The organism is Actinomyces sp. AC-20-1, assembly GCF_023369555.1.
Classification (GTDB): Bacteria; Actinomycetota; Actinomycetes; order Actinomycetales; family Actinomycetaceae; genus Actinomyces.
In genome coordinates, this window is the sequence record NZ_JACJVC010000003.1 from 111,928 (window position 1) to 212,786 (window position 100,859).

General features: G+C 70.0%; 80 protein-coding genes and 3 pseudogenes (1 of these 83 running past the window's edge). 35 read left to right on the forward strand and 48 right to left on the reverse strand.

Annotation, left to right across the window (positions count from 1 at the left end):
• The 6 genes from H6X67_RS03065 to arfA all read right to left on the reverse strand — a co-directional run.
• Positions 1 to 16: the start of a LacI family DNA-binding transcriptional regulator gene (locus tag H6X67_RS03065; protein WP_249367439.1), read on the reverse strand. The gene continues 1,010 nt to the left of window position 1, outside the view; 16 of the gene's 1,026 nt are visible here — the first part of the coding sequence; it begins with the start codon at positions 14 to 16; its stop codon lies beyond the left edge, outside the window.
• A gap of 30 nt (positions 17 to 46) precedes the next feature.
• On the reverse strand, positions 47 to 1,000 hold the full coding sequence (locus H6X67_RS03070; protein ID WP_249367440.1) for an aldose epimerase family protein: 954 nt from the start codon (positions 998 to 1,000) through the stop codon (positions 47 to 49).
• A gap of 112 nt (positions 1,001 to 1,112) precedes the next feature.
• A complete protein-coding gene (locus H6X67_RS03075; RefSeq protein WP_249367441.1) occupies positions 1,113 to 2,042 on the reverse strand; it encodes a carbohydrate ABC transporter permease in 930 nt (309 codons plus the stop codon).
• On the reverse strand, positions 2,032 to 2,976 hold the full coding sequence (locus H6X67_RS03080; RefSeq protein WP_249367442.1) for a carbohydrate ABC transporter permease: 945 nt from the start codon (positions 2,974 to 2,976) through the stop codon (positions 2,032 to 2,034). Before H6X67_RS03080 ends, H6X67_RS03075 begins: the two co-directional genes overlap by 11 nt.
• A 31-nt stretch (positions 2,977 to 3,007) precedes the next feature.
• Positions 3,008 to 4,345 (reverse strand): extracellular solute-binding protein, encoded by a 1,338-nt coding sequence (locus tag H6X67_RS03085; RefSeq protein WP_249375252.1) that lies wholly within the window; start codon positions 4,343 to 4,345, stop codon positions 3,008 to 3,010.
• A 159-nt stretch (positions 4,346 to 4,504) separates the two neighbouring features.
• Entirely contained in the window at positions 4,505 to 6,013 is a 1,509-nt protein-coding gene (arfA, locus tag H6X67_RS03090) for an arabinosylfuranosidase ArfA (RefSeq protein WP_249367444.1), read from the reverse strand.
• Positions 6,014 to 6,216: 203 nt separating this feature from the next.
• On the opposite strand from arfA, the gene H6X67_RS03095 reads away from it, so the two are divergent.
• On the forward strand, positions 6,217 to 7,242 hold the full coding sequence (locus H6X67_RS03095) for a LacI family DNA-binding transcriptional regulator (protein WP_249367445.1): 1,026 nt from the start codon (positions 6,217 to 6,219) through the stop codon (positions 7,240 to 7,242).
• Complete coding sequence (locus H6X67_RS03100) at positions 7,227 to 8,273, forward strand: LacI family DNA-binding transcriptional regulator (RefSeq protein WP_249367446.1); 1,047 nt, start codon at positions 7,227 to 7,229, stop codon at positions 8,271 to 8,273. The genes H6X67_RS03095 and H6X67_RS03100 overlap by 16 nt, the downstream gene beginning before the upstream one ends.
• 122 nt (positions 8,274 to 8,395) lie before the next feature.
• On the opposite strand, the gene araA is transcribed toward H6X67_RS03100, so the two are convergent.
• The 8 genes from araA to H6X67_RS03140 form a co-directional block, all read right to left on the reverse strand.
• Positions 8,396 to 9,916 (reverse strand): L-arabinose isomerase, encoded by a 1,521-nt coding sequence (gene araA / locus H6X67_RS03105; RefSeq protein WP_249367447.1) that lies wholly within the window; start codon positions 9,914 to 9,916, stop codon positions 8,396 to 8,398.
• 114 nt (positions 9,917 to 10,030) lie between these two features.
• Positions 10,031 to 10,753: a YesL family protein gene (locus tag H6X67_RS03110; RefSeq protein WP_249367448.1), complete on the reverse strand. Its 723-nt coding sequence runs from the start codon at positions 10,751 to 10,753 to the stop codon at positions 10,031 to 10,033.
• Between the two features lie 5 nt (positions 10,754 to 10,758).
• Entirely contained in the window at positions 10,759 to 11,718 is a 960-nt protein-coding gene (locus H6X67_RS03115) for a carbohydrate ABC transporter permease (RefSeq protein WP_249367449.1), read from the reverse strand.
• 13 nt (positions 11,719 to 11,731) lie between these two features.
• Positions 11,732 to 12,691 carry an ABC transporter permease gene (locus H6X67_RS03120; protein WP_249367450.1) on the reverse strand — a complete coding sequence of 320 codons (960 nt, stop codon included), beginning with the start codon at positions 12,689 to 12,691 and terminating at the stop codon, positions 11,732 to 11,734.
• A complete protein-coding gene (locus tag H6X67_RS03125; RefSeq protein WP_249367451.1) occupies positions 12,691 to 14,310 on the reverse strand; it encodes an extracellular solute-binding protein in 1,620 nt (539 codons plus the stop codon). The genes H6X67_RS03120 and H6X67_RS03125 overlap by 1 nt, the downstream gene beginning before the upstream one ends.
• Positions 14,311 to 14,357: 47 nt before the next feature.
• A complete protein-coding gene (locus H6X67_RS03130) occupies positions 14,358 to 16,304 on the reverse strand; it encodes a glycoside hydrolase family 127 protein (RefSeq protein ID WP_249367452.1) in 1,947 nt (648 codons plus the stop codon).
• Positions 16,305 to 16,482: 178 nt separating this feature from the next.
• Positions 16,483 to 17,490 (reverse strand): LacI family DNA-binding transcriptional regulator, encoded by a 1,008-nt coding sequence (locus tag H6X67_RS03135; protein ID WP_249367453.1) that lies wholly within the window; start codon positions 17,488 to 17,490, stop codon positions 16,483 to 16,485.
• Entirely contained in the window at positions 17,487 to 18,512 is a 1,026-nt protein-coding gene (locus H6X67_RS03140; protein ID WP_249367454.1) for a LacI family DNA-binding transcriptional regulator, read from the reverse strand. The genes H6X67_RS03135 and H6X67_RS03140 overlap by 4 nt, the downstream gene beginning before the upstream one ends.
• Positions 18,513 to 18,695: 183 nt before the next feature.
• Here H6X67_RS03140 and H6X67_RS03145 point away from each other — a divergent pair, with 183 nt between their 5' ends.
• Positions 18,696 to 19,991: a glycoside hydrolase family 27 protein gene (locus H6X67_RS03145; RefSeq protein ID WP_249367455.1), complete on the forward strand. Its 1,296-nt coding sequence runs from the start codon at positions 18,696 to 18,698 to the stop codon at positions 19,989 to 19,991.
• 24 nt (positions 19,992 to 20,015) lie between these two features.
• A complete protein-coding gene (locus H6X67_RS03150) occupies positions 20,016 to 22,055 on the forward strand; it encodes a glycoside hydrolase family 31 protein (protein ID WP_249367456.1) in 2,040 nt (679 codons plus the stop codon).
• 14 nt (positions 22,056 to 22,069) lie between these two features.
• Here H6X67_RS03150 and H6X67_RS03155 read toward each other — a convergent pair whose 3' ends face one another.
• From H6X67_RS03155 to H6X67_RS12040, 8 genes and pseudogenes are all read right to left on the reverse strand, one after another.
• Positions 22,070 to 23,140: an ABC transporter permease subunit gene (locus H6X67_RS03155; protein ID WP_249367457.1), complete on the reverse strand. Its 1,071-nt coding sequence runs from the start codon at positions 23,138 to 23,140 to the stop codon at positions 22,070 to 22,072.
• Positions 23,137 to 24,261 (reverse strand): ABC transporter permease, encoded by a 1,125-nt coding sequence (locus H6X67_RS03160; RefSeq protein WP_249367458.1) that lies wholly within the window; start codon positions 24,259 to 24,261, stop codon positions 23,137 to 23,139. The genes H6X67_RS03155 and H6X67_RS03160 overlap by 4 nt, the downstream gene beginning before the upstream one ends.
• On the reverse strand, positions 24,254 to 25,804 hold the full coding sequence (locus H6X67_RS03165) for a sugar ABC transporter ATP-binding protein (RefSeq protein WP_249367459.1): 1,551 nt from the start codon (positions 25,802 to 25,804) through the stop codon (positions 24,254 to 24,256). The genes H6X67_RS03160 and H6X67_RS03165 overlap by 8 nt, the downstream gene beginning before the upstream one ends.
• Before the next feature lie 122 nt (positions 25,805 to 25,926).
• Positions 25,927 to 26,892, reverse strand: a complete 966-nt coding sequence (locus H6X67_RS03170) for an ABC transporter substrate-binding protein (RefSeq protein ID WP_249367460.1) — start codon at positions 26,890 to 26,892, stop codon at positions 25,927 to 25,929.
• A 332-nt stretch (positions 26,893 to 27,224) separates the two neighbouring features.
• Positions 27,225 to 27,959, reverse strand: coding sequence for a carbohydrate ABC transporter permease (locus H6X67_RS03175; RefSeq protein ID WP_249367461.1), 735 nt, complete (start codon positions 27,957 to 27,959; stop codon positions 27,225 to 27,227).
• Positions 27,956 to 28,180 (reverse strand): hypothetical protein, encoded by a 225-nt coding sequence (locus tag H6X67_RS03180; protein ID WP_249367462.1) that lies wholly within the window; start codon positions 28,178 to 28,180, stop codon positions 27,956 to 27,958. Before H6X67_RS03180 ends, H6X67_RS03175 begins: the two co-directional genes overlap by 4 nt.
• Before the next feature lie 85 nt (positions 28,181 to 28,265).
• Entirely contained in the window at positions 28,266 to 28,955 is a 690-nt protein-coding gene (locus H6X67_RS11770) for an extracellular solute-binding protein (protein WP_250707888.1), read from the reverse strand.
• A 20-nt stretch (positions 28,956 to 28,975) separates the two neighbouring features.
• A pseudogene (locus H6X67_RS12040) lies at positions 28,976 to 29,530 on the reverse strand (ABC transporter substrate-binding protein); the annotation flags it as partial.
• Positions 29,531 to 29,667: 137 nt separating this feature from the next.
• Here H6X67_RS12040 and H6X67_RS03190 point away from each other — a divergent pair.
• The 7 genes and pseudogenes from H6X67_RS03190 (at position 29,668) to H6X67_RS03220 (ending at position 40,600) form a co-directional block, all read left to right on the forward strand.
• Positions 29,668 to 30,675 (forward strand): LacI family DNA-binding transcriptional regulator, encoded by a 1,008-nt coding sequence (locus H6X67_RS03190; protein WP_249367463.1) that lies wholly within the window; start codon positions 29,668 to 29,670, stop codon positions 30,673 to 30,675.
• 128 nt (positions 30,676 to 30,803) lie between these two features.
• On the forward strand, positions 30,804 to 32,348 hold the full coding sequence (locus tag H6X67_RS03195) for an alpha-N-arabinofuranosidase (RefSeq protein WP_249367464.1): 1,545 nt from the start codon (positions 30,804 to 30,806) through the stop codon (positions 32,346 to 32,348).
• A 66-nt stretch (positions 32,349 to 32,414) separates the two neighbouring features.
• Positions 32,415 to 33,362, forward strand: a pseudogene (locus H6X67_RS03200) (glycoside hydrolase family 43 protein); the annotation flags it as partial.
• A gap of 165 nt (positions 33,363 to 33,527) precedes the next feature.
• On the forward strand, positions 33,528 to 34,961 hold the full coding sequence (locus H6X67_RS03205; RefSeq protein ID WP_249367466.1) for an MFS transporter: 1,434 nt from the start codon (positions 33,528 to 33,530) through the stop codon (positions 34,959 to 34,961).
• Between the two features lie 154 nt (positions 34,962 to 35,115).
• Positions 35,116 to 36,126, forward strand: coding sequence for a nucleoside hydrolase (locus H6X67_RS03210; protein ID WP_249375685.1), 1,011 nt, complete (start codon positions 35,116 to 35,118; stop codon positions 36,124 to 36,126).
• A 3-nt stretch (positions 36,127 to 36,129) separates the two neighbouring features.
• Complete coding sequence (locus H6X67_RS03215; RefSeq protein WP_249376543.1) at positions 36,130 to 37,725, forward strand: carboxylesterase/lipase family protein; 1,596 nt, start codon at positions 36,130 to 36,132, stop codon at positions 37,723 to 37,725.
• Positions 37,726 to 37,798: 73 nt separating this feature from the next.
• Positions 37,799 to 40,600 carry an alpha-L-rhamnosidase gene (locus H6X67_RS03220; RefSeq protein ID WP_249377034.1) on the forward strand — a complete coding sequence of 934 codons (2,802 nt, stop codon included), beginning with the start codon at positions 37,799 to 37,801 and terminating at the stop codon, positions 40,598 to 40,600.
• A gap of 133 nt (positions 40,601 to 40,733) precedes the next feature.
• Here the strand turns inward: H6X67_RS03220 and H6X67_RS03225 are convergent, their stop codons facing one another.
• From H6X67_RS03225 to H6X67_RS03240, 4 genes are all read right to left on the reverse strand, one after another.
• Positions 40,734 to 43,115, reverse strand: a complete 2,382-nt coding sequence (locus H6X67_RS03225; RefSeq protein ID WP_249377035.1) for a beta-glucosidase — start codon at positions 43,113 to 43,115, stop codon at positions 40,734 to 40,736.
• 55 nt (positions 43,116 to 43,170) lie between these two features.
• Complete coding sequence (locus H6X67_RS03230; RefSeq protein WP_249369968.1) at positions 43,171 to 44,049, reverse strand: carbohydrate ABC transporter permease; 879 nt, start codon at positions 44,047 to 44,049, stop codon at positions 43,171 to 43,173.
• A complete protein-coding gene (locus tag H6X67_RS11775; protein WP_249369966.1) occupies positions 44,046 to 45,020 on the reverse strand; it encodes a carbohydrate ABC transporter permease in 975 nt (324 codons plus the stop codon). The genes H6X67_RS03230 and H6X67_RS11775 overlap by 4 nt, the downstream gene beginning before the upstream one ends.
• 211 nt (positions 45,021 to 45,231) lie before the next feature.
• Entirely contained in the window at positions 45,232 to 46,521 is a 1,290-nt protein-coding gene (locus H6X67_RS03240) for an ABC transporter substrate-binding protein (protein ID WP_249367511.1), read from the reverse strand.
• A 335-nt stretch (positions 46,522 to 46,856) separates the two neighbouring features.
• Between H6X67_RS03240 and H6X67_RS03245 the strand changes: the two genes are divergently transcribed.
• The 3 genes and pseudogenes from H6X67_RS03245 (at position 46,857) to H6X67_RS03255 (ending at position 49,015) form a co-directional block, all read left to right on the forward strand.
• Complete coding sequence (locus H6X67_RS03245; protein WP_249367510.1) at positions 46,857 to 47,879, forward strand: LacI family DNA-binding transcriptional regulator; 1,023 nt, start codon at positions 46,857 to 46,859, stop codon at positions 47,877 to 47,879.
• Between the two features lie 81 nt (positions 47,880 to 47,960).
• Positions 47,961 to 48,113 (forward strand): annotated as a pseudogene (locus tag H6X67_RS11780) (LacI family DNA-binding transcriptional regulator); the annotation flags it as partial.
• Positions 48,114 to 48,160: 47 nt separating this feature from the next.
• The gene (locus tag H6X67_RS03255; RefSeq protein WP_311765826.1) at positions 48,161 to 49,015 is read left to right on the forward strand and encodes a substrate-binding domain-containing protein; all 855 of its coding nucleotides are present in this window, start codon (positions 48,161 to 48,163) and stop codon (positions 49,013 to 49,015) included.
• Between the two features lie 68 nt (positions 49,016 to 49,083).
• Here H6X67_RS03255 and H6X67_RS03260 read toward each other — a convergent pair whose 3' ends face one another.
• Genes H6X67_RS03260 through H6X67_RS03270 form a run of 3 tightly spaced genes read right to left on the reverse strand, consistent with a single transcriptional unit; the run spans position 49,084 to position 52,147 of the window.
• Positions 49,084 to 49,917 carry a carbohydrate ABC transporter permease gene (locus tag H6X67_RS03260; RefSeq protein ID WP_249367508.1) on the reverse strand — a complete coding sequence of 278 codons (834 nt, stop codon included), beginning with the start codon at positions 49,915 to 49,917 and terminating at the stop codon, positions 49,084 to 49,086.
• Positions 49,917 to 50,825: a carbohydrate ABC transporter permease gene (locus H6X67_RS03265; protein WP_249367507.1), complete on the reverse strand. Its 909-nt coding sequence runs from the start codon at positions 50,823 to 50,825 to the stop codon at positions 49,917 to 49,919. The genes H6X67_RS03260 and H6X67_RS03265 overlap by 1 nt, the downstream gene beginning before the upstream one ends.
• Complete coding sequence (locus H6X67_RS03270; RefSeq protein ID WP_249367506.1) at positions 50,822 to 52,147, reverse strand: extracellular solute-binding protein; 1,326 nt, start codon at positions 52,145 to 52,147, stop codon at positions 50,822 to 50,824. The genes H6X67_RS03265 and H6X67_RS03270 overlap by 4 nt, the downstream gene beginning before the upstream one ends.
• Before the next feature lie 218 nt (positions 52,148 to 52,365).
• Between H6X67_RS03270 and H6X67_RS03275 the strand changes: the two genes are divergently transcribed.
• Positions 52,366 to 53,370: an acetylxylan esterase gene (locus tag H6X67_RS03275; protein WP_249367505.1), complete on the forward strand. Its 1,005-nt coding sequence runs from the start codon at positions 52,366 to 52,368 to the stop codon at positions 53,368 to 53,370.
• 67 nt (positions 53,371 to 53,437) lie between these two features.
• Here H6X67_RS03275 and H6X67_RS03280 read toward each other — a convergent pair whose 3' ends face one another.
• The 8 genes from H6X67_RS03280 to H6X67_RS03315 all read right to left on the reverse strand — a co-directional run bounded on the left by H6X67_RS03280 (position 53,438) and on the right by H6X67_RS03315 (position 64,489).
• A complete protein-coding gene (locus tag H6X67_RS03280; RefSeq protein WP_249367504.1) occupies positions 53,438 to 55,498 on the reverse strand; it encodes a hypothetical protein in 2,061 nt (686 codons plus the stop codon).
• 35 nt (positions 55,499 to 55,533) lie between these two features.
• Positions 55,534 to 57,528: a beta-galactosidase gene (locus tag H6X67_RS03285; protein WP_249367503.1), complete on the reverse strand. Its 1,995-nt coding sequence runs from the start codon at positions 57,526 to 57,528 to the stop codon at positions 55,534 to 55,536.
• Between the two features lie 61 nt (positions 57,529 to 57,589).
• Positions 57,590 to 58,411: a hypothetical protein gene (locus tag H6X67_RS03290; RefSeq protein WP_249367502.1), complete on the reverse strand. Its 822-nt coding sequence runs from the start codon at positions 58,409 to 58,411 to the stop codon at positions 57,590 to 57,592.
• 164 nt (positions 58,412 to 58,575) lie between these two features.
• Positions 58,576 to 60,228: an ABC transporter substrate-binding protein gene (locus tag H6X67_RS03295; protein ID WP_249367501.1), complete on the reverse strand. Its 1,653-nt coding sequence runs from the start codon at positions 60,226 to 60,228 to the stop codon at positions 58,576 to 58,578.
• Positions 60,229 to 60,354: 126 nt separating this feature from the next.
• Complete coding sequence (locus H6X67_RS03300) at positions 60,355 to 61,245, reverse strand: carbohydrate ABC transporter permease (protein ID WP_249375258.1); 891 nt, start codon at positions 61,243 to 61,245, stop codon at positions 60,355 to 60,357.
• A gap of 6 nt (positions 61,246 to 61,251) precedes the next feature.
• Positions 61,252 to 62,250: an ABC transporter permease gene (locus H6X67_RS11980; protein WP_249367499.1), complete on the reverse strand. Its 999-nt coding sequence runs from the start codon at positions 62,248 to 62,250 to the stop codon at positions 61,252 to 61,254.
• Positions 62,251 to 62,462: 212 nt separating this feature from the next.
• On the reverse strand, positions 62,463 to 63,434 hold the full coding sequence (locus tag H6X67_RS03310; RefSeq protein WP_249367498.1) for an acetylxylan esterase: 972 nt from the start codon (positions 63,432 to 63,434) through the stop codon (positions 62,463 to 62,465).
• A gap of 20 nt (positions 63,435 to 63,454) precedes the next feature.
• Entirely contained in the window at positions 63,455 to 64,489 is a 1,035-nt protein-coding gene (locus tag H6X67_RS03315) for an NAD(P)-dependent alcohol dehydrogenase (protein ID WP_249367497.1), read from the reverse strand.
• A 295-nt stretch (positions 64,490 to 64,784) separates the two neighbouring features.
• On the opposite strand from H6X67_RS03315, the gene H6X67_RS03320 reads away from it, so the two are divergent.
• A complete protein-coding gene (locus tag H6X67_RS03320) occupies positions 64,785 to 65,810 on the forward strand; it encodes a LacI family DNA-binding transcriptional regulator (protein WP_249367496.1) in 1,026 nt (341 codons plus the stop codon).
• Positions 65,811 to 65,840: 30 nt separating this feature from the next.
• Here the strand turns inward: H6X67_RS03320 and mmsB are convergent, their stop codons facing one another.
• The 5 genes from mmsB to xylA all read right to left on the reverse strand — a co-directional run bounded on the left by mmsB (position 65,841) and on the right by xylA (position 72,767).
• Positions 65,841 to 67,007, reverse strand: coding sequence for a multiple monosaccharide ABC transporter permease (mmsB, locus tag H6X67_RS03325; RefSeq protein ID WP_249367495.1), 1,167 nt, complete (start codon positions 67,005 to 67,007; stop codon positions 65,841 to 65,843).
• The gene (mmsA, locus tag H6X67_RS03330; RefSeq protein ID WP_249367494.1) at positions 67,004 to 68,572 is read right to left on the reverse strand and encodes a multiple monosaccharide ABC transporter ATP-binding protein; all 1,569 of its coding nucleotides are present in this window, start codon (positions 68,570 to 68,572) and stop codon (positions 67,004 to 67,006) included. The genes mmsB and mmsA overlap by 4 nt, the downstream gene beginning before the upstream one ends.
• The gene (chvE, locus tag H6X67_RS03335; RefSeq protein WP_249367493.1) at positions 68,569 to 69,690 is read right to left on the reverse strand and encodes a multiple monosaccharide ABC transporter substrate-binding protein; all 1,122 of its coding nucleotides are present in this window, start codon (positions 69,688 to 69,690) and stop codon (positions 68,569 to 68,571) included. Before chvE ends, mmsA begins: the two co-directional genes overlap by 4 nt.
• A gap of 250 nt (positions 69,691 to 69,940) precedes the next feature.
• On the reverse strand, positions 69,941 to 71,401 hold the full coding sequence (locus H6X67_RS03340) for a xylulokinase (protein WP_249367492.1): 1,461 nt from the start codon (positions 71,399 to 71,401) through the stop codon (positions 69,941 to 69,943).
• A 139-nt stretch (positions 71,402 to 71,540) separates the two neighbouring features.
• Entirely contained in the window at positions 71,541 to 72,767 is a 1,227-nt protein-coding gene (gene xylA / locus H6X67_RS03345; RefSeq protein ID WP_250649005.1) for a xylose isomerase, read from the reverse strand.
• A gap of 48 nt (positions 72,768 to 72,815) precedes the next feature.
• Between xylA and H6X67_RS03350 the strand changes: the two genes are divergently transcribed.
• Together H6X67_RS03350 and H6X67_RS12045 are read left to right on the forward strand one after the other, a co-directional pair.
• The gene (locus H6X67_RS03350; RefSeq protein ID WP_249367490.1) at positions 72,816 to 74,069 is read left to right on the forward strand and encodes an ROK family protein; all 1,254 of its coding nucleotides are present in this window, start codon (positions 72,816 to 72,818) and stop codon (positions 74,067 to 74,069) included.
• Between the two features lie 123 nt (positions 74,070 to 74,192).
• The gene (locus tag H6X67_RS12045; RefSeq protein WP_350337757.1) at positions 74,193 to 74,585 is read left to right on the forward strand and encodes an ImmA/IrrE family metallo-endopeptidase; all 393 of its coding nucleotides are present in this window, start codon (positions 74,193 to 74,195) and stop codon (positions 74,583 to 74,585) included.
• Here the strand turns inward: H6X67_RS12045 and H6X67_RS03355 are convergent.
• The 4 genes from H6X67_RS03355 to H6X67_RS03370 are packed head-to-tail and all read right to left on the reverse strand — an operon-like array spanning position 74,509 to position 78,701.
• Complete coding sequence (locus H6X67_RS03355; RefSeq protein ID WP_249367489.1) at positions 74,509 to 75,576, reverse strand: LacI family DNA-binding transcriptional regulator; 1,068 nt, start codon at positions 75,574 to 75,576, stop codon at positions 74,509 to 74,511. The two genes, H6X67_RS12045 and H6X67_RS03355, sit on opposite strands and share 77 nt — an antisense overlap.
• 36 nt (positions 75,577 to 75,612) lie before the next feature.
• A complete protein-coding gene (locus tag H6X67_RS03360; RefSeq protein ID WP_249367488.1) occupies positions 75,613 to 76,398 on the reverse strand; it encodes a carbohydrate ABC transporter permease in 786 nt (261 codons plus the stop codon).
• A 55-nt stretch (positions 76,399 to 76,453) separates the two neighbouring features.
• On the reverse strand, positions 76,454 to 77,380 hold the full coding sequence (locus tag H6X67_RS03365) for a carbohydrate ABC transporter permease (RefSeq protein ID WP_249367487.1): 927 nt from the start codon (positions 77,378 to 77,380) through the stop codon (positions 76,454 to 76,456).
• Positions 77,381 to 77,420: 40 nt separating this feature from the next.
• Positions 77,421 to 78,701, reverse strand: a complete 1,281-nt coding sequence (locus tag H6X67_RS03370; protein ID WP_249367486.1) for an ABC transporter substrate-binding protein — start codon at positions 78,699 to 78,701, stop codon at positions 77,421 to 77,423.
• Positions 78,702 to 79,130: 429 nt separating this feature from the next.
• Here H6X67_RS03370 and H6X67_RS03375 point away from each other — a divergent pair, with 429 nt between their 5' ends.
• The 12 genes from H6X67_RS03375 (at position 79,131) to H6X67_RS03430 (ending at position 92,594) form a co-directional block, all read left to right on the forward strand.
• Positions 79,131 to 81,110, forward strand: a complete 1,980-nt coding sequence (locus H6X67_RS03375; protein ID WP_249367485.1) for a glycoside hydrolase family 36 protein — start codon at positions 79,131 to 79,133, stop codon at positions 81,108 to 81,110.
• A 331-nt stretch (positions 81,111 to 81,441) separates the two neighbouring features.
• Positions 81,442 to 83,529 carry a transketolase gene (gene tkt / locus H6X67_RS03380; RefSeq protein ID WP_249367484.1) on the forward strand — a complete coding sequence of 696 codons (2,088 nt, stop codon included), beginning with the start codon at positions 81,442 to 81,444 and terminating at the stop codon, positions 83,527 to 83,529.
• A 207-nt stretch (positions 83,530 to 83,736) separates the two neighbouring features.
• The gene (locus tag H6X67_RS03385) at positions 83,737 to 84,771 is read left to right on the forward strand and encodes a siderophore ABC transporter substrate-binding protein (protein WP_249367483.1); all 1,035 of its coding nucleotides are present in this window, start codon (positions 83,737 to 83,739) and stop codon (positions 84,769 to 84,771) included.
• Positions 84,772 to 84,794: 23 nt separating this feature from the next.
• Entirely contained in the window at positions 84,795 to 85,814 is a 1,020-nt protein-coding gene (locus tag H6X67_RS03390) for an ABC transporter permease (RefSeq protein ID WP_249367482.1), read from the forward strand.
• Positions 85,811 to 86,878 (forward strand): iron chelate uptake ABC transporter family permease subunit, encoded by a 1,068-nt coding sequence (locus tag H6X67_RS03395; RefSeq protein ID WP_249367481.1) that lies wholly within the window; start codon positions 85,811 to 85,813, stop codon positions 86,876 to 86,878. The genes H6X67_RS03390 and H6X67_RS03395 overlap by 4 nt, the downstream gene beginning before the upstream one ends.
• Entirely contained in the window at positions 86,875 to 87,639 is a 765-nt protein-coding gene (locus H6X67_RS03400) for an iron ABC transporter ATP-binding protein (RefSeq protein WP_249367480.1), read from the forward strand. Before H6X67_RS03395 ends, H6X67_RS03400 begins: the two co-directional genes overlap by 4 nt.
• Positions 87,640 to 87,919: 280 nt before the next feature.
• Positions 87,920 to 88,390, forward strand: coding sequence for a PTS sugar transporter subunit IIA (locus H6X67_RS03405; protein WP_249367479.1), 471 nt, complete (start codon positions 87,920 to 87,922; stop codon positions 88,388 to 88,390).
• Positions 88,391 to 88,446: 56 nt separating this feature from the next.
• The gene (locus H6X67_RS03410) at positions 88,447 to 88,740 is read left to right on the forward strand and encodes a PTS sugar transporter subunit IIB (RefSeq protein WP_249367478.1); all 294 of its coding nucleotides are present in this window, start codon (positions 88,447 to 88,449) and stop codon (positions 88,738 to 88,740) included.
• 31 nt (positions 88,741 to 88,771) lie between these two features.
• A complete protein-coding gene (locus H6X67_RS03415; protein ID WP_249367477.1) occupies positions 88,772 to 90,166 on the forward strand; it encodes a PTS galactitol transporter subunit IIC in 1,395 nt (464 codons plus the stop codon).
• Positions 90,167 to 90,215: 49 nt separating this feature from the next.
• On the forward strand, positions 90,216 to 90,887 hold the full coding sequence (locus tag H6X67_RS03420; RefSeq protein WP_249367476.1) for a class II aldolase/adducin family protein: 672 nt from the start codon (positions 90,216 to 90,218) through the stop codon (positions 90,885 to 90,887).
• A gap of 46 nt (positions 90,888 to 90,933) precedes the next feature.
• Complete coding sequence (locus tag H6X67_RS03425) at positions 90,934 to 91,941, forward strand: dihydroxyacetone kinase subunit DhaK (RefSeq protein WP_249367475.1); 1,008 nt, start codon at positions 90,934 to 90,936, stop codon at positions 91,939 to 91,941.
• 8 nt (positions 91,942 to 91,949) lie between these two features.
• Positions 91,950 to 92,594: a dihydroxyacetone kinase subunit L gene (locus H6X67_RS03430; RefSeq protein WP_249367474.1), complete on the forward strand. Its 645-nt coding sequence runs from the start codon at positions 91,950 to 91,952 to the stop codon at positions 92,592 to 92,594.
• Between the two features lie 27 nt (positions 92,595 to 92,621).
• On the opposite strand, the gene H6X67_RS03435 is transcribed toward H6X67_RS03430, so the two are convergent.
• A complete protein-coding gene (locus H6X67_RS03435) occupies positions 92,622 to 93,581 on the reverse strand; it encodes a sugar-binding transcriptional regulator (RefSeq protein WP_249367473.1) in 960 nt (319 codons plus the stop codon).
• 136 nt (positions 93,582 to 93,717) lie between these two features.
• Between H6X67_RS03435 and H6X67_RS03440 the strand changes: the two genes are divergently transcribed.
• From H6X67_RS03440 to disA, 4 genes are all read left to right on the forward strand, one after another.
• Positions 93,718 to 94,440: an L-ribulose-5-phosphate 4-epimerase gene (locus H6X67_RS03440; protein WP_249367472.1), complete on the forward strand. Its 723-nt coding sequence runs from the start codon at positions 93,718 to 93,720 to the stop codon at positions 94,438 to 94,440.
• Between the two features lie 178 nt (positions 94,441 to 94,618).
• Positions 94,619 to 95,209, forward strand: coding sequence for a hypothetical protein (locus H6X67_RS03445; RefSeq protein ID WP_249367471.1), 591 nt, complete (start codon positions 94,619 to 94,621; stop codon positions 95,207 to 95,209).
• Positions 95,210 to 95,297: 88 nt separating this feature from the next.
• A complete protein-coding gene (radA, locus tag H6X67_RS03450) occupies positions 95,298 to 96,737 on the forward strand; it encodes a DNA repair protein RadA (protein ID WP_249367470.1) in 1,440 nt (479 codons plus the stop codon).
• Positions 96,738 to 96,967: 230 nt separating this feature from the next.
• Positions 96,968 to 98,038, forward strand: coding sequence for a DNA integrity scanning diadenylate cyclase DisA (gene disA / locus H6X67_RS03455; RefSeq protein ID WP_249367469.1), 1,071 nt, complete (start codon positions 96,968 to 96,970; stop codon positions 98,036 to 98,038).
• Positions 98,039 to 98,136: 98 nt separating this feature from the next.
• On the opposite strand, the gene H6X67_RS03460 is transcribed toward disA, so the two are convergent.
• Positions 98,137 to 99,078 carry a hypothetical protein gene (locus H6X67_RS03460; RefSeq protein ID WP_249367468.1) on the reverse strand — a complete coding sequence of 314 codons (942 nt, stop codon included), beginning with the start codon at positions 99,076 to 99,078 and terminating at the stop codon, positions 98,137 to 98,139.
• A 692-nt stretch (positions 99,079 to 99,770) separates the two neighbouring features.
• Between H6X67_RS03460 and H6X67_RS03465 the strand changes: the two genes are divergently transcribed.
• A complete protein-coding gene (locus tag H6X67_RS03465) occupies positions 99,771 to 100,553 on the forward strand; it encodes a DUF6318 family protein (protein ID WP_249375697.1) in 783 nt (260 codons plus the stop codon).
• Positions 100,554 to 100,859 lie beyond the last annotated feature (306 nt).

The window sequence follows — 100,859 nt, forward strand, 5'->3', positions numbered from 1 at the left end:
CCCTGTCCTCACTCATCGCGGCCGACCTCCCGGCGCCCGGCAGGCGTCAGGCCTCCTCGGACAGGCGGTAGACGAACTCGTGGGACTCGCCGACGGCGAGGGTGAGCAGGTCCTCGCCCGTGTTGAAGGCGTTGGGCGGGCAGGTCATGGGCTCGACGGCGACGCCCGTGCGTCCCAGCTTGTCGGCGGAGTAGAGCTGGCACCACGGCACGTCGGAGGTGATGACGGCGCTGCGTCCGGCCTCGCCGCCGGTCAGGCGCACCGACCACTGTCCCTCGGGCAGGCCGGTGTAGGCGTTGTCGGTCTGCGTCGCGCCCACGAGGCGGCCGTCGCGCCAGTCCCAGTCCGTGCCCGCGACCTCACGGGTGCCGGCGGGTGCCATCGTGTCCGGATCGACGTCGAGCACGAGGGCGGCGGGCACCTCGAGCACGCACTCGTCCAGGGGGACGGAGCGGGTGAGGTAGGGGTGGCAGGACACGCCGTAAGGGGCCGGGGCACTGACGCCGTCGAGCACCGGCGCGCCGGTGGTGGCGCGGGTGGAGACGGCGGCGCCCACGTTGGTCGTCGTCGTCGTCACCGTCAGGCCGCTGGCGGCGTCGAGGTGGAAGCGCACCGAGACCTCCAGGGCCCACGGGTAGGCGTAGGAGGCGGGCAGGGCCAGCTCGAGCACCACCTCGCTGAGATCCCCCTCCTCCGGGGTGTCGGAGGCGACGGCGAAGTCCGACCAGCCGACCAGGCCGTGCAGGGCGGAGCCGGTCTCCGGCTCGTTGCAGGGCACCGGGTAGGCCTGGCCGCAGTAGGTGTAGACGGAGCCCTTGATGCGGTTGGGCCAGGGCACGAGGGTGCGTCCCTGCCAGCCCTCTGGCATGGCGGAGGCGGCGTCGAAGGGGACGACGACGTCGCGCCCCTCGTGGCGCAGGTGGACGAGGGTGGCGCCCTGGGTGGCGACCCGGGCCTCGTAGGCTCCGGCTCGCAGGTCGACGAGCTCTCCGTTGATCATGATCGGCCTCTCGGACGTGTGGGGCGGGGTGTGTGGCACAAGGTACACGCGCTGTGCCGGGGCGGCCGCCCGGGAAGGCTCCCACCCCGGCACGAGGCGTGTCAGCGGCAGCTCACTGGCCGCCCAGACCCGTGGTGGCCACGGCCTTGACGATCTGCCGCTGGAAGAGCATGAACAGGATCGTCAGGGGCAGGGCCGCGATCATGGCGGAGGCCATGGTCTGGGCGTAGATGATGCCGTAGGCGTTCTTCACGGTGGACAGCCCAACCGGCAGGGTCATGAGGTCGGGGTTGTTCGTCACGATGAAAGGCCACATGAAGTTGTTCCAGGCACTGATGAACACGAAGATCGCGACGGCGGTGACGATGGGCCTGGACACCGGCAGGACGACGTTCCAGAACAGGCGCCAGTTGCCGGCGCCGTCGACGCGGGCGGCGTCCTCGATCTCCTGGGGGACCTGGTCGAAGTACTGCTTGAAGATGTACACCATCATCGGTGCGATCGTCTGCGGCAGAATGACGCCCCAGAACGTGTCGATGAGGTTGAGGGCGTCCATCTCCTTGAACAGGGGGACGATGAGGATCTGGCCCGGCACCATGATGAGGGCGATGGTCAGGGTGAACAGCGCCCGGCGACCCCGGAAGACAGTGCGCGAGAAGGCGTAACCGGCCAGGGCGCAGATGATCACGGTCAGGACGGTGACGGCCGTGGCGACGAGCAGGGTGTTCCACATCCAGGTGAAGACCTCGCCGCGTTCGAAGACCGTGCGGTAGTTCTCCAGGGTGAAGCCGCCCTCGGGGAACCAGCGCAGCGGCAGCGACTGGGCCTGGGTCTCCGTCTTGAGGGAGGTGTCCACGGCCCAGGCCAGGGGTAGGAGCCAGCCCAGGGCGACGAGGGCGAGAATGAGGAAGGCGACGACGCGGCCGACCTTGGACCGGCCCATGAGCAGGCCCCGTGTGCTCCTGACCTCCGCACGGCGCTCGGCGCGTGCCCGCGAGCGCGCCTGGAGGAATGCGGGCTGGTTGAGGACCTCAGCGCTCATTGTTCTTGTCCTTCCGGGGGCGGGTGAGGAGCTGGAAGGCGACCGTGATGACGATGATGACCGCGAAGAAGATGTAGGACATGGCTGAGGCGTAGCCCATGCGGTAGTTCGTGAAGCCGGTGTCGTAGATGTACTGGAGGATCGGTCGCGTTGAGCCCTCCGGCCCGGAGCCTCCGTTGAAGGCGATGAACATCTGGTCGAAGATCTTGAGCGAGGCGATGACCTGGAGCGTGGCGACGAGGACGGTCGTTCCGCGCAGCTGCGGGAGGGTGACGGACCAGATCTTGCGCCAGAAGCCAGCGCCATCCACCTCGGCGGCCTCGTAGAGCAGGTCTGGGATGGCCTGGAGGCTGGACAGGTACAGCAGGAAGTTGAAGCCGACCGTCCACCAGACGGTGAGGATGACCATGGACCACATGGCGACGTCGACGTCCGTGAGCCAGCCGACCTTGTCCAGGCCGATCTGCTGGATCCAGTAGTTGATGAAGCCGACATCGGAGTTGAACAGCCAGGTCCACACCTGCACGACAACGGCCACGGGCAGCAGGTAGGGGGCGAAGAAGGCCAGGCGCCACAGCCACTGCCCCGGGATGCCGATGTAGACGAGCAGGGCCATGACCAGCGCGATGAGCACGAGCGGGATGGTGCTCATGACCGTGAACATGATGGTGTGACCGAGCGTGCTCCACATGGTGGGGTCGCCGAAGGCCTCCACGTAGTTGCCGAGCCCGACGAACCCGCCGTTGCCCATGAGGGACTGCTCGGTGAAGGACAGCCAGAAGCCGTACAGCACTGGGATGACGAGGAACAGGACGGCAACGACGATGAAGGGGATGAGGAAGGGCAGCCCGGAGCCGAGCCGCTTGACGCTCTGTCCGGTGGCAGCGTCGCGTGCGGTGGCGCCCCGGCGCTGAGCAGCCGCGTGGGAGGACATGATGTGGGTGTTCCTTTCTGCTCAGGCCGGCTCAGGCGGGCGGGTTCTGGGCCAGCATCGTGTTGAGGCGCTCGATGAGGCCGTCGACGGCCCCCTCGGCGTCCACGGACCGCGACAGCCAGCAGGACTGCATGACCTCGGCGACGCGCGCCTGGAAGTCGGAGCCGGAGCCGGTGAACCAGCTCGAGGGCTCGAAGACCGCCTCGTCCATGGCGTTGGCGTAGTGGGCCTGGGGGACGAGCTCGGCGTAGGCGGGGGACTCGGTGACCTCGAGGTTGGCGGGTGTGTGGCCGCCGGCCGCCCAGTCCAGGGAGCTCCTCAGCATCCCGGCGACGACCTCGTAGGCGGCGTCGCGCTTGGTCTCGTCGACGTGGTCCTGGTGCGGCAGGACGAAGACGTGGCAGTCACCGAAGGTCGCGGGCGTGCCGAAGATGGTGGGCATCGTCATGGCGTCGAAGCTGATGTCGGCGTTGAGGAAGGACGGCAGCTCCCAGTTGCCCATGAAGGTGATACCGGTGCGCGCGGTGGAGAAGGAGGCGATGGCGCCGCCGTAGTCCATGTCCGGGTCCGCCACCTGTCCGTCGAGCATGTCGGCGACGAACTGGGTGACCTGGACGGCCTTGTCACGGTCGATGACGGCCTGCCGTCCGGGCACGAGCTCGGCGGTGGCACCGGTCTGGTAGTACAGGCCCCACCACATGCGGCACACCTGGGCACCGTCGCCCGTGTAACCGTAGGAGATGCCCTTGTCCCCGGTGACCGCGGCGAGGGCACGGCCCGCGTCGAGGAGGGCCTCGGGCGAGTCGAGCCCGCTGAGGCGGCCCTCGGAGTCGAGCAGGCCGGCCTCGCCGCACAGGTCCGTGTTGTAGAACATGAGGAAGGCGTGGAAGTCGAGCGGCACGGCGAAGTGCTGGCCGTTGACGAAGCACTTGTCCCACAGGGCGTCGGGGAACATGTCCCGGGTGACGCCGTGCTCGGCCAGACGGTCCATGTCCCAGGTGTCGAGCAGACCTCCGGGGGCGTATCCGACCACGCGCGTGGCGTGCATGACGGCGAGGTCGGGAGAGCGCCCGCCCACTGAGGACATGGCGAGCTTTGTGTAGTAGGGGCCTCCCCACGTCAGGACGACGGGGTTGATCTCGAGGCCGGGGTTCTGTCTGTCGACGGCGTCCATCATGGCCTGGAAGACGCCGCCGTCGCCGCCGGTGAACAGGTGCCACAGCTGGACGGGCGTGGGGTCAGACGTCGACGCCCGTGAGCAGCCGCCAAGCAGGCTCGCTCCGGCGAGCGAGGCTCCTGAGAGCATCGCGGCGGACAGGAAGCTGCGTCGGCTGGGCACGCCCCGTCCGGGGACCCAAAGCTGACTCATCATTGACCTCCTTGTCAATGAGGAACGGATTCAGATAGTGAGCCGCGTACTCGCGGCTGACGCCGACCGGGAACGGGCCAAGGTGCCCGCCTGGCCGGATCGTCCGACGACGGCCCTGTGCCTGCGCACCGCCTCGTGCAGCGCGCAGGCACAGGCCCGTCAGCCGAGCTCGACGGCCAGCCAGGAGGCGGGCGGCAGGGTGGTGGTGAGCACGCCGTCGCTGAGGGTGACCTCGTGCGCCACGGGGGCGACGGCGTCGGGCTCGTCGGCGGTGTTGACGGCGTCGAGGTCCTCGGGGGCGAGGATCTGCGCCTCGACGACCCTGCTCACGCCCAGCGAGGCGAGGGCGGCGCTCAGGTCCGCGCTCTCGGTGAGGGAGCGGTTGAGGGCCAGGAGCGAGCCCTTGCCGGTCTCCTCGTCCCAGGTGACGACGGCGTCGACCTGGTCGACGTCACCGTAGCGCTCGGTGGCGGTGGAGGCGGTCTCGACGACGGCGTCGTAGGCGGTGCCGCGGGCGATGCGCGAGCCGATGGCGAAGGGGTGGAAGGTGGCCTGGCGCCAGGCGCGGCCGCCCTTCTCGGTCATGATCGGGGCGATGACGTTGACGAGCTGGGCGATGCAGGCGGTCTTGACGCGGTCGGCGTGGCGCAGCAGGGAGATGAGCATGCCGCCCAGGGCGAGGGCGTCGGCGGCGGTGTAGACGTCCTCGATGCGCTTGGGGGCGACGGGCCAGTCGGCGGGGTCGAAGCCGTGCTCGATGGAGTTCCACTCGGACAGGCGCCACACGTTCCACTCGTCGACGCTGATCTGGATCTTCTTCGTCGAGCGCTTCTTGGCGCCGACGGCGTCGGCGGTGGCGATGACGCCGTCGATGAAGCGGTCCATGTCGTAGCCGGCGGCGAGGAAGCTGGCGCGGTCCTGGACGTCGGGGTCGACGTAGCGGTGCATGGAGATGAAGTCGACCTCGTCGTAGTTGAGCTCGAGGATGGTGCGCTCCCAGTCGCCGAAGGTGGGCATCTCCCAGGCGGCGGAGCCGCAGGCGACGAGCTCGAGGTCCTGGTCGACCATCTTCATGGCGCGGGCGGTGGAGCCGGCGAGGTAGGCGTAGTCCTCGGCGTTCTTGTGGCCGACCTGCCAGGGGCCGTCCATCTCGTTGCCCAGGCACCACATGCGCACGTTGTAGGCGTCCTCGTGGCCGTTGGCGCGGCGCTTGTCCGCGTACTCGGTGGCGCAGACGCCGTTGGTGTAGTCGAGGATGTTGATGGCGTCCTCCTCACCGCGGGTGCCGAGGTTGATGGCCATCATGGGCTCGACACCGGCCTTGGAGCACCAGGCCATGAACTCGTCGAGGCCGAAGGCATTGGTCTCGGTGGAGTGCCAGGCGAGCTCGAGGCGGCTGGGGCGCTCGGCGACGGGGCCGATGCCGTCCTCCCAGCGGTAGTTGGAGACGAAGTTGCCCCCGGGGTAGCGGGCGATGGTGACCCCGAGCTCCTTGACGAGGTCCATGACGTCCTGGCGGAAGCCGTCGGCGTCGGCGGTGGGGTGGTCGGGCTCGAAGATGCCGGTGTAGACGCAGCGGCCGAGGTGCTCGACGAGCACACCGTACATGCGCCGGTCGATGCTGCCGATGGGCCGGTCGGCATCGACGCTGATGCGTGCGTGGGACATGGGTGACGCTCCTTGGGGTCTCCACGAGTGCGGGCGACTCATCCTCGCCCTAGTAGTTCATCGTTGTCAACCCTGTTGGCGCCACAAGAATGACGAAAGTCCTTATTTCGCCGCTATATCAGTCGAAATTCACCAGCACCAACATATGTCTTCGTTGAACATGTCGGGAGACACATGAGCGGCCTTGCGCCTAGACTGCCGCCATGCCCGCCACGATCATCGACGTCGCCACGCTCGCAGGAGTGTCGACGAAGACTGTCTCCCGGGTGGTCAACGATGAATCTGGGGTCTCCCCCGCCACGCGCGAGCGCGTCCTCGCGGCGGTCCGTGCGACCGGCTACGCCCCCGACCCCGCCGCCCGCTCCCTGCGCACCGGCCGCTCGCACTCCATCGGCCTGGCCGTCCCCGAGCTCGGCCAGCCCTTCTTCGCCGAGATCGCGGACCGCATCGCCCAGGCCGCCCGCAGCCGCGGCCTCGGCCTCGTGCTCGGCGTCACCGGCGAGCAGGGCGAGGGCGAGGCCGCCTTCCTCGAGCGCAACCCCGGCCTCGACGGCACCATCCTGTACTGGCAGGGGCTCAGCGCCGCACGCCTGAGCGCCGAGGCCGCCCGCCGTCCCCTCGTCGTCATCGGCGAGTACGACCACCACGCCGTCGACCGGGTGACGATGGACAACGCGCGCGGCATCACCCTCGCCCTGGAGCACCTGCTCGCCCTGGGCCGCGAGCGCCTGGCCGTCATCGGCCCGCCGGAGCCCGGCGTGCGCGCCCACGCCGCCGCCCGACGGCGCACGGCCGCGCTGCGCGACGCGCTCGCCGCCCACGGCCTCACCCTCGACGAGCGCCTGCTCGTGCCCTCCGCCGAGTGGCGCCGCCCCGACGGCGCCCGCTGCGCGCGGCGCCTGCTGGACCAGGAGGTGCCCTTCGACGCGGTCCTCGCCTTCAACGACGGTCTCGCGCTGGGCGCGCTCGCCGAGCTGCGCGCCGCCGGGGTGCGGGTGCCCGACGACGTCGCCGTCACTGGCTTCGACAACCTTGACGCCTCGCGCTACTCCTTCCCCTCCCTCACCACGGTCTCACCCCGGCTGGCCTCCTACGCCGTCCACGCGGTGGACCTGCTCGTCGCCCGCATCGAGGACCCCTCCCGCGCCCCGCGCACCGAGGTCGCCGGGGTCACCCTCATGCCGCGCGACTCGACCATCGGAGGTGGCGCCCTGTGGCTCAGCAGGTGACCATGCAGGACGTCGCCGAGATCGCCGGCGTGTCCGCCAAGACCGTCTCCAACGTGCTGCGCGGCACCGGGGGCGCCTCCCAGACCACGCGCGAGAAGGTCCTGGCCGCGGTGCGCGCCAGCGGGTACCGGCTCAACGCCGGGGCCGCCGCCCTGCGCTCGGGGCGCCACGGCGCCATCGCGCTGGCGGTGCCGACCCTCCAGCAGCCCATCCACGCGCACCTCGCCGAGGCCCTCATGCGCGCCGCGGGGGACGTCCAGGTGGTCCTGGAGCTCACCCGGGGCGAGGCCGAGGCAGAGCGCGCCCTGCTGGCCGGCTCGTGGCGCAGCCGGTGCGACGCCCTCGTGCTGGCCCCGCGCGGCATCGACCCCGCCTCCGAGACCGGTGCGCGCCCGCCGGCCGGCGCCGACGACGGCGGCCGCGCCCCCGCCGTCGTGCTGCTCAGTGACGCCGGCCCCGCCGACGTGCCCCGCGTCGTGTGCTCGCCCACGGCCCAGTGCCTGCTCGTGGCCGCGCACCTGCGCGAGACCGGCAGGCGCCGCGTCGCCGTCGTCGGGGCGCAGGACCGGGCCGACCGCTGGACCGGTGCCTGCGTGCAGGCCCTGCGCCAGGCCGGGCTCGAGGTACCCGAGGAGGCCCTGGTGCGCGTGGGCGACGTCGACGGGCTGCGCGGCGGGGTGGAGGCGGTCAGCCGTCTGCTCTACCGGGGTGCCCGGGTGGACGCCGTCGTCTGCCACAACGACGCGCTGGCCTCCGGCGCGGCCGCGACCCTGCTGCGCCGGGGGGCGCGCGTGCCCCAGGACGTGGCCGTCATCGGCCGCGGCGACACCGAGGCGGCCCGCTACGCCTCGCCGGCCCTCACCAGTGTGTCCGTGGCGGCGGAGGCGACGGCGGCGGCCGTCATGGACCTGCTGGCGCCCGTGCTGGACCCGGCGGCGCGGTCCGGCGCCCCGGAGGAGGAGGCCGCCCCGCTGGTCGAGGTCTCCCCCGTCCTGACCGTCCGCGCCTCCTCCGGGCCGGTCACGTCCTGAGCCCCCGCGGCGACGGCGCCCGGGCGCCAGCCCCTCGGGCACGGCCCCACACCGCAGGGCCCCGGTCGTGTCAGCCTCGACCGGGGCCCCGCGGCGGCTTCTCAGCGCGTCCGCGCTGGGTCTCAGGCGCCCTGCGCGAGGCGGTAGCACGCCTGGTTCAGGCGCCGCTCCTGGGCGAACCCGCGCGTCGTCGTGCCCTCGTCGATGACGGCGAGCTCCATCTGGGCCATCTCGGCCAGGTCCTGCCAGGTCTCCAGCGTCGTCGCCGTCGACATCACCGTGTGGTGGGCGGCGCCCGAGAGCATCCAGCACTCGGTGGAGGTGTGGAAGTCGGGGGCGGGCTCCCACACGGCGCGGGCCACGGGCAGGGCGGGCAGCGGCGCGTCGGGACCGACGACCTCGACGACGTTGGCGGTCAGGCGGAAGCGCTCGCGCATGTCGGACATGGCGACGACGATGCCGGGCCCCTTGTCGGCGTCGAAGACAAGACGGACCGGGTCCTCGCGGTCGCCGATGCCCAGCGGGTGGATCTCCAGGCGCGCCCTGTCCTCGGTGAGGGAGGGGCAGACCTCGAGCATGTGGGCGCCGAGGATCTTCTCCTTGCCCTCGGTCATCTCGTAGCAGTAGTCCTCCATGAGCGAGGCGCCGCCGGGCAGGCCGTGGCCCATGACCTTGGCGGCGCGCACGAGGATGGCGGTCTTCCAGTCGCCCTCGGCGCCGAAGCCGTAGCCGGCGGCCATGAGGCGCTGGACGGCGAGGCCGGGCAGCTGGCGCAGCCCGCCGAGGTCCTCGAAGTTGGTGGTGAAGGCGGTGGCGTCGTGCTCCTCGAGGAAGCGGCGCATGCCGGCCTCGAGACGGGCTCCGTAGCGCAGGGAGCCGTGGCGCTCACCGCCGGGCCTCAGCTCGGGCACGACGTCGTAGAGGTCGAGGTACTCCTCGATGAGGGCGTCGACCTCCTCCTCGCCGACGGCGTCGACGACGGCGACGAGGTCGTTGACGCCCCAGGTGTTGACCGAGACGCCGAGCCTGAGCTCGGCCTCGGTCTTGTCGCCCTCGGTGACGGCGACGTTGCGCATGTTGTCGCCGAAGCGGACCAGGCGCGTGTGGTGCAGGGCGTCCCAGCCCGCGGCGGCGCGGGCCCAGGTGGCGACCTTGGCCTGGGTGGCGGCCTGCGTGGCGTGCCCGACGACGATCTTGCGGGGCTGGCCCAGGCGGCTGAGGATGTAGCCGAACTCGCGGTCGCCGTGGGCCGCCTGGTTGAGGTTCATGTAGTCCATGTCGAGCGTGGCCCAGGGCAGCTCGGCGGAGAACTGGGTGTGCAGCTGGAGCAGGGGCTTGCGCAGCGCGTCGATGCCCAGGATCCACATCTTCGCCGGGGAGAAGGTGTGCATCCAGGCGATGACGCCGATGCAGGAGGGGTCGGCGTTGGCCTCGAGCATGGCGGCGCGGATGGAGTCGCGCTCCTTGAGCACGGGCTTCCACACGATCCTCACGGGGACGGACGCAGCCTCGTCCAGCCAGGAGGCGACCTGCTGGGACTGCTCGGCGACCTGGGCGAGGGTCTCCTCGCCGTAGAGGTCCTGGGACCCGGTGAGGAACCAGATCTCCTTGCCGTCGAAGGGGTTGGGCAGAGCAGTGGTCATGACAGGGTCACTCCTTGGTCGTGGGTGAGGGCCGGGGCGGTGCGGGGACCGTGGGCGTCGGGGCGGCGGGTCCGGGAGCACTCCAGTGTGTCCGTGCACACCAATAGTGAACGTTCACATGACGGGAGTCAAGCCGCCTGCGCCCACCGGCCACGGGCCCCGGTCCTCCTCGTAGGGCACGGCCTCCTCCGGCAGGGGGAGCACGCCGGAGCGCCAGTAGATCCAGGACACGCACCTGGCGGGCAGCGCGAGACCGAAGACGGGGACGAGCCCCGGGTAGGCGGTCCACAGCCACAGCCAGGCGGCCGCCACGAGCAGCGCCCCGCCGGAGCTCACCGGGCGCGACAGCCCCAGGACGACGACGAGCCGGGCCACACGTCTGAGGGACTCGTCGAAGTGCGCAGCCACCACCCAGACGACGAGGCTCGCCGCCGCCCACAGGACGCTGAGCACCACGACGAGGCCGGACAGCCAGGGCGTGGCGGAGCCCACGCCCGCCATCAGCAGAGCCCGGTCCACCCCCAGCAGGACCCAGCCCGCGCCGACCGCGAGCGCGATGGCCTGGGCGTGCCAGAACTCGCGGCGCAACACCGTCCAGAACTCCTTCCAGAGCCCGGGCCGCTGGACCGCCCTCAGCCCGCGCTCCTCCAGCAGGTCGTTCATGAGCCCGCGCCGGATGACGGCACTCATCGCGAGCGTCGCCGGCCCGGCCCCGAGCACCACCGCCCCGGCGAGCACACCGAGGACCCAGACGAGGTGGAGGACGAAGAGCCTGCCCGCGAGCTCTCCCAGGCGCACGTGCCATCCGACCACGGCCGGCAGGATCCGGCTGGGCACGCCGCTCACCCCTTGACCGCGCCGATGAGGACGCCCTTCTCGAAGTACTTCTGCAGGAAGGGGTAGACGATGATGACGGGCAGGGTGGACACGACGATGACGCCGTACTTGATCTGGTCGGCATAGCGCTGGGCGTAGGCGCCCCCGGAGCCCCCGCCGCCCCCGGCTCCGCCGGAGAAGGCTTGGTTGGACAGCAGGATGTCGCGCAGGACGATCTGCAGCGGCTGCTTGTCGTAGTCGCGCACGAAGATCAGGCCCGTGAAGAAGTCGTTCCAGTGCTGGACGAGGTAGTACAGGCCGATGACGGAGATGATCGCCTTCGACAGCGGCAGCGCCACCTGCAGGAAGTAGCGCAGCTCGTCGGCGCCGTCGAGCACCGCGGCCTCGTGCAGGTCCTCCGGAAGGGTGTTCTCGAAGAAGGACCTCGCGATGATGAGGTTGTAGACGTTGACCGCCGACGGCAGGACGAAGACGAGCCAGTTGTCCAGGAGGTTGAGGTCCTTGTACAGCAGGTAGGTCGGGATGAGCCCGCCGTTGAAGAACATCGTGAAGGTGAGGAAGAGCATGAGCACGCGCCGGGGGCGGAACTCCTTGCGCGAGAGCGCGTATGCGGCGGGCAGGGTCACGACGAGGTTGAGGGCGGTGCCCACCACGGTGTAGACGATCGTGTTCCTGTAGCCGGTCCAGATCCGGCTGTCGCCCAGGATCTGCTCGTATCCGAACAGGCTCAGGCCCCGTGGCCAGAGCACCACCTGGCCGTTGGCCACCGCGGTCGTGTCCGAGACCGAGGCGATGAGGACGAAGTAGATCGGGTAGAGGGTCACGAACACCACGAGGGCGCACATGAGCACGACGGCGAGGTTGAAGGCCCGGTCGCCCAGGCCCAGGTGCCGGAGCCGGTGTGTGGGACGGCCGACGGGCGCGCTCGTGCGGGCGCGGCCCGAGGTGCTGGTCGCTGCGGTCAAGGGTCCGCTCCTCTCAGAACAGGCTCGTGTCGGTGACCTTCTTCGCGATGCGGTTGGCGACCACGAGGAAGGTGAAGTTGATGACCGTGTTGAACAGGCCGATGGCGGTGGAGTAGCTGAACTGGCTCGAGAGGATGCCGATCTTGTACGTGTAGGTCGAGATGACCTCCGAGACCGGCAGGTTGAGGGTGTTCTGCATGAGGAACACCTTCTCGAAGCCCGTGTTGAGCACGTTTCCCATGTTGAGGATGAGCAGGATGATCATCGTCGGCACGAGGGCGGGGATGTCGACGTGCCTGATGAGCTGCCAGCGGTTGGCGCCGTCGATGCGGGCCGCCTCATAGAGCTGGGTGTTGACCCCCGCCAGGGCGGCGAGGTAGATGATCGAGTTCCACCCGACGTGCTGCCACACGTCGGACAGGACGTAGACGGGGACGAAGGCCCTGGTGTCGCCGAGGAAGTTGACGCCCGTGACGCCCAGGGCGGCCAGGAGCCGCGTGAGCAGCCCGTCCGACGGGGACAGGAACACCTGCAGCATGCCGACGATGACGACCACCGAGATGAAGTGGGGCAAGTAGGTGATCGTCTGGATCCACCGCTTGACGCTGGAGCGCATCACCTGGTTGATGAGCAGGGCGAGCAGGATCGGGGCGATGAAACCGAGCACGAGCGTCGACACGGCGATGAGGACCGTGTTGCGCATGAGGGTGGTGAACATCGGCGAGTCGAAGAACTGCCGGAAGTACCTCAGCCCGACGAAGTCGCCGCCTGTGAGCCCCGCCTGGAAGTCGAGCTCCTTGAAGGCGAGCTGGATGCCGTACATGGGCACGTAGGAGAAGACGGCGACGAAGACGAGCGCCGGCATCACCATGAGCCACAGCTGCCAGTAGCGCTTGACGTGGTCCGCCAGCCCCCGCCGCCTGCGCGGGGCGGCGGGAGGCCGGGTGCGCGTCACCTCTGTCGACAGGGGCATCACTTCGAGGCCATGTAGTCGTCGTAGTACTTCTGCATGCGCGCGATGTTGTCCTCGACGCCCGAGGCCAGGACCGCGGCGGTGTAGTCCTCCCACTGCTCCTCGACGCCGCCGTGGACGAGCCACTCGGCGAACTGGGTCTGCGTGGTGTTGAGCATCGTCGTGCTCACCAGCGTCATCGCGTTGTTGTCCTCGGCGGTCATCTTGATGAACTGCGTCGGGTAGACGTCCTTGTCCAGGTCCATGGAGTCGATGGCCTCCTGCAGGGGCACGGCCTCGTCGATGGCCTCCTGCAGGTCCGTGGGCAGCTCGACGTCGAGCTCGTCGCGGATGTACATGGGGCCGTTGTCGGCCAGGGTCGAGGTCCACTTCCACGTCGACGGGTCCGTGCCGTCCTCAGCGGGCAGGACCCTGTAGGTGGAGTCGTCCACCTTCTCGATGTTGGGGCCGATGTCGCCGAAGAGGACCTCGAGGCTCATCTCCTGGTCGTAGAACTGGTTGACGACCCTCAGGGCCGCCTCCTTGTTGCTGGCCGTGGCGGACACGAGGACCTGGTTGGCCGGGAAGTTCTCGCCGAAGCCGTCGTAGGACCAGGTGACGCGGTTGGTCTGGCCGGCCTTCTGCTTGAGCACGGGCATGGCCTCGTACTGCTCGTAGATCTCGGGCCCGAACCGGTCGGAGCGGGTCCACCCCCAGGTGAAGCCGACCGTGGCGGTGCCGTCGCCGGGCCCGCGGGCCACGGACTGGTAGGCGGAGTAGTCCTGCGTGAGGACCTCCTCGCTGACCAGGCCGGCGGCGTAGCACCTGGACAGGAAGACCATGAGGTCGCGGTAGCGCTCGTCGATGAGGAAGTTGGAGACCTTGCCGTTCTCCAGGAAGTACCCCTGACCACCGCCCGAGGCGAGCGGCAGCCCGGTGGAGCCCAGCAGGAGGATGCACTGGAAGTAGCCGAACCCTCCGGTGCCGACCGGGCTCCAGTCCATCGGGATGACCTTCTGCCCGGCCCCGGTGGGGTCCCCCTCCTTGAAGGCGACGAGCACGTCGTAGAGCTCGTCCCAGGTGGTCGGCATCTCCAGGCCGAGGGCGTCGAGCCAGACCCTGTTGATGTACTGGTGCTGGACGGTGGGCGGCCAGAACCGCTTGTATCCGGGGACGGCGTAGATGGCGCCGTTGGACTGGGTGGCGAGCGCGGTGAGCTCGGGCTTGGCCTCGAGCATCTGCTTGACGTTGGGGATGGCGTCAAGGTCGTCGGACAGGTCCTCGAAGAGGCTTCCGTAGGTGGCCAGGTCGGTGTCGACGATGGAGTTGGTGCCGACGATGAGGTCCGGGACGTCGCCGGCGGCGAGCATCGTGGACTTCTTCTGGTCCCAGTCGGCCGAGACCTCCTCCCACTCGATGGTGACCCCGGCGACCTCCTCGAGCTTCTTGGTCCAGGCCATCTCCGCCATGGGCTTGGTCAGCGGGTGCTTGAGGGCGAGGACCCGCAGGACGTTGGGGTCCGAGGAGCCGGAGCCCGAGCCGCAGGCGGCCAGGGACCCTCCGGCCGCGGCGGCGGCAGCTGCTGCCGCGACGCCGCGCAGCACGGTGCGGCGGCTGAGCATGAGGGGGCTGGTGGACATCGTTCTCTCCTTTGAGTGACGCGTGTGTGGGGACGGTGGTAGGAGGGTCAGGTGGTCGGGATCCACACGCGCATGGCGCCGGTCCCCCGGTTTCCCCAGGTGGAGAAGGGCACGAGCTCGATGTCGACGCGGCGGGTGGTGGTGCCCGTCCGGTCCCAGGAGGCGGGCGGGTAGAGCCGGGTCTCAGGGGCGCGGACGTGGGCGGCGGCGCGCAGGCGCGGGGCGGGGGCGCCGTCCTCGAGCGGCAGGGTGGCGACCTCGGGCCGCTCGGGCAGGAGGACGTCGTCGACTCCGACGCCGTCGGGCAGGTCGGCCTGCTCGAGGCAGTAGACGACCGGGCCGCGCTCGAGCGCGACGCAGCCGCGCACCGCGTCGACGCGGGAGTTCGCCCGCGTCCAGCGGGGCTCGAGGGGCAGGCTCAGCACGGCGCCGTCGACCTCCTCGGCTCTCAGCAGGACGCGCCCGTCGCGGTGCTCCTGCTCCGAGACCGGCCGCCGGGAGCCTCCGGCGGCCACCGTCGCCCCCTCGGCCCAGGCCGGGACGCGCACGCTCACGCCGGTTCCGGTGGGCAGGGGCGTGCCGTGCACCGCCAGGCGGACCTCGCCGTCGGCCGGGTAGCCGGTGGTGACCTCGAGGACGCCCCCGCCCAGGGCACCGGGCAGGTCGATCTCGCAGGCGACGAGCTGGTGCAGCTCGAGGAGGCTCCCGTCGAGGACGCTGGCCACGTAGGCGCCCACCTGGGCGAGGGTGCGGGCGATGTTGGGCGGGCAGCAGGCGCAGGAGTACCACGGCTGGCGCTGGGCCGGTGCGTTCTCCTCGCTGAAGCGGTCGGGCCGGCGCTGCATGGGGTTGGAGTAGAAGAACCGGGTGCCGGTCCCGTCGAGTGAGGCGGCCAGGGCGTTGTAGAGCTCGCGCTCGATGACGTCGTCGTAACGGCGGTCGCTGCCGGCGAGCTGCATGCGCCAGGTCCAGTGCAGGTCGGCGACCGTCGCGCAGGTCTCGGCGTAGGCGCGGTCCGCGGGCAGCTCGTAGTCGTTGCCGAAGGACTCGTCGCGGTGGCGCGAGCCGAAGGCGCCGGAGAGGTACATCTTGCGCTCGTGGGCGCGGTCCCACTGCTCGAGCATGACCTCGTGGAGGAGCTCCTCGCCCGTCTCGAGGTAGAGGTCGGTGACTCCGGCGTTGAGGTAGAGCTGGCGCACCGCGTGCCCGGTGGGGTCGGTGCCCTCGCGCACGCCCGTGTGGTCCTGGTAGTAGCGGTGACCGAAGCCCTTGTCTGGCAGGATGTCGCGTCCGCGCTGGTTGACCAGGTGCTCGGCCAGGCGCAGCCAGCGCTCCTGGCCCGTGTGGCGGAAGAGCTCGACGAGAGCGGTCTCGATCTCCGGGTGCCCGGGAACCCCGTCCTCGCGGCCGGGGCCGAAGCGGCGCTCGACGAGGGCCGCGAAGGCGGTGGCGACCCGGAGGAGGTCCTTGCGCCCGGTGGCCCGGTCGAGGGCGACGGCGGCCTGGATCATGTGCCCCAGGACGTACATCTCGTGGGTCCAGTCGAGCTCGGCGAAACGCTTGTCCGGGTGGACGCCCTGGATCCAGGAGTGGCAGTAGCCGGAGTCCTCCTGGACCCGCTGGACCAGGCCGATGACCCCGTCCAGCCAGTCGTCGAAGGCGTGGGTGCCCGAGCGGGCGGTCTCCCAGGCAACAGCCTCGATGACCTTGTAGAGGTCCGAGTCCGCGAAGACCCAGCCGGAGTAGTCGGCACCGGACTCGCCGACGACGCGGCGCAGGTTGTTGAGCACGCCGGAGGCCTCGAGGTTGACGATGCAGTGCGGGATGGTGGCGGTGGCGTTGCGGGTCTGCCAGCGCCCGAGCAGGCTGTCGGGGGCGATGCGCACGGCACGGACCGGGAGCGGGGCGCGTCGGGCGCGCTGTGAGGACTGCGCTGGTGCGGCGGGGGCCGCGAGAGGGGCGGCGCCGGCCCGCCCGTCGGTGAGCGACGTCATCGTCATCTCCTCCATCGTTGTGACGGCGACATCATGGAATCGATGATGAAACGTTGTCAACCACATTCGGAGAAGTCCGACGTCCGTCGTCATCCAGCTGAGCCCGGCCCGTCGACCGCACCACGCCCTCCGGGGCGCGCACCGCCGCCCCCGCATCGGGGCAGAGCCCCGGCCGCGGTCAGAGGCTCGAGTCCCGCACGACCAGGCGTGTGGGCGCGGGCCCCACAGGCCCCGGGTCGCGCCCCTCGAGGCGCGCGACGAGGACATCGACGGCCGCTGAGGCCATCGCCACCGTGCCCGGGTCCACCGTGGTGAGCGCCGGCCAGGCGAACTCGCCCTCGGTCGTGTTGTCGAAGCCCGTCACGGCGACGTCCTCGGGCACGCGCCGCCCCACCGACAGCAGCGCCCTGAGCACCCCCAGCGCGACGGCGTCGTTGATGCACATGAGGGCGTCGAAAGGCACCCCTGAGCGCAGCAGCCCGATCGTCGACTCGAGCCCGGTGTCACAGCGGTCCCAGTCCTCGCCATTGACGACGAGGGCCGGGTCGACCTCGAGCCCGGCCTCCTCGTGGGCCCGGACGTAGGCGGCGTACCGCGGGCCCCCGTCGTCCCAGGTGCGCGCCATGAAGCCGATCCTCCTGCGCCCGGAGGCCAGGAGGTGGCGGGCGGCCGCGAGGCAGCCGTTGAACTCGTCCATGGGCACGTGGTCCAGGCCGCGGGTCGGGTAGGAGCCCATCTGGACCACGGGCAGCGGGGGCGTGCGCCCAGCCATCAGCTCGTCGCCCAGGAAGTGGGGGCACAGCAGCACGCCGTCGGCGTCGTTCGTCGTCACCCCCATGACGGCGTCGAGCTCGGCCGCGGCGTCGTCGTCCGTCACCCGGACCGTCGAGCGCAGCCCGCGGGCCCCCAGCTGCTCGATGAGCGCCTCCGCGCACCGGCTGAAGTAGGGCTGGCGCAGGTTGGGCACGACGACGGCGATGCGCCCGGGAGCACCGGTCACCAGGGCCCGGGCGGCCTCCGAGGGCACGTAGCCGAGCGCCTCGGCCGCCTCGCGCACCCGCCTGCGCGTGTCCTGCGACAGGCGGGTCGTGCCCGTCCTGCCGGTGCGCGACAGCGCCGTCGAGGCCGTGGAGACGGAGACGCCCGCAGCCTCGGCCACGTCGCGCAGGCGGACCCTCCCGCTCATGACGCACCCGCCGTGCCGCCGGCCACCGGACCGGCGCCGAGCGTGGACTCGCGCCGCACGAGCGAGGGGGCCAGGACGCAGACCTCCCCGGCCCCGTCGGCACCGGCCCCGCCGCCCATCCTGCGCTCGAGGCTGGACAGGGCCGCGCGGGCGATCTCATCGACAGGGAAGACGAGGGAGGTGAGCGACGGCGAGGAGAAGCGGCCGTCCTCGAGCCCGCCGCAGCCGCACACGGCCAGGCTCCCGGGCACACTCACCCCGGCACGGCGCAGCCCTGCGGCCAGGCCGAGCGCGAGGTCGTCGTCGGCGCAGACCACGACGTCGGGTACGGGGGCCATGCCCGCCACGACGGGAGCCAGGGCATGGCCCTCGGCGCGCGTGGCGCGGGGACCGGTCTCCAGCAGGCCCGACCCCGGCATCCGGGCCAGCAGCTCCGCGACGTAGGAGCCCTCGCGGCCCGCCCCGGGCCCGAGGACCAGCGGCCGCTCCAGCCTCAGGGCCCGCAGGTGGCGCGACATGATGTCGGCGCCGTGGGCGAGGTCGAGCCTCACGCCGCCGTCGTGGCGGGTGCGACCGTCCTCCCGCCACCAGCCGGCCCGGCACACCGGGACCGACGAGAGGCTCCCGACCTCCGTGAGGTCGTCGTGCACGTCACCGAGGACCAGGGCGCCGTCGAAGGAGGTCGCCTGCTCGGTGAGGACCTGGGCGACGCGCTCCGGCTCATGACCGCAGGGCTCGATGGCGACCCTCAGCCCGCGGCGGTCGGCCTCCAGGACCACGGCCTGGACGAGCCCCGTGACCCAGCCCGCACGCATGTCGGGCACGAGCACAGCCACGGTCGAGGTGCGCCCCGTGCGCAGGGAGCGCGCCAGGGCGTTGGGCCGCCACCCGAGCTCCTCGACCGCCGCCGTCACACGGCTGCGCAGCCGGGGGGAGACGTTCGGCTCACCGTTGACGACGCGGGAGACGGACTTGAGCGACACGCCCGCACGGTCGGCGACCTGCCGCATCGTGACCGTCACCAGAGTCCCGCCTTCCTGCACGGCGCCACCGCCTGCGTGGGCCACGCTAGCGACTCCGCCCGCACCGCGCTCCCGGTCCCGGGCCCGGGACCGCATGGGGACGGCCTCAGCGCCCACCAGATGATTGACAACGTTTCATTCTCCGTTGAGGATAAGGGTCCCACAACGACGTGAGGAGCACCCATGACGACGCCGTCCCCCCGCCCCGCCACCTTCCCGCCCCGCGGCTGGAACTCCTGGGACTGCTTCGGCGGGTCCGTCACCGAGGCCGAGGTCCTCGACAACGCCCGCTTCATGAGGGACCACCTGCTCACGCACGGCTGGGACACCGTTGTCGTCGACATCCAGTGGTACGAGCCGGACCCCGGGCACGGCGGTTACAACGATGTGTCCCGGGCCGTCATCGACGCCTACGGCCGTCCCCTGCCCGCGCCCGGGCGGTTCCCGTCCGCCGCGTCAGGACGCGGCTTCGAGCCGCTGGCCGACGCCGTGCACGCCATGGGGCTGCGCTTCGGGGTGCACCTCATGCGCGGCGTGCCCCAGGCAGCCGTCGCCGCCGCGACCCCCGTGCTCGGCACCGGGCTCACCGCGCGCGACATCGCGGCCCCGCCCTCGCAGCGCTGCCCCTGGAACCCGGACAACGAGGGGGTCCTGCCCGACCACCCCGGCTCACAGGCCTGGTACGACTCCGTCTTCGCGCTCCTGGCGGCCTGGGGCGTGGACCTGGTCAAGGTCGACGACGTCCTCTACCCGCCGATCCGGCGCGCCGACATCGCCATGATCCGCACCGCCATCGAGCGCTGCGGCCGCCCCATGGTCCTCAGCCTGTCCCCCGGCAAGGCCCTGTCCCTCGAGCAGGACGAGTTCCTCCACGCCCACGCCCAGGCGTGGCGAGTCTCCGACGACCTGTGGGACCGCTGGCCGAGCGTCGTCGAGCAGTTCCAGCGGGCGGCGCGCTGGGCGCGCTCCCAGTCCGACACCGGCGTCGGCGACCTCGACATGCTCCCCCTGGGCCGCATCGGCGTGCGCGCGCACGTCGGCGAGCCGCGCCACTCGCGCCTGACCCATGACGAGCAGCGCACGATGCTCACCCTGTGGTCCATCGCCCGCTCCCCCCTCATGATGGGTGGGCACCTGCCCGCCTCCCCGCCCGAGACCATCGCCCTGCTCCAGGCGGACGCCGTCCTCGCCGTCGACGAGCGCGGCAGCGGCTGTCGCGAGATCATCCGGGACCAGGGCCTCGTCGTCTGGCGCTCCACTGTGCGCCCGGCGGTCCCCGGCGCCGCGTCCCAGGAGGTCCGCGCCGTCTTCAACCTCGACGACGGCCGCGTGACGCACCGGCTGCACGTCGACGACCTCGGCCTGCCCGGGCGCACGAGCCTGCTCACCGACCTGTGGACCGGGGAGCGGGTCCCCGTCACCGACGGCTGGTGGCGCACGAGCCTGCCCGCCCACGGCTGCGCCATGGTCGCCACCTGAGCCCTAACACGAGCGAGGACCCTCATGAACCTGGACGCTCCCCCCCCCGCCTTCGAGACCACCGGCTCCTCCCTCACCTGGCGGGGCTCCGGCCAGACCCTGCGCGTCGAGTCCTGGGGGCCGAGCGCCGTCCGGGTGCGCTGCGTGCCCACCGGAGAGCCCATCGACACCGACTGGGCGCTCCAGGAGCCCGCGAGCGCGCCCACGACGGTGAGCGTCAACGGCGACGAGGCGAGGCTCGTCAACGGCGCCCTCACCGCCGTCGTGCGGGCCGGCGGATCCTACGACGCGCAGGCCGGATACCCGGTGTACCGGGCCTCGGTGGAGATCCTCGACGGTGAGGGCCGCACCGTTCTGCGCAAGATCGGCGACGGCGGGGCCCTCAAGCTCGTCGCCCGGGACTTCACCGCCCTGCCCGGCGGCTCGTACCACCTCACCGCCTCCTTCGAGCCGCCCGGCAACGAGCACCTGTACGGGATGGGCCTGTACCAGCAGGAGGTCCTCGACCTCAAGGGCTCGACCTTTGAGCTGGCGCACCGCAGCTCCCAGGCCAGCGTCCCCTTCGTCATGTCCAGTGCCGGGTACGGATTCCTCTGGCACAACCCCGCCATCGGCCGTGCGACCTTCGGGCGCAACCGGACCGAGTGGGTGGCGCAGGCCACGCACCAGCTCGACTACTGGGTCACCGTCGCCGACACCCCGGCCGCCATCGCCCGCTCCTACACCGACGCCACCGGCCACGCGCCGCCCATGCCCGAGCACGGGCTCGGCTACTGGCAGTGCAAGCTGCGCTACTGGAACCAGGACCAGCTCCTCGAGGTGGCCCGCGAGCACCGGCGCCGCGGGCTGCCGCTGGACGTCATCGTGGCGGACTTCTTCCACTGGCCGGAGCTGGGCGACTACCGCTTCGAGGAGGAGCTGTGGCCCGATGCGCGGGCGATGGTCGACGAGCTGCGGGAGCTCGGCGTCGAGCTCATGGTCTCCGTCTGGCCCCAGGTGTCGCCGCGCAGCGAGACCTTCCCGCTGCTGGCCCGGGGCAACATGCTCGTTCAGTCCGACCGCGGGCTGCAGCCCCAGATGAGCTTCGGCGGGCCCTCCCTCTTCCTGGACCCCACCAACCCCCGCACCCGCGAGACCGTGTGGGAGATCTGCAGACGCAACTACCACGACCTGGGCGTGAGGATGTTCTGGCTCGATGAGGTCGAGCCCGAGTACGGCGCCTACGACTTCGACAACTACCGCTACCACGCCGGTCCCGTCGCCGAGGTCGGCAACCTCTACCCGCAGGCCTTCTCCCGCCTGTTCCACGAGGGGCAGGTCGCGGCCGGGCAGGAGGAGGTCGTCAACCTCGTCAGGTGCGCGTGGGCCGGCTCCCAGCGCTACGGCGCCCTCGTGTGGTCGGGGGACACCCGCTCGGACTGGGCCAGCCTGCGCCGCCAGGTCGTCGCCGGCATCCACATGGGCGTCGCCGGCATCCCCTGGTTCACCACCGACATCGGCGGCTTCCACGGCGGCCACGTCGACGACCCCGCCTTCCGGGAGCTGCTCGTGCGCTGGTTCCAGTTCGCCGCCTTCTGCCCCGTCATGCGCATGCACGGCGACCGTCAGCCCTTCGAGGAGGTCACCCGCTGCGACGGCACGCCGCTGGAGCACTCCGGCGCACCGAACGAGGTCTGGAGCTTCGGCGGTGAGGTCGAGAAGGTCCTCAGCCACTACGTGCGCCTGCGCGAGAGGATGCGACCGTACACGCGCTCAGTGATGGACCAGGCGCACCGGCACGGCCAACCGGTCATACGCGGCATGTTCCACGAGTTCCCCCAGGACCCCACCTGCTGGACCCTGGCCGACCAGTACATGTTCGGCCCGGACGTCCTGGTCGCCCCCGTCCTCGAGCCGGGCGCGACCAGCAGGGAGGTCTACCTCCCCGCCGGGGCGTCGTGGACCGACGCCCGCACCGGGCAGGTCCACGACGGCGGGCAGTGGCGCAGCGTCGCCACGCCCCGTGACACCCTGCCGATCCACCTGCGGGACGGGGCCCCGGCCCTCCTCGTCGGGATGCTCTGAGCCGGGGCCCGTCATCAGCTGCTGCGACGGCTCAGGGAGCGCTGCAGCAGGACGAAGACGAGCAGGAAGACCCCGATGAACACCTTGGTCCACCAGGAGTCGAGCCCCTCCCGGGCGATGAGCACCTGCAGCAGGCCGTAGACCATGACGCCGACGACGCTGCCCCACACGTAGCCGCGCCCGCCCGTGAGCAGGGTGCCGCCGATGGCGACCGGTGCGATGGCGTCGAGCTCCATGCCCACGCCGGTGAGGTTGTAGCCGGACTTGGTGTACATGGCGAAGAGGATGCCCGCGATGCCGGCGCAGGTGCCGGAGAAGGCGTAGACGAGGATCTTCGTGCGGCCCACGGCCAGGCCCATGAGCGAGGCGGCGTGACCGTCGTCGCCGGAGCCGATGCCGTAGACGGTGCGGCCGAAGCGCGTGTAGTGCAGCAGGTGGAAGCCCACGAGCACGACCGCGAAAGCGACCAGCATCGGCAGGGTGATCTTCCACGACTCGCGCCCGTCACCGAACTTGACCGCCCAGGAGGCCAGCGCGGAGAACCCCTCGGAGTCGATGGCGAGCGACTGCGGTGAGATGAGGTTGGCCACGCCCCGCATGAGGAACATGACCGCCAGGGAGGCGATGAAGGGCTGGAAGTCGAAGAACCGCACGAGCACGCCGATGAGCACACCCCCCAGGGTTCCGATGAGCACCGCCAGGAGCAGGATGAGCGGCAGCGGGACCCCCAGGGGCACGAGCCTGGCGATGACGAGGCCGACGACGGCGACGACGGCGCCCACGGACAGGTCGATGCCGCCGGTGAGGATGACAGCCGTCATGCCGACGGCGAGGACGAGGATGAAGGAGTTGTCGATGAAGAGGTTGGAGAACAGCTTCATGGACACGAAGGAACGCGATCCCGAGTAGCGCACCTGCCCGATGACGAGCATGAGCACGAGCGTGAGGACCGTCGAGCCGACCGGCAGGAACCTGGGGTCGAGGACCTTCGACCACAGCCCACCGCGCCCGGCCGCCGCGCGTGTGGTGGAGGACCCGCTGCGGGCCGCGAGGCTCTTCCTCGCGGCGGTGCTCGTGCGGCTCATGCCGCAACCTCCTTCATGGTGGTGCCCGCTGGGGTGCGCCCGAGGCGATGACGGGTGAGACGCTCACGTACCTGCGGAGCCTGAGCGATGACGACGACGATGACGACAATGGCCTTGAACAGCGGGGTCACCGTCGCCGGGATGTGGAAGATGACGACCGCCCGCTCGATGGTGGTGAGCACAAGGGCACCGACGACGGTGCCGCCGAGGAAGAACTTGCCGCCGCTCATCTTGGTGCCGCCGATGACGACGCACAGGATGGCGTCCATCTCCTTCATGAGGCCGATGTTGTTGGCGTCGGCCGCCATGGTCGGCGCGCCGTAGACGAGGCCGGCGAGTCCGGCGAGCAGGCCGCACAGGACGTAGACGAGCCACATGACACGCCGCGACTGCACGCCGGAGATGCGCGAGGCCTCGGCGTTGACGCCGATGGACTCCACGAGCATGCCCAGCGCCGTGCGGCGCACGAACAGGGCCAGGACGAGGAAGACGACGGCCCCGATGACGACCGGGGTCGGCAGCCCGAGGATGAAGCCGGAGCCGATCGCCTTGAAGGGGGCTGAGGTCACGGTGGTGATCTGGGCCTTGGTGATGAGCATGGCGATGCCGCGGCCGGCGACCATGAGGATCATCGTGGCGATGAAGGGCTGGATGTCCAGGACGGAGACGAGGAAGCCGTTGAAGACGCCGACGGCCAGACCGATGGCCAGGCCGAGGACCACGGCCGCGACGACCGTCGTCGGGCTGGCCGGGTCCGCCGCGTTGTCGAGGAAGGTGAGGGACACGGCCAGGGAGATCGCCATGACGGCGCCCACCGACAGGTCGACCCCGGCGGTGGCGATGACGAGGCACATGCCCAGCCCGAGCAGCATCGGCGTCACAGCGGCACGCATGATGTCGATGACCTGGCCGAAGAGGTGCCCGTCCTGGATCGTGATGCTGAGGAAGCCCGGGCTGGCGAGCTGGCAGGCGATAAGCAGGACGACGACGGCCAGGACGGGCCCGAAGAGGTGGTGTGAGGTCACGCGGCGCAGCAGGGAGACCTGCTCGCCTCGCTCGCGGTCGGCGGCCTCGACGCGCTCACTGGAGGCGCGTGTGCTCGTGGGGGTGGGCTCAGACATGGCTCTCCTCCTTCTGCGCGGCGATGGTGGACAGGATGGTGGCGGCGGTGACACCCGGGCCGTTGTCGATCTCGGCGATCTTGGCGCGGTCGCGCATGACCATGATCCGGTGTGAGAGCCGCAGGACCTCCTCGAGCTCGGAGGAGATGAAGACGACGCTCATGCCCTGGCCCGCGAGCTGGGCCACGAGCCTCTGGATCTCGGCCTTGGTGCCGACGTCGATGCCGCGGGTGGGCTCGTCGAGGATGAGGAGCTCGGGCGCGGTGGCGAGCCAACGGGCGAGGAGGACCTTCTGCTGGTTGCCGCCCGAGAGGTTCTTGATGAGCATCCCGGGGTTGCGCGGGTGGATGTCGAGGGCCTCCATGTACCGCTCGACGATCTCGTCGAGCTCCTTGCGGGGGATCGGGCGCCACGCACCACGGGAGGCCTGGAGGGCCAGGGCGATGTTCTCGCGCACGGTGAGGTCTCCGACGATGCCCTCCTTCTTGCGGTCCTCGGTGGAGTAGACGATGCCCTTGTGGACGGCGGCGAGGGGGGAGGACAGGCGGGTCTCGGCCCCCTTGACCTTGAGGGTGCCGGTGTCGGTCCTGTCGACGCCGGCGAGCAGGCGGGCGGCCTCGGTGCGCCCGGAGCCCAGGAGCCCGGCAACACCGATGATCTCGCCGGGGTGGATGCCGAGGTCGTAGGCCTCGACACTGCCCCTCTTGGAGATGCCGATGGCGTGGAGCACCGGCTCACCCGTGCGGGAGACCCCGGAGTCGTGGACGCCGCCTCCGATGCTCTCGAGCTCAGCCGCGTCCTTGCCGATCATCATGGAGATGAGCTCGGACCGGGGCAGGTCCTGGGTGAGGGCGGTACCGACGAGGCGGCCGTTGCGCAGGACGGTCATGCGGTCGGAGATCTCGTAGACCTGGTCGAGGAAGTGGGAGACGAAGAGGATGGCGACGCCCGTGGACTTGAGCTCGCGCACGACGGCGAAGAGCTCGGCGACCTCGTCCTTGTCGAGGGAGGAGGTGGGCTCGTCCAGGATGAGGACCTTTGCGTCGACGACGAGGGCGCGGGCGATGGCGCACAGCTGCTGCGTGGCGATCGTGTGGGAGCCGAGGGTGGAGGACGGGTCGATGTCAAGGTGGAGGCGGGCCAGGTGCTCCTTGGCCTGCTGGCGCATGGCCCGCCAGCTGATGAAGGGGCCCGTGGTGGGCTCGTGCCCGAGCATGACGTTCTCGGCGACGGAGAGGTTGGCGCACAGGTTGACCTCTTGGAAGACGACGGCGACGCCCGCCTCCTGCGCCTCGGCGGGCCCGGAGAAGCTCACCTCCTTGCCGTCCACGACGATCCGTCCGGCGGTGAGCGTGTTGACGCCCGTGAGCGCCTTGATGAGCGTGGACTTGCCGGCACCGTTCTCACCCATGAGGGCGTGGACCTCCCCGGGGTAGAGGGTGACGTCGACGTCGTCGAGCGCCCTGACCCCGGGGAAGGTGATGGTGATGCCGGTCATCTCCACGACCGGGGTCCGTGGTGGCGCGTCAGTCGGCGTGGCCATGGTCCCTCCGTTTCCGTGAGAAGAGTGAGATGAGGCTGTGGTGGCTCGGGTGCGGACCACAGCACCCGCTGTGGTCCGCACCCGGTCCGGTTCGGTGGGCGGACGGCGCCGACCGGTGCCGGTCAGTACGGCCGCGCGTCGACCTCCTCCTGGGTGATGGTCTGGTCGAAGACCTTGTCCTCCACGACGGTGTTCTTCTCGACCTCCTCGCCGGCGACGACCTTCTTCATCAGCTCCCCGAGCTGCTCGCCGAAGATCGGGTTGCACTCGACGACGTAGTTGAACTTGCCGTCGCACAACGCCTGGAGGCCGTCCTTCACTCCGTCGATCGTGACGATGATGATGTCGGTGCCGGGCTTCTTGCCGGCGGCCTCGATGGCCTCGATGGCGCCCAGGCCCATGTCGTCGTTGTGGGAGAAGAGGAGGGTCATCTCCGGGTAGGCCTGGAGGGCGGCCTCCATGGCGGTCTTGCCCTCGGCTCGGGTGAAGTTGCCGGTGGCCTTGCCGATGATCTTGTCGGCGCCGACGACCTTGTCGAAGGCCTCCTCGCGGTCGAGCTGGGCGCCGGAGCCCATGGTGCCCTGGAGCTCGAAGATCTTGGCGTCGGGGTGGTTCTCCTTGACCCACTGGCCGGCCTTCTCGCCCTCGGCGTACAGGTCGGAGCCGATGTGGGCGATGTAGGGCTCCTCAACGGTGGTGTCGACGGAGCGGTCCACGAGGATGACGGGGATCTCGGCGTCCTTGAGCTCCTGGAGGACGTCGTCCCAACCGGTCTCGACCACCGGGGAGAAGGCGACGATGTCGACGTCCTGGCTGATGAAGTCGCGCAGGGCCTTGATCTGGTTCTCCTGCTTCTGCTGGGCGTCGACGAAGGTGAGGTCGAATCCGTTCTCAGCGGTGAGGTGCTTCTTGATGTCCTCGGTGTTGGCGGTGCGCCAGCCCGACTCCGCGCCGAGCTGGGAGTAACCGACGCGGATGGCGTCGGAGGAGCCGGATCCCGAGTCTGAGCCCGAGCCCCCACCGCAGGCGGTGAGGCCGATGACGGCGCCGCTGGCGGCGGCGAGGGCGAGGAAGTGACGACGCTTCATGGGTGTTCTCTCTTCTTTGAGGGTCTGGGGGTGCGTCTCGCCTGGCCCCGGGGGAGACCGTGGGATGTCCGGCGGGAGGGGCGACGTCGTCGTCGTCAGATGAGACACAGGGAGCGTGAACGTTCACAAGCCATGAGTCAAGTCACAGCTCCCGCGTGTCGCATCAGGCGCACAGGTGCGTCCCGCGGCAAGGAGGCCCGCGTGTCGCACCTGCTGGTGGCCGACGTCCCCTCGTCAGCCCTTCACGCTGCCGGCGGTCAGACCGCTGACAATCCAGCGCTGGCAGAAGACGAAGAACACGAGCACCGGGATGAGCGCGATGACCGTCATCGTCATGAAGGCGGGCCAGTCGGTCGCAACTCCCCGACGGCGTTGTAGACCTGCAGGACGATCGTGCGCTTGTCGGAGGAGGAGATGAGCACGTTGGGCGTCATGAAGTCGTTCCAGGTCCACATCGTCTGGAAGACGATGACGGTGGCCAGGATCGGGCGGATGAGCGGCAGGACGATCCTCCAGTAGATCTGGAAGGGACCAGCACCGTCGATCCTCGCAGCCTCGATGACCTCCCAGGGGAGCTTGCGCATGTAGCCGACGATGAGGAAGTAGCAGAACACCGATCCCCCCAGGTACATGACGACGAGGCCGAGCAGGGTGTTGACGAGCCCGACCTGCGCCTCCATCCGGTACAGCGGGATGAGGGTCGCCTGCGCGGGGATGACGAAGGCGATCACGAGGACCGTGCCGACGGCGGCGGTCAGGCGGTTGCGGCGCATGACGACGCCGTAGGCGGCCATCGAGCCGATGAGCACCTGGAGCAGGACTCCCAGGACGGTGACGAGCAGCGTGTTGGCGAAGGAGCGCAGCACCGGTGTCGTCTCGAGGACCTTGACGTAGGTGTCCAGCGTGGGCGAGGAGGGCAGTCCGAGGGGGCTGACGGCCATCTCCTGACTCGTCTTGAAGGTGTTGACGACGATGTAGTACAGGGGCACGGTCATGACGGCGGCGAGGGCGATCACGACGAGCGAGCGGACCCAGTACCACAGGCGACGGCGAGCGGCGGGACTCATGACAGGCTCCTCTCGATCCGGCTGGACAGGGCCAGCTGGGCGAGCACGATGAGGGCGACGGCGACGGTGAAGACCACCGCGTCAGTGGAGTAGCCGGAGAAGCTCGTGAGGCTGAAGTAGAAGGTCTGCGCCAGGGGCACGGCGAACAGGATGACGAAGACGGCGAGGACCGGCAGGAGGAAGGCCGAGCTGGCCCACGACTCCGAGGTCAGGGATCCCATTCTCCAGCGTCCGCCCCCGCGCCCCCGGCGGGCCGTGGCGCGGGTCGTGCTGGTAGCCCTCATGGGAGGTCCGTTCTCGCGGTACTCACAGGGCGGACAGCTTGGCGTCCATGCCGGCCGCGACCTCGTCCAGGCTGATCTCGCCCTGGACGGCGTGCTGGAACAGTGCGATGCCCTCGAGCCGCAGGGCGTCGGAGGCGTGGTCCCAGTAGTTCATGGGGAGGTAGATCTTCGACTCCTTGAGGTAGTCGTCGTAGATCTCCTGGCACTCCGGGGCGACCTCGACCTGGTAGTCGGAGGTGTTGAGCAGCGCGCCGAAGCTCTCCGACATCAGGCCGAGCCCCTCCTGGGAGGCGAGGAAGGAGATGAGCCGCTTGGCCGCCTCGAGCTCGGCGCCCTCGGCCTTGGAGGAGATCGCGAAGCCCGGGTCCGGTGCGCCGGTGGCATAGGTCTCGCCGCCCGGGGCCGCCGGGACCGGGGCGATCCCCCAGGGCAGGCCGGAGGCGGAGATGTCGGCGAGGTCCCACGGCCCCGTGATGAACATGGCGAGGTTGCCGGCGAGGAAGTCCTCCTTGAGCTGGGTCCCGGTCAGGGAGATGGACTCGGCGCCGACGATGTCCTCCTCGTAGAGCCGGTGCCACTGCGCGAGGGCCTCGGGCCACTCCTGAGCGAAGGTTGAGTCGCCGGTGAAGATCTTCTTCTCCCCCAGGGAGTCCCCCGCGACGTGGTAACCGGCGCCCAGGAAGGCTTGGAAGACCGCCGGGATGTCCTGCACGCCCTCGCGGAAGGGTGGCCTGCGGCCTTGAGGTCCTTGCACAGGCGCAGGAAGTCGTCCCAGCTCTCGGGAACGGTCTCGGCCCCGGCCTTGGACAGCAGGTCCTTGTTGTAGACGACGCCGGCGGCCCAGGCCCCGAAGGACGCACCGTAGACGCGGCCGTCCGCCTCGTAGGCGCGCAGGTTGGCCTCAGCGAGGGCGCTCATGAAGGGCTCGTCGGTGAGGTCGGCGACGAGGGACTCGCCGATGAGCTTCTCCTTGGTCTCCGGGTTGATCCGGTGGACGGTGGGCTGCTGGTTGCCGGCGATGCGGGTCTGCAGGGTCTGGAAGTAGCCGGCGGTCGGGGTCGAGTAGGAGAAGTCGACCCTGATGTCTCGGGGTTGGCGGCCTCGAAGGCCTCGATGAGGGGGGCGGGCGGACTCCTCGGTCTCCCAGGACAGGTAGGTGATCGTCGTCCTGCCAGACCCGCTGCTGCCGCCGCAGGCGGACAGCAGCGCGGCTCCGGGCAGGAGGCCGAGGCCGGCGAGGGCGTGGCGACGGGAGACGTGGGCGTGGGCGTGGGGAACGGGGCTCATGGCTGTGCTCCTTTGCACGAGCGGGTTGTCCGACCCGCGTGATGTATCGTTACATTCACGATGGCGGGTGTCCCCGCCGCTGTCAACGGCGTCACCCGCCCGAGCCGCTAGGCTGCCCGAGGACGAGAGGAGAGCGCATGGCCACCCTTGCCGACGTCGCCAAGGAGGCGGGCGTCTCCGTCATGAGCGCCTCGAACGTCATGCGAGGCAAGCCCTCCGTGTCCCCGGGGATCCGCGAGCGCGTCCTCGCCGCCGCCGCCCGGCTCGACTACCGCGTCAACGCCGCGGCCCAGAGCCTGCGCTCGGGGCGCAGCGGCGTCATCGCCCTGTGCGTGCCCCGTCTCGACATGCCCTTCAACGCCGCCTTCGCCGCAGCGGCGACGTCGACGGCCGAGGAGCGCGGGCTGCGGGTCATGGTCCAGCAGACCCTCTCGGACCCCCGGCGCGAGATCGAGATCCTGCGAGGGGCGACGGCCTCCCTGGTGGACGGCACGATCGTCTCCGCCGTCGGCGCCACCGCCCAGGAGGTCGAGCAGGCCGCGGGGAGCCACGCCGTGGTCCTGTACGACGAGCGCATCCGCGACACCCCGCTCGACCTCATCTCCAGCCCCAACGAGAGCGGGGGACGGGCCGCCGTCGAGCACCTCATCGCCAAGGGGTGCCGGCACGTCGTCGTCCTGGGCACCCACGGCCCCCGCCGCGACCTCCCCGGTCCCGATGGTCCGGACCTTCGCTGGACCGGGGCGCTCCAAGCGGCGCAGGGCAGCCCCCAGGTCCGCCTGACCCCGGTCCCCTGCCTCTGGGACTGCGAGCCGGCCTACGCCGCGATGCTGTCCACCCTCGCCGTCGGCACGCCGGTGGACGGCGTCTTCGCACTGACCGACTCGATGGCGCTGGGGGCGCTGCGGGCGCTGTCGGACCTGGGGCTGCGCTGCCCCGAGGACGTGCGCGTCATCGGCTTCGACGGCATCCGGGAGGGCGCCATGTCCACCCCCTCGCTGTCCACCATCGACATCGACATCACCCAGCTCGCACGCACCTCGGTGGAGATGCTCCTGACGCGCATCGACTCACCCGTCACCGAGCTGCCCGGCCGGCGCTTCACCTCCGCCTACACGCTCATCGAGCGGGAGTCCTCACGCTGAGGCCACCGGGGGTGGCGGTTGATCATCCGCACCTCTGCATGTAGCGTTACATTCACTGGGGCCCGCAGGTGCGCCCTCACAACGACGCACGGCCTCACGCTCCGACCCCAACGACGAGGACGTCCACGATGCCCACCTCCACCGCCCCCCGCGCCGTCATCGACCTCGACGTGCCGGGCCCCACCATCTCCCGCCACATCTACGGCCACTTCGCCGAGCACCTGGGCCGCTGCGTCTACGGCGGCCTCTGGGTCGGCGAGGACTCCCCCATCCCGAACATCCACGGGCTGCGCACCGACGTCATCGAGGCCCTCAAGGACATCGACATCCCCAACCTGCGCTGGCCCGGCGGCTGCTTCGCCGACGAGTATCACTGGCGCGACGGGGTCGGCCCCAGGCAGGACCGGCCCATGATGGTCAACACGAACTGGGGCGACGTCGTCGAGGACAACTCCTTCGGCACGCACGAGTTCATGGAGCTGTGCGAGCTGCTGGGCGCGGACGCCTACATCACGGGCAACGTCGGCTCCGGCACCGTGCAGGAGATGAGCGAGTGGGTCGACTACCTCACTCGCGACGGCGACTCCCCCATGGCCCGCCTGCGCCGCGCCAACGGGCGCGAGAGGCCCTGGAAGGTGCCCTTCTTCGGCATCGGCAACGAGAGCTGGGGCTGCGGCGGCCACATGCGGCCCGAGACCTACGCCGCCGAGGCCCGCCGCTACGCCACCTTCGTGCGCGACCACGACGGCAACCGGATCACCCGTGTCGCCTGCGGCGCCAACGTCGACGACTACGAGTGGACGGAGGTCCTCATGCGCGACCTCCTGGAGTGCGAGACCTGTCCCCAGGCGCAGCCCGGCCCCTACCAGGCCATCAGCCTGCACAGCTACACCTTCACGGGCGACGACTTCTCCCGCAAGGGCAGGGCCCTGGAGCCCAGCACCGAGGACTGGTACACGGTCTTCAGGCGCGCGTGGTGGATGGACGAGCTCATCACCCGTCACTCGACGGTCATGGACCGCTACGACCCGCACCGCCGCGTGGGCCTCGTGGTCGACGAGTGGGGCGCCTGGTGGGACGCCGAGGAGGGGACGAACCCCGCCTTCCTGTTCCAGCAGAACACGGTGCGCGACGCCCTCATCGCCTCCCTGCACCTGGACATCTTCCACCGGCACGCCGAGCGCGTCGTCATGGCGAACCTCGCCCAGACGGTCAACGTCCTGCAGGCCCCCATCCTCACCGACGAGGCCACGGGGGCGATGGTCCTGACCCCGACCTACTGGGTGCTCAAGATGAGCAAGGGGCACCAGGACGCCCAGCGCCTGGACCTGCGCTGGGTGGACGACCTCCCGGAGCACCGCCCGGGCACTGGCCGACCCGTCCCGTTGGTCTCCGCCTCCGCCTCGCGCAAGGACGGGCGCGCGCTCGTGTCCCTGTCGAACCTCGACGCCGAGCGCGCCCGGAGGCTCCGGCTCGACCTGCGCGGCGCGCGGGTGACGGGGGATGAGGGCGCGGTCCTCACCGCCGACGCGCTCAACGCCCACAACACCGTGGAGCGGCCCGACGCCGTCGTCCCCGCCCCCTTCACCGGTTACACGCTCAGCGACGGCCTGCTCGAGGTGACGCTGCCGCGCGCCTCCTTCGTCACGATCAGCCTCGGGCTGAGCGAGTGAGCGGGCGATGAGCACCACCGCGCCGGCGGGCGGGGCCGCGGCCCCCGCCCCGAGGAGCCCTTCGGCTACCTCATGGTCCACTTCCGCGAGGACGCGCACGGCCACCTGGAGAAGATCCACCTGTCGCTGTCCGAGGCCGACGTCCCGCTGCGCTGGGTGCCGCTCAACGGCGGAGAGCCGGCCCTCGAGCCCACGACCGGCACCACAGGCGTGCGCGACCCCGCCATCTGCCAGGACTCCGAGGGGCTCTTCCACATCCTGGCCACCGACCTGCGGGTCTTCGGCGGCGACGGGGCGGGGTGGGAGGCCTGGTCCTCCCACGGCAGCCGGAACCTGCTCATCTGGGACTCTCCCGACCTGCTCACCTGGAGCGGTCCGCGTCCGGTCGAGGTCGCCCCTGCGACCGCGGGGATGGCGTGGGCGCCGGAGGTCATCCGCGACCCCGGGACGGGCGAGCACGTCGTCTTCTGGTCCTCGCGGCTCTTCGACGCCGAGGACGGCGGGCACACAGGCCCGTCGCGCACCCGGATCCTGTGCTCGCGCACGCGGGACTTCCGCTCCTTCAGCCCGGCCGAGGTGATGTTCGACAACGGCCGTGACGTCATCGACACGGCGGTGGCCCTCATCGACGGCCTCTACCACCGTGTGAGCAAGAACGAGGAGGCCGACGGCGAGGGCCTGGGGATCATGCACGAGGTCGGCTCAGGCCTCTTCTCCGACGACTACCGGCTCGTCGCCTGCGGGATCGCCCGGGACCTGTACCGGGGTGTGGAGGCGCCGATCCTCCTGCAGGGCCGTGACGGGAGGACCTTCCTGTTCCTCGACCAGTACTCGGTGGCCCCGCAGGGCTACTTCGTCCTGGAGTCCGAGGACCCTGCCTCCGGCCGGTGGCGGAGGGTCGACGACGCCGAGGTGCGCATCCGTCCGGCGACGAAGCACGGGGGGATCCTTCCCCTCACCCGCGCCCAGTGGCAGGCGCTCGACGGCAGCCGGGCGGAGGGGTCCTTCTGCTGACTGGCGCCCCCGCCGCCGGTGCGACCCACACCCTACAATGGTGTGACGCGAACCACGTGGCCGTGGGGACTTGCCAGATCGCCCCTGTTCGTCGTTGAATTCATTCAATCGACCGTTCGTTTGGTTCTCGGTCGCCTCCCGGCAAACCCGGCAAAGGAGCCCCCTGTGTCAACCTCCCCCACCCTCGACTCCCGGCTCGAGGAGCCCTCCCGTCCTGGCACCTCCGCCAAGTACCTCGGCGGACGCCCCTTCGTCCAGTACGTCGTCTCCTTCATCATCTCCTCGGTCTTCCTCTACGCCTGCTACGCGGCGATGGCCGGCATCCTCCTGCCCAGCTCGGTGCAGACCATCGAGTTCCAGCACTACTTCGCCAGCACCTCCATCCAGAGCGTCGACGCCCTCCAGGAGCTGACCAACCTCAAGCAGGCCATCGAGGCCGGCACCGCCAGCGCCACCACCGAGCAGCAGGGCCTGCTCGACCTGCTCGCCCAGTACGAGGCCTCCCGCGCCAGGTCGATCTCCCTCATGATGTCGATCGGCTCCTTCTTCACCCTCTTCGCCCAGCCCATCATCGGCGTCGTCTCCGACCGCTGGCGCTCCAAGCTCGGCCGCCGCGCCCTGTGGATCGTCCTCGGTGCCATCGGCGGCGCGATCTTCATGGTCGGCCTGCGCTACTCCTCGACGATCGCCCTGCTCACCCTGTTCTGGACCACCAGCCAGATCTCCCTCAACATCATGCAGGCCCCGCTGTCCACCACCGTCGCGGACCGCGTGCCCCAGGACAAGACCGGCCTCGTCTCCGGCCTGTCCGGCATCGGCATGATGGCGGGCTTCACCGGCGGCTCCATCGTCGCCGGCATCGCCTTCGCCGCCCTCGGCCTGGACACCTACTTCATCTTCGCTGTCGGCGTCGTCATCGGCGCCCTCATCTTCGTCACCTTCGCCAAGGACCGCTCCTCCGAGGCCCTCGAGCTCGAGAAGTTCGACTGGGTCGCCTTCATCAAGGGCTACGCCATCCCGCTGCGCGACCACGACTTCCGCTGGACCTGGATCGCCCGCTTCTTCATGTTCTTCGGCTACACCGGGATCACGAACTTCACGCTGTACATCCTGCAGTCGCACATCCAGCCCGCCCTGACCGCCTCCGAGGCCGCCACCACCTACGCGGGCCTGTCCTCCGCCGCCCTGCCGGGCCAGCTCGTCATGATGCTCGTCGCCGGCCGCTGGTCCGACAAGGTCGGCAAGCGCAAGCCCTTCGTCATCGGCTCCTCGGTCCTCATCGCGCTGCTCATGGCCCTGCCGCTGCTCTTCCCGACGCTGCCGATCTTCTACGTGTTCTACGTCGGCATGGCCGCCGCCTACGGCATGTACATGGCCGTGGACGTCGCCCTGTTCATCGACGTCCTGCCCGACCCGGAGGCCGCTGGCCGCGACCTCGGCGTCGCCAACGTCGCCACCAACATCGGCCAGATGCTCGCCCCGGTCGTCGCCGGCCAGGTCGTCGCCCTCACCGCCGGCTACAGCGCCCTGTTCCTCATGTCCGTCGTCGCGGTCCTCATCTCCGCCGTCGCCATCGTCCCGATCAAGAAGATCAAGTGACCCCGCTCCCGTCCGCCTGACGGGCGGCCGCGAGCCAGCCGAGGGCGCCCGGGTCCTCCTAAGGACCCGGGCGCCCTCGCTCACACCCCCACCCCGCACCAGCCCCCACACACCGCTACCGGCCCCGCCCCGACGACCACCCCAGGAGGACGACATGACTGCCCCGACCGCCCCCAAGACCTGGACCTACGGCTCCTTCCCCTGGCTGGGCCAGGACGAGCACATCCCCGGCGTGCGCCCCCGCACCCGCGTCATCGTCGACAACGACTTCGCCGGGGACCCCGACGACCTCTTCCAGCTCGCCCACCACCTGCTCGTCGAGGGCACCGAGGTGCGCGGCGTCGTCGTCTCCCGGCTCGACGAGGCCAACGGCTGGAACCGCACCGGCACCCCCGTGGCCACAGGACGCGAGAACGTCGAGGCGCTGCTGGGCGCCATGGGCGTGACCGGCGTCGGCGTCCACGACGGCGACGACCGCGGCTTCGAGGCCTACGACGGCCCCACCGAGGCCTCCCGCCTCATCGTCAGCGAGGCCATGGCCGACGACGAGCGCCCCCTGTACGTCGTCGCCGGCGGCGGTCTGGGCGAGGTCGCCCGCGCCCTCAGGGCAGAGCCCGCCATCGCCGAGCGCATGGTCCTCATCTGGATCGGCGGCTCCGAGCACGCCGGACGGGCCTATGTCCCCGACGGCGCCACGGTCCTGGAGTACAACATGGCCATCGACGTGCCCGCAGCCATGTACGTCTTCAACGACACCGACGTGCGCGTGTGGCAGATGCCCCGCGACGTCTACCGCTCCAGCCAGGTGCCCTTCAGCGTCATCCGCCGCGGCTGCCGGCGCGCCGGAGCCCTGGGCGGGTACCTGCTCTGCCAGCTCAACCTCGTGCGCCAGATGATCGCCCCCTTCGCCGGCCACGCCGGCGCCACCTACGTGCTCGGCGACCAGCCGCTCGTCCTGCTCTCGAGCCTGCAGACCACCTTCGAGCCCGACGCCGCCTCCAGCGCCTACGACGTCGTCCCCCGGGTCGCCCTGGCCGCCGACGGCACCTACCGCTACCCGCAGGACACGCGCCCTATGCGCCTGTACACGCGCATCGACAACAACCTCCTCTTCGACGACATGTTCGCCTCCTTCGAGGCCCTCAGCGACTGGCTGGAGGGCTGAGCCGTGTACAGCTCCGCCGTCGTGACGACGACGCACGGCCCGGTGCGCGGCCGGGTGACCGACGCCGTCACCGCCTTCAAGGGCATCCGCTACGGTGCGGACACCGCCGCCTACCGCTTCCAGCCTCCCCGCCCGCCCGCGCCCTGGACCGAGGTCGTCAACGCCTTCGAGTTCGGGCCGACGGCGCCCCAGGACCACCCCGAGCAGTCCACCGACCGCGCCACCAACCCGTGGCTGCAGATGATGGGGCTGACCGACAACCTGCCCGAGAGCGAGGACTGCCTCTTCCTCAACGTCTGGACGCCCTCCACCGCGGCGCAGGCCGCCGAGGCCGGCCAGGACGCCCCCGCGCGTCCCGTCCTCGTGTGGGTCCACTCCGGCGGCTACTCGGACAACTCGGGCTCCTCCCCCTCCGTCGATGGCGCGCACCTGGCCCGCGAGCACGACCTCGTGACCGTCTCCTTCAACCACCGCCTGGGCGTGCTGGGCTACACCCAGCTCGTCGACCCGGCCGAGGCCGGCTCGCCCTACGCCACCAGCGGCAACGTCGGCCAGCTCGACATCGTCGCCGCCCTGGAGTGGGTGCGCGACAACATCGCCGCCTTCGGCGGCGACCCCGGCAACGTCACGCTCGCAGGCCAGTCCGGCGGCGCCATGAAGATCTCCTGCCTGCTCGCCATGCCCCGGGCACAGGGACTGTTCCACAAGGCGGTCCTCCAGTCCGGCACCACCGCACGCGTCCTGGAGCCCCGTCAGGCCGCCGCCGTCACCGCCCGCCTGCGCGCGAGCGCCGCTCTCACCCCCGACGCCGGCCCCGAGGAGCTGGCCGGCATGGACCTCAAGGCCCTCATGCGGGCCTACAAGGCGACCGCCGAGGGCTTGACGACCTTCGGCCCGGTCCTCGACGGGCGGGTCATCCCCGCCCACCCCTTCTCGCCGGCCTCGGTCGCCCTGAGCGGGGACAAGCCGCTCATCCTCGGCGACCTCGACACCGAGGCCACCCTCTTCCTCCTCCACAGCCGCGACGCGCTCGTGTCCGCGGGCCCCGAGGAGGTCACCCGCCGCCTCGCCGCCGTGGCCGGCCACGATCTCGCCGACGCCCTCGTGTCCGCCATCACGGCCGGCCACGGCCCTCTCGACGGCTACGAGCTGGCCGTCCAGGTCCTCTCCGACGGGCTGTTCACCGGCCCGGCCCACCTCGCCGCGCTGCGCCGGGCCGCCGGAGCGAGCGCCCCGACGTGGCGCTACCGCAACGCCCTGCGCACGCCGGCTCAGGACGGCGCGCTCATGAGCCCCCACGAGCTCGACGTCGCCCTCACCTTCGGCAACATCCACACGGCCACGGGGCTCAACGGCGACACCCCCGAGGCGCACGCCGTCTCCCGGCTCCTGGGCGCCACCTGGGCGGCCTTCGCCCGCGACGGCGACCCGGCCAACGCCACGATCCCCACCTGGCCCGCCTACACGGCCGAGGAGCGCCAGGTCCTCCTCATCGACGCCGGGCCGCGCGTCGTCACCAACCCGGACGGCGCCGCCCTCGACGTCGCCGCCGGCGCCCAGGACACGCCCGTCAACTGGTTCGCCGTCGCCGGCACCTGACCGCCCCGGTGGGTGGACGCCGTCGTCCGCCCGCCCCTCGCACCCGCACCACCAGACGACCCCGGAGGCTCCCGTGCCCGCCCTCACCACCATCCGCCCCCTGACCCCCGAGCCCGAGATCACCATCGACGCGCTCACGGACCCGGTCGGCGACCTCGCCGCCCCCACCCACCTCACCATCGACCAGTACCTGCCCGGAGACGTCCTGGGCGGCGCCACCGCCACCCCGCGCCTGTCCTGGGAGGTGGCCACCGCCCCCGCCCTCTGGCGGGCCACCGCCGCCGAGCTCGAGGTCACCCGCACCGACGCCGCCGGCAGGGCGCTGGGCGAGGCCGTCGTCCTGCCCCTGACCACCTGCGACGGCGTCCTCGCCGACTGGCCCGCCGAGCCACTGGGCTCGCGCGAGCGCGTCGTCCTGCGCGTGCGGGTCAGCGGCGTCATCGAGGGCTCCGACGACGACGCCCCCGGGGCGTGCAGCACCGGCTGGTCCGCACCGCTCGCCTACGAGGTGGGCCTGCTCGCGCCCGAGGACTGGACGGCGCTGCCGGTGGGGCCGTCGTGGCCGGAGAACCCCCTGGCGGACCGCCGTCCGCCGCGCGTGCGCACCGAGTTCACGCTCTCCTCCCCGGTGGTGGCCGCCCGCGCCCACATCAGCGCCCACGGCCTCATCCGCGCCGAGATCGACGGCCGGCGCGTGGGCGCTGACGAGCTCGTGCCCGGCTGGACCGTCTACGGCGAGCGGATCGTCGCCCGCACCTACGACGTCACCGAGCTGCTCACCCGCGCCGAGGACGGTGGCGCCCCCACGGACGGCACCGGCGCGCACGCCGTCGGAGCCCAGCTCGCCGACGGCTGGTACCGCGGCCACATCGGCTTCGACGGCGGCTACCGCAACCTCTACGGCGAGGACATCGCCGCCCTCGTCCAGGTCGAGGTCCTGCACGCCGACGGCAGCACGACCACCGTCGCCACGGACTCCTCCTGGCGCGCCGGCGCCGGGGAGATCCTCTTCTCCGACCTCTACGACGGCGAGAAGACCGACGCCCGCCTGGCCGCCCCCGGCTGGTCGCGCCCCGGCTTCGACGACTCCGCCTGGCTGCCGGTCGCCGTCGGGCCCTCGGACGCCGAGCGGCTCGTCATGCCCACGGACGCGCCCGTGCGCACCACCGACGTCCTGGAGCCGGTCGAGGTCAGCGTCCTGCCGGCCGTCGTCCTCGACCTGGGCGGCAGCGCCCTCGAGGTGGAGCCCGAGCGGGTCCTCATCGACTTCGGCCAGAACATCTCCGGGCGCCTGCGCCTCCGGGTGAGCGGCGAGGCGGGCACCACCGTCACCCTGCGCCACGCCGAGGTCCTCAAGGACGGGCGTCTGGGCACGCGCCCCCTGCGTGAGGCGGCCTCCACGGACACCTACACGCTGGCCGGGGACGGCGCCGAGGAGTGGGAGCCGGTCTTCGCCATCCACGGCTTCCGCTACGCGGACGTCACCGGCTGGCCCGGCGGTGGCCAGGCCGCCAAGGCCGCCATCGAGGCGGGGGCGGTGCGCGCCGTCGTCCTGCACACCGAGATGGAGCGGCTGGGGGCCTTCAGGGCCTCGGACGAGCGCGTCACCCGCCTGCACGAGAACTCCCGTTGGTCCATGCGCGACAACTTCGTGTCGATCCCCACGGACTGCCCCCAGCGCGACGAGCGGCTGGGCTGGACCGGTGACATCCAGGCCTTCGCGCCCACGGCCGCCTTCCACTACGGCTGCACGGGGCTGCTGTCCTCCTGGCTCGTGGACCTCGGGATCGAGCAGGAGGCCCACGGTACCGTGCCGTGGTACGTGCCGGTGATCCCGGGCGGCTTCTGGACCCCGCCCATGCCCGGGGCGGTGTGGGGCGACGCCGCGACCGTCGTGCCCTGGGAGCTGTACCGGGCGACCGGGGACCTCGCTCTGCTCGAGCAGCAGTACGACTCGGCCCGCGCCTGGGTCGACCTCGTGACCTCGCTGGCGGACGAGGACCACTGCTGGACCACGGGCGGGCGCCAGCTGGGCGACTGGCTCGACCCGACGGCGCCCCCGGACAACCCGATGCTCGCGATGACGGACCCCCACCTCGTCGCCACGGCCTTCTACGCGCACAGCGCCCGCATCCTGTCCGAGTGGGCGGCCGCCCTGGGCGAGGAGGCCGACGCCGCGCGCTACGGCGAGCTGGCCGACGCCATCGGGGAGGGCTTCCGGGCGCGCTACACCGACGGGGCCGGGCACCTGGCCTCGGACACGCAGTGCGCCTACGCGCTCACCATCACCTTCGACCTCGCCGGTGACGCCGAGCGGCGCCGGGTGGCCGGCGAGCGCCTGGCCGGGCTGGTCGAGGCCTCCGGCGCTCACGTCGGCACCGGCTTCGCGGGCACCCCCGTGCTCACGGGCGCGCTCACGCTCACGGGCCACACCGAGGCCGCCTACCGCCTGCTCCTTCAGGACACCTGCCCGTCGTGGCTGTACGCCGTCACCATGGGCGCCACGACGACGTGGGAGCGCTGGGACTCCATGCTGCCGGACGGGTCGATCAACCCCGGCGGCATGACCTCCTTCAACCACTACGCGCTGGGCGCGGTGGCGGCGTGGCTCGAGCGCGACGTGGCGGGCCTGGCCCCGGCGGAGCCGGCCTACCGGGTCATCGAGGTCGCCCCGCACCCGGGGCCGGGGCTCACGAGCGCCGAGGCGGTGCACCGCACGCCCTTCGGCTGGGCGGCCTCGTCCTGGCGCACCGACGACGACGGCGCCCTCACGCTTGAGGTCGTCGTGCCGGTGGGCGCGAGGGCGCGGGTGAGGCTGCCGGGGGCCGAGCAGGTGGTCGAGCTCGGCCACGGGCGCCACACGCTCACCGTCTGAGGGGGCCGACGCCGAGCTCGAGGGTTACGTGCCGAGCTCGAGGTCTCAGCACTCGAGCTCGCGACCGAACCCTCGAGCTCGTGGGGGCGGGAGAGGTCAGGGACGTCTCGGGGCCGGCGCCGACGCGCTGCGCTCAGACCGCCTCGACCCTCACCGGCGTGGTGAGGACCCGGCCCTCGCCGACGACCCTCCGCTCGCCCGTGACCCGCACAGCGAGCGGTGCCAGCCGGTCCTCGCTGTCGCGCCCGGCCGCCAGCAGGATCTCGCCCGGCTGGACGACGCGCGCGTGGTCCACCCCGGTGAAGGAGGTGCGGTCCGCGTGCACGGTGAAGGTCACGCGCCGCGACTCCCCCGCCGCCAGGTCCACCTTGACGAAGCCGATGAGCTGCTTGAGGGGACGCACGACCTCGGCCACGGGGTCGGACAGGTACAGCTGGACGACCTCGGCGCCGTCGCGCCCGGAGGTGTTGGTGACGGTCACCGCGTAGTCGACAGTGCCGTCAACCGCCATCTCCTCGGCGGAGACGGCCGCGCCGCTCAGCTCGAAGGACGAGTAGGACAGGCCGTAGCCGAAGGGGTACAGCGGCGTGGGGTCGAGGTTGCTGATGCCCTCGGCCTGCCAGGCCAACGGCGCCGCGAGGTAGGTGCCGGGCTGGCCGCCGCGCCCCCTCGGGATGGCGATGGGCAGGCGACCGGAGGGGTTGAGCGCCCCGGTGAGCACGCCGACGACGGCGTCCGCCCCCTCGACGCCGGGCATGAAGGCCTGGACGACCGCCGCGCAGCGCTCGGCGTACTCGCCCAGCGCGTAGGGCCGGCCCGTGACCATGACGAGGACGGTGGGGGTGCCCGTGCCCAGGACCGCCTCCAGCAGGGCCCCCTGCTGTCCTGGCAGGCCCAGGTCGACGACGTCGCAGCCCTCCCCCGAGGTGCCGCCGCCGAAGAGCCCGGCGATGTCGCCCAGGGTGACGACGGCGACGTCGGCCGCCCTCGCCGCGGCGACGGCGGCGTCGAAGTCCTCCTCGCGCCCGTCGATGAAGCCGACGGCCTGGTGGAAGCTCGGTGGGACCGTCTGGGCGTCGGTCAGGGCCTCGGCGATGGAGCGGATCTCGAGACCGGTGCTGCGTCCGCCGTCGCGGCTCATGACGTGGTTGGGGAAGGAGTAGCAGCCCAGGAAGGAGCGCACGTCCTCCCAGACGGGGCCGGCGACGGCGAGGCGGGCGCCGGGGTCCAGGGGCAGGACGCCGTCGTTCTTGAGCAGGATGACGCTCTCGGCCGCCATCCGGCGGGCGACGTCGCGGTTGCCCGCGGAGTCGAGGTCCCGCCCGGGGTCGGCGTCGGCCGCGGCGTCGTATCCCCCGTCGAGCAGGCCCAGGCGCAGCTTCTGCTCCAGGACGCGGCGCACCGAGGTGTTGAGCTCGTCCTCGGTGAGCAGCCCCTCGTCGATGGCGCGAGCCAGGTGGGCGTAGCAGGTGGTCTCGGGCAGCTCGACGTCGAGGCCGGCGCGCACGGCCAGGGCGGCCGCCTCGGCGGGGCTGCCGGCGACGTGGTGCATGGCCTGCAGGAAACGCACGGACCAGTAGTCGGAGACGACGGTGCCGGTGAAGCCCCAGCGCTCGCGCAGGACCTCGGTGAGCAGGTGGCGGGAGGCGGCGGCGGGCTCGCCGTCGATGTCCGAGTAGGAGTTCATGACGGAGCCGACGCGCCCCTCGCTCACGGCCATCTCGAAGGGCGGCAGCATGACGTCCTCGAGCTCGCGCCTACCCATCTGGACGGGGGCGTGGTTGCGGCCCGCCTTGGAGGCGGGGTAGGCGACGAAGTGCTTGAGGGTGGCGATGACGCCCTGGTCCTGCAGGCCCTGGACGTAGGCGGTGCCGAGCGAGCCCACGAGGTAGGGGTCCTCGCCGCAGGTCTCCTCGACGCGGCCCCAGCGGTAGTCGCGCACGACGTCGAGCAGCGGGGCCAGCCCCTGGTGGACGCCGACGGCGCGCATGTCCGCACCGATGCGTCCGGCCATCTCCGTGACCAGGTCGGGCCGCCAGGTGGCGCCCCAGGCGATGGCTGCGGGGTAGACGGTCGCGCCGAGCGCGGTGAGGCCGGTGAGGCACTCCTCGTGGGCCACGGCCGGGATGCCGAAGGCGTTGCGGGACTGGACGTCCCGCTGGAGGCGCACGAGCCGGGCAACGCCCTCGGCGACGGTGACCGGGTCGGTGCCGAAGACACGGGTGAGCTGGCCCAGGCCCTGGTCGGCCGAGGCCTGCCAGCTCAGGCGGCCGACCGCGAAGGCGTTCTCCATGGGGGCGACCTGGTGGGGCTCGGAGCCGGCGGCCGCGTCGGAGGCGCCGGCCTCTGCGGTCGGCTCCGGGGCCGGGACGGCCTCGTCGTCGGCCCGCTCCCAGAAGGAGGCGAGCTGGTGGATCCTCTCCTCGCGGCTCATGGCGGCCATGAGGGCGTCCACGCGCTCGGCGTCGGGCAGGGACGTGTCGGTCCAGGGTGTGTCCTGGGCGGGGGCGGTCATAGGTGGCTCCATGGTCCGGTGGGGCGGTGGCGGCGTGGGCCGGGCGGGCAGGGGCTCAGCCCTTGACCGCGCCCGTGAGGCCTCCGACGATGCGGCGCTCGAAGAGGCTGAAGACGATGAGCGCGGGGATCATCGACAGTGACGTGAAGGCGAGCACCTGCGCGGTGTTGACCGAGTGCTCGGAGGCGAAGGCCTGCACCCCCAGCGGGAGGGTGTACTTCGACGGGTCGGTGAGGATGAACAGCGGAACCATGTAGGAGTTCCACGACCCCACGAAGGTGAGGATGCCGGTGGTGACGACACCGGGGGTCGCCAGGGGCACGACGATCCTCCAGAAGAAGCGCATGCGGCCGGCGCCGTCGATCTGGGCGGCCTCCTCGATCTCCTTGGGGATCGCCCGCAGGAAGGGCACGAGGATGATGACGGTCTGCGGCAGGGCGAAGGCGATGCCGGGGATGATGATGCCGGCGAGGGAGTTCATCATCCCCAGGTTGCGGATGAGGATGTACAGGGGTGTGATGGCCACGGTCATGGGGAACATGAGCCCCGCCGCGAACAGCGAGTACAGCCAGTTGCCGCCGGCGAACGGGTAGCGGGCGATGACGAAGCTGACCATGAGGCCGAAGGTGACGGTGCAGACCGTGCCGATGGAGGCGACGATCGTGGAGTTGAGGATCTGCTGCCAGAACCCGGAGGAGGACATGACCGTGAGGTAGTTGTCGAGGATCCACGGGTTCGGCAGCCCAGCGGGGTCGGTCGTCAGCTGGGAGTTGTTGCGGAAGCCTCCCAGCAGGACGAAGGCGACCGGCATGAGCAGGGCGACGACGACGAGGGCGGCGAAGAGGTAGACGGGCCAGGGGCCCCAGGGCAGTGCCTGCCTCCTGCGGTGCGTCGCGGGGACGGGCATGGTGGGTGCGGCGGTGGTGGCGGTCATGAGCTGCTCCCGGTGAGGGCGCCCTCGGTGTCACGGCGGAGGACGAAGCGCTGGTAGGACAGGGCGATGATGAGGGAGATGACGAACAGGACGACGGCGACGGCGTTGCCGTACCCGTAGTTCGAGGACCCGCGTCCGTTGACGACCATGTAGGTCGCCATGGTGGAGGTGCCGGCCGTGGAGGCGATGTACTGGCCCCAGATGATGTAGACGAGGTCGAAGAGCTGCAGCGAGCCGATGATCGACAGGAATCCCCACATGCGCATGGTGGGGCCCAGCAGCGGCAGGGTGATCTTGCGCTGGATCTGCCAGTAGGAGGCGCCGTCGACCTTGGCGGCCTCGGTGAGCTCGTCGGGGATGCCCTGCATGCCGGCGAGGAAGATGATGACGGCGAAGCCGGCGTACTTCCAGGTGAGGATGAACAGGAGGACCGCCAGGCCCGTCCTCGGGTTGGAGATCCAGTCGTTCTGCAGGCCGGCCAGGCCGATCTTGCCGAGCAGGCCGTTGAGCGCGCCGTTGGTCTGGAGGATGAGCCCCCAGGCGGTTCCGGCGATGACCTCGCTGATGACGTAGGGGATGAAGATGAGGACGCGGATGAGCGACTGGCCCTTCATCTTGCGGTTGAGCAGGAGGGCGAGGACGAGCGCGAAGGGGCCCTGCAGGGCGAGCGACCCGACGACGATGACGGCGTTGTGCCCGAGGACGGACAGGAACTCGGGGTCGGTCAGGATCGTCACGTAGTTGTCGAGGCCGACGAAGTTGGTGGGGACGCCGAAGCCCTTCCACTTGAAGAAGCCGTAGTAGGCGGCCATGAGGACCGGCGAGATGACGAAGGTGAGGAAGAGGACGACGGCGGGGGCGGACAGCGCTGTGACCTCGAGGCGGTCGCGCCATGACAGCGCGCGGGGCGACCTGCGCCTGGGGGCCGGGTCGGTGCGGCCGACGGCGGCTGTGGTGGTGGTGGTGGACATGTGGCCTCGTTCGGTGGGTGCCGTCGCCGCTGACCGGTGGGCCGCGACGGGTGGGACGTGGGAGGGCAGGGGGCGGGCGCCCCGCGGGCCGTGGGGGAAGGCTCGCGGTGTCGCGGTGCCGGCTCAGTGCCGGCTCGCGGGCCGCCGCTCCCGGGGGAGGTCTCCTCCCCCGGGAGGCGGACGGGACGGGCGGGGCGTGCCGCCGGGAGGGTCACTCCTTGGCGGCCGCCGAGGTCATCGCGTCGATGATGCCTTGGGCGTCGCCCTGGCCTGCGAGGAGGTCGACGACGGCGACGTTGAGGGCGTTGCCGATGTTGGAGCCGAGGCTGGTGTCGAGCCAGACCTGGGTGTAGGCGGCGCGGTTGTTCGCCTCGATCTGCGGCAGCAGGGCCTCGTCGGTGACGACGTCCTGGGCGTTCATGTTGACAGGGATGGTGTCGAAGGCGTCGGCGTAGGCCTCCTGGTTCTCCTCGCTCATGATGAAGTTGAGGAACTCGACGCACAGCGACTCCGGAGCGGTGGAGGAGCAGGCGTAGCCGTCGACGCCGCCCATGAGCGCGCTCGGGTCGCCCTTGCCGCCCTCGACCTCGGGGAAGGTGAACCAGCGCAGGTCGGGCAGGGGCTCCTCGTCAGGGGTCAGGGAGCCGACGACGCCGACGTTCCAGGTGCCCATGAGCTCCATGGCGGCCTGGTGGTTGGCGAGCAGTCCCGCGGAGGAGCCGGCGCCCTGCTGGGCCGAGGTGGTGAGGAAGCCGTCGTTGAAGGGCTTGGAGGCGGCGAGGTCCGCGAGGTCCTGACCGGCGTCGAGCCAGCACTGGTCGCTGAAGTCGTAGGTGGACAGGCCCGTCGTCAGGGTCTCGTGGGAGCACTCGCGCAGGGCGAAGAAGTAGTACCAGTGGGCGGCCGGCCAGGCGTCCTTGCCGCCGAGGGCGATGGGGGCGACACCGGTGCCCTTGAGGGCCTCGACGGCGGTGCCGAGCTCGTCCATGGTCGTGGGCGCCTCGGTGATGCCGGCGGCGTCGAACAGGTCCTGGGAGTAGAAGATGCCTCCCGGCTGGAAGGAGGTGGGCATGGCGTAGACGCCGTCGTCGATGGTGTAGGCGGCGAAGGCGCCCTCGGGGACGCTGGAGCTGACGTTCTCGTCGAGCTTGTCGGAGATGTCGAGGACGAAGCCGGCCTCGACCATGTCCGCGAGCTTGCCTCCTCCGCGGGCGAGGAAGACGTCGGGGCCCTCCCCGGCGTTCTGCGCGGTCTGGAGCTTGCCGTCGAGGTCCTCGTTCTGGATGGCCTGGACCTCGATGGTCACCCCCTCGTGGCTGGCCATGAAGTCGTCGGCCATCTGCTGCCAGTAGGCGGCGCCGTCACCGGTGGTGGCGTTGTGCCAGACGGTGAGGGTGTTGTCGTCGCCGCCGCCCGCAGCGCCCCCGCAGGCGCCCAGGGCGAGCGAGGCGGTGACCATGGCGGCAGCCGCAAGGGTGCGACGGTAGTTCTGTCGTCTCATCGTTGAAACCTCCCAAGCGGAACCGTTCGATCGGGGCAATCGAAAATGTTTCAGTTCTACGCTCGTGACGTTTAGTATATCCAGAGAGCAAATGGGGTCAAGATCTTCGAAATCCCAGTCGAAATCCGCGCCATACCTCAGTTTCCGCCCCCTTTGCCGCGAACATGAACGTATCGGTCAGACCCACGGCACGACGTCACTTCCACCCCGATGGAAGGGCTCAGACCCCACATGTCCGAAACTCCGTTAGCCTTGGGGCCGACGACAGGCGCAGCGCACGGGAGGCCCTGCCCGTCCCGCACAGCCTGATCGCGCTCCGACCCCAGGAGGACCCCATGGCCCCGCGCCGACGCATCACACTCGACCAGATCGCCGAGGCCGCCGAGGTCTCGCGAGCCACCGTCTCCAAGGCGCTCAACGGACGCGAGGACGTCGCCGAGCTCACCCGTCAGCGCGTCCTGGAGGCGGCCCGCTCCCTCGGCTACGTGCTGCCCCTCTCACCCTCCGGCCGTACCCGGGTGCTCACCGTCGCGCTCGACACCCTGGAGAGCTACTACGTCAACCGGGTCCTCGCCGGGGTGCTCAGCGCCGCCCACGACCACGGCACGGTCGTCGACGTCCGCATCTTCCCCGACCACGAGGAGTCGCGCTCCGCCACCTGGGTCCAGCGCGTGGTCGAGGCGGGCCACCTCGGGCTCATCACCGTCACCCGCGAGCTCAGCCCGGACCAGCACCGGGTCATCCGTGCCGCGAGCCTGCCCGTCATCGCCCTGGACCCCCTGCAGGAGGAGGACAGCGACGTCCCGACGATCTCCTCCGCGAACTGGAACGGCGGCATGCGCGCCACCGGCCACCTCATCGCCCTGGGGCACCGGCGCATCGGCTTCGCCGCGGGGCCGGCCAGCTCCCTGCCGGCCCGCGAGCGCGAGATGGGCTACCGCTCGGCGGTGCTGGAGGCGGGCCTCGGCATCGACGAGCGCCTCATCGGCGGTGACGGCTACACCTACGCCTCCGGCCTCGAGGCCGCCTCGGCGATGCTCGCGCTGCCGCCGGCGCAGCGTCCGACGGCGATCATGGCCGTGTGCGACGTCGTCGCCATGGGTGTGTACGAGGCGGCCCGGCGCGCAGGGCTGTCGGTGCCCGAGGACCTGTCCGTCGTCGGCTACGACGACACCTTCCTCGCCGAGTGCGCCGCACCCCCGCTCACCACCATCCACCAGGCCCTCGAGACCATGGGCGCCCGGGCGGTGGAGGCGGTCCACGACCTCGCGGCGGGATCGGCCCGGACGATCGGCTCCGTGCAGATCCCCACCTACCTGGTCGAGCGGGCCTCGGCAGCGCCGCCGCGCACCGCATGACGGCGATTTCGAAACGCATCGAGATTGCTCGTTGACTTACCTACGATCCCAGAAGGGCGCCGGAGAGACCGCGGAGGACCCATGAGCGAGCCCAGCCAGCCGCAGCGCGCTGTCACGCTGGCCGACGTCGCGGCCCAGGCGGGTGTCTCCAAGGCCGCCGCCTCCAAGGCCCTCAACAACCGTGACGACGTCTCCGCCTCCACCCGCGCCCGTGTGCTCGCCGCAGCCACTGCCCTCGGCTACACCAAGCCACCGCGCACCGGCCCGCTCCCCTGCAGACCATCGCCCTCGTCCTGGCGGACCTGCGCTCCGTCTACGGCCTCGAGATCATCAACGGCGCCACCACCGCCGCCATGGGCACCGGTACCTCCATCGCCGTCAGCCGCCGCCAGAGGGAGGACGAGGGCACCGACCTCGCGCCGCTGAGCCCGTCCTGGTTCACCCAGATGCGCTCACGCGGGTGCATCGGCTGCGTCGTCGCGACGGTCGAGCTGTCGGCCGCCCAGGTGGCCGCCGCCCGCCACGAGGGCATCCCGATCGTCGTCATCGACCCCCTCGGCCCCGTCCACGAGGGGACCGTCTCCATCGGGGCGACGAACTGGAACGGCGGCGTCCAGGCCACCGAGCACCTGGTCAACCTCGGCCACGAGCGCATCGCCGTCATCAATGGCGTCCCCACCTCCGTGCCCGCGCAGGAGCGGCTGAGGGGGATCCTGACGGCGATGCGCGCCCACGGGATCACGCTGGGCAAGCGCCTGGTCCACACCGGCGCCTACGTCTACGAGACCGGCTTCGCCGGTGCCGTCCGGTGGTTCTCCCTGCCGCCCGGGCAGCGCCCCACGGCTGTTCTCGCTGGATCGGACGTCTGCGCCATGGGCGTGTACGAGGCGGCTCGCCGCGCGGGGCTGCGCGTGCCCGAGGACGTGAGCGTCGTCGGCTTCGACGACTCCGCGATCGCCTCCTGGGCCTCCCCCAGGCTCACCACCGTGCGTCAGCCGCTGGCACGCATGGGCGCCGAGGCCGTGAGGACGATCGTCGAGCACCGCTCCGGCCGCCCTCTGGTCACCGCCGTCCCCATGCGCATCGAGACCACGCTCATCGAGCGCGACTCGACCGCGCCGCCGGCCGCGGCCTAGCACGCGTGGAGGGCGGTGCCGCTGGTGGCACCGCCCTCCACGTCGTTCCGGGCCCGGGGCCCGTCAGGTCACTTGCCCACTCCGGCCGTCAGGCCTGCGACCATCTGCCTGCGCCCGAAGGTGTAGGCGACGATGAGGGGCAGGGCGCTGAGCACGACGGCGGCGAGGATGGCCGGGGTGTCGGAGCTGAAGGAGCCCTGGAAGTTCCACAGTGACAGCGGCAGCACGCGCTTGTTGGCGCTCTGCGTGAGGATGAGGGGGAAGAGGAACCCGTTCCACACGTTGAGGGCGTCGTAGATGCCCACGGTGACGAGGGCCGGCTTGCACAGCGGGGCGGCCAGGCGCCACATCATCTGCCAGTCCGTCGCGCCGTCGACCTTCATCGACTCGAAGAGCTCCTTGGGGACGTCACGCAGGAAGTTCGTGAGGATGAGCACCGAGATCGGGATGGCGAAGGCGATGGAGGGCAGGATGATCGCCCAGAGGGAGTCGTACAGACCCATCTGGACGATGAGGTAGTAGACCGGCACGATCGTCGCCTGGATCGGGATCGCGATGCCCAGCAGGAACATCGAGAAGATCCGGTCCGAGAACCGCGTGCGGCTGCGGACGATGACGTACGAGGCCATGAAGGCGATGACCAGGACCGCTGCGACGGTCGCGACCGTCACGAGGACCGAGTTCGCGAAGTACATCCAGAAGTCGTTCTCGAAGACCGTGATGTAGGCGCGCAGTGTCGGGTTGCTGGGCAGCGCGAGCGGGTTCTCGACGTAGTAGTCCGCCTGCGAGCGCAGCGACGTGACGATGATGTAGTAGATCGGGATGATCGCGACCAGGAGCCACAGCCAGCCGAGGAGGCCGCCGAGGACGTTGGGGCGCTGCCCGCCCTGTTTCTTGAGCATCAGTTCGCCCCCTCCATCGTCGACTCCATCTTGGAGGAGCCTGAGAGCTTGTTGAGCAGGTAGGAGATCGTCAGCCCCACCACCACGAGCAGCACGCCGAGCACGGCGGCGCCGCCCATGTTGTAGGAGCGGAACCCGGTGAGGTACATGTCGAGGGCGAGCACACGGGTGGCGTTGCCCGGGCCCCCGGCGGTCATGACGAAGATGAGGTCGAAGTAGGTCAGCGACCCGACGATCATGAGCGTCGAGGAGGTGACGATGGTGTTGCGCAGCTGCGGCAGGGTGATGTGCCAGAAGGTCTGCCACCGGTTGGCGCCGTCGATCATGGCGGCCTCGTTGATGGAGACGGGGATCTGGCGCGCAGCGCCCTGGTAGAGCAGCGAGTGGAAGGGCACGAAGCACCACGCGATGACGAACATCACCGTGTAGTAGGCCAGTGTCGGGTTGCCGAGGAAGTCCTGTGAGAGCAGGTCGAGGCCGAAGGCCCGCGACATCCCGAAGTTCGGGTCCAGCAGCGCGTTGAAGGCGATGCCGACCGCCGTCGCCGAGAACAGCAGCGGCAGGAAGTACAGGACGGACAGGACGTTGCGGTACCTCTCCTTGCCCGCCATGAACACTCCGAGCAGGAGCGAGATCGGCGTCTGGATGAGCCAGCACAGGAGGGTCATTCCGAGCGTGAGCAGGATTCCGTGCTGGGTGACGTCGTTGCCCAGCATCGTCCTCCAGTTGTCCAGCCCGGTGAAGCGCAGGGCCCCGAGGCCGTCCCAGCTCATGAAGGACAGGACGAAGACCCCGATGAGGGGGACGAGGGCGAACACGCCGAAGAAGAGCAGCGCCGGTGCCGCGATCCAGGGGCTGGGGCCCGTGCGCAGCCTCTTGCCCTCCTTGGCGGGGACGGTGGTGCTCATGCCAGGGTCGCGTTCATCTTCTCGACGAACTCCTGCGGCGTCTGGGACAGAAGGAAGATCTGGGACAGGTTGGTGAGCAGCTCCTGCGCCTGGGCGGAGGGCAGCGCCTGGTCCCAGGACATCTGGAAGTGCCCGGCGTTCTTGGCCAGGTTGTAGCCGAAGGTGAGGTAGTCCTCGAACTCGGATCCCTTGATGGCCTCCTCGGCGTTGAGCGCGCCCGGGATGAGGCCCTGCTCGACGCACTTGGCGACATAGGCGTCGGTCAGCATCTCCTCGTTGAGATAGGCGATGGCGGCCTGGCGCGCCTCCTCACTGGCCGAGCTGGTCACGGACCAGTAGTTGGCCGGGTTGCCCGTGACGTTGGACGGGTCCCCCTTGCCACCCGCCACGGTCGGGAAGGTGGTGTAGCCGAGGTTGCCGGAGGCGACCATGTCCGGGGCGTCCGCGAGGAAGTTGGAGTAGACCCAGGAGCCCTGCAGCACCATGGCGGCCTTGCCCGTGTGGACCAGGGCGAGGTCGGCGTTCGAGTCCGCGTCCACACTGCCGTAGGTGTCGCCAAGGCCCCCGGCCCTGACCATGTCCTGGATCTTGGTCAGGGCCTCGGTGAAGGCGGGGTCGGACCAGGCGCCCGCCTCACCGGCGAGCACGCGGTTGAAGACCTCCGGGCCGCCGATGCGGTCCGTGAGGTACTGGATCCACATGAGGTAGGGCCACTGGGAGGCGCCGGCCTCGGCGAAGGGGATGTAGCCCGCGGCCGTGAAGACGGGGATGAGGGCCATGAGCTCGTCCCAGGTGGTCGGGGGCTCGGCGCCTGCGGCGGCGAAGACCTCCTTGTTGTAGTAGATGAGCACCGGCTGGGTGTTGTTGTTCGGCAGGGCGTAGACCTTGCCGTCCACCTTGCCGATCTCGAGCAGGGAGGGGATGAGGCGCTCCTGCGCGGCGGCCGTGAGGTCGGTGAGGTCGATGACCTGGTCGTTGCTCACGTAGTCGACCAGTGTCCCTCCGGCCCAGCTGTAGAGCAGGGTGGGGGCGTTGCCGGAGCCGACGGCGGTACGGATCTTCTCCTTGTAGGCGTCGTTGGCGAAGACCTCGTAGGTGATCTGCTGGTCGGCGTGGGCCTCGTTCCAGCGGTCGAAGGAGTCGCGCATCGTCATCTCGGAGCCGCCGGTGAGGAACCAGACGGTGGCACCGTCGGCGGAGGCGCCACCACCGGGACGGGTCCCGCCGCCGCAGGCGGCGAGGGTGGCGGCCAGGCCGGTGGCCAGCAGACCGCCGATGGCGTGGCGGCGGGTGAGCATGATGCGGGAAGCGTGCGAAGACATGGGAACCTCTCTTCTTGTGCCGGGCCCTGCCCGGGTGTCGACGACCGTGTCGAAACAGCCTCAGCGTCATTGCTGAGCCGATCACAAGATGCTACTCATGAAGGCGGTGCGCCCGCAGGCATTTGACAGCCCCGTACAACAAAACGACCAGAGTGAGGTCACAGCCTGCGTCCCGGCACAGCCTTCACTTACTCGCGCGAGACAACAAGGACTCCCCCGTGCCCCGTTTCGACCTGTCCCCCGACCAGCTCGAGGTCTTCAACCCCGAGGTCCCCGAGCCCACGGACCTCGACGCCTTCTGGGCCCGCACCCTGGACGAGAGCCCCGCCGACCCCGGCTCCGTCACCACCGCGGCGGTGGACACCCCCCTGTGCACGGTGACGGTGCACGACGTCACCTTCACCGGCTACGCCGGCGACCCGGTGCGCGCGTGGCTCATCCTCCCCGCCACCGGCACCGACGACGCCCCGCTGCCCACCGTCGTCGAGTACCTTGGCATGGGCGGCGGACGCGGCCTGCCCCACGACCACCTCACCTGGGCCAGCGCCGGCTACGCGCACCTCGTCGTCGACACCCGCGGCCAGGGCTCCCACTGGGGCTCCGGCGGCGACACGCCCGACCCCCACGGGCACGGCCCCGCCACCGCGGGCTTCGCCACGCACGGCATCGAGGACCCGGAGCACTACCTGTACCGGCGCCTGTTCGTCGACGCCCACCACGCCGTCGTGTCCGCCGCCGCGCTGCCCCGGGTCGACGCCAGCCGCATCGCCGTCACCGGCGGCTCGCAGGGAGGCGCGCTCGCCATCGCGGCCGTCGCGCTGGGCGCCCCGGCCGTCGCCGCCATGCCGGACGTGCCCTTCCTCGCCAACATCCCCCGCGCCGTCGGCATGACCGCCGAGCCGCCCTACGCGGACATCGTCACCTACCTGTCCGTGCACCGCGACGCCGTCGACCAGGTCCTGCGCACGCTGTCCTACTTCGACGTCGCCGCCCTCGCCCGCCGCGCCCGCGTGCCCGCCCTGTTCTCCACCGCGCTCATGGACATGGTCTGCCCGCCGTCGACGGTGTTCACGGCCCGCAACAAGTGGGGGGAGATGGCGCCCGACGGCGAGCGCCCCGACCTGCCGCAGGTACGCGTCTACCCCTTCAACGGGCACGAGGGCGGCGAGTCCTACCAGTGGCGGGAGAAGGTCGCCTGGCTCGACGCTCTCCTGGGGCGCTGAGCCCACCGCCGAAGACCCTTCACTGAGAGCCGGCCCCGGACACTGGCGCGCTCGGGTCCCGGCTCACTCAGGCGTATACCTCACGGCCGCGCTCATCGGCGACACCGCTGTGGCGCAGGAAGTAGGTGCACACCTGGTCCCGCCACTCGGTGGCGTTGCGCTCCTGGGCCTCCCAGCGCCGGTCGATGTCCTCGCGCACGGCGAGCGGCACCTGATCGCGCACACTCTGCCAGCGGCGACGCATGGCACGCACCTGCTCCACGCCGTCGAAGTGGGTGTCGTAGATCCGCTGGATGAGGGTGGTGCCGGACTCGGGCAGCACCTGGGTGTACGGCAGGTGGTGGAAGAACAGAAGCAGGCGCTCGGGGCAGGTCTCAAGACTTCGGTAGCGCTCGGCGAGCGCCGGCGGGTACTGCTCGGTGTAGCCCGAGCCCGTCGGTGTGCGGTCCACACCCACCCCGTCACGGTCCGCGAAGTGGTAGGTACCCCAGGGCGAGTACTCGTAGCCATCGATGCTGGGCCCGTAGTGGCCTCCGGGGGTGACCATGAAGCCGACGCCGAGCGGCGAGGTGTAGTCCTCATAGGCACCGCGTGAGGCCATGAGGATCTCGCTGAGCCCGGCGGTCAGGGTATCGTCCCCCGCGAAGGAGGCAGCCGCCCACTCCCGGGCGAGGGTCTCGCTGTCGGCGTCCAGGTCCCAGGTGAGGCGCCCGTAGCCGTAGAGGTTGGCCTGGGAGAAGGTGTTGCCGGTCCAGCTCGGCTCACGGCCCACGTTGGCGACGGCGACGAGGGCAGCGGCTCGGCGCACGAGGTCCTCGTGCAGGCGGGTGCCGTGGTCCCCGGCGACGTCGAGGTCAAGGACTTCTCTCCAGGCGGTGGGCAGAAAGTACGTGTCCCACGCGTGTCCCGTGTACTCCTGGGTGACCTGCAGCTCGAGGGCGACACGGGTGTCCCGCAGCCCCAGCAGGAGCGGGGAGACCGGCTCGCGGACCTGGAAGTCGATGGGACCGTTCTTGACCTGGAGGATGACGTTACCGGCGAAGCGTCCGTCAAGGGGCATGAAGTGGTCGTAGGCGGCACGGGCCCGGTCAAGGGTGCGGTCGCGCCAGTCCTGACGGTGGTTGTAGACGAAGCAGCGCCACATGAGCACGCCGTCGTGGGGCGCGAGGACCTGAGCGAGGAGGTTGGCGCCGTCGGCGTGGTCGCGGCCGTAGGCGAAGGGCCCGGGCTGCCCCTCGGAGTCGGCCTTGACGACGAGCCCTCCCAGGTCCGGCACCGCCTGGTAGAGGCGCTCGACGGCCTGCGCCCACCAGGCTTGGACGTCCGGGTCCAGCGGGTCGCAGGTGCCAAGCCCGCCGAGCAGCATCGGTGAGGCGAAGCTGACGCTCAGGAAGACGGTGACGTGGTGGGGTCTGAGGATGTCGGCGATGCGGGCGACGTGGTGCAGGCGCTCGGTGAGGAGCGTGGCCTCGTGGGCGTGGACGTTGACGTTGTTGACGCTGACGGCGTTGATGCCGAGCGAGGCGAGCAGGAGCCCGTAGTCGTCGATCCTTCCGGTGTCCTCAGTGAGCTCACCGGCCTCCCAGAAGATCGAGTCGCCGGCGTAGCCGCGCTCGACGGTGCCCATGACGGGGTGGCGGACCATGTTGTCCCAGTGGTTGAGCATCCGCAGGCTCAGGTCCGGGGAGGTGGAGGCGGCCGCGTCGGCTCCCAGCAGGGCATCGGGCCCGACGACGAGCAGCCGCAGCAGGCCGTACATCGCACCGGCGCCGTCGGCACCGACCACGGCCATGTCCCCGGTCGCGGTGCGCACGAGGACATAGCCCTCAGCGCCCGGGCGGTGGTCCTCGAGCGCCGTGCGGGCGAGGAGGACGAGGTCCTCGGGGACGAGGGTGGCGACGTCGTTGGCGGTCGCGGCCTCAGAAGCGGTCATGACGGCCAGGAGGCGCCGGCCGGTCGGGGTGCCGGCAGCAGCAGGCGCGCTGGCGGCGACGCGTCTCCAGTCATCGACGGCCTGGAGGACAAGAGGGTCGTCTCCGGCGGCGAGGGGTTGGTAGGTGCCGAGCCACGGCTTGGTGGAGGGCTCGAGCCACAGGGGTGAGCTCGTGGCGAAGGGGGCGGTGCTCATGACTGCTCCAGGTCTCGAGGGGAGGGGGCGCGGCCTCAGACGCGTCTGAGGTAACGCACGGCTCCTGCGGCGACGAGGACACTCGCCCCTGCGGGCAGGTGCTCGCCGCTGAGGACGTCCGTCAGGGCGGCGGGGGCCGACCAGAGAAGGTCCGTGGTGCCGTGGTTGAGGAGGATGTCCCAGGTGCCGCGCTCACCCGTGCGGCTGGTGTGCTCGAGCTCGCCGGCAAGAGGGTGGCCGGCGGAGGGCGCGACGAGCGAGGAGAGCAGGCGGTGGCGACCGGCCTGGGTGAGACTGGCGCCCAGGCGCACGACGGTGCCACGGCCGAAGGCGTGGCGGGTGACCGCGGGCGTGCCGGCGAGCCAGTCAGAGGTCCATGTGCCAACGACCTCGGCGCCCGTGGGCCGCAGGATCTCGAAGGTGTGGCGGGCCTCATCGGTGCTTCCGTCGGGCAGGGTGAGAGTGAGGGCGACGTGCGGCTCCCGGGCGTCGGTCTCCTCAACCTCGCAGCCGAGCAGCTCGTCGACCCGCTCGTCGATGAGGACACGGCCGGTTGAGGCGGTGGCGAATCCCCTCGGGCCGACGACGAGCGTACCGCCTTGGGCGACATAGTCGCCCAGGGCGTCGATGACGTCGTCGTGCGCCATGTACAGGCCCGCGGCGACGACGAGGTCGTAGCCGGACAGGTCGCTGCGCCCGTCGGTGACGTCGACGCCGCCGACGTGGCGCGCCAGGGCCTCGTGCCACTCCTGGGCCTCTGTGGGGACGGTGAGGTGGTCGCTGTGGCCGTCCACGACCTTGCTGTACCACCAGGAGTCCCAGTCCATGACGACGGCGGCGCGGGCGTCGACGCGGCTGCCGACGAGGTCCCCCAGGCGAGCGAGGTCTGCGCCCAGGACCTGGGTCTCGTGGTAGGTGCGGGTGTCGGTGCGGCCTCGGTGGTCGAGGACACCGCCGAACCACATCTCGGAGCCGCCGGGAGCGGTGCGCATCTGGAAGCACAGGACAGCGTCAGATCCTTGGGCGACAGCCTGGTGGCTCCAGCGGCCCATGACTCCGGGCCCCTTGGAAGGGTTGACGGTTCGGCACGTGGTGGAGACCGGGGCCTGCTCCATGAGCCACAGGGGCTTGCCAGGGGCGACCGCGCGCATGAGGGCGTGCTGGAAGGCCATCTCCGGCCAGGCGCGCTCGGTGCGCGGGTAGTTGTCCCAGGACACGACGTCGAGCTCACGCGCGAAGCGGTAGTAGTCCAGGTGCTCGTAAGCGCCCATGAGATTCGTGGTGACCGGGTGGGCGCCGCCATCGACACGGCGCACCTGCGTGATCTCTCCCTCGAGGCAGGCGGAGAACTGCTCGGTCATGTAGCGCTTGTACTCGAGGGTGATGATGGGGAACCCGGAGCGGTAGGGGCCTCCCCAGTGCTCGGTGAGGCCGTTGGGGGCCGGGATCTCGTCGACGTCGGTGAGGATGTGCGACCAGACCTGGGTGCACCAGTCGTGGTTGAGCTGCTCGAGTGAGCCGTGCGTGCCCAGGAGCCATTGGCGGAACCCGGCCACGCAGTCCTCGCAGTAGCACACGCCGCCGTACTCGTTGCCGATGTGCCAGGCCAGCAGCGCCGGGTGCTCGTGGTAGCGCTCGGCGACGACACGGGCCAGGCGCTGCGAGGCGGAGCGGTAGACCGTCGAGGTCGGGCAGAAGTTGTGCCGTTGGCCGTAACCGTGGCGCAGGCCCTGGAAGTCGACGCGCATCGTCGTCGGCTCGGCCTTGACGAGCCACGGTGGCAGGGCGGGGGTGGCGGTGCCGAGGATGACCCCGAGCCCGCGTTCGTGGACGCGGTCGAGGACCGCGTCCAGGCGCTCGAAGGTGAAGGTGTCCGGGCGGGGCTGGAGCGCGGACCAGCCGAACACGTTGAGGGTGAGGGTGTTGACGTCCGCGGCCTCGAAGGCGTCAAGGTCGGTGTCGATGGTGAGGTAGTCCCACTGCTCCGGGTTGTAGTCGCCTCCGTGGAGGACGCGGTCGGGCAGGATCATGGGCTGGTCTCCTGGGGTGCAGTGGTCGGCAGGGAGTGGCTTCGGGCGCGGCGTTGGAGGATCAGGACCCGGCGGGCGCGGTGAACTGGTCGGTGAGGATCTCGCGGGCGCGACGCGTGGCTGGGGCGGTGAGCAGGCACAGGGGCACCCAGGCGAGCATGAGCATCGCGGGCCAGGTGAGCAGGACGTAGAGCCCCGCAGCCCCCAGCGCGGACAGGAACAGCGTCCCGGAGGGGTCGCGCAGGCTCATGACGGCGCTGAGGACGACGAGGTCCTGGGTGCCGAAGGAGAACAGGGCGCAGATGGTGCCGGCGCGGGCGAGCAGGAGCAGGACGACGGCGAGGGCGGAGATGAGTGCCAGGCGCCACCCTCCTACGACGCCGTCGGCGCTCATCGTCAGTCCCATGACGAGGGCGACGGCGAGGAAGGCCAGTGGGCCGAACTGGACCACCGAGCCGGCCCAGCCCCGCCACAGCGCCCTCGCACGGCGCAGGGCGGCGGGCTCGTCCATCCAACCCGGCCGGGTGACGGCGTAGACGAGCGCCGGCAGGGTGGTGAAGGCGAGCGTGGTGGACAGGGCGATGAGGACGAGGGACCAGGCGCTGGCGCCGTCGAGGAAGAGGAGGGCGAGCTCGGCGGGGGCCAGGAGCGGCACCACGGCGAGGACCAGGGCGGCCGCCTGGTACACGAGGCAGGACCAACGGTAGATGATGCTGTTCTCGATGCCCTCGGCCCTGGGCCCGGAGCGTCGGGCACCGGCTTGCGTGCCGGCAGGCTCCTGCGGCCAGGCGAGGTCGGAGTCCTCAGCCTCGGGTCGCGCAGGTGCGTCGGCACTGTCCGGGTGCCCGGCGCCGTGGGGCTGCTGTGTCTGCGGTGGTGTCACGCCCATCCCTCTCTGCCCCGTGACGGAGCACCTGCTGCTTGGCCCGCCCTCGAGGTCCTGCGCCGTCGGCTGGAGGGCGCAGGTGAGGACGGTCCCGGGTGGGCAACGGCAGCTCCCCGGGACCGTCCTCACCTCTACTGAGGCGGTGTCAGTGCTTGCCCCGGTCAGGCCTTGGCTGCGGCCTTCTGGGCGTCGTTGATGATCTGCATGTACTGCTCGACGCCCTGGGCGGAGATCTCGCTGACGTAGGAGTCCCACTCGGACAGGCTGCGCTGGCCGGTGATGAACTTCAGCGTCTCCGCCATGACGAAGTCCTGCAGCGGGGTCTTGAGCAGGGTGGCCTGCTCCTGCTGGGACTCGTCGAGCGGGGCGGCAGGCGGGATGGGGGCCTGGGTGTGAGTGGCTGCCATCTCCTCCTGCCAGGCGAGCTCCTTGGGCAGCATCATCGAGTGCAGCAGCTCGGTGGTGCCGCCGTAGGCGAAGACGCCACCGGAGAAGCCGTACTCGATGCGCAAGTCCGTCGTGCCGGCCGGGTTGAGGCCGTTGTAGTTGATCTCCGGCATGAGGGTGCGGGTACCGTCCTCAGCCTTGGTGTAGGTAACGCCCTCAACGCCCCACTTGCAGAACTCCTCGCCCTCATCGGAGTACCAGAGCCAGTCGATGAACTGCATCATGGCGACGAAGTTCGGGGCCTCGGTGGCCTTGGAGGAGATCATGATGCCGTTCTCCAGGCGGGTGCCGCCCATGAGGGCGCCGGCGGGGCCTGCGGGGACGAGGACCTTGCAGATCTCGAAGTTGCCCTCGCCCAGGGACTCCTTCATGGAGGTCTCGTAGCTGACGTCGTACTGCGAGTTGGTGCCGATGGCCACGGTGCGGCCCGCGGTGAAGTTGTTGACGGCCGTGTCCTCGTCCTGGGTGAAGGAGTCGGGGTCGAGCACACCGGCCTCGACCATCCCGTGAAGCATCTCGAGCATGGCCTTGTAGTTGTCCGAGGTGCCGCAGAAGACGTACTCGGAGGTGTCCTCGTCCCACTCGGCGAGGGTGGTCATGCCCCAGGAGCCACCGGACTGGGTGCCGTAGGAGACGGCTGCGAGGTTGAGCATGCTCAGGCCCTCGAAGCGGTCGGAGATGCCCTTCATCTCCGGGTGGGCCTGGAGGACCTTGGCGATGGCGTCCTGCAGCTCCTGCCAGGTGGTCGGCAGGGCGATGCCCTGCTCGTCGAGGAGGTCCTTGCGGATCTCGAAGGTGTAGTCGGGCCAGATCTCCTCGTGCAGGCCCGGCAGGACGTAGATGGAGCCGTCCGCCTTGCGGATGGTGTCGAGGTCGGCCTCCATCTTCCAGTCGGAGACCTTCTTCTGGAAGTTCGGCATGAGGTCGAAGTAGTCCGAGACTGCCAGGATGGCACCGGAGGAGACGAAGGCGTCCTCCTGGCCCGGGTAGGTCTTGGGCATGATGAGCGGGGCGTCACCGGAGGAGACCAGGAGGGAGCGCTTCTGGCTGTAGTCGGACATCGGGACGATCGTCATGTCGAGCGTGACGTTCGTGCGCTTGGTGATCTCCTCGAAGAGGAGCCAGTCCGCCTTGTAGGGGTAGATCGGGTGGTCGGAGAACAGGCAGGTGAAGCTGACGGGCTCGGTCGCCTTGAACTGCTGGTCGGCGGCGAAGTCGGTCATGGCGGCACCGGTGTTCTCGGTTCCGGCGACCTCGCCGGAGTCGGAGCCGGAGGATCCGCAGGCGGCGAGTGTCGCCGCAGCCACGGTACTGAGGAGCAGGGCGCCGGCCTGGCGGCGGGTGAGCGGGGAGCTGAGGAGACTCATCGGTGAGTGCCTTTCGTGGTGCTGGGTGCTGGTCGGCGGATAGCAGTTGAGGAGAAGGCGGGGCAGGCCGTCCGGGCGGTGACAGGGAGAGTCAGCCCGGTCTCGGAGGTGGGAGGGTGTCCGGTGTCAGCCCTTGACGGAGCCGAGGGTGACGCCGGTGACGAAGTACCTCTGGACGAAGGGGTAGACGCACAGGATCGGCAGTGCGGTGAGGACCATCGTGACGGCCTTGAGGTTGGAGGCGACCTGGGCGGTGTCCGCGCCTCCGCCACCGACAGCCTCGGTGCCTGTGGCGCCCGCAAGCATGTTGCGCAGGTAGATCGTCACCGGGAACATCGAGGAGTCGTCGAAGTAGAGGAAGGCCCCGAACCAGGCATTCCAGTTGGAGACGGCGTAGAAGAGGAACATCGTGGCGATGATCGCCTTCGACAGAGGTAGCACGATGCGGAAGAGGATGCCGTAAGTGCCCAGCCCGTCAAGCTCAGCCGCCTCCTCCAGCTCGTGCGGAAGCCCCTCGAAGAAGGCCTTCATGACGAGCAGGTTGAAGACGCTGATGGCATTGGGCAGGACGACTGCCCAGATCGTGTTCTTCAGGCCGAGGTTGGTGATGAGGATGTAGTTGGGGATGAGGCCACCGTTGAAGAACATCGTGAAGACGGCGAAGCCGATGAGCAGCGGACGGCCTCTGAGGTTCTGCTTGGACAGCACGTAGGCGAAGGCCGTGGTGAAGACCAGGGCGATGGCGGTGGCGACGACCGTGTAGAGGATCGTGTTCTTGTAGCCGGTCCAGAAGGCGGTGTCGGCCAGGACGAGCCTGTACGTCGTCGTGTTGAAGCCGACGGGCCACAGTCCCACCTGCCCGGTGGAGATCGCGGCCTCTGAGGAGAAGGACTTGGCGACGACGTTGAGGAAGGGGAAGAGCGTCACGAAGATGACGCCGAGGAGCACCACCGTGTTGAGGACCCGGAAGGCCTTGTAGGACGGGGAGTCGTACCTGATGTTCTGCGTGTTGGCCATCATTGATCACCACAGGCTCGTGTTTGCGAGCTTCCGGGAGAGGAAGTTCGCCGTGAGGACGAGAGTCAGGCCGATGAGGGACTCGAACAGGCCGATGGCGGCGGCGTAGGAGAAGTTGGAGGCCTGCAGGCCGACTCGGTACAGGTACGTGGAGATGACGTCACCGGTGGAGTAGGTCAGCGGGTTGTAGATGAGGAGGATCTTCTCGAAGCCGACGGCGAGGAAGGAGCCGACGTTGAGGACGAGGAGGGTGACGATGGTGGGGCGGATGCCGGGCAGGGTGATATGCCAGGTCTGTTGCAGCCTGTTGGCGCCGTCGAGCTGGGCCGCCTCATAGAGGGAGTCGTCGATCGTCGTCAGGGCCGCGAGATAGAGGATCGTGCCCCAGCCGACGGTCTGCCAGACGTCGGAGATGACATAGATCGGCACGAAGTACTTCGCGTTCTGGATGAAGTTGACAGCGTCGCCGCCGAAGAGCCTGATGACCTGGTTGATGGGGCCCTCGACCGAGACGACCTCCATGATGATTCCGGCAATGATGACCATCGACAGGAAGTGGGGCAGGTAGGAGACCGTCTGCACGGCTCGCTTGAACCAGGTCCTGCGGACCTCGTTGAGAAGGAGAGCGAGGATGATCGGCATGGGGAAGGACACGAGCAGCGTGGTGAAGCCGATGGTCACCGTGTTGCGGAAGACCCGCCAGAAGGTGGGGTCCGAGATGAACATCTTGACGTAGCGCAGGCCCACCCACTCCTCGCCGTACATCGAGCCGCCGGGAGTGAACCTGCGGAAGGCGATGACGTTGCCGATCATCGGGGCGTAGCGGAAGACGATGAACCAGATGACGGGGATGACGACAAGGGTGTAGAGCTGCCAGTCGCCACGGCGGCTGGAGCGACGTCGTCTGGCCTTGTCCCTCTTTCTCCTCGTGCCGCTATCGGTCTCGGCGGCGAGCACCGGTTGGGTCTCGGCAGGGACGGCCTGGGGGGCCACGACTTCCGCCACGAGCATCACCTCCTTGTGACTCAGTGCTACGAACTGTTTCGCATTGACGTTCGTTCAACCTGGACCAGAGTAACGACGAGGAAAACCCTCGTCAAGGCATTTGTCGTATCGAAAATCGAATCGTGTTGACATGCCGAGACGACGACGCGGGGCAGGCGGCTCCGACGCCACCCACCCCGCGCTCAGCACCCCTGAGGCTCAAGGCCCTGGTCTCACCACCCCGCTCTCTCCCGCAGCCACTGGAGCTGACGGCGCAGGTAGTGGTACTCACCGCCCTCGTGCCCGTTGTCAGGGAACAGGTGCACCTCGGCCTCGCCACCGTAGGCGGCCAGCGCCTGCTGGCCACCAAGCGTGGGGCAGGTGACGTCGCGCAGGGCCAGGGCCCACAGGGAGGGGGCGCTGGCACGTCGGGCGTGGTTGACGCCGTCGACGTAGGACAGCGTCCGCAGGACCTCCTCACGCCCGGCGCGGCGCACGGCGAGGTAGCGGGACAGCTCGTTGTAGGGCTCACCCTGGGCCATCGGGAGGACGGCGGGGACGTCGCACAGGAACGGCACCGACACGGTCACGCCGGCAAGGCCGTCCACGAGTCCGGCGACGGCCAGGGCGACACCGCCCCCCTGGGAGTTGCCCATGACCATTGTCCGTGCCGCATCGACGTCGGGAAGCGAGCGCACCGCCTCGATGGCCCGCACGGCATCGGCGATGAGGCGGCGGTAGTAGTACGTCTCGGGCGATGAGATTCCGCGGGTGACGACACCAGGGGCCTCGGGGGCACCGTCGGTCCCGAAATCAGGGGTCTCTCCCCCGCAGCCGTAGCCGAAGCCCTGCCCCCGCACATCCAGCAGCAGGTGGGCCATGCCCGCGGCGGCGACGTGCGGAGCCTCTCCCGCCAGGCCGCGCCCGCGCCCGTACCCGGGGACCTGGACGACGACGGGCAGGGGCTCCCGCCCGCGCCGCGCCGGCATCGACAGCCAGGCCCTCACACGGTGCCCACCGAAACCGGAGAAGGTGAGGTCCCAGTAGACGATCTCGCTCAGGGGCTGGACCACCTCGGTCCGCTCGACGGCGAGGTCGTGAGCACGAGCCTCGGACAGGGTGAGGCGCCAGAACTCGTCGAAGTCCTCGGGCTCGGCGACAGCGGGGGCGGGCAGGGCGCCGAGCGCAGCAGGAAGGACAGCCATGGCACGGACCTCAGGAGCGCTCAGCGACCCGGGTGGACCATCGCCTTGAGCGTCGTCGGTCCGGGCCTGGTGCTCAGCGGCGTCTCGGCGTCGTCCAGCGCGTAGTGGTCGGTGGCGAGCCGGTCGAGGTCGACCTTGCCGGAGGCGACCAGCTCAATGGCCGTGGGCCAGGTGTTGTGGTAGCGGAAGACGCCGGTGACACCCACCTCGTGGCTGGTGATGTAGGAGACCGGCAGGAGCATGTCGTCGTCGCCCATGCCGATGATGACGGCCGTCCCTCCGGCCTTGACGCGCTTGATGCCGTCCACCACCGCCGCGGTGACGCCGGTGGCGTCGAAGAAGGCATCGAAGACACGGCCGTCGAGCGCTGCGGCACCGGGCGCGCAGGCCTCGGTGGCACCGAGCTCGAGCGCCGTCCGGCGACGCGCCTCGACGGGGTCGGTGACAACGACCTCCGTGGCCCCGTAGGCCCGGGCGACCTGGGCAACGATGACCCCGATGGGGCCGGCGCCGGCGACGAGGACCGTGCTGCCGACCGTGAGCGCGGCCTTGCGCGCCGAGGCGATGGCGACGCTGAGCGGCTCGAGCAGGGCGCCGGCGTCGAAGGACATGGAGTCCGGGATCTCGTGGGCGAAGTCGTCCTGGATGAGAGCGTACTCGCTGAAGCAGCCGTCGATGGGAGGGGTGGCGTAGAACTCGATGCGCGGGCAGAGGTTGTACTCGCCGCGTTTGCAGAACTCGCACACGCGGCAGCAGCGCTGCGGCTCGATGGACACGCGCCGACCCACCCGGGACGGGTCGACGTCGGAGCCGACGGCGACGATGGTGCCGGCGGCCTCGTGCCCGAGGACCATCGGCTCCTCGACGACGAAGTCGCCGATGCGCCCGTGCTGGTAGTAGTGGACGTCGGAGCCGCACACGCCGACGGACTCGATGCGCACCAGGACCTGGTCCGGGTCGGGGTCGGGGACGGGGCGCTGCTGGACCGCGACGGTCCCGGCGCGCAGGAGGACCTGGGCACGCATGGTCGTGGGGAGCTGCTCGGTGGTGGTCATGGCGTTCCTCTCCGGAATGGCTCCCAGGGACGTTGGGGCACCTTCGGAGTAGTTCCCCGCGTCGTCACAGGTCGCGGACCTTTTTCGTTGTTTCATGCACATAATAGGCGGACTGCGATCGCGACGACAAGGTCCTCCACCTCCCTTCAGACATGACACGACAGGCGGATCTCACCTTGTTCCGACCTCAAACATAGCGAAAACGTTCGTTACTGTTACGATCGCGCCTGATACAGGAACGGACCATCTGGTATGAGACGGGCCGACGGACCACAGGACAGGTGAGGAGCAGGCCGTGCCACCACGTTCCCGCGTCACTCTCGACACGATCGCCGAGGCGGCCCAGGTCTCGCGGGCCACCGTCTCCAAGGCGCTCAACGGCCGCCAGGACGTCTCCGAGCGCACCCGCACCCAGATCCTCGCGCTGGCGCAGGAGATGGGGTACGAGTCGCCGTCGGCCCCCGCCCGCACGGAGCCGGTGGTCACCATCGTCTTCGACACCCTCGACACCTTCTACACCAACCGCGTGCTCGCCGGGGCCGTCACCGCCGCCGCGGAGGCCGGGGTCCTGCTCAACGTCACCGCCTTCAGCGACCCGGACGCGGCCGGCTCCGACACCTGGATACGACGCCTGGCCGCGGCCGGGCACCTGGGCCTGGTCATCGTCACCCGCGAGCTCACCCGCGCCCAGACCACCGCCATCCGCGAGACCGGCCTGCCCACCGTCACCGTCGACCCCGTGCAGGACGTGCCCACGGACGTCCTGGCGATCTCCTCGGCGAACTGGAACGGCGGGATGAGCGCCACCCAGTACCTGCTAGGCCTGGGGCACCAACGCATCGGCTTCGTCGCAGGGCCGGCCAGCTCACTGCCGGCCCGCGAGCGCCTGCTCGGATACCGCACCGCCCTGCTCGACGCCGGCCTGGACGCACCCGCCGAGCTGGTGCGGGGCCAGGGCTTCCGCTACGAGACGGGTCTGGAGGCGGGCACGGCCCTGCTCACACTGCCTGAGGACCGCCGTCCGACGGCGATCATGGCGGCGAGCGACGTCGCCGCCATGGGAGTGTACGAGGCGGCCCGACGCGCCGGCCTGTCGGTGCCCGAGGACCTGTCCGTCGTCGGCTACGACGACACCTTCCTCGCCGAGTGCGCCGCACCCCCACTGACCACCATCCACCAGGCCCTCGAGACCATGGGCGCCCGCGCGATCGAGGCCGCGCTCGACCTGGCCGCGGGCACCACGCGCACGGTCGGCACCGTGCAGATCCCCACGCACCTGGTCGAACGGGCCTCGACGGCGCCCCCGCGGAGCAGGGGCTGAGCACGTCGCCCTTCGTCAGCCAGCCTGCCGTCAGGCATTCTGCCGACGCTTGCCCACGATGTCGACGGCCACGGCGAGCAGGAGAACGAGGCCCTTGATGGCCTGCTGCCAGGCGGAGTCGACCGCCATGATCGACAGACCCATGTTGAGCACCCCCATGATGAGGGCACCGATGATGGCGCCGGAGACCCGTCCGATGCCGCCGGAGACCGCGGCCCCGCCGATGTAGGCGGCCGCGATGGCGTCCATCTCGTACAGGTTGCCGGCGGTCGAGACCGCGGCGCCGGCACGCGAGGTCGTGATGATGGCCGCCAGGGACGCCAGGAGCCCCATGTTGACGAAGACGAGGAAGTCGATCTTGCGCACGTTGACACCGGACAGGCGTGCCGCCTTGAGGTTGCCTCCCACGGCGTAGACGTGACGGCCGAACACCGTCTTGTTCATGATGAAGGAGTACACGAGGATGACCAGGCCCACGATGATGAGGACGATGGGCGTGCCTCCGGCCGAGTAGGCCAGGATCGCGGTGACCAGGGCGATCGCGGCGGCGAAGACGATCTGTCGGGCGACGAAGGCGGGCACCGAGTCGACGTGGCGGCCCGCGGCGGCGTTGCGCCGTGCGCGCAGCTGGGTGAGGACCAGTGCCGCAATCGTCACGCAACCGATGAGGATCGTCACGCCGTCGAAGTTGAGCAGGTACCCGAGCCACGGCGGCAGGGACCCGTTGGCGATGGACACGAAGGATCCCGGCAGCCCGGAGACCGTGCGCTGGACCAGCACGACCGTCAGCCCGCGGAAGACGAGCATGCCTGCGAGCGTGACGATGAAGGCGGGGATCTCCATGAACGCGACCCAGAAGCCCTGCCAGCAGCCGATGAGCAGGCCGATGGCGACGGCGATGAGGACGACGAGTGGCCAGGGCAGGTTCTGGTTGACCACGAGCAGGCCGATGACACCGCCGATGAATCCCACGAGGGACCCGACGGACAGGTCGATGTGCCGGGCGATGATGATCATGACCATGCCGACGGCGAGGACCATGACGTAGGCGTTCTGCTGGACGAGGCTCGCGAGGTTGTTCGGTGAGAGCAGCAGGCCTCCGGTGAGGACCTGGAATAAGAGGATGATCGCGACCAGCGCCGCGAGGATGCCGTACTGGCGCAGGAAGCGCCCAAGGTATGAGGTCACGTTGCTCATTTCGCGTCGTCCTTGTCCGTCTGTTCCGTGTTCTCGATGGTCATGAGCCTCATGAGGCTCTCCTGAGTGGCCTCGCTGCGCGGGAGCTGGCCCGTGATGCGCCCCTGGCTCATGGTGTAGATGCGGTCGCAGATGCCCAGCAGCTCGGGCAGCTCGGAGGAGATGACGAGGACCGCCTTGCCGGCGTCGGCAAGCTGGTTGATGATGGTGTAGATCTCGTACTTCGCGCCGACGTCGATGCCGCGGGTGGGCTCGTCGAGGATGAGGACGTCCGGGTCGGTGAACATCCACCGGGACAGGACGACCTTCTGCTGGTTGCCTCCCGAGAGCGCGCCAACCGGTGTGGACACGGAGGCCGTCTTGGTCCGCAGCTGTGCGCAGTAGCGCTCGGCGACCTCCAGCTCGGCGGCGTCGTCGACGATCCCGTGCCTCGAGATCTTGTCCAGCGCCGCCGCGGTGGTGTTGGTCTTGACGTCCTGGATGAGGTTGAGGCCGAGGACCTTGCGGTCCTCGCTCACGTAGGCCAGGCCCTGGCGCATCGCCTTGCGGACGCTGGAGGTGGAGACCTCCTTGCCGTCCTTGAGGACGGTGCCGGAGATGTCGACGCCGTAGGAGTGCCCGAACACGCTCATGGCGAGCTCGGTGCGTCCGGCCCCCATGAGTCCGGCCAGGCCGACGATCTCTCCGCGGCGCAGCGACAGTGCCGCCCCGTCGACCACCTTACGAGCGGTGTCCAGCGGGTGGTGGACGGTCCAGTCCCGGATCTCAAGCACCTCCTCACCGATGGTCGAGGTGTGCTCCGGGTAGCGGTTGTCGAGGGAGCGCCCAACCATGAGGCGGATGATCTCGTCCTCGTCGATGGCCCCCTCGCCGTGGAGCGGGGAGGTCTGGATCGTCTGTCCGTCACGCACGATCGTCGTGCGGTCCGCGGTGTGGGAGACCTCGCCGAGCTTGTGGGAGATCATCACCATGGAGATGCCCTGCTCACGCAGGCCCCGCATGAGGTCCAGCAGGTGGGCGGAGTCCTCGTCGTTGAGGGCGGCCGTGGGCTCGTCGAGGATGAGCAGGCGCACGTCCTTGGACAGGGCCTTGGCGATCTCGACGAGCTGTTGGCTGCCGACGCCGAGGTCCGCGACGCGCGTCTGCGGCCTGATGTCGAGGCCGACCTGCTGGAGCAGGACCGCCGCCGCCTCGTTGGTGGCGTCCCAGTCGATGACACCATGGCGCTGCCTCTCGTTGCCGAGGAAGATGTTCTCGGCCACGGACAGGTAGGGGCTCAGTGCCAGCTCCTGGTGGATGATGACGATGCCGACGGCCTCGGAGTCGCGGATGGACCGGAACTCACGGACCTCGCCGTCGTAGATGATCTCCCCCTCGTAGGTCCCACGTGGCCACACCCCCGACAGCACGTTCATGAGGGTGGACTTGCCCGCGCCGTTCTCCCCGCAGATCGCGTGGATCTCGCCGCGGCGCACGTCGAAGGTCACGTCATCAAGGGCTTTGAAGTCCCCGAAGGCCTTGGTGATGTGGCGCATCTGGAGGATGACGTCGTCGGCGGTGCTCATAGCCCGACCTCGTCGGCGGTGTAGTAGCCCGAGTCCACCAGGACCGTCTGGACGGAGTCGGCGTCAACCGTGACCGGGTCGATGAGGTAGGCCGGGACCGTCATGACGCCGTTGCCATAGGACTCGGTGTCATTGACCTCGACCTCCTGGCCCTTGACGATCTGGTCGACCATCGTCGCGGCGCGCTCGCCGAGCAGGCGGGTGTCCTTGAAGACGGTCATGGACTGGCGGCCTTTGACGATGTTCTCGACGTTGGCCTGGTCGGCGTCCTGGCCGGTGAGCACGGGCCAGTCCGCGTCCGTGTAGCCGGCGGAGTCGAGCGCCTGGGTCACGCCCAGCGCGATGGCGTCATTGGGGCACAGGACGGCGTCGACCCGGGTGGTGGTGGAGTAGAAGGAGTTGAGGCGGTTGTCCATCTCGGCCTGGGCGGTGGTGTTGGACCAGGCCTGGATGCCGATGGACTGCCAGTCGTCGACGCTCGCGGGCATCTTGCCCGAGGGGCACACCAGCATACCGGCGTCGACGTAGGGCTTGAGCACGTCCCATGCCCCTTCGAAGAAGAAGCGCGCGTTGTTGTCGTCGGGTGAGCCGGAGAAGGGCTCGAAGTTGAAGGGTCCCGCCGCGTTGTCGAGGTCGAGCACGGTCGCGATGTACTCGCCCTGCATCCTGCCGACGTTGTAGTTGTCGAAGGTGACGTAGTAGTCGACGTCCTCGGTGTCGCGGATGAGGCGGTCGTAGGCGACGACCTGGATGCCCGCGCGTGCCGCGGTGGCGAGCACGGGACCGAGCGCGGAGCCGTCGATGGAGCCGACGACGATGACGGCCGGGGACTTGTTGACCATGGTCTGGATCTGGGAGTTCTGCTGCTCGACCTTGTTGTCGGCGAACTGGAGCTCCACCTGGTAGCCGAGGTCCTCGAGCAGGGTCTTGAGGTTGGCGCCGTCACGGCTCCACCTCTCGAGGTTCTTCGTCGGCATGGACACTCCGATGAGGGCGCCGGCGCCGCCGCCGGCGCTCCCGTAGTAGTAGTCGGTGCGCTCAGCGGTGCAGGCCGCGAGCGCCGCTGCCAGCACCGCCGCACCTCCCGTCACGAACGACCTGCGCGTCACGTTGGACATGTGACCTCCTTGCCTGAGGCGAGAGCCGACACTCCCGCATTTGTTGCAGCATACACATATATCCTCCAACCATCAACCCTAGGAAACTACTGACACAGAAGAGGCGATATGTTTGGAAGGTCGCAACACCACCCCTTTAATACGACTTACAAACTATTTGATGAGCGGGCAGCCCCTCACGCGGCTGGGGCCGGGGCGCACCGTCCAGCGGATGGTGCGCCCCGGCCCCAGCCGGTCCGGCAGCCCAGGCTCAGCGGCTCGCCACCTGAGCCGCGGCCGCGTCGTAGGCGGCTCGCACCTGGGGCTGGGGCTCGGCGACCAGGTGCTCGACGCCGTCGAGCTCCCACACCGGCGGCTCCTCGCCGCCGACGAGGACCCAGGCGGCCTGCTTGGCGGCGCCGTTGGCCACGTACTCGCCCGGCTCGGGAACGTCCACCGGGACGCCGAGGACGGCTGGGGCGAGGGTCTTGGCGCTGACCCACTTGACGCCGCCGCCGACGAGGGCGACCTCGGCGACGTCGACGCCCTGGGCACGCACGGCGTCAACGCAGGCGCCCATGAGGCACAGCAGCCCCTCGACGGCGGCGCGCGCGTAGTTGCCGGGGGTGAGGTTCGCCAGCGTCATGCCCGTGAGGGCACCGGTGGCCTCGGGCAGGTTGGGGGTGCGCTCGCCCTCGAGGTAGGGCACGTGGACGAGGCCGCCCGCGCCGGGCTCGGCGGCCAGGGCGATCTCGTCGAACTCGTCGTAGGTCACGCCCAGGACCTTCTTGGCGGCGTCGAGGACGCGGGCGCCGTTGAGCGTGCAGGCCAGCGGCAGGAAGGCCCCGGTGGCGTCCGCGAAGCCGGTGACGAGCCCGGAGGCGTCGTGGGTGGGGGTGGTGGAGACGGCGGCGACGACGCCGCTGGTGCCCAGGGAGACGGAGGTCTGGCCGGGGCGCAGGCCGAGCCCCAGGGCGGCGCCGGCGTTGTCACCGCAGCCGGGGCCCAGCGCCAGGTGGGACAGGTCGCGTCCGAGCACGTCGCTGCCGCCGTGCAGGGCGACCTCGTGGGGGGCGACGACGCGCGGCAGGACGATCGCCTCGGCCTCCTCCGGGCTGAGGCGCAGCGCCAGGGCGAGCAGGTCGCGGCGGTAGGTGTTGGTCACGGCGTCGAAGTAGCCGGTGCCGGAGGCGTCGGAGCGGTCGGTGGTGAGGGTGTCGAGGGAGGCGGCGCCGGACAGCCTCCAGGTGAGCCAGTCGTGCGGCAGGCACACGGCGGCGACGCGGGCGGCGTTACCGGGCTCGTGGTCGGCGAGCCAGCGCAGCTTGGTGATGGTGAGGGAGGCGACGAGGACGCTGCCGACGGCGTCGGCCCAGGCCCGGCGGCCGGCGGCCTCGTCACCGTCGCCGAGCTCGCGGATGAGGTCGCGGGCGGCCTCGGCCGAGCGGGTGTCGTTCCACAGCAGGGCGGGGCGGATGACCTCGCCGTCCCGGTCGAGCACGACCATGCCGTGCTGCTGGCCGCCCACGCTCAGGGCGGCGACGTCGTCGAGGCCGCCGACGGCGTCGACGACCTCCCCCAGGGCGCGCCACCACTCGTCGGGGTGGACCTCGGTGCCGTCGGGGTGGGAGGCCTTGGCGTCGCGCACGAGCGCGCCGGTGGCGGCGTCGCGCACGACGATCTTGCAGGACTGGGTCGAGGAGTCGACGCCGGCGACGAGGGTGGCGCTCATACGGGGGTTCCTTCCGCGTGGGGGTGGTGGCTGCCGGACGTGGGTCTGACGTCAACGCCGAGATACTCGCTTTGCGCTCGAACGTACGGCGATAACCGTGGTTCTCGAGGGCAAAGCGAGTATCTCGGCATCAGGCAGGTCAGCCGATGAGGTGCATGACGGCCTTCTGGTAGAGGTCGACGTAGTGGTAGTCGCGGGCGGCGGCGGCCTCGGCGTCGAAGTCCTCGTAGGCGGAGCGGTCGTTGACGAAGTCCTCCAGCGACTCGCCCTCGGCGAGGGTGGACTCGCCGAGCTCGTAGATGCCGGACAGCGTGAGGGCCTCCTGGACCTCCGGGTCGGCCCGGAAGGCCTTGGCCTTCTCGGCGAGCTGGAGCCACATCTCCATGTTGGCGGCCGCGGACTCCCACACACCGCCCATGCCGTCGGTGCGCGAGGGCTTGTAGTCGAAGTGGATCGGGCCGTCGTAGCGCGGGCCGCCGTTGGGGAAGCCGTTGACGATGAGGTCGACGGTGAAGAAGGCGCTGAGCAGGTCGCCGTGGCCGAAGACGAGGTCCTGGTCGTACTTCAGGCCCTTCTGGCCGTTGAGGTCGATGTGGAAGAGCTTGCCGGCGTTGAGGGCCTGGGCGATGCCGTGGGTGTAGTTGAGGTTGGCCATCTGCTCGTGACCGACCTCGGGGTTGAGGCCGACGACGTCACCGTTGTCGAGCTCGGCGATGAGGGCGAGGGCGTGGCCGACGGTGGGAAGGAAGATGTCACCGCGGGGCTCGTTGGGCTTGGGCTCGAGGCCGATCTTGAGGTCGTAGCCCTTGTCCTTGATGTACTGGGCGACGGTGTCCAGACCCTCCTTGTAGCGGTTCATGGCCGCGTTGACGTCCTTGGAGGAGTCGTACTCGGCGCCCTCGCGCCCGCCCCACATGACGAAAGTCTTGGCGCCGAGCTCGGCGGCGAGGTCGACGTTGCGCAGGAGCTTGCGCAGGCCGAAGCGGCGGATGGAGCGGTCGTTGTTGGTCAGGCCGCCGTCCTTGAAGATCGGGTGGGTGAAGGTGTTGGTGGTGACCATCTCGATGGTCAGGCCGGTGGCGTCGCAGGTGTCCTTGAGCCTGCCGACGATCTCGGCGCGCTCGGTGTCGGTGGCGTCGAAGGGGAAGACGTCGTTGTCGTGGAAGGTGATGCCCCAGGCGCCGAGCTCGGCGAGCTTCTCGGTGTACTCCCAGGGCTTGAGGGCGGCACGGGTCCTGTCACCGAAGGGGTCGGCGGCGAGCCAGCCGACGGTCCACAGACCGAACGAGAACTTGTCTTCCTTGGTGGGCTTACGGACCACAGTCGCTCCTCCTCGAGCTCGACGCCCCAGACTCGGGGCATCCATTTGTTTGTTGGCGCAACTATGACATGCCGGTGAGGTAAGGTCAAGGCCGTGGTCACCAGCAACTGGACCCCGACACCGATGTCGGCGCCGTCCGCCTCGACTCCGCCCGCAACCGCGTCAGCGCGCCAGTCCACGCTGCGCACGGCGAACCTCGCGCTCGTCGCCCGGAAGGTCCTGTCCTCCCGCGAGCCGATCTCCCGCGCCGACGTCGCGGCCGCCACCGGCATGACCCGCTCGACGGCCTCGCGCCTGGCCGACGACCTCGTCGACGCCGGCATCCTCGCCGAGCTCGCCCCGGTGCCCGCCACCGGCCCCGGGCGCCCGGCCGTCCCCCTCGCCCCACCGCACGGCACCTTCGTCGCGCTCGGGCTGGAGGTCAACGTCACCCACATGGCGGTGCGCGCCATCGACCTGTCCGGCGAGATGCTCGCTGAGAGGATCGTCCTCGACGACTTCGCCGGCTCCGACCCCGCCGTCGTGCTCACCCGCCTGTCCCGCCTGCTCGCCGACGTCCTCGCGCTCGGCGCCGTCGGCCGCGCCCGCCTCGTCGGTGCCGCGCTGGCACTGCCCGGCCTCGTGAGCGACGGAGTCCTGCTGCGCGCCCCCAACCTCGGCTGGTCCGAGGTGCGCCCGGCCGACCACCTCGCCCCCGTGCTCGCGCCCGCCGGCCTGGGGCTGCTCGTGGGCAACGAGGCGAACTTCGGCGCCCTCACCGTGGGCCGCGAGCGCCCCACCTCCGCCTACCAGCACCCCTCCTACATCTACCTGTCCGGGGAGAACGGCATCGGTGCGGGGATCGTGCGCGAGGGGCGCGTCATCATCGGGGCCTCGGGCTTCGCCGGGGAGATCGGGCACGTGCAGATCGACCCCGCGGGCCCCCTGTGCTCCTGCGGCAACCGGGGCTGCCTCGAGCGCTATGCGGGGCGCCGCGTCATCCTGCGTGCCGCGGGCCTCGCCGACGACGACTCCCCCGAGACGCTGGTCTCCGCCTACGAGGCCGGCGACGCCCAGGCGGTCGCCGCCGTCGAGGCGGCCGCGCACGCGCTGGGCGTGGGCCTGGGCGGCGCGATCAACCTGCTCGACATCCCGGTGGTGGTCCTGGGTGGGCACCTCGCCCCGCTCACGCGGATCCTGCGCCCGCTGCTGACTGAGGAGCTGGGCCAGCGGGTGCTGGCCTCCTCCTGGTCCGTCCCCGAGGTGGTGCAGGCCGACGGCGACCAGATACCGGGGGCGACCGGCGCCGCCTGGACCCTGCTCGAGCAGGTCGTCGCCGACCCCGTCGCCTGGATGCGGGCCGACTGAGCGGCTCCGCCGGCACCGTCGGCCCGCTTTCGTAGGTCTCTCCCGGCCGGCCCGCAACCTGCTCCGCCTCGACGAGGTCTCCGCAGTACCCGATCTCGCCGAGAGGCTCAGCACTCTCGGACTGTGGTTCTTCGCCATGGCCCTCGGGCGGACACCGCCGGCCGGCACTGTCGTACTCGAAGATGGCAGGGGCGCCTTGTCAACAGCCACCGGAAGGTCGGAGGAAGGCGCTTCGCCTTGGCGCACGAGCTCAGCCACCATCTTGTCCAGGAGGACTACACCATCGACTGGCGAGTGGCCTCCCACTCCCGAGTGGGCGATGTCGAGCCCCTTATGGACCGGTTTGCGCGCACCTTCCTCATTCCAGAGCCGGCTCTACGAGAGGCATGGCAGCACGGTGGGACCGGGACAGAACGGGCCCGCCCCCATCCCCCTCCGCTCAGGAGCGTAGGTCAGCGCTCGCCCGACGCAGACCACGTGCCGGGTTGGGTGGAGCGATCGACTCACGCTCAATGACCTCGGGATGGATCTCGGCGTGGGGCGGACCACCATCGGCGGCATCGTGATGGCCCAGGAGAAGGTCAACAGCTTGACGTCCGGCAAGGACGAAGTCCTGTCGGACCGTCGTCAGGCTCGGGCTGAGCTGCGCACCGATGGGAACTCCGTCGAAGCCTGTCACGGAGACATCCTCCGGAACACGTAGACCGGCATCCGCCACGGCGCGCATCGCACCCACGGCGATCTCATCGTTGGGACAGACCACCGCCGTCACAGCCTCGCCATAACGTTCGAGGATGTGGGTGCACAGACGCCGCCCCTCCTCAGGGGACCACTCCTGGCACCGTGAGACCGGATAAGTTGGCAGACAGGCGTCACGAAGGGCATCAAGAGCCCCGACGGACCGGCGCTCCGGTGGGTCATTGTTGGGTTGGGCGATGATGAACACGGACGTGTGCCCGAGCTCAATGAGCCTGTTCACCAGCGCACGCGCCCCTTCGTACTCATCGAAGGCGACATAGGGACGTTCGGAGGAGGAGACCGTATGCGGCTCCCCGATCGCAACGACCGGCATGTATGTCGGCAGCATCCCGATCACGCGGTGGGCATCAGCATCGAAATCGATGATGACGACACCGGCGAGCGGGTGTCCCAGCATGGACCGCACGGCATCATCCGCACGCTCGTGGTCCCCGAGGTCGAGGACGCAGATGAGCGATGACATCCCAGCGTCACGCGCCTGGCGCTCGACACCTGAGATCGTCTGGGCATAGCCGTAGGTAATCGTGTCGGTGGTCACGATTCCGAGGGTCTCGGGGCGCCCCGAGACGAGCTGACGGGCAACGGAGTTCCCGTAGTACCCCAGCGCGTCGATGGCACGACGGACCTTCCGGGTCGTGGCCTCACTCACCTGGTCTGAGCCGGCCAGGACGCGCGACACGGTGACGGTCGAGACCCCGGCCTCCTGGGCGACGTCTGCGATGGTCGGTCTCTTCACGGAATCCAGCACCTACCCACCGTACGCGCTTACCGGTCCTGAACCGATTTAGCCCTTGACTGCTCCGCTCATCATGCCGGCCATGAAGAATCGTTGCAGGAACAGGAAGATGAGTGCCACTGGCAGGACGGCGAGCACGGAGGCAGCCATGAGACCACCCCAGTCGATGGAGTTCGCTCCCTTGAACAGCATGATCGCAGGTGTGATGGTGCGCAGACGTTCGGTCGATATGAAGATGTAACCGAACATGAACTCGTTCCACGCATTGATGAAGGCGTAGAGCCCCACCGAGACAATACTGGGAGTCATCACCGGGAGCACCACACGGCGCATGACCTGTACGCGGCTGCACCCATCGATCTCCGCAGCCTCCTCAAGCGAGACGGGAATCGAGTCGTACGCGCTCGACAGCATGAAGGTGCACATGGGAATGACAAAGGTCGTGTACGCAAGGATGAGGGACAGATGGGACTCGAGAATCCCTAGGTTTCTCATCGTGATGTACAGCGGGACGAGAAGCAGCACTCCGGGGATCATCTGGGACAGCAGCATGAAGACATTGGTGTACTTCACCGACCTCCGGCGGAAGAACCTGCTGAAGACGTAGCCCGCAAAGACGGCGATGACGAGTGCGAGCAGGCAGGCCGCGGCCGACACGAGGAGACTGTTCCTGATGTAGGTGAGGAACCCGTGGTCGAAGAGCACCCGACGGAAGTTGTCCAGGGTCGGATGGTCAATAGTGAGGCTCGGGACGCGCGCACGGATCTCGTCGCGAGGCTTGAGCGCAGACAGGGCCATCCAGAGGAACGGGAACACACTGTAGACAACGAGCACGATGAGGAGGATATAGGCGACAACGTCGCCAATAAGACGCCGCTTCTTCATCGTCTCACCCCACAATCTCTTCACTGAGGTTCCGTCGCAAGCGGTAGTAGACGACGAACAGGAGGGTCGTCACCATCAGCATGACAGTCGACAGCGCCGACGCCATTCCGACATTGAAGTCCTGCATCGAGTACCGGTAGATGAGCAGCGGCAGGGTCATGGTGGCGTAGTTGGGCCCTCCCTGGGTCATGACCCAGATGAAGTCGAAGTTCACAGCCGTCCAGATCAGGTGCATGAACACGATGATGAGTGAAGGCGACCTCAATTGCGGGAAGATGACTCGCCAGAAAGCAATCCAAGAACCCGCCCCGTCGATCTGCGCCGCCTCACGCATCTCTTCGGGGATGCTCTGGAGAGCAGCGAGAAAGGTGATCGTGTAGTACGGAAAGCTCCTCCACACGTTGACGAATATCACCGTGGGCATGGCCCACGCCGCAGATCCGAGGAAGTTAATCGGCGCGTCAAGAGCACCGACGCGCACAAGGATCGCGTTGACAATGCCAAAGTCCGGGTTGAGCATCCACTCCCATGTCATGCCGGCGACGATGATGGGCACGAGCCAGGGAATGAAGGTGAGCATTCGAAAAATTCCCTGCCCCTTGATCTTGCGGTTGAGCAGCACTGCGGCACCGAGTCCCAGCACGTACTCGCCCACGACAGAACCGAGGGTCCAGATGATCGAGTTCCTCGCAGCACCAGGGAAGTGCGGGTCCTCGAGGACGTCCGTGTAGTTCTCCAGGCCGGCGAATCCGCTGACTGTCGGGACGATGAGGTTCGAGTAGCTGAACCCGTCAACAAGGACCTTAGCCAACGGATAGCCGATGAGCACAGCCAGGAATATCCAGGCCGGCATGAGAACCAGCGTGACGAACCTGTTGTTCGCACGGTGGCGGGGGCCGTGCATCCATTCCCCCTTGTCCGCCTTGGGCATCAGCGACACCTGTTCGGCACAGACGAGTCGGCGTCACCCCTCAGGCGGGAGCGTCGCCAGACTCCTCGAGCGCCGTGTTGATCGCCCCGGACAGCCACGTGGCCACCTCTGTCGAGTCCTTGCCCTCCTGAAGCCTCATCGCCAGCGCGTCGATCATCGCCTGGGTGACGGCCGCCAGGGTGATGGGGGGATAGCTGATGCCCGTGTCGAGGAGGGCGGAGAAGTCAGTGGACCACTTGGTGTCAGTCTGCACATCGTTGAGCGCGGACCGGTCCGGGAAGGCGGCAGTCTGCCACTCGGTGGACGCGAACGTGCGAGAGAGCTCGGTGGCCGCCTCGAGCGCCTGCGATCCGGCCATGACCATGAGCGGTTTGCACTCGATGTACGTGGCGGGCTTTCCGTCCTTCGGGTAAGGGATCGGGTGGACCGAGACATCGCTCATGGCCTCCGGGTTGGAGGCCTCTCGTTCAGCTAGCCAGTTACCGCTCACATACGTTGCGGTCAGCGCGGTGGCGAAGTTCTCGTCCGTCTCCTCCCAGCCATAGGTCGGCGAGTTCGGCGAGGCGGCACCGCTCTTGATGAGGTCGCCGTAGAAGTCGAACACCTTCGCCGCCTTCGCGAGCTCGTCAGGGTTGTCGACCCAGGTGTTGCGGTAGCCTCCATCGACCTCGGAGGCGACATCAAGGTCATACTGGGCGAGGTAGACAAGAAGCTCTTGCGGGGCCCGCACTCCGGTGCCTGCGACACCGAAGAATGAGGAGCCTGTGGCGTCCTCGACCTTGGTTCCCACAGCGAGGACGTCGTCCCAGGTCTTGGGGACAGTCACGCCCGCCTGTCCGATGACATCGTCGTGCACGAGGTAGGCACGGGCGGTGGTCTCATACGGGAAGCCGATGATCCTGCCCTTGATGGTCATCGTCGCCTTGATCGCGTCGCTGACCTTGTCCTTGTCCTCCCAGGCCTCCCACGCCTCTGAGAGGTCTGCGAGGATGCCCATCTTGTCGAACTCACCGACGTACTCGGGCAGGCCCCAGACAGCATCCGGAAGGTTGCCGCCCGCGGCCGAGGCGATGAGCTTCTCGTGGAGCATGTCGTACGTGAAGTTGGTCTGGTTCACCGTGTAACCGGTGGCTTCCTCGAACTCCTTGATCTTCTGCTTGAGCGCAAGGGCGGTGTCAGCCCCCTCTGTCCACGCGGTCCACAGCTCGATCGTCGTCCCACCGGCCTCGTCACCGGCCGACGAACGACCTCCGCATGCTGCCAGGAGGAATGAGGCTGCCGCAGCGCCTCCCGCCAGCTTCAAGACTGTCCTTCGCTTCATGGGGATTCCTCCGTGTGCTCGTCATTGAAGTCGTGCGTCTCATGGGGTCGGACACCATGTCCGCCGTTGCTGCGCCGGTGCAGCAACTGATGATTGACGTTCATCATCTTGCGCCTCAGATCAAGTCGAGTCAAGCACCAAAGTGAGACGCTGCACATCCATTCGTAACATCAGACATCGGATAAGCGTCTATTTGCTGTCTAATTCTGCTTCAAGATCGTACGATCATGCGCACGCCGGTAGGTGCGTCGATGATGACGTACGTATCTCAATCAGGACGACCCAACTCCACAAGTAAGGCACGACATGGTCCAGCTCACCTGGGGCTCCGGCCCCGGCACCCTGACGTTCTCGTACGACGACGACCAGCCTGTCCGCGCCGGCGTCTCGGCACCGCCGACTCCCAGCCACGAGTGCTCAGCCCGGTCAATGAACGAGATTCTCGCCGTCGGCGAGGGACGTGCCCTGACGAACACTCGGACTGACCGCTCCCTCGTCGCCGAGCGCATGCGCTTCGTCTCCTCGTCCGAGCTCAGCGACGAGGCCGGCACCACCCTGACCGTGACGCAGAAGGACCCGGTCACCGGACTCACAGCGGCCACCTCCTTCCGGCGCTTCCACGGCGTCAACGCCTGGCAGGCGACGACGGCTGTCACGAACGAGGGTCCGGCCCCCGTCTCCCTTCAGGCGGTGTCCACACTCTCTCTCAGCGGCCTGTCCGGCTATCTCGGTCCCGTCGCCAGCACCCGCGTCTGGACCGCACGCAACGAGTGGTGCGGAGAGAGCCGCTGGGCCGCGACCCCCTTGAAGTCACAGCACTCCCTCATCGACATCCACCCGGGCATCCACGGTCAGGCGCAGCGCGGTCTCTTCGCTCAGCAGAGCACCTCGACCTGGTCCTCCGGCGAGCACGTTCCCGTTGCCGGCCTCGAGTGCTCCGACACGCGGCACGCCGTGCTGTGGCAGATGGAGGTCAATGGGCCCTGGCGCTGGGAGATCAACGCCCAGCACGAACGCAGCGACTGGTACACCCTGACGGTCCAGGGCCCTGACGAGCTCCACCACTCCTGGCTCAAGCAGCTCGAGCCAGGAGAGTCCTTCGAGACCGTCCCCGTGTCCTTCGCCTTCGGCCACGACGGCCTCGGCTCCGCAGTCGCGGAGATGACCCGGCATCGGCGGTTGTCCCACATCCCGACAACCGCCGATGCCGCACATCCACTGGTCTTCAACGACTACATGAACGCTCTGATGGGAGATCCGACGACGGAGAAGCTCCTCCCGCTGATCGACGCCGCTGCGGTGGCGGGGGCTCAGTACTTCTGCATTGACGCGGGTTGGTACGACGACGGCGGGTACTGGTGGGACTCCGTCGGCGAGTGGATGCCGTCAACGAACCGCTTTGGAGACGCCGGACTGCTGGGGGTTCTCGACCACATCCGCTCCAAGGGCATGCAGCCCGGTCTCTGGATCGAGCCCGAGGTCATCGGGGTCAAGTCCCCGCTCGCGCAGACGCTCCCCGAGGACGTCTTCATGCACCGCAGTGGCGTGCGTATCGTCGAGCACGAGCGCTACCTGGTCGACTTTCGCTCAGCACACGCCCAGGAGCTCCTCGACTCCGTGTTCTCACGTCTGATCGAGGACTACGGCGTCTCTTACTTCAAGTGGGACTACAACGTCACTCCTGGCGCCGGTCCGGACACTGACGCCTCAAGCTGCGGCGACGGCCTGCTTGAGCATGCTCGCACGCACCTGAGGTGGTTCCGTCACTTGCGCCGACGCTACCCTCACGTCATTTTCGAGGCGTGCTCCTCCGGCGCCCAGCGCATGGATCCGATGGTCCTGTCCCACTACGACCTGCAGTCGACGACGGACCAGCAGGACTACCGGATGTACCCCACCATCGCTGCGGCGGCGCCCATGGCGATGGCACCGGAACAAGCCGGCAACTGGTCATACGGCCACGGAGGCATGGACGCCGAGCAGATCGCGTTCAACATGGTCACGGGGCTGTCTGGACGGCTCTACCTGTCCGGGCACCTGGACCAGATGTCGGCCGAGCAGATGGCGCTCATCCAGGAGGGCACCGCTCTCTACCCCGAGATCATCCGCCACCAGGCACAGTCGGTCCCGGTCTGGCCGATCGGTCTGCCTCAGTGGGAGGCGCCGGTTGTCGTCCTGGCGACGCAGACGGATGATCAGGTGCTCATCTACGTGTGGAAGCGCAATACCGCGGTCTCCGGCGTGACGCTGCCGTTCGCATCGCTCATCGGCACAGAGGTTGCACCGAGCATCCTCTACCCGGCACGCCTTGAGCCCTGGACCCTCACGTGGCTTCGCGAGTCCGGGTGCCTCGACATCGACTTCGAGTCCGCCCGCGAGAGCGCGCGCATCATCCGCCTGGCGAAGTAATACGGTGACACGCCCTCAGGAGATCGGCGGCTCCGTCTGCTTAAGCCTACGCGGACACCCACCCCGTTTGTTTGAACGTGCTACTTTTGCGTCCGGTACGGTCTTCAGCACCTCCCAGCGCCCCCGGGCGAGCCGCGCACAGCCCGTGAGTGTCGAGCCCTGCGCCTGCCGCTCAGGGCTCAGCACGAGGACTCAGGGCTCAGCGGGGCCGCGGCGACACAGCCGCCGTTGCCCAGCGCACCACCGCCGGGGGAGGATCGGCCCGAGACCCTGCGGCGGCCCCACACCCCCGCCCACCGACCTCACAGCCTCATCACAAAGGAGCACCTGCATGAGCACCGAGCCCTTCGCGCTCACCGACGACGACCTCACGGCCATCAACGTCTCCAAGGCCCTGGCCGCCGACGCCGTCGAGAAGGCAGGATCCGGCCACCCCGGCACCCCGATCTCGCTGGCGGGCGTCGCCTACCTGCTCTACCAGTACGAGATGAAAGGCGACCCGGCGGACGACCGCTGGCTCGGCCGCGACCGCTTCGTCCTGTCCGCGGGCCACGCCTCCATGCTCCAGTACGCCCAGCTCGCCCTGGCCGGCTACGGCCTTGAGATCGAGGACCTGGCCGCCCTGCGCACCGCCGGCTCCCTGACCCCCGGCCACCCGGAGTACGGGCACACCAAGGGCGTCGAGACGACGACCGGCCCCCTGGGCGCCGGCTTCTCCAACGCCGTCGGCCTGGCCATGGCGGCCCGCTTCGAGCACGGCCTGCTCGACCCCGCCGCCCCGGCCGGGGAGTCCGTCTTCGACCACTACGTCTACACGGTCCTGGGCGACGGCTGCATGCAGGAGGGCGTCACCTCCGAGGCCGCCTCCCTGGCGGGCACCCAGGAGCTGGGCAACCTCATCGCCATCTACGACGACAACGACATCTCCATCGAGGGCAACACGGACATCGCCTTCGGCGAGGACCCCTCCGCCCGTTTCGAGGCCTACGGCTGGCAGGTCCTGGACGTCGACTGGACCAACGGCGGCACCGGCTACGCCGAGGACTACACGGCCCTGCACGAGGCGCTGGTCGCCGCCCGCGCCGAGACGACCAGGCCCTCCCTCATCCGCCTGCGCACGGTCATCGCCTGGCCCTCGCCCACGAAGCAGGGCACGGAGGGCTCCCACGGCGCCAAGCTCGGCGCCGAGGAGGTCGCGGGCCTGAAGGAGGTGCTCGGCCTGGACCCGGAGGCCTCCTTCCAGACCGCCGGGATCCTCGGCTACACGCGCGAGCACGCGGCGGCCAGGGCCCGCGCGGCCCGCGAGGACTGGGACGCCCGCTTCGAGGAGTGGAAGGCCGCCAACCCGCAGGGCGCAGCGCTGCTCGCCCGCCTGCAGGCCCAGGAGCTGCCCGAGGGCCTGGACGAGGCGCTGCCCACCTGGGAGGTCGGCGCCTCAGTCGCCACCCGCGCGGCCTCCGGCAAGGTCCTGTCCGCCATCGGCGCCGTCATGCCCGAGCTGTGGGGCGGCTCCGCCGACCTCGCCGGCTCGAACAACACCTCGATCGCCGGGGCCGGCTCCTTCCTGCCCGCCTCCCTGGCCCAGAAGGAGGGCGACGGCCCCTACGGCCGGGTCCTGCACTTCGGCATCCGCGAGCACGCGATGGGCGGCATCCTCAACGGCATCGCCCTGGACCGCCTCACCCGCGCCTACGGCGGCACCTTCATGGTCTTCTCCGACTACATGCGCCCCGCCGTGCGCCTGGCGGCCCTCATGGGCCTGGACACGACCTTCGTGTGGACGCACGACTCCATCGGCGTCGGCGAGGACGGCCCCACCCACCAGCCGGTCGAGCACCTGGCCGCGCTGCGCGCGATCCCGGGCCTGGACGTCGTGCGCCCCGGTGACGCCAACGAGGCGGCGGCCGCCTGGCGCACGATCCTGTCGCGCCGCTCCCGCCCGGCCGGCATCGTCCTGTCGCGCCAGAACCTTCCGGTGACGGCCTCCGCCCAGGCCGCCGCCGCGGGCGTGGCGAAGGGCGCGTACACGCTGCTGGAGGCCACGGACTGCCACGACGAGGTCACGACGCCGGTCGTCGTCCTCATCGCCACGGGCTCGGAGGTCGGCGTCGCCGCCGCCGCCCGCGAGGTCCTGCAGGAGGCCGGCACCCCCACCCGCGTGGTCTCCGCCCCCTGCCTGGAGTGGTTCGCGGAGCAGGACGAGGCCTACCGGGCCGAGGTGCTGCCGGCCGACGCCGTCAAGGTCTCGGTCGAGGCCGGGATCGCGATGGGCTGGCGCGAGATCGTCGGCGCGAGCGGCGCGGTCGTCTCCCTCGACCACTTCGGGGCCTCGGCCGCGGGCACGCTCCTGTTCGAGGAGTACGGCTTCACCGGTGAGAACGTCGCGGCCGTGGCCAAGGAGGCCCTCGCCCAGCTGTAAGTCGCACCACACCTCGCACGCGCGGCCCGCTCCGGAATCCGTTCCGGAGCGGGCCGTGCATTGCGCTCGGGCCGAGCCTGCGGGCGCCCAGGCACCGGACTGGGACTTGCCAGACAATAAAAATGTCTCGTATGTTCCATATCGCTTAGGAGAGCCTTACATATTCTCACGTTCCTAAGCGCAACCCCGATGACCCAGAGGAGTCCCATGCCCATCACCCGCCGCAGCTTCGTCGCCCTCACCGCCTCCACGGCCGCCGCCCTGACCCTGGCCGCCTGCTCCGGCTCGAACGACTCCGCGTCCGGAGCCTCCCCGGCCGGCACCGAGGCCCCGGCCGCCACCACTGAGGCCTCCGCCGTCCCGACCTCCGTCACCATCGCCAGCAACACCGGCGAGGTCGAGGTGGCCCTGCCGGTCGAGCGCCCCGCCTGCCTGGACAACCGCTCCTTCGAGATCCTGGCGACCTGGGGCGTGAGCCTGGTGGCCGCCCCCAAGCGGCTCATCCCCTCGACCGTCACCGCCTTCGACGGCGAGGAGGTGGCGGACATCGGCAACCACCGCGAGCCGAAACTCGAGGCCCTGGTCGCGGCCGAGCCCGACGTCATCATCTCCGGCCAGCGCTTCAGCCAGTACAACGAGGACATCGCCGCCCTCACCGAGGGCACGCCCCTCATCGACCTCGAGCCGCGCGACGGCGAGGACTTCGCCGCCGAGCTCGTCCGCCACGTCACCGGCCTGGGCGAGGTCTTCTCCAAGCAGGACGAGGCCAAGGCCCTCGTGGACGACTTCCACAAGGCCACCGAGAAGGCCAAGACCGCCTACGACGGCACCTCGACGGTCATGGCCGTCAACGTCTCCGGCGGCGAGATCGGCTACGTCGCCCCGCACGTGGGTCGCACCTTCGGCCCGGTCTTCGACATGCTCGGCCTCAAGCCGGCCCTGGAGGTCGCCGGCGCCACCGACGACCACCAGGGCGACGACATCTCCGTCGAGGCCATCGCCGAGTCCAACCCCGACTGGATCCTCGTCCTGGACCGCGACGCCGCCATCAAGTCCGCCGAGGAGGGCTACACCCCCGCCGAGCAGGTCATCGCCGGCAACGCCGCTCTGCAGAACGTCACGGCCGTCGCCTCCGGCCACATCGTCTACGCCCCCGCGGACACCTACACCAACGAGTCGATCATCACCTACACCGAGATCATGGACTCCATCGCGGCGGCCTTCTCGGGGGCGAAGGGCTGAGCCCACCACCCCTCCCACCCGAGATGACCCTCTCCGCACCGTCGCGTCCAGCCCCACTGCGGGCCGGACGCGACATCCCCGCACGCACCCGCAGCCGCCTGGGCGCCCCCTTCCTCCTCGCCCTGGCGCTGACCACCGCCCTCCTGGGCCTGAGCCTGGCCACCGGCGAGTACTCGGTCCTGTCCCACGACGACGGCTGGGAGATCTTCCGCACAGTGCGCGTCCCGCGCACGGTCGCCCTCGTCCTGGCCGGCGCCGCCATGTCGCTGTCGGGCCTGGTGATGCAGCTCATCACCCAGAACCGCTTCGTCGAGCCCACCACGACGGGCACCACCGAGTGGGCGGGCCTGGGCCTGCTCACCGTCATGGTCGTGGCCCCGCACGCCACCATCCTGGGCCGCATGGCGGTCGCCGTCGGCTTCGCCTTCATCGGCACCATGGTCTTCTTCCTGCTGCTGCGCCGGGTCTCGCTGCGCTCCTCCCTGCTGGTGCCGATCATGGGCATCATGCTGGGCGCGGTCGTCAGCGCGGTCTCCACCTTCCTGGCCCTGCAGACCAACAGCCTGCAGTCCCTGGGCGTGTGGTTCCAGGGCTCCTTCACCTCGGTGTACCGGGGCCAGTACGAGGTGCTGTGGCTGGTCCTGCTGGCCGTGGCGGCCGTCTTCGTCCTGGCGGACCGGCTGACGGTCGTGGGCCTGGGCGAGGACGTCGCCACCGCCGTGGGTGTGAGCTACCGGCAGATGCTCCTCATCGCCACCGCGCTCATCGCCCTGGCGACCGGGGTGGTGACCGTCGTCGTCGGCTCCCTGCCCTTCCTGGGCCTCATCGTGCCCAACCTCGTGTCGATGGCCCGCGGCGACGACCTGCGCTCCAACCTGCCGTGGGTGTGCCTGTCCGGCACCGCCCTGGTGACGGTCTGCGACCTGGTGGCCCGCACGATCATCTCCCCCTTCGAGGTGCCGGTCTCGGTGGTCCTGGGCATCATCGGGGCCGCCGTCTTCACCGCACTCATCGTGCGCCGTACCCGAGGGGGTGGCGCATGAGCACCACCCACGCGCCGGGGTCCCGGACGGCCGGCCCCGCCCGCGCGGCACGATGCGGCCAGCCCCACGGCTCCGGGGCGTTTCCGACGGCGTCCGCCCGGCGCCGCTGGTGGCTGACCTTCCTGGCGGTGAGCGCGCTCGCCCTCCTGTCCTGCCTCGGGCTGCTGGCCTGGGACAACCCCATGGAGCCCGGCACGCGCGGCTTCTGGCTCATCGCGCAGCGGCGCGCCAACGCCGTCGTCGCCGTGGTCGTCGTCGCCGTGTGCCAGGCCATGGCCACCGTGGCCTTCCAGACGGTGACGGGCAACCGGATCCTCACGCCGTCGATCATGGGCTTCGAGGCCCTGTACCGCACGATCCACACATCGACCGTCTTCTTCCTGGGCGCTGCGGGCCTGACCGCGGCCCGCACGACGACGACCTTCGTGGGCCAGCTGCTGCTCATGGTCGCCATGTGCCTGCTGCTGTACTCCTGGCTGCTCACCAGCCGCGGGGCCACGCTGCACGCCATGCTGCTGCTCGGCGTCGTCATCGGCGCCGGCCTGGGGTCGGTCGCCACCTTCATGCAGCGCCTGCTGACGCCCAGCGAGTTCGACGTGCTCACCGCGCGCCTGTTCGGCTCGGTCAACAACGCCGACCCCGACTACTACCCGATCGCGCTCCCCATGGTGGCGCTGGGGGCGCTCACCCTGGCCCTGTGGTCCCGGCGGCTCAACGTGCTGGCTCTCGGCCGTGAGACGGCGACGAGCCTGGGGCTGAGCCACCGGCGGTGGAGCGTGGCCGTGCTGGTGGTGGTCTCGGTCCTCATGGCCACCTCGACGGCGCTGGTGGGGCCCATGACCTTCCTGGGCTTCCTCGTCTCGACGCTCGCCTACCAGCTCTCGGGCACCTTCGACCACCGTTACGTCATGCCGATGGCCATGTCCCTGGGGGTGCTGGTCCTCACCGGCGCCTACTTCCTCATGCACCACGTCTTCTCCGCCCAGGGCGTGGTGTCCATCATCATCGAGCTCGTGGGCGGGCTCACCTTCCTCGTCGTCATCCTGCGAAAGGGGCGTCTGTGATCAGCCTGAGCAAGGTCGCCAAGGTCTACACCTCCTCGGGCGCCACCGTGCGGATCGGGCCGGTGGACCTGGACATCCCGGCCGGCGGGATCACCACCTTCATCGGCCCCAACGGTGCGGGCAAGTCGACCCTGCTGACCATGACGGGGCGGCTGCTGGGCCTGGACGAGGGCGTCATCACCGTGGCGGGGCTGAACGTGTCCTCGACCCACTCCTCGCACCTGGCCAAGGTGCTGTCCATCCTGCGCCAGGAGAACCACTTCGTCTCCCGGCTGACCGTGCGCCAGCTGGTGGGCTTCGGCCGCTTCCCCTACTCGCACGGGCGGCTGACGGCCGACGACGATGAGGTCATCTCCCGCTACATCGACTTCCTGGCGCTGACCGAGCTCGAGGGACGCTACCTCGACGAGCTCTCGGGCGGTCAGCGCCAGCGGGCCTACGTGGCGATGGTGCTGTGCCAGGAGACCGACTACGTGCTGCTGGACGAGCCCCTCAACAACCTCGACATCGCCCACAGCGTGGAGATGATGCAGCACCTTCAGCGGGCGGCCCTCGAGTTCGGCCGCACGATCCTCGTGGTGCTGCACGACGTCAACATCGCGGCGCGCTACGCGGACCGCATCGTCGCCCTCAAGGACGGCACGGTCGCCTACAGCGGCACGCCCGCCGAGATCATGCGCGACGAGGTCCTCTCCGACGTCTTCGGCACGCCGCTGACGGTCATCGAGGGGCCCAGCGGGCCCTTGGCCTGCACCTGCTGAGCCCGGGCAGCGGCGTCGACCATCGCGCGAGGCTGCACACCACACTATCCACCGAGGTACATCTGTACGTTCTCTCTCCCACCGCCGCTTACAGGTGCTGAAATTCCAGTGTTTTACTGGCCATAACACACATCACATCAGACCTCCTAGGTACGTACGTACCTAGGAGGTCTTCTGCGCCCTCCCCCCTCCTCCCTACGCTCGAACGGTCATCGCGGACACGGCCGCTCCACGCGGCGCAGCCCGGCGCACGCAGGTCGTCCGCAGTCAAGGGGGACACATGCACCAGGACCTGCTCAGGCGCGACCTCGTCCAGCTGGACTGGGAGGTGGACAGCCAGGACGAGTTCTTCGACCGGGTCGTCGCGCGGCTCCAGGCCCGCGGCTACGTCAAGGACACCTTCCTGGCCGCCCTCAAGGCGCGCGAGGAGACCTACCCCACCGCCCTGCCCACCCAGCCCGAGGCCATCGCCATCCCGCACTCGGACGCCGTCCACGTCATCACGCCCTTCATCGCGGTCACCCGGCTGGCCCGGCCCGTCACCTGGCACGAGATGGCCAACAACGACGCCACGCACCCCGTGCGGTTCATCTTCCTGCTGGGGCTGACCAAGGAGGACGGGCACGTCGAGGTGCTCCAGCTCCTCCTGGACAGATTCCAGGACCCGTCCTTCATGGACGCCCTCAGCGCGGCGCGCACCGAGGACGAGCTCTTCGACGCGCTGGCGACCATGTCAGGCCCTCAGGCCTGAGCACAGCACCCACCACACCCTCACCAACACTGACAAGCACTGACAGGAGAGTCACTATGAGCGCCAAGGTCATCGTCGCCTGCGGAAGCGGCGTCGCCACCTCCCAGACCGTCGCCAGCAAGGTCGCACGCCTGCTCAAGGAGGCCAAGGTCGACGCCGACGTCGAGGCCGTGGACCTGAAGTCCGTGGACCGCCACCTCACAGGCGCCGCCGCCTACATCACCATCGTGCGCGAGAACAAGCAGCGGACCGTGCCGGTCATCAACGGCATCGCCTTCCTGACCGGCATGGGCCAGGACGCCGAGCTCGCCAAGCTCATCGAGGCCATCAAGGCCGCCAACGGCAGCTGACAACCCCACCCCTCCCTGAAAGGTACTGACCATGCAGGTACTCACCAGCTCGGTCGACTTCGTCCTGTCGCTCGGCGCCGCGATCTTCGTCCCGCTCATCATGATCGTCGCGGGCCTGCTGGTGCGCATGAGGATCAAGGACGCGATCTCCTCCGGCATCACCCTGGGCGTGGCCTTCTCCGGCATGACCATGCTCATCGGCTACATGACCCAGGCGATCACCCCGGCCGCCGAGGCCATGAGCGAGACCGTCGGCGTCAGCCTTCCTATCACCGACGGCGGCTGGACCACCATGTCCACGATCTCGTGGTCCTGGCCCTACGCCGCCCTCATGTTCCCGCTCGTCGTCGTCATCAACATCATCCTCATCGTCCTCAAGCAGACCGAGACCTTCAACGCGGACCTGTGGAACGTGTGGGGCAAGATCTTCACCGCCGTCGCCGTCTACTACATCACGGGCGCGGTCTGGCTGGCCTTCCTCATCGCCGCCATCCAGACGGTGTTCGAGCTCAAGGCCGCCGACTTCCACCAGCACCGCGTCGAGACGATGACCGGGATCCCCGGCGTCACCATCACCCACCGCATGATCTTCCTGGCGGCCCCGATGTATCCCGTCGACTGGCTGCTGCGCAAGATCCCGGGCCTGAACCGGTCATTCAACGCCGCGGACCTGCGGGACAAGGTCGGCATCCTCGCCGAGAACCACATCCTGGGATTCATCCTGGGCGTGCTCTTCGGCGTCCTGGCCCGGTTCGACGTCGCCGCCACCCTCATCCTGGGCATCCAGGCGGCCACGGCCCTGACCCTGTTCCCCGTCATCTCCAAGTACTTCATGCAGGCCCTGGAGCCGATCTCGAACGCCATCTCGGAGTTCATGCAGAAGCGGTTCAACGACCGTCAGCTGTACGTGGGCCTGGACTGGCCCTTCCTGGGCGGCTCCAACGAGATCTGGCTGGCCGTCATCTGGACCATCCCCGTGACGCTGCTCTACTCGTTCTTCCTGCCGGGCAACGGGATCCTGCCCTTCGCCGGCATCGTCAACGTGTGCGTGGCCGTCGGCGCCTTCTTCGCCTCACGGGGCAACATCATCCGGATGCTCATCCAGTGCACGATCTTCGCCCCCGTCTTCCTGTGGGTCGGCACCGCCTTCGCGCCGTTCATGACCGAGCTGGCGAACTCCACCGGCGCCGTCGAGCTCGCCGAGGGCCAGCTCATCTCGAACTCCTCCATCGACGCACCGATCTTCACCTACGCCCTGTCCCACCTGCTGCAGGTCCTGAACGGCAACGTCGTGCCGGCCATCGTCCTGGTGGTCTGGGTCGTGTGCTTCGTCCTGTACTCGCGTGAGCTCGTCACCGAGCGCAACGCCGCCCGTGCCGAGGCTGCCTCCGCCGCTCAGGCCGACGCCGAGCCCGCCCAGGCCTGAGCCCACCCGGGCCGGCCCGACCCAACCACTACCACCAAGGAGCAGCACCATGCTGGAATCACTCAAGTCCGATCTCGTCGCCGTGGCCCGGCGCGCCCAGCACGAGGGCCTGTGCAAGCACAAGTCCGGCAACTTCTCGATCCGCGACCTCGACTCCGGCCTGCTGGTCGTGTCCCCCACGAGCCTGGACCGTGACCAGATGAGCCCGCGCGACGTCGTCGTCATGAACCTGGACGCCGAGGTCATCGAGAACGAGTCCGGGCTGCGCCCGACCTCCGAGGTGCTCATGCACCTGGAGATCTACAAGGCCCGCCCCGAGGTGCGCGCCGTCGTGCACACCCACTCCGCCTACGCCACCACCTTCGCCCTGCTCAACAGGCCCATCCCGGCGATCGTCTACGAGGTCGCCAACCTCGGGCTCACCAGGGCCCGTGTGCCCGTGGCCCCCTACGGCCGCCCGGGCACGCCCGAGCTCGCCCGGTACGTGCGCGAGGCGGTGACGGAGGCGGACTGCGTCCTGCTGGAGAAGCACGGCGCCGTCGCGATCGACGAGCGCAACATCTACGAGGCCTTCCTCAAGGCCGCCTACATCGAGGAGCTCGCCGAGCTCTACCACCACGCGCTGACGGCCAACCAGGGTCGGGAGCCGGACTCCTTCGAGCCCGAGGAGCTGCGCAAGTGGGCCTATCCGTCCCAGATCACCTTCCCCGGCGCACGGTGAGCCCGGGCCCTGACCACGCAACCCCCATGAGGAGAAGAGGACGCTCATGAAGAAGATTCTCAACACAGCCGACGCCTTCGTGCGCGACACGATGGAGGGCATCCGCGCCGCCTACGGCGACCGGGTCGACTTCCTGGACGGGGACTACCGGGTCCTGGTCTCGCGCTACCCCCGCGCCAAGGGCAAGGTCGGTCTGGTGACCGCGGGAGGATCCGGGCACCTGCCCCTGTTCCTGGGCTACGTGGGGTCGGGGATGCTGGACGGCTGCGCCGTCGGCGAGGTCTTCGCCTCCCCCTCCGCCGAGAAGATGGCCCAGATGATCCGGGCCTGCGACGACGGCGCCGGCGTGCTGTGCCTGTACGGCAACTACAACGGCGACATCTTCAACTTCCGCATGGCCTGCGAGGACGTGGAGCTCGACGACATCGAGACCCGCCAGCTCCTGGGGCGCGACGACGTCGCCTCCTCCCCGGCGGACAGGGCGGACAAGCGCCGTGGCGTGGCCGGGATCGTCTACGCCTACAAGATCGCCGGCGCCGCCGCCGACGAGATGCGCTCCCTCGACGAGGTCGTGGCGGTCACCGAGAAGGCGCTGGCCCGCATCCGGTCGATGGGGGTGGCGCTCAGCCCGTGCATCGTCCCCAAGGTCGGAGAGCCCACCTTCACCATCGCCGACGACGAGATCGAGATCGGCATGGGCATCCACGGCGAGGCCGGTATCAGCGTGGAGAAGATGCTCACCGCCGACGAGGTCGCCGAGCGGGTCCTGGACACCATTGAGGCGGACATGCCCTTGGGCGAGGGCGACGAGGTCTCCGTCATGGTCAACGGGCTCGGGGCCACACCGCTGGAGGAGCAGCTCATCGTCTACCGCTCGGTGGCGGCCCGTCTGGCGGCCAAGGGCGTGTCCATCGTCATGCCGCACGTGGGCGAGTTCGCCACCTCCATGGAGATGGCGGGCCTGTCGGTGACGGTGTTCAAGCTGGATGAGGAGCTCCGGTCCCTGTTGGAGGCCCCGGCCTCCACGCCCTTCTACACCAACGCGAACAAGTGAGGTGCGTCGTGGTCACCAGCAGCACCATCTCCAGGGTGGTCGGCTCCATCAGCACCCTCATGACGGACAACCGCGAGTACCTGGTCAGCCTCGACCAGGTCAACGGCGACGGCGACCTGGGCATCTCCATGGACGACGGCTTCGGCGCCCTGGCCGGCTACCTGTCGGCCGCCGAGGAGACGGACCTGGGGCAGCTGCTGCGCCAGGGCGGGAAGGTCTTCAACGAGGCCGCGCCCTCCTCGCTGGGGACGATCCTCACCTTCGGGCTCATGGGTATGGCCCGGGCGCTCAAGGGGCGTCAAGAGGCAGACCTTCCGACCGTCGTCGAGGCGCTGGACGCCGGGGTCGCCAACATCATGGCCAAGGCCGAGTCGGGTCCGGGGCAGAAGACGATCGTCGACGCGCTGGTGCCGGGGGTCGCCGTCCTGCGCGAGGGCGTCGCCAGTACCGACGGCGACCGGAGGGCCGTGCCGGCGCTGTGGCGGGCGGCGGCCGAGGCGGCCGCGCAGGGCTCGGAGTCAACCCGGCAGATGGAGGCCGTGCACGGGCGCGCCGCCTACTCCGCGTCCCGCTCGGTCGGGGTGCTCGACGGCGGCTCGGTGGTCGGTCGCCTCATCTTCGAGGGCATCGCCGGCGCCTGCGAGGCCGGCTAGGACGGGCCGACGCGGACGCGACGTGTCTCAGACGCGGTCACGGATGGCCACGGCGGTCTCGTAGTCGGTCACCAGGGTGGAGATGACGCCGCCGCGCACCGCGGCGATGATCGCCTCGACCTTCTCCGGTCCGGCCGCGACCCCGATCACGCGCTCAATGCGCTTGAGGTCCTCGAAGGGCAGGGACAGTGTCCGTCGCGTCAACGGGGTGACCACCTGGTTGCCGTCCCAGTCGTAGTGGTGGTCCAGGATGTGGCCGACGGCGCCGCCCGCCTCGATGGCGTCGACGACGTCAGGAGTGAGGTACTCGGCCAGGATGTTGCCCGGCCCGCGGGCGTCGATCCCGGCGACGCCCACCGCGGCGATGTCGGCCCGGGCACCGAGGGCGAGGGTCGTGGCGACTCTCTCCTCACGCATGAGCGGCTCCAGCAGGGCGGGGTCGTCGACGATGAGCGGCACCGACATCCGGGAGACCTTCGCTCCCAGGCGCTCCGCCACGAGGTTGCAGATGGTTGGCGAGTCCCGGCCCCAGGCGGGCAGACCGCCCGGGATGGAGCCGAGCAGCTGGACCACTGTGCAGCCGGGACGAATGAGCTCGGGCAGGTGGTGGGCCATGGCGGCGATGGACCGTCCGTTGCCCAGGGCGAGCACCTGCCCGTCGACGAGCACGTCGCGCAGCAGCTCGGCGGCGGCGGCGCCGATGGCACCCAGGGTGTCGGAGCCGGGCACCTGGGCGACGCGCACCGCCTCGACGGGCAGCCCCTCGCGCAGGTCGTGCTCGACGGCGATGACGTGCTCCAGGGGATGGGAGATCGTGATGCGCACGATCCCGCGCTCACGCGCCAGGGACAGCAGGCGCGAGACGTGGGGACGGGAGTAGCCGACCTCCCGGGCGACCTCGGACTGGGTGCGGTTCTCCTCGTAGTAGAGGCGGGCCACGCGCAGCAGGAGCTCGATGTCCTCGCGCCTGCCCCGGGTCTCAGCCATGAGACGAGCGTAGTGCGGGCCGGGCGCGTCAGCACCCGGCACGCACATTCGTGCGCCCCGGGTGCTGACGCGCCCGGCCTTCAGCCGGGAGAATCAACCACGTACCCGACCAGCGCACACGAGATAAGGGAACCCTGTGAGCGAGAAGATCATCCTGACCGAGCTCGACGCCGACCTCCAGGCCGCCGTCGCCGCCACCCGCCAGAAGGTCGCCGACCTGCACGCCGAGCTGCCCCGCTGGGGCCTGGTGGTGTGGACCGCCGGCAACGTCTCCGAGCGCGTCGTGCTCGACGGCGCCAAGACGGACCTGTTCGTCATCAAGCCCTCCGGCGTCTCCTACGACGAGCTGGGCGCCGACAACATGGTGGTGTGCACCCTCGACGGCGAGAAGATCGTCGACGGCACCCCGGACTCCCTCACCCCCTCCTCCGACACGGCCGCGCACGCCTACGTCTACCGCCACATGGAGCGCGTGGGCGGCGTCGTGCACACCCACTCCACCTACGCCACCGCCTGGGCCGCCCGCCGCGAGCCCATCCCCTGCGCCCTGACGATGATGGGCGACGAGTTCGGCGGCGAGATCCCCGTGGGCCCCTTCGCCCTCATCGGCGACGACTCCATCGGCCGCGGCATCGTCGAGACCCTGCGCGACTCCAAGTCCCCGGCCGTCCTCATGGCCAACCACGGCCCCTTCACCATCGGCAAGGACGCCCGCAGCGCCGTCAAGGCCGCCGCCATGTGCGAGGAGGTCGCCCGCACCGTGCACATCGCCCGGCAGGGCGGCGAGATCCACCTCATCCCGCAGGACCTCGTGGACCGTCTCAACGACCGCTACCAGAACGTCTACGGCCAGCACTGAGGCGCCACTCGCACGCCGCTGGGTGGGAGCGGCAAGCAGCCGGGTCCGCCCGGGATCTGGGCCGGCACCGCGCAGGCGGCCGGCACGGGGAGGTCTCCCCGTGCCGGCCGCTTGCCATGGGCCGCTCGGGGACGGATGCTGTGCCCCGCCCACTGCCGCACGACCCCAGGAGCAGCCCATGTCCGCCAAGCAACGCAAGAAGAGCGAGCCGCGCTCGAGGTACTACTGGATCCTCGTGGTCGTGTGCCTGCTCCTCGGGCTCCCCGCCGCCGTGTGGATCTACGTGGAGATCGGCAACCACGTCTCCGGCAGCGTCCGCATCCCCGTCATCCTCCTGCTCATCCCTCTCATCGTGCTGCTGTTCGTGGCCGGCTGGATCGACTCCCAGATCCTGAGCGCGGCCCCGCAGCTCGTGCGGAGACGCGACCGCGCGACCCTGGCCGCCGCCCTCGGCTACGACCCGGTGACCCGTCAGCCGGTGGCCCCCACCGTGCCCGGCGCCGTGCCCTCCGGCTATCCCGGTCCGACGGCGGTCGGCTACCCCCAGCCCGGCTCCCCCCAGGCGCAGCCCGGCCAGGCCGGTGCGGCCCTCCCCTACGGCCAGGCCCAGCCGGGCTACGGCACGGGGGTGGCGGGTGACGGCGCGTCACCCGCCGTCGGCTACCCGACGGCGTCGGCCCCCTACGGCCAGCCCCAGTACGGCCAGGCGGCCCAGCCCACGACCCGGTCCGACGACGGCGCGCAGCCGCCCACCTCCTACGGCTACTGAGGGCGCTGAGGGGCGGTGACGGGCGGCGGGCCCCGCGTCGTGGCTCGGGGCGGCTCTCGTGTCGGAGCCGCCTCCTAGGCTTGCCACCATGAGCCCCTCACCCGCCCGGAGCAGCACATCAAAGAAGGCGCGCACGTCCTACGTCTGCACCGAGTGCGGCTGGGAGAGCCCCAAGTGGCTCGGCCAGTGCCGCGAGTGCAAGGAGTGGGGCACGCTCGCGGAGTTCGTCGAGGCTCCCGCCGCCGGTGGTCCCGCTACGGCAGGCGCCGCCCTGGCCCGTGCCACGGCCGTGCGCCCGGCTGTGCCCGCGCGCCCCATCGGTGAGGTCTCGGCCGAGGCGGCGCGCGCCCGGCCCACCGGGGTCGGCGAGCTCGACCGCGTGCTCGGCGGCGGGATCGTGCCCGGCGCCGTCGTCCTGCTGGCCGGGGAGCCCGGCGTCGGCAAGTCCACCCTGCTGCTCGACGTCGCCGCCAAGGCCGCCGCCGTCGCCCGTGAGCGCGGCGAGGGGCCCGTCCTGTACGTCACCGGCGAGGAGTCCGCGAGCCAGGTGCGCCTGCGCGCCGAGCGCATCGAGGCCATCGACCCGGCCCTCCTGCTCGCCAGCGAGACCGAGCTGGGGGCGCTCCTCGGGCACGTCGAGGCGGCGGACCCGTCGCTGCTCGTCGTCGACTCGGTCCAGACCATCGCCTCCGCCCAGGTGGAGGGATCCGCCGGCGGCGTCACCCAGGTGCGGGCCGTGGCCAGCACGCTCATCGCCGTCGCCAAGGAGCGGGGCATCCCCGTCCTCCTGGTGGGGCACGTGACGAAGGACGGCGGGATCGCGGGGCCGCGCGTGCTCGAGCACCTTGTCGACGTCGTCTGCCAGTTCGAGGGGGACCGCCACGCGCGCCTGCGGCTGCTGCGCGCCGTGAAGAACCGCTACGGGCCCACGGACGAGGTCGGCTGCTTCGACCTCGGGGACCGCGGCATCATCGGGCTGGAGGACCCGAGCGGCCTGTTCCTGTCCTCAGCCCGCTCCGAGGTCCCGGGCACCTGCGCGACCGTCACCCTTGAGGGGCGTCGGCCCATGCCGGTGGAGGTCCAGGCCCTTGTCGCCGCCACCAACGCGGGCTCACCGCGGCGCACCACCTCGGGCCTGGACCACTCGCGCGTGGCCATGGCGCTGGCGGTCCTGCAGGCGCGCCTGCGCGTGGACACCTCCAGCGCGGACGTCTACCTGTCCACGGTGGGCGGGGCCAGGACGGTGGAGCCGGCCACGGACCTCGCGGTGGCGGTCGCCGTCGTCTCCGCCGCCCGGAACCTGCCCACGCCCGCGGGGCTCGTCGCCTTCGGGGAGGTGGGGCTGACCGGGGAGGTACGGGCGACGGTCGGGATCCAGCGGCGCCTGGCGGAGGCGGCCCGCCTGGGCTTCGACCGGGCGGTCGTGCCGCTGGCCGGCTCCGCGGAGCTCAGGCCGGTGCCCGGGATGCAGGTCCTGGCGGTGAGCCACGTCGGCGAGGCCATCGGGGCGGCCCTTCCCCGAGGCTGAGCCCTGCGCACCACCCGGCCCTCATACCCGTCTCGCACGTTGGGTCCTGAGCCCTCTCACCGAGTGCTGAGCGGAAGGACCAGGTACCAGCGAGAGTACTCAGGGCTCGATGTCGGCCCTGCGCTCCCACCTCCTCCTCACGGCCGATGCGCACCGCCCGTGGCCCCCGGATACGATGCCCACGGACGCAGGCCCGGCCCACCGGGCGACGCCACCCAGGAGAACCCCTCATGACCGACGCCCACGCGAGATCCCTGCGCGACACGCTCGCCCTCATCGCCCCCGGCACCGTCCTGCGCGACGGTCTCGAGCGCATCCTGCGCGGCCGCACCGGCGCGATCATCGTGCTCGGCTTCGACGAGACCGTCGAGGCCATCTCCTCGGGCGGCTTCACCCTCGACGTCGAGCTGTCCGCCGCGCGCCTGCGCGAGCTGTCCAAGATGGACGGCGCCGTCGTCGTCGACCGGGACGCGAACCGCATCCGCCTCGCCAACGTCCAGCTCATGCCCCGCTCCTCCATCGAGACGAGCGAGGCCGGCATGCGTCACCGCACGGCCGAGCGCGTCGCGCGCCAGACCGGCTACCCGGTCCTGTCCGTGTCCCAGTCGATGCAGATCATCTCCCTCTACGTCGACGGCGTCCGGCACGTCATCGAGCCGAGCGAGGCGATCCTCGCCCGCACCAACCAGGCCCTGGCCACCCTCGAGCGCTACACGACCCGCCTGGCCCGCACCTCCTCGGGGCTGGACACCCTCGAGATCGAGGACATGGTCACCGTCCGCGACGTCGCCACCGTCCTGCAGCTGCTGGAGATGGTGCGTCGCATCGCCTCCGACATCGACGACTACGTCATCGAGCTCGGCACCGACGGCCGGCTCCTGGCCCTGCAGCACGAGGAGCTCACGCGCGGGCTCATGGCCGAGCGCGACTTCCTCCTGTCCGACTACCTGCCCGGGGACCTCGACACCGCCACCGTGGACGCCCGTCTCAAGTGGGTCGGCGCCCCCGCCCTGCTCGACCTGGCGATGGTCGCCCGCTCCATGGGGCTGGGCGGCCCCGACGGCCAGGACCTCGACGCCTCCCTGTCCCCCCGGGGCCTGCGCCTGCTGTCGAAGATCCCCCGGCTGCCGCTGGTGACGGCACGGGCGGTCGCCGAGCACTGGGGCTCCCTGCAGGGGGTTCTCGGGGCCACGGTCGAGGAGCTGCAAGCGGTCGACGGCGTCGGGGCGCGACGGGCCCGTACAGTGCGCGACGGCCTGTCCCGCCTGGCGGAGGCCTCCCTCGTCGACCGCTTCGGCTGACCCCTCCTCGGGCCCGCCCAGCCCACGGCCGGTACGTCGGCGGGCCGGCACGGTCGGTACAGCCCGACCTCAGCCGGTGCGGCCGGTGCGGCCCGGCCTCAGCCGATGACGAAGACGTGGTCCCCGGTGAGCACCGCGCCGCCCATCTCGAGGTGAAGGACGTAGGTGCCCTCCGTGGCGACCGGGGACTCTGCGACCGGTGCTGCCTGCCCGTCTGCCTCGCCCTCGGTGGCTGCCTCGCCCTCCGTGGTCTCAGCAGTCTCGGCGGCTCCGTCCGGCGCGGTCGTCTCCGGGACGGTGCCGGACGATGGGCACTGCCCGGTGCTCAGGCGCCCGTCCCAGGTCAGGGACGTCGTCGCGGACTCCCCCGCGTTCACGAGGAGCAGGCGCTGCGCGGGCTCGGCCGGGCAGGTGAGCGAGGACCACTGCCCGACGCCGCCCGACGTGATGACGAGCCCGAGGCTCGACGCGCCGACGTCGAGCAGGCAGGCCTCGGTACCCGTGTTGGTGAGCGTGACGTCAACGCTCAGGCCCGCACCGGTCGCGACCGCCGTAGGGGCGCTCATGGCGACCTCGAGCTGGCCCGTGGGGCAGGCGACGGGGTTGGGGTAGACGGTGACGACCGCGTCCGCCGCCTGCTGCTCGTCCTGCTCGCGGATCGTGTCCCGCGCCCAGGTCGCGGCGGCGAGGACCGCGTAGGAGACCGCCGCGAGGAGCGCGAGGGTGACGACGATGACGAGGAGCCAGCGCAGCCAGTAGCGGGGTTGGCGCGGCCTCTGCCGGGAGGTGCGCGCACCCCGTCCGGCGGGGCGGGCCTGGGAGCGCGCGGCGGGGCGGCGACCCTGCGAGGGGCGGCTCCCGGTGCGTCCGGCGGTCTGCCTCCTGAGGGAGGCGGGGCTCGCGGTGGCGGGGTGTCCGGGACGTCCCGCGCGCTGGCGCTCGGCGGCCCCTGCGACCTGGCGGCCGGCGCGGGCGTCCCGCACCTGGTGAGCCTCGCCCGTGCGGCGCGCGGAGGGGCTGGGCCGGGCTGCGCGGGGCACGCGCTGGGCCTGCGCGCGGCCGTTGCCCGACGGACGGCCCGAGGCGCTGGTGGGACTGCCGATGCCGGCGGGACTGCCAGTGCCTGTGGGGTGCCCGGTGCCGGCGGAGCGGCCGGAGGTGCGTGCGGACGGGCCCGAGTGCCCTGCGCCGGTGTTCCTGGCGGGCCGTCCCGTCGCGGACCCGCCCGCGCCACGGTGGGTCCTGGAGCCGTGTGAGGCCCCAGTGCCCCGGTTCTGGGCAGGCTGCTGACGGCGTGCGTCGTCCTGCGAGCTGCGTCCGGGGGCCATGGGCTGAGCGTACCGGCAGGCGACGACGAGGCCGCACTGCCCCGCCGCACTGCCCCCTCGCCCTCCCTCTGCCCACCTCCTCGGTTTGCTCTCGAACGTACGGCAAAGTCCCAGGGAGCTCGAGCGCGAACCGAGGAGTTCGGGGCGGGCGCTGGGCGCTGCCGGCCGCGCGCACGGGTCCCACGCACGCGGGAGGACTCACCACCACCCCCACCACCCCGTCCGCCGAGACTCACGACCACGCACCCGGGCTGGGTTGTCCACAGGGGGTGGGGTGGGGTGTGGTGGTCTCCGTGGTGGCGTGGTTAGGCTCGGGGTGTCCCTCATTCCTGACACCAGGGGGCCTGGGGGCGAGGGCGCCCCCGGATCCCAAACGCCCCCGATGTTCCCTGGTGGTGATCCCCATGAGCCTTCACACGCGTCAGCCTGAGCCCACTGACGACGAGCCCACCGAGGCCACCGGGTCCGTCGGGGCCGGGCAGCCGCGCGAGAGCGCCGACGGCGTCGGGTCTGGTGGGCGGTGGCGTGAGCCGGTGGTGCTGGGCCCGGGTGCCCAGGTGCTGGCGGCACTGGCAGCGGTCGTGGTCCTGGGAGCCCTGATAGGCACAGGACTGCACCACCTGGCCGACCAAGCCGACGATCCCCAGCCCCGGCACACCCCCATCACCTCCGGCCACAGCCCCCAACCCACACCCACACCCAGCCCGAGCGTGCAACCATCCTTGTCGGCCGAGGACCAGGCCCTCAAAGACGCCGCCCTGGCCATGCCCGCACCCGAACGCCCCGAGGGGATGGACAAGCTCAGCCCAGAGGGGGCGCGCGCGGCCGCTGAGTACTTCCTGTCGCTCTACCCCTACGTCTACGCCACCGGGGACCTGAGCGACTGGCAAGCCATGAGCGATGCCGGGTGCGTCTTCTGCAACAACGTCATCACCAACGTCACTGAGTTGCACTCTGCCGGAGGCTGGACCGATCCCTTGCAGCAGGAGGTCCTGGCCGTGTCGTACGGGGTGTCGGATGAGGACCCCGAGGTCTGGGTCGTCACTCTCGACGTATCTCATCCCGAGGGTACCGACCACGATGGTTTGGGAGGCACGAGCACAGTCAACGCAGAGGACACCACATTCCTGCTCCAGCTGCGCTGGACAGGCCAGACATGGATCGCCGAAGAAGGTGCGACGCGATGAGGACAGCATCCTGGCTCGCCGTCCCAGCCATCCTTGCCTTGCTTGTTTCTACCACCGCCTCAGCCACAACCTCCGGCGGCTCCTCCTCCGACAGCAGAGATAGCAGAACCACCTACTCGGCTGATGGCGCGGGCAACACGATCACGCTCACCTCGGAGGTCCAGTACCCGCAGGAGCCTGCGGTGGCTCGTCCTCTTCCTGTTGCGCCTGAGTCGACGGTGGTGTGCGGGCTGACCGGCCAGATGGTCGCCGGCGCCAGCGGCGAGCGCTCAGTCAGCCGCTTGTGCCTACCCACCCGGCCCACCG

Excerpts from the sequence above, each read along its gene's own strand:
- H6X67_RS03165 (WP_249367459.1), bottom strand. The coding sequence starts at position 25,804 with ATGGCCACGCCGACTGACGCGCCACCACGGACCCCGGTCGTGGAGATG.
- H6X67_RS03210 (WP_249375685.1), top strand. The coding sequence starts at position 35,116 with ATGACTGCCCCGACCGCCCCCAAGACCTGGACCTACGGCTCCTTCCCC.
- H6X67_RS03120 (WP_249367450.1), bottom strand. The coding sequence starts at position 12,691 with ATGCCCCTGTCGACAGAGGTGACGCGCACCCGGCCTCCCGCCGCCCCG.
- H6X67_RS03125 (WP_249367451.1), bottom strand. The coding sequence starts at position 14,310 with ATGTCCACCAGCCCCCTCATGCTCAGCCGCCGCACCGTGCTGCGCGGC.
- arfA (WP_249367444.1), bottom strand. The coding sequence starts at position 6,013 with ATGTCCCACGCACGCATCAGCGTCGATGCCGACCGGCCCATCGGCAGC.
- H6X67_RS03365 (WP_249367487.1), bottom strand. The coding sequence starts at position 77,380 with ATGCCCAAGGCGGACAAGGGGGAATGGATGCACGGCCCCCGCCACCGT.
- mmsB (WP_249367495.1), bottom strand. The coding sequence starts at position 67,007 with ATGAGCAACGTGACCTCATACCTTGGGCGCTTCCTGCGCCAGTACGGC.
- H6X67_RS03080 (WP_249367442.1), bottom strand. The coding sequence starts at position 2,976 with ATGTCCTCCCACGCGGCTGCTCAGCGCCGGGGCGCCACCGCACGCGAC.
- H6X67_RS03155 (WP_249367457.1), bottom strand. The coding sequence starts at position 23,140 with ATGAGCCGCACGAGCACCGCCGCGAGGAAGAGCCTCGCGGCCCGCAGC.
- H6X67_RS03370 (WP_249367486.1), bottom strand. The coding sequence starts at position 78,701 with ATGAAGCGAAGGACAGTCTTGAAGCTGGCGGGAGGCGCTGCGGCAGCC.
- H6X67_RS03405 (WP_249367479.1), top strand. The coding sequence starts at position 87,920 with ATGCACCAGGACCTGCTCAGGCGCGACCTCGTCCAGCTGGACTGGGAG.
- H6X67_RS03230 (WP_249369968.1), bottom strand. The coding sequence starts at position 44,049 with ATGACCGCCACCACCGCCGCACCCACCATGCCCGTCCCCGCGACGCAC.
- H6X67_RS03310 (WP_249367498.1), bottom strand. The coding sequence starts at position 63,434 with ATGGCTGTCCTTCCTGCTGCGCTCGGCGCCCTGCCCGCCCCCGCTGTC.
- H6X67_RS03340 (WP_249367492.1), bottom strand. The coding sequence starts at position 71,401 with ATGAGCGCCACCCTCGTCGCCGGCGTCGACTCCTCGACCCAGTCCTGC.
- chvE (WP_249367493.1), bottom strand. The coding sequence starts at position 69,690 with ATGTCCAACGTGACGCGCAGGTCGTTCGTGACGGGAGGTGCGGCGGTG.
- H6X67_RS03190 (WP_249367463.1), top strand. The coding sequence starts at position 29,668 with ATGGCCACCCTTGCCGACGTCGCCAAGGAGGCGGGCGTCTCCGTCATG.
- H6X67_RS03195 (WP_249367464.1), top strand. The coding sequence starts at position 30,804 with ATGCCCACCTCCACCGCCCCCCGCGCCGTCATCGACCTCGACGTGCCG.
- H6X67_RS03175 (WP_249367461.1), bottom strand. The coding sequence starts at position 27,959 with ATGAGTCCCGCCGCTCGCCGTCGCCTGTGGTACTGGGTCCGCTCGCTC.
- H6X67_RS03135 (WP_249367453.1), bottom strand. The coding sequence starts at position 17,490 with ATGAGCGGGAGGGTCCGCCTGCGCGACGTGGCCGAGGCTGCGGGCGTC.
- H6X67_RS03180 (WP_249367462.1), bottom strand. The coding sequence starts at position 28,180 with ATGGGATCCCTGACCTCGGAGTCGTGGGCCAGCTCGGCCTTCCTCCTG.
- mmsA (WP_249367494.1), bottom strand. The coding sequence starts at position 68,572 with ATGAGCACCGCCGACGACGTCATCCTCCAGATGCGCCACATCACCAAG.
- H6X67_RS03420 (WP_249367476.1), top strand. The coding sequence starts at position 90,216 with ATGCTGGAATCACTCAAGTCCGATCTCGTCGCCGTGGCCCGGCGCGCC.
- H6X67_RS03095 (WP_249367445.1), top strand. The coding sequence starts at position 6,217 with ATGCCCGCCACGATCATCGACGTCGCCACGCTCGCAGGAGTGTCGACG.
- H6X67_RS03150 (WP_249367456.1), top strand. The coding sequence starts at position 20,016 with ATGAACCTGGACGCTCCCCCCCCCGCCTTCGAGACCACCGGCTCCTCC.
- disA (WP_249367469.1), top strand. The coding sequence starts at position 96,968 with ATGACCGACGCCCACGCGAGATCCCTGCGCGACACGCTCGCCCTCATC.
- H6X67_RS03075 (WP_249367441.1), bottom strand. The coding sequence starts at position 2,042 with ATGAGCGCTGAGGTCCTCAACCAGCCCGCATTCCTCCAGGCGCGCTCG.
- H6X67_RS03260 (WP_249367508.1), bottom strand. The coding sequence starts at position 49,917 with ATGCTCAAGAAACAGGGCGGGCAGCGCCCCAACGTCCTCGGCGGCCTC.
- H6X67_RS03295 (WP_249367501.1), bottom strand. The coding sequence starts at position 60,228 with ATGAGTCTCCTCAGCTCCCCGCTCACCCGCCGCCAGGCCGGCGCCCTG.
- araA (WP_249367447.1), bottom strand. The coding sequence starts at position 9,916 with ATGACCACTGCTCTGCCCAACCCCTTCGACGGCAAGGAGATCTGGTTC.
- H6X67_RS03425 (WP_249367475.1), top strand. The coding sequence starts at position 90,934 with ATGAAGAAGATTCTCAACACAGCCGACGCCTTCGTGCGCGACACGATG.
- H6X67_RS03395 (WP_249367481.1), top strand. The coding sequence starts at position 85,811 with ATGAGCACCACCCACGCGCCGGGGTCCCGGACGGCCGGCCCCGCCCGC.
- H6X67_RS03415 (WP_249367477.1), top strand. The coding sequence starts at position 88,772 with ATGCAGGTACTCACCAGCTCGGTCGACTTCGTCCTGTCGCTCGGCGCC.
- H6X67_RS03410 (WP_249367478.1), top strand. The coding sequence starts at position 88,447 with ATGAGCGCCAAGGTCATCGTCGCCTGCGGAAGCGGCGTCGCCACCTCC.
- tkt (WP_249367484.1), top strand. The coding sequence starts at position 81,442 with ATGAGCACCGAGCCCTTCGCGCTCACCGACGACGACCTCACGGCCATC.
- H6X67_RS03070 (WP_249367440.1), bottom strand. The coding sequence starts at position 1,000 with ATGATCAACGGAGAGCTCGTCGACCTGCGAGCCGGAGCCTACGAGGCC.
- H6X67_RS03130 (WP_249367452.1), bottom strand. The coding sequence starts at position 16,304 with ATGACGTCGCTCACCGACGGGCGGGCCGGCGCCGCCCCTCTCGCGGCC.
- H6X67_RS03465 (WP_249375697.1), top strand. The coding sequence starts at position 99,771 with ATGAGCCTTCACACGCGTCAGCCTGAGCCCACTGACGACGAGCCCACC.
- H6X67_RS03245 (WP_249367510.1), top strand. The coding sequence starts at position 46,857 with ATGGCCCCGCGCCGACGCATCACACTCGACCAGATCGCCGAGGCCGCC.
- H6X67_RS03085 (WP_249375252.1), bottom strand. The coding sequence starts at position 4,345 with ATGAGTCAGCTTTGGGTCCCCGGACGGGGCGTGCCCAGCCGACGCAGC.
- xylA (WP_250649005.1), bottom strand. The coding sequence starts at position 72,767 with ATGGATGCCCCGAGTCTGGGGCGTCGAGCTCGAGGAGGAGCGACTGTG.
- H6X67_RS03265 (WP_249367507.1), bottom strand. The coding sequence starts at position 50,825 with ATGAGCACCACCGTCCCCGCCAAGGAGGGCAAGAGGCTGCGCACGGGC.
- H6X67_RS03270 (WP_249367506.1), bottom strand. The coding sequence starts at position 52,147 with ATGTCTTCGCACGCTTCCCGCATCATGCTCACCCGCCGCCACGCCATC.
- H6X67_RS03170 (WP_249367460.1), bottom strand. The coding sequence starts at position 26,892 with ATGAAGCGTCGTCACTTCCTCGCCCTCGCCGCCGCCAGCGGCGCCGTC.
- H6X67_RS03280 (WP_249367504.1), bottom strand. The coding sequence starts at position 55,498 with ATGAGCACCGCCCCCTTCGCCACGAGCTCACCCCTGTGGCTCGAGCCC.
- H6X67_RS03300 (WP_249375258.1), bottom strand. The coding sequence starts at position 61,245 with ATGGCCAACACGCAGAACATCAGGTACGACTCCCCGTCCTACAAGGCC.
- H6X67_RS03285 (WP_249367503.1), bottom strand. The coding sequence starts at position 57,528 with ATGATCCTGCCCGACCGCGTCCTCCACGGAGGCGACTACAACCCGGAG.
- H6X67_RS03145 (WP_249367455.1), top strand. The coding sequence starts at position 18,696 with ATGACGACGCCGTCCCCCCGCCCCGCCACCTTCCCGCCCCGCGGCTGG.
- H6X67_RS03375 (WP_249367485.1), top strand. The coding sequence starts at position 79,131 with ATGAACGAGATTCTCGCCGTCGGCGAGGGACGTGCCCTGACGAACACT.
- H6X67_RS11775 (WP_249369966.1), bottom strand. The coding sequence starts at position 45,020 with ATGTCCACCACCACCACCACAGCCGCCGTCGGCCGCACCGACCCGGCC.
- H6X67_RS03445 (WP_249367471.1), top strand. The coding sequence starts at position 94,619 with ATGTCCGCCAAGCAACGCAAGAAGAGCGAGCCGCGCTCGAGGTACTAC.
- radA (WP_249367470.1), top strand. The coding sequence starts at position 95,298 with ATGAGCCCCTCACCCGCCCGGAGCAGCACATCAAAGAAGGCGCGCACG.
- H6X67_RS03160 (WP_249367458.1), bottom strand. The coding sequence starts at position 24,261 with ATGTCTGAGCCCACCCCCACGAGCACACGCGCCTCCAGTGAGCGCGTC.
- H6X67_RS03390 (WP_249367482.1), top strand. The coding sequence starts at position 84,795 with ATGACCCTCTCCGCACCGTCGCGTCCAGCCCCACTGCGGGCCGGACGC.
- H6X67_RS03315 (WP_249367497.1), bottom strand. The coding sequence starts at position 64,489 with ATGACCACCACCGAGCAGCTCCCCACGACCATGCGTGCCCAGGTCCTC.
- H6X67_RS03240 (WP_249367511.1), bottom strand. The coding sequence starts at position 46,521 with ATGAGACGACAGAACTACCGTCGCACCCTTGCGGCTGCCGCCATGGTC.
- H6X67_RS03435 (WP_249367473.1), bottom strand. The coding sequence starts at position 93,581 with ATGGCTGAGACCCGGGGCAGGCGCGAGGACATCGAGCTCCTGCTGCGC.
- H6X67_RS03225 (WP_249377035.1), bottom strand. The coding sequence starts at position 43,115 with ATGACCGCCCCCGCCCAGGACACACCCTGGACCGACACGTCCCTGCCC.
- H6X67_RS03385 (WP_249367483.1), top strand. The coding sequence starts at position 83,737 with ATGCCCATCACCCGCCGCAGCTTCGTCGCCCTCACCGCCTCCACGGCC.